This window comes from Achromobacter sp. ISS7 (genome assembly GCF_056523125.1).
This window is the reverse complement of the sequence record NZ_JAWRZD010000001.1, coordinates 4,332,906-4,440,632: the sequence shown is the minus strand read 5'-3', so window position 1 is coordinate 4,440,632 and position 107,727 is coordinate 4,332,906. Positions and strand designations below refer to the sequence as shown.

121 protein-coding genes, 2 tRNA genes, 1 other RNA gene and 1 pseudogene (1 of these 125 cut by a window edge) are annotated in these 107,727 nt (G+C 66.2%); 35 read left to right on the top strand and 90 right to left on the bottom strand.

Features of this window, described 5'->3' with window-relative positions:
- Positions 1-20: 20 nt before the first annotated feature.
- Positions 21-434, bottom strand: coding sequence for a hypothetical protein (locus tag AC1HFW_RS20125; RefSeq protein ID WP_479285044.1), 414 nt, complete (start codon positions 432-434; stop codon positions 21-23).
- Positions 435-722: 288 nt separating this feature from the next.
- Between AC1HFW_RS20125 and AC1HFW_RS20120 the strand changes: the two genes are divergently transcribed.
- Positions 723-1,742, top strand: coding sequence for a tyrosine-type recombinase/integrase (locus tag AC1HFW_RS20120; protein WP_479285043.1), 1,020 nt, complete (start codon positions 723-725; stop codon positions 1,740-1,742).
- A 3-nt stretch (positions 1,743-1,745) separates the two neighbouring features.
- Here the strand turns inward: AC1HFW_RS20120 and AC1HFW_RS20115 are convergent, their stop codons facing one another.
- From AC1HFW_RS20115 to AC1HFW_RS19915, 41 genes are all read right to left on the bottom strand, one after another.
- The gene (locus tag AC1HFW_RS20115) at positions 1,746-2,096 is read right to left on the bottom strand and encodes a phage tail protein (RefSeq protein ID WP_479285042.1); all 351 of its coding nucleotides are present in this window, start codon (positions 2,094-2,096) and stop codon (positions 1,746-1,748) included.
- A gap of 629 nt (positions 2,097-2,725) precedes the next feature.
- Positions 2,726-3,481: a phage tail protein gene (locus AC1HFW_RS20110; protein WP_479285041.1), complete on the bottom strand. Its 756-nt coding sequence runs from the start codon at positions 3,479-3,481 to the stop codon at positions 2,726-2,728.
- Complete coding sequence (locus AC1HFW_RS20105; protein WP_479285040.1) at positions 3,478-4,056, bottom strand: YmfQ family protein; 579 nt, start codon at positions 4,054-4,056, stop codon at positions 3,478-3,480. The genes AC1HFW_RS20110 and AC1HFW_RS20105 overlap by 4 nt, the downstream gene beginning before the upstream one ends.
- Positions 4,053-5,120 (bottom strand): baseplate J/gp47 family protein, encoded by a 1,068-nt coding sequence (locus AC1HFW_RS20100; protein ID WP_479285039.1) that lies wholly within the window; start codon positions 5,118-5,120, stop codon positions 4,053-4,055. Before AC1HFW_RS20100 ends, AC1HFW_RS20105 begins: the two co-directional genes overlap by 4 nt.
- On the bottom strand, positions 5,120-5,470 hold the full coding sequence (locus AC1HFW_RS20095) for a phage GP46 family protein (protein WP_479285038.1): 351 nt from the start codon (positions 5,468-5,470) through the stop codon (positions 5,120-5,122). The genes AC1HFW_RS20100 and AC1HFW_RS20095 overlap by 1 nt, the downstream gene beginning before the upstream one ends.
- 54 nt (positions 5,471-5,524) lie before the next feature.
- Positions 5,525-6,166, bottom strand: a complete 642-nt coding sequence (locus AC1HFW_RS20090; RefSeq protein ID WP_240680799.1) for a phage baseplate assembly protein V — start codon at positions 6,164-6,166, stop codon at positions 5,525-5,527.
- Positions 6,163-7,296: a phage baseplate assembly protein gene (locus AC1HFW_RS20085; RefSeq protein ID WP_479285037.1), complete on the bottom strand. Its 1,134-nt coding sequence runs from the start codon at positions 7,294-7,296 to the stop codon at positions 6,163-6,165. The genes AC1HFW_RS20090 and AC1HFW_RS20085 overlap by 4 nt, the downstream gene beginning before the upstream one ends.
- A complete protein-coding gene (locus AC1HFW_RS20080; protein WP_479285036.1) occupies positions 7,280-8,557 on the bottom strand; it encodes a DNA circularization protein in 1,278 nt (425 codons plus the stop codon). Before AC1HFW_RS20080 ends, AC1HFW_RS20085 begins: the two co-directional genes overlap by 17 nt.
- Positions 8,557-10,896, bottom strand: coding sequence for a phage tail tape measure protein (locus tag AC1HFW_RS20075; protein ID WP_479285035.1), 2,340 nt, complete (start codon positions 10,894-10,896; stop codon positions 8,557-8,559). Before AC1HFW_RS20075 ends, AC1HFW_RS20080 begins: the two co-directional genes overlap by 1 nt.
- Before the next feature lie 180 nt (positions 10,897-11,076).
- Positions 11,077-11,502, bottom strand: a complete 426-nt coding sequence (locus AC1HFW_RS20070; protein WP_479285034.1) for a hypothetical protein — start codon at positions 11,500-11,502, stop codon at positions 11,077-11,079.
- Entirely contained in the window at positions 11,499-11,873 is a 375-nt protein-coding gene (locus tag AC1HFW_RS20065) for a phage tail protein (protein WP_479285033.1), read from the bottom strand. The genes AC1HFW_RS20070 and AC1HFW_RS20065 overlap by 4 nt, the downstream gene beginning before the upstream one ends.
- 30 nt (positions 11,874-11,903) lie before the next feature.
- The gene (locus AC1HFW_RS20060; protein ID WP_479285032.1) at positions 11,904-13,328 is read right to left on the bottom strand and encodes a phage tail sheath subtilisin-like domain-containing protein; all 1,425 of its coding nucleotides are present in this window, start codon (positions 13,326-13,328) and stop codon (positions 11,904-11,906) included.
- A gap of 1 nt (position 13,329) precedes the next feature.
- Positions 13,330-13,554, bottom strand: a complete 225-nt coding sequence (locus tag AC1HFW_RS20055) for a DUF2635 domain-containing protein (protein ID WP_479285031.1) — start codon at positions 13,552-13,554, stop codon at positions 13,330-13,332.
- Between the two features lie 2 nt (positions 13,555-13,556).
- Positions 13,557-14,240 (bottom strand): DUF1834 family protein, encoded by a 684-nt coding sequence (locus tag AC1HFW_RS20050; protein WP_110134376.1) that lies wholly within the window; start codon positions 14,238-14,240, stop codon positions 13,557-13,559.
- 2 nt (positions 14,241-14,242) lie between these two features.
- On the bottom strand, positions 14,243-14,665 hold the full coding sequence (locus tag AC1HFW_RS20045) for a gp436 family protein (protein WP_479285030.1): 423 nt from the start codon (positions 14,663-14,665) through the stop codon (positions 14,243-14,245).
- A 2-nt stretch (positions 14,666-14,667) separates the two neighbouring features.
- Complete coding sequence (locus AC1HFW_RS20040) at positions 14,668-14,946, bottom strand: hypothetical protein (protein WP_110134374.1); 279 nt, start codon at positions 14,944-14,946, stop codon at positions 14,668-14,670.
- A 117-nt stretch (positions 14,947-15,063) separates the two neighbouring features.
- Positions 15,064-15,954, bottom strand: a complete 891-nt coding sequence (locus AC1HFW_RS20035; protein ID WP_110134373.1) for a Mu-like prophage major head subunit gpT family protein — start codon at positions 15,952-15,954, stop codon at positions 15,064-15,066.
- A gap of 44 nt (positions 15,955-15,998) precedes the next feature.
- Positions 15,999-16,391, bottom strand: coding sequence for a hypothetical protein (locus AC1HFW_RS20030; RefSeq protein WP_110134372.1), 393 nt, complete (start codon positions 16,389-16,391; stop codon positions 15,999-16,001).
- 45 nt (positions 16,392-16,436) lie between these two features.
- Positions 16,437-17,522 carry a phage protease gene (locus AC1HFW_RS20025; RefSeq protein ID WP_479285029.1) on the bottom strand — a complete coding sequence of 362 codons (1,086 nt, stop codon included), beginning with the start codon at positions 17,520-17,522 and terminating at the stop codon, positions 16,437-16,439.
- A 345-nt stretch (positions 17,523-17,867) separates the two neighbouring features.
- A complete protein-coding gene (locus AC1HFW_RS20020) occupies positions 17,868-18,371 on the bottom strand; it encodes a phage virion morphogenesis protein (protein WP_240680487.1) in 504 nt (167 codons plus the stop codon).
- An 11-nt stretch (positions 18,372-18,382) separates the two neighbouring features.
- The gene (locus tag AC1HFW_RS20015; RefSeq protein ID WP_479285028.1) at positions 18,383-19,642 is read right to left on the bottom strand and encodes a phage minor head protein; all 1,260 of its coding nucleotides are present in this window, start codon (positions 19,640-19,642) and stop codon (positions 18,383-18,385) included.
- Positions 19,635-21,230 carry a DUF935 domain-containing protein gene (locus AC1HFW_RS20010; RefSeq protein ID WP_479285027.1) on the bottom strand — a complete coding sequence of 532 codons (1,596 nt, stop codon included), beginning with the start codon at positions 21,228-21,230 and terminating at the stop codon, positions 19,635-19,637. The genes AC1HFW_RS20015 and AC1HFW_RS20010 overlap by 8 nt, the downstream gene beginning before the upstream one ends.
- A gap of 8 nt (positions 21,231-21,238) precedes the next feature.
- Positions 21,239-22,906 (bottom strand): phage terminase large subunit, encoded by a 1,668-nt coding sequence (gene terL, locus AC1HFW_RS20005; RefSeq protein WP_479285026.1) that lies wholly within the window; start codon positions 22,904-22,906, stop codon positions 21,239-21,241.
- A gap of 3 nt (positions 22,907-22,909) precedes the next feature.
- On the bottom strand, positions 22,910-23,413 hold the full coding sequence (locus tag AC1HFW_RS20000; RefSeq protein WP_110134367.1) for a DUF1804 family protein: 504 nt from the start codon (positions 23,411-23,413) through the stop codon (positions 22,910-22,912).
- 3 nt (positions 23,414-23,416) lie between these two features.
- The gene (locus AC1HFW_RS19995) at positions 23,417-23,635 is read right to left on the bottom strand and encodes a hypothetical protein (protein ID WP_110134366.1); all 219 of its coding nucleotides are present in this window, start codon (positions 23,633-23,635) and stop codon (positions 23,417-23,419) included.
- The gene (locus AC1HFW_RS19990) at positions 23,632-23,913 is read right to left on the bottom strand and encodes a hypothetical protein (RefSeq protein ID WP_054489728.1); all 282 of its coding nucleotides are present in this window, start codon (positions 23,911-23,913) and stop codon (positions 23,632-23,634) included. Before AC1HFW_RS19990 ends, AC1HFW_RS19995 begins: the two co-directional genes overlap by 4 nt.
- Positions 23,910-24,536 (bottom strand): hypothetical protein, encoded by a 627-nt coding sequence (locus AC1HFW_RS19985; protein ID WP_479285025.1) that lies wholly within the window; start codon positions 24,534-24,536, stop codon positions 23,910-23,912. The genes AC1HFW_RS19990 and AC1HFW_RS19985 overlap by 4 nt, the downstream gene beginning before the upstream one ends.
- Positions 24,533-24,787, bottom strand: coding sequence for a DUF7940 domain-containing protein (locus AC1HFW_RS19980; RefSeq protein WP_479285024.1), 255 nt, complete (start codon positions 24,785-24,787; stop codon positions 24,533-24,535). Before AC1HFW_RS19980 ends, AC1HFW_RS19985 begins: the two co-directional genes overlap by 4 nt.
- Positions 24,784-25,275 carry a lysozyme gene (locus AC1HFW_RS19975; RefSeq protein WP_479285023.1) on the bottom strand — a complete coding sequence of 164 codons (492 nt, stop codon included), beginning with the start codon at positions 25,273-25,275 and terminating at the stop codon, positions 24,784-24,786. Before AC1HFW_RS19975 ends, AC1HFW_RS19980 begins: the two co-directional genes overlap by 4 nt.
- 84 nt (positions 25,276-25,359) lie before the next feature.
- Positions 25,360-25,836: a Mor transcription activator family protein gene (locus tag AC1HFW_RS19970; protein ID WP_479285022.1), complete on the bottom strand. Its 477-nt coding sequence runs from the start codon at positions 25,834-25,836 to the stop codon at positions 25,360-25,362.
- The gene (locus AC1HFW_RS19965; RefSeq protein WP_110134362.1) at positions 25,833-26,282 is read right to left on the bottom strand and encodes a regulatory protein GemA; all 450 of its coding nucleotides are present in this window, start codon (positions 26,280-26,282) and stop codon (positions 25,833-25,835) included. The genes AC1HFW_RS19970 and AC1HFW_RS19965 overlap by 4 nt, the downstream gene beginning before the upstream one ends.
- Complete coding sequence (locus AC1HFW_RS19960) at positions 26,282-26,587, bottom strand: hypothetical protein (RefSeq protein ID WP_110134361.1); 306 nt, start codon at positions 26,585-26,587, stop codon at positions 26,282-26,284. Before AC1HFW_RS19960 ends, AC1HFW_RS19965 begins: the two co-directional genes overlap by 1 nt.
- An 11-nt stretch (positions 26,588-26,598) precedes the next feature.
- An RNA gene (locus tag AC1HFW_RS19955) (hammerhead ribozyme type II) lies at positions 26,599-26,661 on the bottom strand.
- A gap of 357 nt (positions 26,662-27,018) precedes the next feature.
- Entirely contained in the window at positions 27,019-27,633 is a 615-nt protein-coding gene (locus AC1HFW_RS19950; protein ID WP_110134360.1) for a DUF3164 family protein, read from the bottom strand.
- A gap of 16 nt (positions 27,634-27,649) precedes the next feature.
- Positions 27,650-28,021, bottom strand: a complete 372-nt coding sequence (locus AC1HFW_RS19945) for a hypothetical protein (RefSeq protein WP_240680499.1) — start codon at positions 28,019-28,021, stop codon at positions 27,650-27,652.
- 19 nt (positions 28,022-28,040) lie between these two features.
- On the bottom strand, positions 28,041-28,379 hold the full coding sequence (locus AC1HFW_RS19940; RefSeq protein ID WP_479285021.1) for a hypothetical protein: 339 nt from the start codon (positions 28,377-28,379) through the stop codon (positions 28,041-28,043).
- Positions 28,376-28,768, bottom strand: coding sequence for a LacI family transcriptional regulator (locus AC1HFW_RS19935; protein ID WP_479285020.1), 393 nt, complete (start codon positions 28,766-28,768; stop codon positions 28,376-28,378). The genes AC1HFW_RS19940 and AC1HFW_RS19935 overlap by 4 nt, the downstream gene beginning before the upstream one ends.
- Complete coding sequence (locus AC1HFW_RS19930) at positions 28,752-29,372, bottom strand: hypothetical protein (protein WP_479285019.1); 621 nt, start codon at positions 29,370-29,372, stop codon at positions 28,752-28,754. The genes AC1HFW_RS19935 and AC1HFW_RS19930 overlap by 17 nt, the downstream gene beginning before the upstream one ends.
- Positions 29,369-30,106, bottom strand: a complete 738-nt coding sequence (locus AC1HFW_RS19925; protein ID WP_110134355.1) for an AAA family ATPase — start codon at positions 30,104-30,106, stop codon at positions 29,369-29,371. The genes AC1HFW_RS19930 and AC1HFW_RS19925 overlap by 4 nt, the downstream gene beginning before the upstream one ends.
- A gap of 86 nt (positions 30,107-30,192) precedes the next feature.
- Positions 30,193-32,415, bottom strand: coding sequence for a transposase (locus AC1HFW_RS19920; protein WP_479285018.1), 2,223 nt, complete (start codon positions 32,413-32,415; stop codon positions 30,193-30,195).
- On the bottom strand, positions 32,412-32,654 hold the full coding sequence (locus AC1HFW_RS19915) for a helix-turn-helix domain-containing protein (protein ID WP_110134353.1): 243 nt from the start codon (positions 32,652-32,654) through the stop codon (positions 32,412-32,414). Before AC1HFW_RS19915 ends, AC1HFW_RS19920 begins: the two co-directional genes overlap by 4 nt.
- A 95-nt stretch (positions 32,655-32,749) precedes the next feature.
- Here AC1HFW_RS19915 and AC1HFW_RS19910 point away from each other — a divergent pair, with 95 nt between their 5' ends.
- Positions 32,750-33,118 carry a helix-turn-helix domain-containing protein gene (locus tag AC1HFW_RS19910; RefSeq protein WP_110134387.1) on the top strand — a complete coding sequence of 123 codons (369 nt, stop codon included), beginning with the start codon at positions 32,750-32,752 and terminating at the stop codon, positions 33,116-33,118.
- 85 nt (positions 33,119-33,203) lie between these two features.
- A complete protein-coding gene (locus tag AC1HFW_RS19905; RefSeq protein ID WP_479285017.1) occupies positions 33,204-33,779 on the top strand; it encodes a hypothetical protein in 576 nt (191 codons plus the stop codon).
- Positions 33,780-34,037: 258 nt separating this feature from the next.
- On the opposite strand, the gene AC1HFW_RS19900 is transcribed toward AC1HFW_RS19905, so the two are convergent.
- Positions 34,038-34,113 (bottom strand) — tRNA-Asn (locus tag AC1HFW_RS19900).
- Positions 34,114-34,265: 152 nt separating this feature from the next.
- Here AC1HFW_RS19900 and AC1HFW_RS19895 point away from each other — a divergent pair.
- Together AC1HFW_RS19895 and AC1HFW_RS19890 are read left to right on the top strand one after the other, a co-directional pair.
- Positions 34,266-35,654 (top strand): GntP family permease, encoded by a 1,389-nt coding sequence (locus AC1HFW_RS19895; RefSeq protein ID WP_479285016.1) that lies wholly within the window; start codon positions 34,266-34,268, stop codon positions 35,652-35,654.
- A gap of 118 nt (positions 35,655-35,772) precedes the next feature.
- Positions 35,773-36,012, top strand: coding sequence for a hypothetical protein (locus tag AC1HFW_RS19890; RefSeq protein WP_479285015.1), 240 nt, complete (start codon positions 35,773-35,775; stop codon positions 36,010-36,012).
- A 111-nt stretch (positions 36,013-36,123) separates the two neighbouring features.
- Here the strand turns inward: AC1HFW_RS19890 and AC1HFW_RS19885 are convergent, their stop codons facing one another.
- The 8 genes from AC1HFW_RS19885 to petA all read right to left on the bottom strand — a co-directional run bounded on the left by AC1HFW_RS19885 (position 36,124) and on the right by petA (position 42,104).
- The gene (locus AC1HFW_RS19885) at positions 36,124-36,675 is read right to left on the bottom strand and encodes a GAF domain-containing protein (RefSeq protein WP_479285014.1); all 552 of its coding nucleotides are present in this window, start codon (positions 36,673-36,675) and stop codon (positions 36,124-36,126) included.
- A 196-nt stretch (positions 36,676-36,871) separates the two neighbouring features.
- Positions 36,872-36,947 (bottom strand) — tRNA-Thr (locus tag AC1HFW_RS19880).
- Between the two features lie 73 nt (positions 36,948-37,020).
- Positions 37,021-37,665, bottom strand: coding sequence for an imm11 family protein (locus AC1HFW_RS19875; RefSeq protein WP_006392313.1), 645 nt, complete (start codon positions 37,663-37,665; stop codon positions 37,021-37,023).
- A gap of 234 nt (positions 37,666-37,899) precedes the next feature.
- Positions 37,900-38,343 carry a ClpXP protease specificity-enhancing factor gene (locus tag AC1HFW_RS19870; protein WP_006392314.1) on the bottom strand — a complete coding sequence of 148 codons (444 nt, stop codon included), beginning with the start codon at positions 38,341-38,343 and terminating at the stop codon, positions 37,900-37,902.
- 12 nt (positions 38,344-38,355) lie between these two features.
- Positions 38,356-38,967: a glutathione S-transferase N-terminal domain-containing protein gene (locus tag AC1HFW_RS19865; RefSeq protein WP_479285013.1), complete on the bottom strand. Its 612-nt coding sequence runs from the start codon at positions 38,965-38,967 to the stop codon at positions 38,356-38,358.
- Positions 38,968-39,120: 153 nt separating this feature from the next.
- Positions 39,121-39,975 carry a cytochrome c1 gene (locus tag AC1HFW_RS19860; RefSeq protein ID WP_479285012.1) on the bottom strand — a complete coding sequence of 285 codons (855 nt, stop codon included), beginning with the start codon at positions 39,973-39,975 and terminating at the stop codon, positions 39,121-39,123.
- A 24-nt stretch (positions 39,976-39,999) separates the two neighbouring features.
- On the bottom strand, positions 40,000-41,388 hold the full coding sequence (locus AC1HFW_RS19855; protein WP_116520772.1) for a cytochrome b: 1,389 nt from the start codon (positions 41,386-41,388) through the stop codon (positions 40,000-40,002).
- A 74-nt stretch (positions 41,389-41,462) separates the two neighbouring features.
- The gene (petA, locus tag AC1HFW_RS19850; protein ID WP_006392317.1) at positions 41,463-42,104 is read right to left on the bottom strand and encodes a ubiquinol-cytochrome c reductase iron-sulfur subunit; all 642 of its coding nucleotides are present in this window, start codon (positions 42,102-42,104) and stop codon (positions 41,463-41,465) included.
- 140 nt (positions 42,105-42,244) lie between these two features.
- On the opposite strand from petA, the gene mscL reads away from it, so the two are divergent.
- On the top strand, positions 42,245-42,703 hold the full coding sequence (gene mscL / locus AC1HFW_RS19845) for a large conductance mechanosensitive channel protein MscL (protein ID WP_006392318.1): 459 nt from the start codon (positions 42,245-42,247) through the stop codon (positions 42,701-42,703).
- Between the two features lie 488 nt (positions 42,704-43,191).
- Here mscL and AC1HFW_RS19840 read toward each other — a convergent pair whose 3' ends face one another.
- A complete protein-coding gene (locus tag AC1HFW_RS19840; RefSeq protein ID WP_479285011.1) occupies positions 43,192-43,968 on the bottom strand; it encodes a Nif3-like dinuclear metal center hexameric protein in 777 nt (258 codons plus the stop codon).
- A gap of 19 nt (positions 43,969-43,987) precedes the next feature.
- On the opposite strand from AC1HFW_RS19840, the gene AC1HFW_RS19835 reads away from it, so the two are divergent.
- Positions 43,988-45,148, top strand: a complete 1,161-nt coding sequence (locus AC1HFW_RS19835; protein ID WP_006392320.1) for a trypsin-like peptidase domain-containing protein — start codon at positions 43,988-43,990, stop codon at positions 45,146-45,148.
- Positions 45,149-45,191: 43 nt separating this feature from the next.
- On the opposite strand, the gene AC1HFW_RS19830 is transcribed toward AC1HFW_RS19835, so the two are convergent.
- From AC1HFW_RS19830 to AC1HFW_RS19705, 26 genes are all read right to left on the bottom strand, one after another.
- On the bottom strand, positions 45,192-45,599 hold the full coding sequence (locus AC1HFW_RS19830) for a helix-turn-helix domain-containing protein (RefSeq protein WP_479285010.1): 408 nt from the start codon (positions 45,597-45,599) through the stop codon (positions 45,192-45,194).
- A 118-nt stretch (positions 45,600-45,717) separates the two neighbouring features.
- A complete protein-coding gene (gene tatC, locus AC1HFW_RS19825) occupies positions 45,718-46,509 on the bottom strand; it encodes a twin-arginine translocase subunit TatC (RefSeq protein WP_006392322.1) in 792 nt (263 codons plus the stop codon).
- Entirely contained in the window at positions 46,506-47,141 is a 636-nt protein-coding gene (gene tatB, locus AC1HFW_RS19820; RefSeq protein WP_479285009.1) for a Sec-independent protein translocase protein TatB, read from the bottom strand. The genes tatC and tatB overlap by 4 nt, the downstream gene beginning before the upstream one ends.
- Positions 47,142-47,210: 69 nt before the next feature.
- Entirely contained in the window at positions 47,211-47,438 is a 228-nt protein-coding gene (gene tatA, locus AC1HFW_RS19815; protein WP_006392324.1) for a Sec-independent protein translocase subunit TatA, read from the bottom strand.
- Between the two features lie 14 nt (positions 47,439-47,452).
- Positions 47,453-47,821, bottom strand: coding sequence for a histidine triad nucleotide-binding protein (locus AC1HFW_RS19810; RefSeq protein ID WP_006392325.1), 369 nt, complete (start codon positions 47,819-47,821; stop codon positions 47,453-47,455).
- A 15-nt stretch (positions 47,822-47,836) separates the two neighbouring features.
- Positions 47,837-48,187 carry a phosphoribosyl-ATP diphosphatase gene (locus tag AC1HFW_RS19805; RefSeq protein WP_006392326.1) on the bottom strand — a complete coding sequence of 117 codons (351 nt, stop codon included), beginning with the start codon at positions 48,185-48,187 and terminating at the stop codon, positions 47,837-47,839.
- On the bottom strand, positions 48,184-48,588 hold the full coding sequence (hisI, locus tag AC1HFW_RS19800) for a phosphoribosyl-AMP cyclohydrolase (RefSeq protein ID WP_006392327.1): 405 nt from the start codon (positions 48,586-48,588) through the stop codon (positions 48,184-48,186). Before hisI ends, AC1HFW_RS19805 begins: the two co-directional genes overlap by 4 nt.
- Before the next feature lie 2 nt (positions 48,589-48,590).
- Complete coding sequence (gene hisF / locus AC1HFW_RS19795) at positions 48,591-49,409, bottom strand: imidazole glycerol phosphate synthase subunit HisF (protein WP_006392328.1); 819 nt, start codon at positions 49,407-49,409, stop codon at positions 48,591-48,593.
- A complete protein-coding gene (hisA, locus tag AC1HFW_RS19790) occupies positions 49,406-50,146 on the bottom strand; it encodes a 1-(5-phosphoribosyl)-5-[(5-phosphoribosylamino)methylideneamino]imidazole-4-carboxamide isomerase (protein WP_006392329.1) in 741 nt (246 codons plus the stop codon). The genes hisF and hisA overlap by 4 nt, the downstream gene beginning before the upstream one ends.
- Before the next feature lie 68 nt (positions 50,147-50,214).
- Positions 50,215-50,913 carry an imidazole glycerol phosphate synthase subunit HisH gene (locus AC1HFW_RS19785; RefSeq protein WP_479285008.1) on the bottom strand — a complete coding sequence of 233 codons (699 nt, stop codon included), beginning with the start codon at positions 50,911-50,913 and terminating at the stop codon, positions 50,215-50,217.
- A 37-nt stretch (positions 50,914-50,950) separates the two neighbouring features.
- The gene (gene hisB, locus AC1HFW_RS19780; protein ID WP_006388056.1) at positions 50,951-51,538 is read right to left on the bottom strand and encodes an imidazoleglycerol-phosphate dehydratase HisB; all 588 of its coding nucleotides are present in this window, start codon (positions 51,536-51,538) and stop codon (positions 50,951-50,953) included.
- 12 nt (positions 51,539-51,550) lie between these two features.
- Complete coding sequence (gene hisC, locus AC1HFW_RS19775) at positions 51,551-52,642, bottom strand: histidinol-phosphate transaminase (RefSeq protein ID WP_061072744.1); 1,092 nt, start codon at positions 52,640-52,642, stop codon at positions 51,551-51,553.
- Positions 52,639-53,943, bottom strand: a complete 1,305-nt coding sequence (hisD, locus tag AC1HFW_RS19770; protein WP_479285007.1) for a histidinol dehydrogenase — start codon at positions 53,941-53,943, stop codon at positions 52,639-52,641. Before hisD ends, hisC begins: the two co-directional genes overlap by 4 nt.
- 47 nt (positions 53,944-53,990) lie before the next feature.
- Positions 53,991-54,665 carry an ATP phosphoribosyltransferase gene (gene hisG, locus AC1HFW_RS19765; protein WP_006392333.1) on the bottom strand — a complete coding sequence of 225 codons (675 nt, stop codon included), beginning with the start codon at positions 54,663-54,665 and terminating at the stop codon, positions 53,991-53,993.
- Positions 54,662-55,942 carry a UDP-N-acetylglucosamine 1-carboxyvinyltransferase gene (gene murA / locus AC1HFW_RS19760; RefSeq protein WP_006392334.1) on the bottom strand — a complete coding sequence of 427 codons (1,281 nt, stop codon included), beginning with the start codon at positions 55,940-55,942 and terminating at the stop codon, positions 54,662-54,664. The genes hisG and murA overlap by 4 nt, the downstream gene beginning before the upstream one ends.
- Positions 55,943-55,944: 2 nt before the next feature.
- On the bottom strand, positions 55,945-56,190 hold the full coding sequence (locus AC1HFW_RS19755; RefSeq protein WP_006392335.1) for a BolA family protein: 246 nt from the start codon (positions 56,188-56,190) through the stop codon (positions 55,945-55,947).
- Between the two features lie 5 nt (positions 56,191-56,195).
- The gene (locus tag AC1HFW_RS19750) at positions 56,196-57,008 is read right to left on the bottom strand and encodes an ABC transporter permease (protein WP_006392336.1); all 813 of its coding nucleotides are present in this window, start codon (positions 57,006-57,008) and stop codon (positions 56,196-56,198) included.
- Positions 57,005-57,802 (bottom strand): ABC transporter ATP-binding protein, encoded by a 798-nt coding sequence (locus AC1HFW_RS19745; protein WP_035359855.1) that lies wholly within the window; start codon positions 57,800-57,802, stop codon positions 57,005-57,007. The genes AC1HFW_RS19750 and AC1HFW_RS19745 overlap by 4 nt, the downstream gene beginning before the upstream one ends.
- A 176-nt stretch (positions 57,803-57,978) precedes the next feature.
- The gene (locus AC1HFW_RS19740; RefSeq protein ID WP_006392338.1) at positions 57,979-58,608 is read right to left on the bottom strand and encodes an MlaC/ttg2D family ABC transporter substrate-binding protein; all 630 of its coding nucleotides are present in this window, start codon (positions 58,606-58,608) and stop codon (positions 57,979-57,981) included.
- A 38-nt stretch (positions 58,609-58,646) separates the two neighbouring features.
- Entirely contained in the window at positions 58,647-59,450 is an 804-nt protein-coding gene (locus tag AC1HFW_RS19735; RefSeq protein WP_006392339.1) for an MlaA family lipoprotein, read from the bottom strand.
- A gap of 91 nt (positions 59,451-59,541) precedes the next feature.
- Positions 59,542-60,042, bottom strand: coding sequence for an outer membrane lipid asymmetry maintenance protein MlaD (gene mlaD / locus AC1HFW_RS19730; protein ID WP_006392340.1), 501 nt, complete (start codon positions 60,040-60,042; stop codon positions 59,542-59,544).
- Positions 60,043-60,055: 13 nt separating this feature from the next.
- Entirely contained in the window at positions 60,056-60,844 is a 789-nt protein-coding gene (mlaE, locus tag AC1HFW_RS19725) for a lipid asymmetry maintenance ABC transporter permease subunit MlaE (protein WP_006392341.1), read from the bottom strand.
- Positions 60,841-61,677 (bottom strand): ABC transporter ATP-binding protein, encoded by an 837-nt coding sequence (locus tag AC1HFW_RS19720; protein ID WP_241075463.1) that lies wholly within the window; start codon positions 61,675-61,677, stop codon positions 60,841-60,843. The genes mlaE and AC1HFW_RS19720 overlap by 4 nt, the downstream gene beginning before the upstream one ends.
- Positions 61,678-61,957: 280 nt before the next feature.
- A complete protein-coding gene (locus tag AC1HFW_RS19715; RefSeq protein WP_479285006.1) occupies positions 61,958-63,025 on the bottom strand; it encodes an NAD(P)H-dependent flavin oxidoreductase in 1,068 nt (355 codons plus the stop codon).
- A 19-nt stretch (positions 63,026-63,044) separates the two neighbouring features.
- Positions 63,045-64,022: a Bug family tripartite tricarboxylate transporter substrate binding protein gene (locus AC1HFW_RS19710; protein ID WP_006392344.1), complete on the bottom strand. Its 978-nt coding sequence runs from the start codon at positions 64,020-64,022 to the stop codon at positions 63,045-63,047.
- 19 nt (positions 64,023-64,041) lie between these two features.
- The gene (locus AC1HFW_RS19705) at positions 64,042-65,262 is read right to left on the bottom strand and encodes a YbfB/YjiJ family MFS transporter (RefSeq protein ID WP_479285005.1); all 1,221 of its coding nucleotides are present in this window, start codon (positions 65,260-65,262) and stop codon (positions 64,042-64,044) included.
- A 65-nt stretch (positions 65,263-65,327) separates the two neighbouring features.
- On the opposite strand from AC1HFW_RS19705, the gene AC1HFW_RS19700 reads away from it, so the two are divergent.
- Positions 65,328-66,200, top strand: a complete 873-nt coding sequence (locus tag AC1HFW_RS19700) for a LysR family transcriptional regulator (protein WP_061072740.1) — start codon at positions 65,328-65,330, stop codon at positions 66,198-66,200.
- 17 nt (positions 66,201-66,217) lie between these two features.
- On the opposite strand, the gene AC1HFW_RS19695 is transcribed toward AC1HFW_RS19700, so the two are convergent.
- Positions 66,218-66,859 (bottom strand): OmpW/AlkL family protein, encoded by a 642-nt coding sequence (locus AC1HFW_RS19695; RefSeq protein ID WP_006392347.1) that lies wholly within the window; start codon positions 66,857-66,859, stop codon positions 66,218-66,220.
- Positions 66,860-66,987: 128 nt separating this feature from the next.
- Positions 66,988-67,905: a LysR family transcriptional regulator gene (locus AC1HFW_RS19690; protein WP_006392348.1), complete on the bottom strand. Its 918-nt coding sequence runs from the start codon at positions 67,903-67,905 to the stop codon at positions 66,988-66,990.
- A 258-nt stretch (positions 67,906-68,163) separates the two neighbouring features.
- Here AC1HFW_RS19690 and AC1HFW_RS19685 point away from each other — a divergent pair, with 258 nt between their 5' ends.
- The 6 genes from AC1HFW_RS19685 (at position 68,164) to AC1HFW_RS19660 (ending at position 73,949) form a co-directional block, all read left to right on the top strand.
- Entirely contained in the window at positions 68,164-68,934 is a 771-nt protein-coding gene (locus AC1HFW_RS19685) for a 5-oxoprolinase subunit PxpA (protein ID WP_006392349.1), read from the top strand.
- 37 nt (positions 68,935-68,971) lie between these two features.
- Positions 68,972-69,214: an acetyl-CoA carboxylase gene (locus AC1HFW_RS19680; protein WP_479285004.1), complete on the top strand. Its 243-nt coding sequence runs from the start codon at positions 68,972-68,974 to the stop codon at positions 69,212-69,214.
- A gap of 3 nt (positions 69,215-69,217) precedes the next feature.
- On the top strand, positions 69,218-70,606 hold the full coding sequence (locus AC1HFW_RS19675; protein WP_104021654.1) for an acetyl-CoA carboxylase biotin carboxylase subunit: 1,389 nt from the start codon (positions 69,218-69,220) through the stop codon (positions 70,604-70,606).
- Positions 70,603-71,478 carry a 5-oxoprolinase subunit B family protein gene (locus AC1HFW_RS19670; RefSeq protein ID WP_479285003.1) on the top strand — a complete coding sequence of 292 codons (876 nt, stop codon included), beginning with the start codon at positions 70,603-70,605 and terminating at the stop codon, positions 71,476-71,478. Before AC1HFW_RS19675 ends, AC1HFW_RS19670 begins: the two co-directional genes overlap by 4 nt.
- Positions 71,468-72,457 (top strand): 5-oxoprolinase subunit C family protein, encoded by a 990-nt coding sequence (locus AC1HFW_RS19665; protein ID WP_479285002.1) that lies wholly within the window; start codon positions 71,468-71,470, stop codon positions 72,455-72,457. The genes AC1HFW_RS19670 and AC1HFW_RS19665 overlap by 11 nt, the downstream gene beginning before the upstream one ends.
- A gap of 154 nt (positions 72,458-72,611) precedes the next feature.
- The gene (locus AC1HFW_RS19660; protein WP_479285001.1) at positions 72,612-73,949 is read left to right on the top strand and encodes a purine-cytosine permease family protein; all 1,338 of its coding nucleotides are present in this window, start codon (positions 72,612-72,614) and stop codon (positions 73,947-73,949) included.
- A gap of 67 nt (positions 73,950-74,016) precedes the next feature.
- Here the strand turns inward: AC1HFW_RS19660 and AC1HFW_RS19655 are convergent, their stop codons facing one another.
- The 5 genes from AC1HFW_RS19655 to AC1HFW_RS19635 all read right to left on the bottom strand — a co-directional run bounded on the left by AC1HFW_RS19655 (position 74,017) and on the right by AC1HFW_RS19635 (position 82,644).
- Positions 74,017-74,544, bottom strand: a complete 528-nt coding sequence (locus AC1HFW_RS19655; RefSeq protein WP_006392358.1) for a chromate transporter — start codon at positions 74,542-74,544, stop codon at positions 74,017-74,019.
- The gene (locus AC1HFW_RS19650; RefSeq protein ID WP_238890848.1) at positions 74,541-75,119 is read right to left on the bottom strand and encodes a chromate transporter; all 579 of its coding nucleotides are present in this window, start codon (positions 75,117-75,119) and stop codon (positions 74,541-74,543) included. The genes AC1HFW_RS19655 and AC1HFW_RS19650 overlap by 4 nt, the downstream gene beginning before the upstream one ends.
- Positions 75,120-75,266: 147 nt before the next feature.
- Positions 75,267-76,733, bottom strand: a complete 1,467-nt coding sequence (locus AC1HFW_RS19645) for a glutamate synthase subunit beta (RefSeq protein ID WP_104021653.1) — start codon at positions 76,731-76,733, stop codon at positions 75,267-75,269.
- A gap of 8 nt (positions 76,734-76,741) precedes the next feature.
- Positions 76,742-81,481, bottom strand: coding sequence for a glutamate synthase-related protein (locus AC1HFW_RS19640; RefSeq protein WP_479285000.1), 4,740 nt, complete (start codon positions 81,479-81,481; stop codon positions 76,742-76,744).
- A gap of 368 nt (positions 81,482-81,849) precedes the next feature.
- Complete coding sequence (locus AC1HFW_RS19635) at positions 81,850-82,644, bottom strand: hypothetical protein (protein WP_006392362.1); 795 nt, start codon at positions 82,642-82,644, stop codon at positions 81,850-81,852.
- Positions 82,645-82,875: 231 nt separating this feature from the next.
- On the opposite strand from AC1HFW_RS19635, the gene fghA reads away from it, so the two are divergent.
- From fghA to rpoH, 3 genes are all read left to right on the top strand, one after another.
- Positions 82,876-83,739, top strand: a complete 864-nt coding sequence (gene fghA, locus AC1HFW_RS19630; protein ID WP_479284999.1) for an S-formylglutathione hydrolase — start codon at positions 82,876-82,878, stop codon at positions 83,737-83,739.
- 96 nt (positions 83,740-83,835) lie between these two features.
- On the top strand, positions 83,836-84,525 hold the full coding sequence (locus tag AC1HFW_RS19625) for a hypothetical protein (protein ID WP_006392364.1): 690 nt from the start codon (positions 83,836-83,838) through the stop codon (positions 84,523-84,525).
- 206 nt (positions 84,526-84,731) lie between these two features.
- Entirely contained in the window at positions 84,732-85,616 is an 885-nt protein-coding gene (gene rpoH, locus AC1HFW_RS19620; protein WP_006388088.1) for an RNA polymerase sigma factor RpoH, read from the top strand.
- A 328-nt stretch (positions 85,617-85,944) separates the two neighbouring features.
- Here the strand turns inward: rpoH and cpdA are convergent, their stop codons facing one another.
- Positions 85,945-86,784: a 3',5'-cyclic-AMP phosphodiesterase gene (gene cpdA / locus AC1HFW_RS19615; RefSeq protein WP_479284998.1), complete on the bottom strand. Its 840-nt coding sequence runs from the start codon at positions 86,782-86,784 to the stop codon at positions 85,945-85,947.
- A gap of 188 nt (positions 86,785-86,972) precedes the next feature.
- Between cpdA and AC1HFW_RS19610 the strand changes: the two are divergent.
- Positions 86,973-89,492: pseudogene (locus tag AC1HFW_RS19610) on the top strand (cation:proton antiporter); the annotation flags it as partial.
- 466 nt (positions 89,493-89,958) lie between these two features.
- Here the strand turns inward: AC1HFW_RS19610 and AC1HFW_RS19605 are convergent.
- The gene (locus AC1HFW_RS19605) at positions 89,959-90,765 is read right to left on the bottom strand and encodes an NUDIX hydrolase (RefSeq protein ID WP_061072729.1); all 807 of its coding nucleotides are present in this window, start codon (positions 90,763-90,765) and stop codon (positions 89,959-89,961) included.
- A 293-nt stretch (positions 90,766-91,058) separates the two neighbouring features.
- On the opposite strand from AC1HFW_RS19605, the gene coxB reads away from it, so the two are divergent.
- From coxB to AC1HFW_RS19580, 5 genes are all read left to right on the top strand, one after another.
- A complete protein-coding gene (gene coxB, locus AC1HFW_RS19600; RefSeq protein WP_035359862.1) occupies positions 91,059-92,216 on the top strand; it encodes a cytochrome c oxidase subunit II in 1,158 nt (385 codons plus the stop codon).
- A gap of 101 nt (positions 92,217-92,317) precedes the next feature.
- Entirely contained in the window at positions 92,318-93,925 is a 1,608-nt protein-coding gene (ctaD, locus tag AC1HFW_RS19595) for a cytochrome c oxidase subunit I (RefSeq protein WP_006392369.1), read from the top strand.
- 35 nt (positions 93,926-93,960) lie between these two features.
- Complete coding sequence (locus AC1HFW_RS19590; RefSeq protein WP_006392370.1) at positions 93,961-94,089, top strand: cytochrome oxidase small assembly protein; 129 nt, start codon at positions 93,961-93,963, stop codon at positions 94,087-94,089.
- Positions 94,090-94,095: 6 nt separating this feature from the next.
- Positions 94,096-94,320: a DUF2970 domain-containing protein gene (locus tag AC1HFW_RS19585; RefSeq protein ID WP_006392371.1), complete on the top strand. Its 225-nt coding sequence runs from the start codon at positions 94,096-94,098 to the stop codon at positions 94,318-94,320.
- A 38-nt stretch (positions 94,321-94,358) separates the two neighbouring features.
- Entirely contained in the window at positions 94,359-95,234 is an 876-nt protein-coding gene (locus AC1HFW_RS19580) for a cytochrome c oxidase subunit 3 (RefSeq protein WP_006392372.1), read from the top strand.
- A 163-nt stretch (positions 95,235-95,397) separates the two neighbouring features.
- Here the strand turns inward: AC1HFW_RS19580 and AC1HFW_RS19575 are convergent, their stop codons facing one another.
- Positions 95,398-95,598: a twin transmembrane helix small protein gene (locus AC1HFW_RS19575; protein WP_006392373.1), complete on the bottom strand. Its 201-nt coding sequence runs from the start codon at positions 95,596-95,598 to the stop codon at positions 95,398-95,400.
- Positions 95,599-95,634: 36 nt separating this feature from the next.
- Here AC1HFW_RS19575 and AC1HFW_RS19570 point away from each other — a divergent pair, with 36 nt between their 5' ends.
- Genes AC1HFW_RS19570 through AC1HFW_RS19550 form a run of 5 tightly spaced genes read left to right on the top strand, consistent with a single transcriptional unit; the run spans position 95,635 to position 99,679 of the window.
- The gene (locus AC1HFW_RS19570) at positions 95,635-96,432 is read left to right on the top strand and encodes an SURF1 family protein (protein WP_035359864.1); all 798 of its coding nucleotides are present in this window, start codon (positions 95,635-95,637) and stop codon (positions 96,430-96,432) included.
- Positions 96,433-96,480: 48 nt separating this feature from the next.
- On the top strand, positions 96,481-97,095 hold the full coding sequence (locus AC1HFW_RS19565; RefSeq protein ID WP_050813115.1) for an SCO family protein: 615 nt from the start codon (positions 96,481-96,483) through the stop codon (positions 97,093-97,095).
- A gap of 21 nt (positions 97,096-97,116) precedes the next feature.
- On the top strand, positions 97,117-98,151 hold the full coding sequence (locus AC1HFW_RS19560) for a COX15/CtaA family protein (RefSeq protein WP_241069609.1): 1,035 nt from the start codon (positions 97,117-97,119) through the stop codon (positions 98,149-98,151).
- Positions 98,152-98,164: 13 nt separating this feature from the next.
- On the top strand, positions 98,165-99,055 hold the full coding sequence (gene cyoE / locus AC1HFW_RS19555) for a heme o synthase (protein WP_006392377.1): 891 nt from the start codon (positions 98,165-98,167) through the stop codon (positions 99,053-99,055).
- Positions 99,056-99,073: 18 nt separating this feature from the next.
- Positions 99,074-99,679 carry an SCO family protein gene (locus tag AC1HFW_RS19550; protein WP_479284997.1) on the top strand — a complete coding sequence of 202 codons (606 nt, stop codon included), beginning with the start codon at positions 99,074-99,076 and terminating at the stop codon, positions 99,677-99,679.
- A 95-nt stretch (positions 99,680-99,774) separates the two neighbouring features.
- Here AC1HFW_RS19550 and AC1HFW_RS19545 read toward each other — a convergent pair whose 3' ends face one another.
- The gene (locus tag AC1HFW_RS19545) at positions 99,775-99,996 is read right to left on the bottom strand and encodes a DUF3717 domain-containing protein (protein ID WP_006392379.1); all 222 of its coding nucleotides are present in this window, start codon (positions 99,994-99,996) and stop codon (positions 99,775-99,777) included.
- 131 nt (positions 99,997-100,127) lie between these two features.
- Between AC1HFW_RS19545 and AC1HFW_RS19540 the strand changes: the two genes are divergently transcribed.
- From AC1HFW_RS19540 to AC1HFW_RS19515, 6 genes are all read left to right on the top strand, one after another.
- Positions 100,128-100,814 carry an outer membrane lipoprotein gene (locus AC1HFW_RS19540; RefSeq protein ID WP_061072727.1) on the top strand — a complete coding sequence of 229 codons (687 nt, stop codon included), beginning with the start codon at positions 100,128-100,130 and terminating at the stop codon, positions 100,812-100,814.
- Between the two features lie 43 nt (positions 100,815-100,857).
- Positions 100,858-101,646, top strand: coding sequence for a PhaM family polyhydroxyalkanoate granule multifunctional regulatory protein (locus AC1HFW_RS19535; protein WP_479284996.1), 789 nt, complete (start codon positions 100,858-100,860; stop codon positions 101,644-101,646).
- 64 nt (positions 101,647-101,710) lie between these two features.
- Positions 101,711-103,084 carry a bifunctional UDP-N-acetylglucosamine diphosphorylase/glucosamine-1-phosphate N-acetyltransferase GlmU gene (gene glmU / locus AC1HFW_RS19530; protein WP_006392382.1) on the top strand — a complete coding sequence of 458 codons (1,374 nt, stop codon included), beginning with the start codon at positions 101,711-101,713 and terminating at the stop codon, positions 103,082-103,084.
- The gene (locus AC1HFW_RS19525; protein WP_006392383.1) at positions 103,081-104,472 is read left to right on the top strand and encodes an MFS transporter; all 1,392 of its coding nucleotides are present in this window, start codon (positions 103,081-103,083) and stop codon (positions 104,470-104,472) included. The genes glmU and AC1HFW_RS19525 overlap by 4 nt, the downstream gene beginning before the upstream one ends.
- Positions 104,473-104,595: 123 nt before the next feature.
- Positions 104,596-105,918, top strand: coding sequence for a UDP-glucose dehydrogenase family protein (locus tag AC1HFW_RS19520; protein WP_479284995.1), 1,323 nt, complete (start codon positions 104,596-104,598; stop codon positions 105,916-105,918).
- Positions 105,915-106,976: a glycosyltransferase family 4 protein gene (locus tag AC1HFW_RS19515; RefSeq protein WP_479284994.1), complete on the top strand. Its 1,062-nt coding sequence runs from the start codon at positions 105,915-105,917 to the stop codon at positions 106,974-106,976. The genes AC1HFW_RS19520 and AC1HFW_RS19515 overlap by 4 nt, the downstream gene beginning before the upstream one ends.
- Before the next feature lie 9 nt (positions 106,977-106,985).
- On the opposite strand, the gene AC1HFW_RS19510 is transcribed toward AC1HFW_RS19515, so the two are convergent.
- Positions 106,986-107,477, bottom strand: a complete 492-nt coding sequence (locus AC1HFW_RS19510) for an Lrp/AsnC family transcriptional regulator (protein ID WP_479284993.1) — start codon at positions 107,475-107,477, stop codon at positions 106,986-106,988.
- A gap of 151 nt (positions 107,478-107,628) precedes the next feature.
- Here AC1HFW_RS19510 and glmS point away from each other — a divergent pair, with 151 nt between their 5' ends.
- Positions 107,629-107,727: the start of a glutamine--fructose-6-phosphate transaminase (isomerizing) gene (gene glmS, locus AC1HFW_RS19505; protein ID WP_479284992.1), read on the top strand. The gene runs 1,734 nt beyond the window's last position; 99 of the gene's 1,833 nt are visible here — the first part of the coding sequence; its start codon is at positions 107,629-107,631; its stop codon lies beyond the right edge, outside the window.

Here is a 107,727-nt window from a genome sequence, read left to right as displayed (position 1 = left end):
GGGCGCCCCATTCTCGCAAATCAGGAGCGGGCGGGGAATCGGGCCAGGTCGGCCGCGGTGATCGGCTTGCTGCGCTGCACTTCATGCCGCACGACGCGCAGCGCCTGCTGATGCGGCGGCTGGTCCGCAGGGACGTCCCAGGCGCCCGCCAACAGCGGCGAGGCCGGATCGAGCAGCCGGAAAGTGAGATCCATCAGCAGATAGGAGGCCGTGGCCTGGGTTTCCAGGGGCGTGCGCGCGGGCCAGCCCGTCAGATCGCCGGTTTCACAGATCCACAGGATCACATTGACGGCATCGGCCTGGTGTCGCTTCATGACCGCGATGTCCGGCAGCGGGGCCGAGGCGTCTCGCACGATCCAGGGGTTTTTCTGCAGCAGCCCGAACACGAGTTCAAAGGCGGCCTTGGCGTCGACGGACTTCGTTTGGGAAGGCATGGGAAAGCGGCTGGGACCCGGGCATCACGGTTGACTCGATGTCCATCGTAGAACCATTTCACCCCGCAGCCGGACCTAGAAGGCCCGGCTGCGGGGGGACTGTAGCGCGGCGCGTCGTTTGAGACGGATCGGCGCGTCATTTGATACCGCTGGGGGGCGCGAGAACGGCCCAGGACGCGGAATCGGGCAATAGGGCGGCCTACCCCCTGCCCGTCGCCTAGAGGCGGGTCTGCGGCAAGGCTATAAATCGGGGATACTGCCCGGTTTTAACGCCCCTCCCGCCGAGCCATGAAACCCTGGACCCGCCGCCAGCCCCGCCGTAAACCTGCACCGACCCTTGCCGAGGCACTGGACCGCTACCTGGTCGAGGTGTCTGCGACAAAAAAGGGGCGGGCGGCCGAACAGTCGATTGCGCGCATCTGGCGTGCGACCAGGCTGGCCATTCGCCCCGTCGACCGGATACGCAGCTCGGACCTGACGGAGCTGCGTGACGAATGGCTCAAAGACCGAGCGCCGGCCACGGTTGTACGCCGTATGGCGTTCCTATCCCATGTTTTCACGGTCATTCGGAAAGATTGGGGGTTTGACCAGTTGGCCAACCCGGTCCAGCTCGTCCGCCGGCCGGCGGTCGATGACGCACGCGACCGCAGATTGTTCGACCGTATTACCCTGCGGGGCGTATCCGGCGACGAATGCCCACGGGGTGAGCTTGAATGGATCATCCGGGCGACCAGGTCGGCCGAGCTTCCCACCATCCTCACCGTCGCCAAGGAAACCGGCATGCGCCGATCCGAGGTCGTAGGCATTCAGCGGGAGAACCTGGACCTAATGCATGGCGTGGTGCATTTGCCACATACCAAGAACGGCCGCGCGCGGGATGTCCCGTTGACGCCGCTTGCCCGTGAAGCGCTACGCCGTTGGGTCACGGGAAAGCCTATGCGTGGCCGGATATTCACGATGCAGCCAGGCTCTGTTACTCGGGCCTTCATTCGCGCTCGTCGCCGTGCTCGCCAGAGCTACGAAGGTATGTGCCGGCACTACGGCCGCCGACCCAGCGCCGCGTACTTCCGCGATCTGCGCTTCCATGATCTACGCCACGAAGGCACGTCACAGCTTGCCACGGTGTTTGAAATTCATGAGCTGGCCAAGGTAAACGGCAATGTCGATACCCGCATGCTCCTGCGCTACTACCATCCACATGGCCGCGAGCTGGCCCAAAAGCTGGCGCGCAGCCCGCTGGGCAGGCGGCAGCAAGACCAACTGCGCCGCGCACGGGAAGAAGCGGACCCCCTCCCGCTCGCGGCTTGACGCTCAATCCTGGGCCGGCTCTTGCGTCATAGGTGGCGCAGTGCGAGTTAGCCAAGTAGGAAGCGGTCCCCACCCCGGGTAGCTGACCGGACCATCCGCGCCTGGATGCTCGCTGCCCACCGAATACGGCATTCCCGTTTCCACCACCCAAAGCGGCGTGGTGCGGTAATCGTCGACCAGGACCCAGGCATTGCCTAAGCGCTGCGGCCATTTCCCGGCCGGGGCCGGGGGAGGCATATCCTCGTATGCGCCATAGGGGATGTTGAATGCGCCAGGCGTCAACGCCAGCTCGTTCGCCATGGACTCGTACAGGAACAGACCATCATCATTGGTTTGAAATACTGCTTTCTGCATACCGCTCTCCTAAAAAATGAAATTTGCACTGCAAATGCGCGGGCGCTCGCATCTCGCCAGTCTGGTAGCGCGGTTGCCGTGAACGGCGGACCCACCGGCCTTACGTCGGTTGCCGACTTTTCCGCTGCGGCCGCCGCCGTGTGGGGACTGGAGCCTATGCCCAGCCCGACCGCCGGCATGAAGATCAGCAGCACGCCAGGCACCGCCGGTACGCCGACGTCGGGCAACGTGGCAAGGGTGCGCCCGACGAACATTGCATATCACCCCCGCATTCATGCGTAGCGACACCTTCACTGCAAATGCAAGAGCTATGGGGTCTAGACAAGCTTGCACCAGCTACGGCCGCTTGCCTTCTTGCTCGACTCCTCGGCGGCCCAGCAGCCCGTTACGCGACCGGGGTGGTAAATGCCCGCTGGCAGCCGAACAAAGCGGCGGCCTCCCGATGGCCCGGCCACGGTGCTCCTCGTGGCAGACACGGGCTCGGAAACCAGGGCATCGAACACCGCCTATCACCCACGAATCCACGCCTAGGCTACGCGTGAATACGAGGGTAATAGGCGACGTTCGATGCCCTGGTTTCCGCGCCACCTGTCTGCTCAAGGTACGAGGAGGCGCCAGTTGCCGGGCCTTTATCGTAGAAACCGTCGCCGCTGTCTTGGCCGCCAGCAAGCGTATTTACAGCACCACCGGTCGCGTAAAGGGCCGCGAACGGCGCGCCGGTATTCGTGCACAGCGCACCCGTGGCCGTGCCTGGCCAGCTTGTTCTGACGACTGCCCATAGCTCTTGCATTTGCAGTGTCAGCGTCAGTTCCGGTAAACCGGCGGAACATATCGCGCAGGTCGGGCAAGCGAAACTGAGTAGGCGAGTAGTCCGAGAACCAGTGACTCCCTCGGTTGGCTTGCCAAACCGCTTCCGTCCTGACCAGCCCCTGTTCCTGCGCGTATCCCCACAACCCAGCGTATCCGCCTGTCTTGAGGACCAGGCCGCCAATCGCGTCGACCTCGCTGGCCAGTGGCATTGCGGTATGGCCGTCCAGCGGCCGCCCACACAAGGGGGAACGGTATCCGGTATAGAACGCGCTGCTGGTCCATACCCATACCTCGGCGCACTCTGCCACGATGATCGGGCCACGATCTTGCGTCGGCAGATTGGCGATAGGGAAGATCAGCGGTCGATTCGCAATCGCTTGATCCAGCAGATAGCGAATTGCCTTGAGCAACTGCCCGTCATCTTCCGGGTTGGGTTGCATGCCTGCTGCGGCCAGGATGCTCTTTTTCTCCCGCAGGTCGGAATTCATGTAGGCGGCCGTCAGCATGCTCCCCGGCTTTCCGATGGCGGGATTGCCGGGGATAAATTCGCCGGTCTCGGTTTCTGGAATTCTCACGGGATTTGCTCCTGATAGTCGAACAATACAAAGGTGTGCGCGGGTTTGAGGTCCTGGAAGTAGCCTTCGATGACCGCATCGCTGAATGACAAAAGCGCCTCATCCACCGACGACATATCGACGTAAAAAGGGAAGGCACGGACCTGGCCACCCTTAACGGATACCTGCCAAATCCAAATAACATCCGCCTCATACAGAATGTCCCGATCTAACCTGCTGTAGTCCAGATAGAACGGCTCAAACTCGGTAATCTCGATCTCGTAGCCCAGCCGCCGGGCCAGGCTCTTGAAATAGGGAATAGACAGGCCGCCCAGCTCTTGCAGCTTGGCCAGGACGGCGTCCAAGCGCTGTTGGCGGTTGGATCCTTCCATGGGCGTCAACCCGCAAACCCGTTCCCAATCGGGCAGCGTGTCGACCGCTCTGAACGGTGTGACGCTATCCAGCACTCGGGCGGCGCTTTGCTGTACACGGTCCAAGGTGTCGCCCTCGGCCCCCAGCTCGCCGGCCAGCGCCGCGCCTTGGAAGTCGTAGCTACGCGGCGGCAGTAGCCGGGCCAATAGCTGCCGGTGTTTCATTGCATGGGTTCCACAGTGACGCTACCCAGGCGCAGCCATTCGATCACGTCACCATTGACAACCGGAACGACGTTGCTGGCGGGCGAAGTGATTGCGCGGTCTACGACGCCGGAAACATTCGACACCAGCGCTTCGGCTTGGCTGCGGACCCAGGTGGCACCAGGCGCAATGCCGGCAAACTGCGACGCGAACGCGCGCTGTATTGCCGCCTTGGCTTGCTCCAAACTGATGTCACGTAGAGATGCACGCACGACCTGGTCAACAAGCCGCAAGGTCGGCGCGACCACCAAGAAGCTCTTGGCCGTCACGGGCCGCACGTCGTCAATGTATGCGCGGACCCGGTTTATGGTGTCCTGTGACGGCAGGCCGTCCCCCGACACAATCGCCACGTCCACGGTGCCAACGCCCCGACGCAGCGGGTAGACGAATGCCTCGGACACCCCATCCACTTCCATCGCCCAGCGTCGGTAATCGTGACTATTCCCGCCAGCCGGTGGCCGGCGGATAAGGTCCAGCAGCCGGGCCAATAGTTCCGCGTCCGTTTCTTGCGCGACGCCGCCACGCATAGATTGGAGTTTGGCGGATGTGTCCAAGCCGGCCGGCGCGACTTGAACAGTTACGGGAGTATCGTCGGCAGCGTTGCCAGCTTCCCCGGCCGTCACCGCCTCGGCAGCAAACAAGCCGATTCCGGCGGCGGGCATTTGCTCGCTGGCCGTGACGCGGTACAACATGCCATCGCCACGCTTGGCTTGCAGGCCCTCGGGAACCGTGGTTCCCGCCTGTCCTTTGATTTGGAGAAATCCGCGCGCGGGCACGGCGTGCTTGAGACTCAGCCCACGCACAGCGGCGTGCATGTACAAATATTCTTGGTCCGCAGTGTCCGGGAATATCTGGCGAACCATCCACGCTTGATGCTGATACAGCCCCTCGGCAGCGCTGGCCACCGACGTGGCGCGCACATAAAAGTCGCTGTCGGGGGTAACGTCCGCATCGGGCCGATAGTTCTTGATGTCGCGCAGCAAGTCGCCGCGAATTTGCGAAAACGCTGGAACGGGAAACGGCATTAGGCGACCTTCACCGGATGTTTGAAATGCTGCTCTTGGCCTGTTTCGTCAATCACAGAAACCCGCAGGTCGCACCAACCTACGCGCGTCTGCTCCGCTTCAACTGTGATTTCCCTAGCGCGCAGCGCTTGGACCAAAGGGGCCAGAGCCTGTTCGGCGTACTGCTTGGCCAACCTGCGCACGCGGGGAACGTCGCGCTCTCGCTCCAGTTCGTGCAGCCGCGACCCCATTGCAGGATCGGCCCACCAACTTCCTAGCGGCGTCATGAGGCGAAGATAAACAGCATTGGCGAGCGTTGTGACGCGCTCGCCGCTGTAGTCTCCGGTGCTGGGATTGATTCGCGGGTCCATGCATGCATTGTGGCCAGACCCGCGTTCGAGAATCAGTTGAAGGACTTCAGTAGGTCAGCGAATAGGATCGCCAGTCTCGCCGCCCAGCGAGTCCTTGTGATGGTGATAGACCTGGCTGACGCCGCCAGCGATGACATCCTGTGTGACTCGTATCGTCCCAGCGATTTCCGCAGCAGCGCCGCCGCCGCCTTTCTCGTTGGACAGAGCCAGGCCGCCCTTGCCAGTGACAAGCCCGTCGATCTGCGCCTGGTTCGTCATTGCGACCAAAGGAGTATCCAGCGTTGCGCCATCGGTGGCTACAACGCGCCAGGTCTTGCAGCGCATGACGTAGTCGTCGCACTCGACCTCAATGACACGACCATTTTTCAGATGGATGTAGTGGCCTTCCTGATGCACCACGGATACCTCGCCTGTGGCCAGGTCAATGCCCACCGCTGCATGCTCGGTCGCCACAACCATGGAGTGCGACGTGGCACCGCCCAGCGGCACCACCACGCCCATCGTCCCGCTCGGCGGCACGGATTGGAAGCCGTAATACTGAAACTGTTCAGCGTCACGTACCGGCTCGCCCGCCAGTCCCTCGCCGGAGACCTTCTTGACACCCTTGCCCGTGGTGACGCCGGCAATCACCATACGAAAGGGTTTGCGAATGGAATTCACGAATCGCCGGATGCGCTCGTCGATGATATGGATCATGGTCGGGTCCCAAGTTCTTGCGGGCTAAACGCTCGCGTTTCCATCTTTCGTTTCTTTGCTGGCACAACAGCAGGTATCCACACCTTGTCCTCTTTCAGGACGAGCGTTGTTGTGGTCGCGGTCCCACTGCCGCCTCTAAACTGCCGCGCCATGATGAAAAGAACGCCATTGAATCCCCGGCGTTCATCTTCTAGATGCACGCGCTGGCCAGGCGCCCACAACACGCCGCTGCTGGTTCGGTGGCCTCGCACCTCGGCCTGGTAGGTCAGGCCATCGAGGCGGCCGTCTGCGAGCGCTTTGTGGGCGCGCTGGGACAGGGACTCGCCGCTGATGGCATCGCCTGCCGTCAGAATCTTCGGCCGGTACACTTTGACTGCTGGGTCCTGGACAACGGTTCGCATCGCGTTTCGACCGTCAGCCGCATCGGTGCCATGCGCCTGGCCAAGAATGGTGATCTCCGAATACCGACGCGCGATAGAGGCCGTCCGCCGCAACCGGCTGACGTTGTTTCCCTTGCCGTCGCGGCGCAAAACCAGGCTGGCCACCGGCGGCGCGTCGTAGTCCGGCCCCCCTACAACCAGCGTGCCGTCAGGAGCAAACCAAGGCCATAGGCCGTTCGCCTGTGCGGCCTTCTCCAGCGCGTCCCATGCAGTGTCCCCGGGTTCGATGTTGACCTTCTCGGAAACGCTGTTGCCGCGTGGGTCGATGCGCACCTTCGATATGCCCAGAGGATTGACGACCGACTTGACGATTTGATCTAGCGAAACTTCCTTGGCGGCAAAGATCGGGGCGCTGCAATCAACGAGAATGCTCGCGCCGTCTCGGCCCGACATGGACAGCGTTGCGGAGCTCCCGCCCACATCATCACCTACGTCGTCAACTGACCCCGTCATGGCCACATCCGACCCTACCCGTACCTCGACGCGAGCGCCTGGCTCGACCTCGGCCGGCAACTCCCCATCCGGCAAGCCGAGCTGGACACTCCAGGCCGCCGCCGGGCGGGTCATGTCGGACTCAACTGAGTATCGCGTCCACTTGTCATGCACGCGGCCACCAATCAGGAGGGAAACCTGCTCAATGTCCCGCGATCTGTCGCGGCTCGTATCGTCCATGTTATTGCGAGTAGCCATTGAGCGTGGTTCCTGCGGCGATGTCGTTGGGGTTGCGCACAGCGGGGTTAAGCCTTGCCAGCTCGTCGGCGCGCCGATAGTCGCCATACCATTGGTGAGCCAGCAAATGCAGATTGGTCGGCGCATTCACGACACGCTGCCGTAGGGGTGGCCGGGCTTCGATAATGACCACGGCGGCTTCCTGGATGGCCAGCGCTGCGTCCTTGAGAGGCTCGGTGATGAGGCGAGCTTCCTCCACCGGATACAGGTCCCGATTCGCGTCAATGGCGTCCTGCACCACTTCACGAACGTCCGAGACGATGACCTCGATATCGGCCGGCGAAAGCGTGGGCGTCTTGGCCTCATCGGTCAGGATGTCCGATGCAGTGTCGACCAGCTCGGCGGCCGTGACCACCTTCACCACCGCGACAATTGGCTGTTGATCCTCCTGCAGGATGGCAATAGGCACTTGCGATTGCTGTGCGCCAACCTGGCCGGCTTGCGTCGGGCGGAATGACGTAGGGGTTTCGCCCTTGGCCGACGAGACCGGAAGCCGGATCACATCGTCAAAGACGCCTTTCAGGCCATTCCAGTCGGACATGCGGCTGGACCGGCCGAAGCTGCGCAGGTCGACCAGGCCGCGCAGGCCATCGGCCAGGCTGGACGTGAACGTACGCGGGAACTCGACCAAGTCGGTGACCGCACCCACGCCATTGGTCACGCTGCGAATGGCGCTAAGTGTGCGATCCATGGTCGACCGAATCGAATTCAGACGATCCGTGACGCCCTTCAAACTCGTCAGCGCTTTTAGCCGCTTGGCGAAGGACTCCACGCCGCTGGCCAAGCCATCCTCTTTGAGCTGTCGGCTTGCCGCCGCCTTCTGTTCGGGCAATTGGCGAGTGAACAGCGGACTGCTGGGCGTGCTATGGACAAAGCGCAGGTCTACGGTGCAAGCGTCGGGGGTGTCCGCGTCATGGCCCACGCGCCACGCTTCGAGCTGGGCGAGAGGTATTGAGCCGAAGATGGGATGGATCAGTTCGCCCGGCCCGGGCTGCTCCAGGACCTCTAGGAACTTCTGATAGCGCTGCTCATAGTCATCCCCCCAAAACACCGCAGTCAAATCCGACGTGACGGCGGTACGCCCGAGGTCCTCGGTGTCCTCGCCATTGACGTAAGGGTATTGGTGCCGTTGTACGTCGCGCTGCGCTTCGTCCTGAATGCGCGCGCAGTCGAACTTCACGCCCTTGAAGGACGCATCAAGCAGGGTATCTTGCCAGGCCATCAGTTCCTCCGCGCATCGCGCGCGTTGTGCTCGTTAACGCTGGCGGCGATCTCCCGGCCGTCCAGCTCCACCGTGACCTTGGGCGGCGGTGCTGCGCGGTAGGCGTTAATCATCGCCTGTTGCAGCTCGGCGGGATCGAAGCCGCCGGTTGATAGTCTCGGCGCCGATCTCGTCTCCGGCCGGGCTTCGCCAGGGCCGAACCAGGCTTGTCCCAGCTTTTCGCCGGTAAAGTCGCCAAGCAGGCTGCCGAGAATGCCGCCGCCGATGGCGCCCGCCGCGATGCCATAGGGACCGAGGAATGAAAGGGCCTGGCCACCGGCATAGGCGCCGCCGATCCCGCCGCCAGTTCGCCCGCCGATCCGCGTATAGGCGGCGTTCTTTTCCGCATCGGATAGGTCGCTGCCGGCCACTTGCAGCGCGTCATAGCCACCGAGGCCAATCGAGGCAAGCGGCGCGGACCGTGCCAGTACACCCGAACCCAGAAAGCGGGTTGGAGCCAGCACACCGACGGCGCGGCCAGCGACGTTTGCGGCACCGCTTGCAGCACCGGCAGCGGCTGCGCCCACGCCCACACCTGCGCCACCGCCGGTTAGCATCTTGACGCCTGCGAACGCGACAGCGGCCCCTGTCATGACCTTAATGCCTTCCGTTGCACCAGTGAGCGCCGTGGTCAACTCGGGGTACTTGCCTGCGTAATCGGTGATCTTCTTGGCCAGGTCGCCCATCAGCTCGGTGACGGGTTCCAATGCACGCTGGCGCGCGTCGGCGATGGCTTGATTCGCCTGATCGACCTTCGCGCCGGCCGTAGCCATCATGACCGCGCTGCTGGTCTCAAGCGCGCCCACGCCTATACCTGCGTACTCGCTGCGCAGGCCCTTCACCGAGCCGCGTTGGGCCATGTAGCCGGACAGGGCCATCAGGGACTCGCGGCCGATGCCGACATCGCGGAACACCGACGATTCCAGCAGCGTGGCCATCTGTTCCCGGTCGGCTTGACCGCCGCCTTGCTCTAGGCGGCCTTTGAGTTGCTTGTACGTCTTGTTGTTGGCCATCGACTTGTCGACCATGGCCGTGAACGTCTCCAGCGGGCTAACGTCTTGTAGCGCGCCCTTGCCCAGGGTGCCGGCCAAGTCCACCCCCTTGCCACCGATGGATAGCTTCTTGGCCACCGCTTCGGAGACCGAAGGTTGCCGGAGCGTGTTCATCAGCGCCATGAAGGATTGGGCCGACTCCTGCGGCATGTTCGTGCCGGCCGTGATGGCCTGCATGTCCGCCAGGGCCATTTCCAGACCCTTCATACCTGAGATGCCATAGTTGTCGCGTTGGGATGCCAGCAACTTTGGCAGGCTAGCAATCATGTTCTCAATGCCATAGCCGCCCGTCTCGCCGGCATGCAGCATCTTGCCCAGCGCTGCGGGCATGTCGGCCACCGAAATGTTGTTGGCCTTGAGCGCGCCAACCAGCGGTACGATGTCACGCGACTTACGGCCGGCTGCAAGGCCGGTCTGCTGAACGGTGGGCAGCATCGCAAATGACTCATCACGCGAAAGCCCGCTGCTGCCGAGCAATTCGCTCAAGGCATCTGCGGCTTCTTCCCGCGTGCCGCCGAGCTTAACGGCGGTGGCAATCTGATGCCTGATGTCTCGTTGGCCATCCCGTCTCCCTTCAGCTCCTTCCGAGGCATAGGCCGTATTTGAGATTGCAGCCACCTGCTGCTCAAACGCCATGGTTTCGGACAAGGGGCGCTTGGCGATGGCGGCACCTGCCAAAATGCCGCCGCCGATTGCCGCAAGACCCTTTCCCCATTCGCTCGGCGTTTGCAGATGGCGCATCTCGCGCTGGAGCATCTTGACCTTGCGCTGGGCGGCTTCCGCAGCTCGGGCCAGTTCTAGGCCCGACACGCGCCCGGACTGCTCCAGGCGCCGGTATGCGATGGCGGTTTGGATAATCTCCCGCTGCAATGACTTCTCGGACCGAATGCCCAACTGCGCCCGCGCTTTGTGCAGCTTGTCCGCATCACGCAGCATTGCCGATGAGGCAGAGCGCGATGCGGCCATTTGTTGCTGGGCCAGTTGAACGCTGGCGCGGCGGCTGTGATCGTAGTAGCGCGCATTGGCCGCGCCGACTGCTGCGGCATCGCGTTGTTCCTGGCGGGCGGCCTCGTGCTTTTTCTGCGCAACGACGGATACCGCCGTGCCTACCGCTGCGGCGTCCTGGCGCTCTTGCCTTGCGGCCTCATGCTTCTTCTGCGCAACAGCGGATACAGCCTGAGCGGCCTCACGGCTGCCCCGGTCGCTGACGACGATCTCAAGGGCAACCTTCATGTTGGTATTGGACACGGTGAACCTCTTGCTACGTGGTCTGGGACGACAACCCGGGGGCGTACTTCGGTCTGCCCCGCTTCTTGGGTTTGATACGCCGCTGGCTGACGATGCGGCGGGTGGTCGAATTGCCGGAATCCCTGGCCGTTCCGTTCAGTTCGGCCAGGGATTCCAGGTAGCCTTGCACCTGTTCAAAGGTCAGGCTACGGACGCGGTCCTCTGAGATGCCGTGCTTTCCGAGGACGAGGACGAGTTTTCGGAAGGTTCGCAGGCGGCGCTCGGCAACAGCAGCTTTTTTTTTGCCTCGCTCATCTCCGCATAGATCACGTCCAGGTCCGTGGGAACCATCGTGGCCAGCAGCTCAAAGGTGATGTCATCCTCGGGGATATCACCCAGGCGCTGCATGCACGCGGCGAACATGGCCAGGTCGATGCGCGCGACCGATGCGTCCGCGTGGGCTTCCAGCGCGTCGATGTTGTCGCCCATGGTCGGCAGGCGCATGACGAAGTTGTAGTGCCTGCGGCCCTGGTATGGCACGCCGTAGACGAGCGTGCCGGTGGCCAGGACTTCCTTGTCCGGTTGCGTGACGGTGCTCGTCTGCGCTTGATGGTTGGCGCTGGTCATTCATCCACCTTCTTGACGGCGAACATGGTGAGGGTGCGGCGCGCTTCGTTGTCGACGGTGTATTGCTTGCCGACTTCGGACGTGCAGCAGTCCAGGTAGGTTTCGCGCTTGCCGCCGGGCGAGGACGGAAACACCGTGATGGTTGCGCCGAAGATTTCGGCCCACTTGATGTCATCGTCAAAGGGAATCGGCACGGTGATGCGCAGGGAGTATTCCTTGATGCCCTTGGCCACACCGCCAATGTTGCGGCTGCGGTTCATCACCTTGACCGGCTTCATGCCCGTGCTTTCGGTCACGTCGATGTCGATGACTTCGACCTCTTTACCGTCGACCTCCATGATGATGGCGCCGACGTATTCTTTGATTGCCATGGATGGCTCCTTTCAGGGTCCGGAGACCCGTTAAACGTACAGGTCGATGCGACCGGCAAATACGTGCATGCCGTGAACGATGGGCGCAGGAATCGCCGCCACGCACATTCCCTTGTTTTGCTGGTGCTTCTGCACCACCAGGCGGTCCTTGTAGGTGTCGATGAGTTGCAGGATTTCCAGGTCCTCGCATTGGTACATGATTTGCAGCAGTACGGTGCGGACCTTGGGCGGCGTCTTTTCCGACAGCAGCTCGCGCGGGAAGCGCAGCGCCACGGCCTGACGGCACGCCTTGCGGAAGTAGTGCAACGTGCGAAACACCGTAATGTCCAGGCAGGAGTCATCCTTGATGTTCTGCGCGTCGACCAGGTACGTGGAGATGGCGCGCACGATCTGCACGCGATTGCCAGGGCCGACCACCAGGGGCGTTACGCCATTGAACAGGGCGTTTTCCTGCTCCTTGCGGCCCGGGTAATCCTCCTGGTCGATGATGTCCAGGCCCTTGATCTCCAGGTAGTTCAAGGGGCGCGCCGGGTGTTCCTCGCTCGCCATGACGGCGGCATAGCCGGCGGCGATCTCGCCCGAGCTGCGCTTGGACTTGTTGTACCAAGCGAACGAGATGATGGCCGAGTTGACAACACTGGCCACGGTACTGGCGGCCGCCAGCGTGCCGGGAAAGCCCGCCACGCCGATGGCATCGCGCTGTTCCAGCGGGCTGCCCAGGTCCTCCAGATGGTCACGGAAGGCCAGCAGCGCGTCCTGGGTAGCGAACGGGCACACGCGGATTTCATACGACGACCCGAACGCGGCAGCGTAAGCCGGGCGCAGGTCGGGATCACCCATGCCGCCCGCCAGTTGCGCCTTGACGGTGTTGGTCGCGCCAGTGGAGTAGCGGACCACGGCCGCAACCTTGATCTGGTTGCCGGACTCGCCCTTGTGCTTGGCCGTCACCTTGATCTTGCCATCGGCGGCGGTGGCCGTTACGGGCAAGGCGACCTGGTCATTGACCGCTGCGGCGACGGCGGTGGCCATCTCGGTGGCGGTCATACCCGTCTCCAGCGCCACGTCGACTGCCTCCGCTCCGACTTGAAACGTCAGGATGCCGCGCCCGGTGGCCGGTGCGGTGATTTCGACCTCGGCATCGGCGGCCTGGCCGGCAATGGCATCGTCCACCGTGATGAATGCGATTTGCGCATTCGGGTTCGCTTCGATGGCGCTGATGGCCATGCGATGCGCCATGGAACCGTTGCCGAAATAGACGGCGGCGTCCTTGTCGCTGAAAACGTCGACCACCTTGAGCGCCGGCACCATGCCGGTCGACAGGCGCTGCGCGTAGATCAGGATGCGCTGCTCGTTCGTCGGCAGGGACTGGCGGGCCAGCTTGGTGTTGAACTCGAAATAGACGCCCGGCTTGCGCGTGCTGACGGGAATCTGGTCCAGGTAGATGACATCAGCCATGTCAGGCTCCTTTCTTGGCGGTACGGGCGGCCGGGGCGTCGGCGGGCGGCGCATGCTCGCCGGCTGGCGCGGGGTTGATCTCGACCAGGTCGCCGTCAGCCAGGCGGCGCAGGTAATAGGCCGTTTTTTCCACCGGCGTTTCCTTGTCGTCGGTGATGTACTTGCGTCCGTTGTCCTCACGCGGTACGCGCAGGCCAGGGGCGGCTTTGACATTGATGGTGGTCATCGTCATTCCTCGTTGAAAGACACCACATCGGTGGCATCAGGTGGGTCGGTATCGCTGCGACCGTCCAGTCGATAGTCCAACTGGATGGCGGAAAGCCACGGGTAGGGCGTGTCGGTCTTGCCGCCCGCCTCGGGAAAGATCAGGTCCGGGTCTTTCGCTTGCGGGTCGTCGACCTGGCCAGGGTCGGGGCTTGGCCAGCGCCCGTTCTCCAGGACCTGTTCAACCCACTTCACGTCAAACTCGATGGCATAGACCGAGCTGGCGTCGCTCTTGGCGCGACCGTTAAAGATCGGCCGTACCGCGCCAGGCTCCATCTGGCCAACATCGTCCAGGCCGAAGTCCTGGCCAGTCAGAAGCCGGCGCACGGCATAGATCAACTGATTGGTGCCGACCTCGCCACGGGCGCCGCTGCGTGCGGCCGATTCAGAGCGCACCGAGCGCTGGCCGACCATGACCGTAAAGCGGCCGCGCGCCAGGTACTTGTTGCGTGACGTGTTCATCCGCTTGGTTTCCTGGATGCCCAGGAACGCGACCCAGGCAGCGGGGAACTTGCGCACCACGTCGGCCAGCTCGTCGTCAAACTCGCCGCCGTAGGTCGCAACATCCTTGACCAGCTTGCCCAATCCTGCCTTGAGGCGTTCGACCATGGCGGCCTGGATGAGGTCAATCACCGTTGCGCGCACCATGGTCAGAAGGCCCCCGGTCCTTGCCGCGCGAAAACGCGCGAGCCTTGCACGAACTGCACGCCGCCGTCAGCGCTGGGCGTGATTCCGTTCTCGGCCGGTCCCAGCGTTACTTTGCCGCTGGCCACCAGCTCCAGGAACCGCACAGCGGCTTTGTAGCGGTCGTTGATGGTGTCAGTAACCTGGCGCTCATCTCCCGTCAGCACGTAGCGCGCGATGTCGCAGCAGATGCGTATCAGGTGCGGCGGGATGGGATTGAGCGGCAGGCGATAGCGTCCGCTGAGATAGGTATCGATCTCGGCGGACGCGGCGACCAGCGCGCCGCCCAGGATTTCCTGGTCGATTTCGCCCGTGTCCTCGGGATCGGTCAGGGCCAGCACCTCCCGGCGCGTGAACTGCCTGACCATGTCGGCGGTGGTCGCGTACATGGTTACTTCGCCGCGGTCGTCTTGCGAGCCTGGCCACGGCCGCCGGTAGCAGCCGGCGTGGTCGCGTCGGTCGGCGCGGGCTGGACGGTGTCCGCGTCCACGTCCAGCTCGTTGGCGACCAGGTTGGGGTCCGCCATGATCGCGTCCAGCTTCTTCTTGCCTTGAGCGCCCGTCAGCTCGTCCATGGGGATGTCGACGGCTTCGGCGCCGAACTGATAGCCCGCGCGGCGGAAGCTGTCGGTACGTGCCACGACGCGCAGCACCTTGATTTTCTCGGCCATATGGCCCTCCTGTGTTTGGTTCGGATGCCGCTGCCCTCGATGGCCACGGGCGGCGGGTTGATCGCTATGCCAGGCTTATGGCTTCGCCTGGACTTCTGGCTACGGCGGCGAGCGGGTCTAGGCCAGCCAGGGCGTGGTCAGCACGTCGACCACATCGCGGTTGATGTTGGTAGCACCGTTGGCGCTGCGCTCTGCCTTGACGACTTCCAAGGCGGCGGCACGGTCTTGCGGTGCCACAACCAGCAGCTTCGGACGGATGCCCAGCGGGTTGCCGTGGTCGCCTTTGATGGCTTGCATCTGCGCGTAGACATCGTTGAACGCGCGGCCGTCCAGCGGCTCGCGGCTGGCGAAGGCGAGTTGCCAGAGGCTGTAGCCGACGTTCAGACGGCCATCGGCGCCGTACACGAACTCGTTGTGCTTGAACACGGGTTCGTCCTTGACATCGGTCAGGGACGTAAAGGCGTAGTCCCGGCGTTTTTGCAGGATCAGAGGCTTGATGACGCGGCTGGTGTCCAGCAGGAACCAAGGCCGGCCGCTGCCACCCTGGAAGTTGCTGACGGATGTGATGGCGCCTTCCTTGCCCACCGGGTGGTCGGTGTCAAAGAAGTACTGGCCGTCGTAGCAGGCGGTGTTAAAGCCTTCCTTCAGCAGCTTGAAGATCAGCAGGTCCGGATGCTCCTTGGCGTCCTGGCCGAGCTGGGCCATCAGAGGCGTAAACACGCCGTACGAATCGTCCTCGATGGCGTCGCGCTTGACCGCGACCGTGTTCTCGAACGTCTTGTTCTTGATGCGGTAGCCGTGGACCTTGAGGTTTTGGTAGACGCGCTCGCCGACCCACTCGCGGAACTGCGTGGATTGGCCCAGCCAGGGATAGACTTCCTCGCCCGTGGTGGAGGGGACGGGCGTGGCGATCTGTTCCCACGCCGGAACGGTGCCGGTGAACGCCTGCTGGAATGCGAGCTTGAAGCCCTGGAACAGGGCTGCCATGTTTTCGCGGTTGATGATCATGAATGCTCCGTATGCGGATAGAAAGGGGGGCTGACCTGGTCGGGTCAGAATTCGACCCAGACGCCGTCGGCGTCCACGTCGCGCACGGTGCCGGCGACGATGGCGGCGGCATCCTCGCCCACCAGCGCGACCGATTCGTCGTCGGTCGCCTTGACGCGCTTGCCGTAGGCCGCCAGGGTGATGCCGGCGGCGGCGGGCTTGAGCTGGAAGGTGCCGCGCCGCACGTCGATGGATTGCGCGCCGGCCGTGCCGTCGCGGTTGTCGATCTGTTCTTGGGCGATGCCCACGATGGCGACGGCGGCGGGGCTACCGCCCGGAACGGCGTTACCGTCAGCGTTCACGCCAACCATGCGGCCCGCGTAGAGGCGCACGCCGGCCGCCACCGGCAGGCGAAGGCCCAGGCCGTCGCGGCGCGGGGTGTTGCGGTCATTAGCCATGAGGTTTTCCTTGCTGAAATGCGGCCTGGTCGGGCCTGGTGGGGATCAGTCGGTCGTGCGCGCAGCCTTGAACTTCGCCGGGTCCAGACCCATGCGAGTGCAGACGGCTATCTCGGCTTCGCTCAACTGCGAGCCGTCGCCGTTGGGCTTACGGCCGCCCGTCTGCGTGCCGGACAGCGCTGCGATGGCCGGCGCGTTTTCCAGATACGCCTTGAGCTGGGCGGGGTCCTTCATGCCCAGGTCCGTGGCCCAATCCTTGAGCGCCGGCAACAGTTGGCCGCTGGACAGCGCCGCCGTCACCAGCTCGCCGACCTCGCGGGCGCGGCCGTCCTTCTCCAGGGCTGCCACTTGTCCTTGCAGTGCCGTGAGGGCGGCCACCGGGACCCACTTGGCCGGGTCCGGATTGCCGGCGTTGGACTTGAGGGCCACCACCTCCTTTTCCTTCTCTTTGACCTCGCCGGTCAGGGCGGCGACCTGGTCGGCGTCTTGTTTGGCCTTGGCGGTGTACTCGTTCAGCTTGGTCAGGATTTGTTCCTCGGTCGCGTCATCGGGCAGGTTCAGCAGCGCCAGCAGCGCTTTCAACAGTTGATCCATGGGGATTTCCTTGGGAGATTGAGCGGGATTGGGCAGCGCCCCGCCTTGCGCGATACCAAAGGCCAGAGCGCTGGCCGCAGCCAGGCGCACCGCGTCCATGTTGTCCAGCGCGGGATCGTTGGTCAGTGCGGCGTGCAGGATGTCCTGGGGCCGGCCTTGCTCGTCGTAGGTAAAAACCGGCGAGATGTAGAGATATTCCTCGGCGTCGATGTGGGCCTTTGCGCGCTTGGTCCAGTCAACCAGGGCAAAGACGCCCTTGCCCTCGCGCCACTCCAGAGACTTCATCCAGCCCGAGGCGGGCGCGGGCTGGCCGTTGGTCTTGGCGGCCAGGGTCTGATGCTCGTAGTCGATGACCAGGCGGCGTTGGCGTGCGCTGAATCGTTCGATGAGGGCGCGGGCAATGTCGCCATCCATGCGCCAGGTGTCCACGTCCTGCGGCCGGCCGTCCGAGGCGCGGAACTCGCCAGCGGGGAAAACCTGGATCTCATCTTGGCCAGCCTGGCCGGGACGCAGCGCAATGCTGAGGGCGGCCACCATCGGCCTGGCGGCGACCCGCTGGGGCGCCTTGGGGGTGGGGTTGGATCGGGTCGTAGCCATGACCGCCATGGTGCCGGCCGGCACCGGCGGCGATCAGTTGAAAGACTTCAGTAGGCGGGGGTGGGGGAATTGACCGGATCGAGGGGGGAAATCCGCCGGATTTGCCGGTTTCGTGCAAACCGCAGGGGGGCCGACAGATGGCGATGGCGTTAAAAACGTTTTTAACGCGGGGTTAACGATGGGCTGGGATGGAATTGGTAGCGATACCGCACCCCACCCCCTTTAAATCGCTCCACGGCCCGATTTTGCGATTCTCGGATTTCCCGCCGGCTCGACCTGGTCGAACTATGCCGGGCCGCCCTTGAATGCGCCACCCAGGTACTCGGCCACCAGCGCCTCGCTTTCGGTGGCGTCGTCGGTCGAAATGCCCAGGTACGGACGTGCCGGTATCTTGACCTGGCTGACCACGCGCCCGCCCACTTTCAGCGCCTTGGCCCGCTTGGGGCGGATGATGCCGCCGAACTGGTGAATGGCGGCGTACTCCAGGTTGCTGCCCACCAAGACCTGGTCCGGGAATACCTGCCAATGGATGGTGTTGCAAAGATAGCCGTTGAGCGTGAGGACCTTATCCTTGTTGGCGCGCTTGGATTCCCTGTACCACTCGGACAACGGCGCCCACGCGCTGCCGTCCGGGGCGGTCTGCGATCCAAAGCGGTCCTTGCTAGAGCTGGCCAAGTATTCGCCGATGCCGCGCAGGGCCGGTGTCATGTCCTTAATCAGCTCGTCCAGGCGCTTCATCGCCTCGGCAAACTGCGCGTCATTGACCTCCACGACCAGCATATGGGCCATTCGCTCGGCTCCTATTGCGTCTCGGCGTCGGCCGCGCCGTACCAGAGGTTGCCTTGGCGCAACCGGGCCAGCGCTGGGCTGTTGGCCACCGGCAATTGCGCCCACGCCTCCAGGTAGCCCGTGCCGACCTGCGCGACCAATGCCGCCTCGGTGCCATCGGCCTGGCGGTAGCCCTTGATGAAATGCGTCCGCAACACATACGCGCCCGACACGCGGTCGCGGAACAGGTTTTGCCACACCTCCCAGGGCTTGGTCAGAAGGTCGATCAGGATGGCCAGCAGCGGCAAGGGTTCGGCCTCCCTGGCCAGGGGCGCGGCCAGCGCCTGGGCGACCAGGGCAATAGGGATGTCATGGGGCCGTACCAGGCGCGCCTGGCCGCCCAAGACCTGCGCGACCTGGTCAACCCACGGCGCGGTCGTTTTAACGGCGTCGCCGGGCAGGATCGGGGCGGCGGTGGTTGGAATGGCCTGCGGCCTGCCTGCCAAGCTGGGCGAGCCGGGTAACACAGGTTGCCACCGGGACGGTGCCAGGTCGGGCGCGTGTTGCAAGGCGTCCTCTGCCCGCCGGCCGAGGACGCCTTGCGGCACCGTTGCGCCGGGCGCGTATTCAAAGCCGGGGTCTATCCCTTCGGGTACCCGCACCGTGCGCGGGGTCGGTCCATGCTGGCCGATGACCACCTCATGCACCGGAATGTCCGGGGCCTGGTCCGGGCCGTCCTTGCCCAGCTTGCGCAATTGCCGCTCGGTCAGCGCTCGGATCGAACACTGGCACCCCCAGCCATTGGGCGGAAAGAACGTGTCCCAAAACGGATCATCCCAGCGCAAGACCAGGCCATCGAGCGCCAGGTGTTCCGGCCGAGGGTGCTTGACCGCATCGGAATGCACGTACATCCAATACGGATGCGTTTCTGTCATGCTCAAGAGCTGTTCGCGCCGGCCGGCGGCAAAGCTCGTAAACAGGTTGGTTTCGTAGATGACGCGGCTGCGCCAGTTGCGCGAGCCGTTGTAGTCCCAGCCGTGCGCCGTCACGATCCGGTCAAAGTCCTTGCGGAACGACTCCAGCGACTTGCCCTCGGAAATCGCCCTTTCCACGGACTCAAAGAAATCCTGCACCAGCGCTTCGCGCGTGGCTCCGGCGATGACAAAGCCGTGGTCATGGCCAGCGGTGTATAGCTGCGTCCAGGACTCGGACGGCAGCGGCACCTTGCGCCGAAAGAACGCGATCTGCTCGGCAAAGGGGACCCGCCCCACGGCAAGGGTCGGGTTAGCCACGGGCCTGGTCCAGGATGTCGACGCGACCGGCCAACCCCGCCGCCGTCAGCGCCTCGGCCAGCAGCGCAGCGTATTCATCAATCCCCATCTCGGGAGCCAGTGCCAGCAGCCCGTCCCGGACCTCCTGCAGGTCCTTGGCCTGGTCGACCAGGTCGCGGACCTTGGCGATCCAGTCGTCCATGGTCGGGGCGGCCTGCGCAGCCAAGCGCGCGACCTGGCCGGTGGCCGTCGCCGTGCCGGCCGGCGCTGTGCCGGTGGTCCCCGTCAGTGCTGCGACGGCAGCGCCGAGCTGGGAGGTTGCCGCAGCCAGCCCGGCCGGGTCGGCCGCGCCAGGCGCTGGCCGCTTGACCAGGACGGCCTGGCCAGCCGCAGGCTTGGGGATGTTGGCCCGCTCATGCGCCCAATCCACGGGAATCTGCATGCCGGCGTCAACCAGGCGCGGTAGGGCCTGCGACAGAGTGCGCAGGTCGTCGAAACGCCGCGTGTCAAAGCGGAACTCCGGTGGACGCCGGCCGGCAGCGCCGGCAATGTTGAGCGTGCGCATCGGGCCGATGACCTGCCGATTGATTGTCGCGGCGAGCTGACGGGCGTCGGATTCAAGCAAGTCGTGCCGGATTTCGTTATGCACATTGCCCAGCGCATGGGTGGACGACTTGCCATCGGCCTGGCTGGTCAGCGTACCGCCCAGGATGACCTTCGATTGCGTGCGCTCGCACCAGGCAATCATGGCCTCAAAGGGTTCCTGCGTTCCCTGGGCCGCGTTCTGAAAGTCGATCACCATCGAATCGGGGATGATGCCGGCGGCGTTGTGGCCGATTCCGGCGACAGCAGCCAGGAGCGTGGCTTTCTCCCTATCGGTCGTGCCGGCCGGATACTTGCCCACGCGCAGCGGCAAGCCGTAGATTTCCAGGAACTCGGCCAGGTCGCGGATGGAGTAGTTCTTGAACAGATAGGGCCAGGCGAGCGTTCGGTGCAAGCCCGCCCGCGTCAGGTATCCCGAGCGGGCCTTGTGCTGGTGGACTACCCAGCCCAGGGGCCAAAGCTCATGACCGTGGGCGGTGCCATCGCGCAGTCGCAGCGCGTTGCCGTCATGCGGCAGCGTCTGAAACCAGCGCTGCGGCCGGTGATGAAAGGCGCGCTGCAAGGTGTAGGGGCCAACCTGGTGCCATTCCACCTCAATCGGGGCGAACCCATGGCCCACCGCGTCCATGCAGTCCAGCGTGAATTCATCGAACGCGGGCAGCTCCGACATCAGCTCGCGCACGATGGCGGTGTCGCGCTTTTCCTCGTCGGTTGCATTGAGCGGTTCGTGGACCTCCCAATCCAAGGTCAGGATGGCGCGCTTGCGCTTGGCCATCTCGGACATGATGTGTCCGTCCTTTTCCTCCATGTCCGAAAAGAGGTCAGCTTGCGCCACCATGTTGCCTTGCTCGGCATCCTCCAGAATGCGATGCAGACGTTGCGGGGTCAGGCCGCGTGACGGATGTTCGGCCCATTCACGCGGCACCCATCCCAGGCGGGCGCTTTGGGGTTCGTGAAGGGCCTCCCGGCTTATCGGGCGGCCTCGGGAGTCAACGAGTTGAGTCATAGGGTTTCCTACCAGGCCCCCACGTCGCGCCAGGCGACGTCTGTGACGTCATCATCTTTCGCGTCATGGGAGCGCTTGTTAGCGGGCGTGTATTCAAAAACTCCGAAGCCAGTCGTAGCGGCCATCCAGAGCATCTGTAGGGCGTCGGGGCCGTCGTCGTGATCGGCCATGGGCCAATGGGTCAGTTGGCTGTTGAGGGTCTTTTGCGACGGATGCAGACGGATCAGGCCGTTGGCAAGGTGCGGCTGTATCGACGCGATGCGTAAATCCTTGTCCGTGCCAGGCGTGATGCCTCGCGCCGGCACGGGGACGCCCAGCGCGGCGGATCGCTTGACCAGCTCGGTGCGAAGGAACTCCTGGAACTGGACCGACTCCACGACCCACAGGAGGCAGCGGTATTCGCGTTGCAGGGCGATCACGTCGCTGATGATCTTGTCCGGCACGCGCTTGCCAATCTTGGCTTCCACAACGTCCAGGATGCCCGTGACACGGTTAAAGCCGCCCACCAGCAGCGCGGACGGGTCGCGCCGATTCCCGGCCTTACCTAGGCTCGGATCGCATGAGCCATAGAAAAGCCAATCCGCCAGGCGATTCACCCAAAACGTGATGACGCCAGCGAATGGGGCGTTGTCACCCGCGACAGGATCGTTTTGCAGCTCGGAATCGAAAGCGTCATGCCCGTCCCGGGCGCGAATGATCATCAGCGACAGGATGGGGCGGGCGGCAGGCCAGGACACCACCGCGCCCTCGATCATGTCGGCTTCGTTGGCCGCGTAGAAGAGGCGCGCCGTGTCCGGCCCCTCGTTGCGATACAGCTCCTCCCATTGGTCCCACAGGTCCATACGGTTGGGCCAGGTGATGACCGCCTGAAACTTGATACCACGCCAGAAGTGGTTTTTCAGCAAGCGCGACAGCACCGAGTCATAGTGCAGCACGGTGCCGATGATGACTACGTCTAGCTTTTCGCCCGGGCCGGCCAGCTTCATCACGGACTTGGCCAACCAACCTTGCAGCTTGTCGCGCTGCTCGGGCGAGCGGACGTTTTCATCGTTCTCCAGGTCATCGCCCACGACCAGGTCTGGGCGGTGCGGCCCGTGGCGACGGCCACGAATCCGCTTGCCCGCGCCAAACACTTCCACCATGCGGCCGTTCTTGGTGATGATCTTGCCAACCTGCCAGGTGCTGCCCTGGCCCGCCGCCTCGGGAAAGTCCATGGCCAGGCGCGGGTTGCTTTCCAGCTCGGCCTTGATGGCCTCCAGTATCACGGCCGATTGCTCAAAGGCGTCCATGACGATGACCGGATACCACTTGCGCTCGGTGATGACGCACCAGAGAACGAATATCTGGCTGGTAATGGTCGACTTGGCCTCGCCACGGGGCGCGGCGATCACGTCCGATTGCGAGTCGGGCGCGGCGACCATCGCCGGCAGCCGCTTGTACAGGTAGTCATGCAGCAAGCTGTTTGCCTTGCTGATGTAGTGCGGAAAGTAGGTGCGGGCGAAATACTCAAAATCGTCCCAGGCCCTGGCCCTGCGCTCGCGCGCGATCGCGGGGTCCGGATTGAAGCCGGAAACCTCGGCCTCAATCATGGCCCGCATGCCTGCGGCCAGTTGCATGACCTCGGTGAGGAACGCCTTGCGGTTAGTCCGCTTGGCCTTGATTTCAAAGCGAGCCATACGCTACCCGCCGAAGTTGTTGGCCAGCACCTCGCCGAACGGCTCCAGAATCTGGACGAACGCGGTAGCGTGCTTTGGGTGGTTCTGCTGGATGAACTCCGCCAGCAGTTGGACGACCTGCATGGCCGTGGCCAGCTCGCTGGTTTCCGGCAAGATGCGCTTGGACGCCGATACCGTCTTGTTGTACGCGTCGGCGAGACTGGACAGCATCTGTACCTTGGCGGCCGGCTTGATGTCGGTGTCAACGCTTACCGCGTCCATCGTCGCCTGGTACTGCATGACAAGGCCCGCCAGCATCTGACGGGCGATGTTCTCGATGCCACCACCGGAAAGGAGCTGCGCGGCCTGCGCCTTATCCCAATCGTCGCCGTCCTTGGCGGATTGGCTTTTCCAGCGCGCGGCAGTCGCATAGGAAACGCCGGCCTTCAGGGCCGACACTTCCAGCGACAAACGGTCGTACACGTAGGCACGCCGTACCGCGTCACGGGTTTCCTTGGGGTGGGCCATGCGCTACAGGCCCAACTTTGCTTTGGCCAGGGCCACGCCCACGGCGATAATCCCGCCCGTCAAACCGCCAGCGGTAGCGCCGTACACCACGGCGTCCTTGCGCACTTCCTGACGCATGCGGTCAAGCTTGCCGTCCAGGTTGTCGAGCTTTCCGTCCACGCGGCGCAGTAGCTGCAATTGTTCGTCGGGGCCTGCGTCGTTGGGCTTGTCTTTGGCGGTCATGCTTGTTTGTCCTGTTTGGAGTCCAGTTTGTCGGTCATGCGGTCTAGCTTTTCTTCGATGCGGCGCATAAGCGCTTCCAGCTCGCTGCGGCGCGCATAGTCGCTCGCCTCACGCGCGAGCTGTTCGCGTAGCTCGGCCACCTGGACCTTGAGCGTTGCGACCTGTTGCGCGTTTTCCTTCTGATCGCTTTGCACGCGACGAGTCCACATGCCGACCAGGCCGGCAATGACCATCACCACGACGCTAAAGAGTTGCGCGCCGCCGATCTCTATCATCATGGCGATTTCCCCTCATCCAGGTCCAAAATGGCATTGAGCTGGGCGGCAAGCTTCTTGCAGACGGCGGAATTGTCGATGTGGTTGTCCAGCACGTCGGCCTGGCTTACGGTGCTGCGGGCAAGGTCTGCGGGGTCGATTCCACCGAGGGAACCAACGGCTTGAAAGCCGGCGGCCGTTCGCGCAGCGGTGCCGGCAGCCGCAGGGGCTTGGGGCATTCGTAGGCCAAGGGCGGCGTTGTAGTCGCGCACCCAGCCAGCAGTAAAAGGACGATCAGGCAGGGCAACAGGCGCCGCACCGGGCTTTTCGAGGTAGACGGTTGATACACGGGGGACTCGCTTCTTGAGGTCATCGGAGAGCTTGGCGTTCTCCGCGTTGGTGGAAAGAAGCCACGCGGACAGTGCATCACCTCGCTCTTGCTCGGCGCGCAGCTCGCGCAGATGCTTTGCCTGGGCGTCGGCCGTGGCCTGGCTCTGCTTGACGACATAGGCGTTATGGCTGGCCTCGGCCTGCGCCGTGGCGTAGCCATAGCCGTGCAGGTAGCCGCCGGCACAGGCGACCACCACCAGCACAAACCAGGCGGCGGTGGCGTCGATGCCGAGCCAGGACAACAGGCGGGCGATCATTGCTTACCCTCGGCGTCGTCGTTCGGGTTCGCCTGCGGCTGCAAGCAAGGTTGATCCACGTAACGCAGCGCGGCGATCAACACGCCGAGCCCCATTGAAATCCAGGCGAAACGGGATTCGGCCACCAGGGACCGGAACAGCGGCAGCAGCTCATAAGCGGCTGATGCCACCGCAAGGACCAGGCCGAGGATGACCGTGTACGAGCGATGGAGCCGCCGCCAGCTCTTGGTCAGTCTCGGGCGGCGCTTCACGACCAGGCCCCGGTCAGGAACAATTGCCGCTCGGCCTTGCGGCGGCGCTCCAGGCCGCGCAGCGGCACGCCACCCGAGTAAATCCATTTCAGGAATTCCTCTGCGGCTCCGGCGTAGTCGCGCGCCAGGACCTTGCGGGCCAGGGTGGACGGCTGGCCGTTGGTCAGCACGAACAGGCCGGACTTGATGCCGCGCTTGCCGGGGCCGACGTTGTAGAGGAAGGACACCAGCGCGTCGAACTGGCCTCGCGTGAGGGGAACGCTGGCAAAGCACTTCTTGACGGCGTTCTCACGCTCGATGAGGTCCTGCGCCAGCATGGCGTCCGCGACCGCTTGCGTGATGACCAGGCCCTTGTACACGTCCAGGCCCGTATGGCCCCAGCCGATGGTCCATACCTTGCCGGTGGCGTCCCAATACGCGGTCAGGCGGCAGCCCTCGAAATGTTCGATGAGGGAGACGCCAGCCTCGGAAGTCTTGTCAGGGTGCATATTCGTGTCCAATAGTTGCTGGACACGACTATCCCAGCGCGGCCCTTATGGCGCGCCGTGAATTACTTCAGTAGGTGGGGGGGCTTAGAACAGCCCGAGTTGGCCAGCGGCCCCGATGGCGTTCTCGCCGTCGCCGTGGCGGTCGGACATTTTGAGAATCGACCAGATGTGTCGGTCGGCATAGCCGTAGCGCACGGCCAACACCGCGACGGCCTGAACCGCCGACGTGTCGCGCGTAAGGCGGTCGAAGGTCTGCCGAATTTGGCGATAGGTGTATTCAAGAAGCGCTGCGCGGCAGCGCGGGATATAGAGTTTGTCGCCCGCGAAGTGCCGTACCATGGCCGCCGCGGCGTCCGGCCCGATTACTTCGGCCAGCGCTTCAAACTTTGCTTCCCCATCCCGGGTTTGCCGCATAGGCACTTCAAAGGTCGTGCCGCCAAGCTGACGCACCAGGTCCGAAGTTGCGCGCAGGCCAATTACCCCGATCAGCGTTTGCACGATGGGCGGCAAGAGACCCGCAACGTCGGACAGTTCGATAGGGCTGGCGGCGGGGCTTTTCACGGATAAGCCCGTCCATGTCGTTCAGCATCGATGGCCAGGGCCGCGATCAACTTGGAAAGCGCCTGCTCATCGCAGAATTCCAAGGCATCCACCTTGGCGATGCGCTTGACCATTCCGTCCAAGTACCTACGGTCCCGGCCGGCCGCCGATAGCTGGGCGGTCAGCTTGGCCAGCAGACGCTGGCGAGAGATGCCCACGCGGTCCAGTTTCCTGCGTGCCACGGATTTGACGCCCAGGCGGGCGAAGTGGTCCAGGACGCGGCGCAGCTCCACGATGTCCATATCCGAGCAACTGCCTTTTCCGGTTTGCGCTCGCAGCATGGTGCGGTACTCGTCCTCGCTCATGCCAGCCTGATTCTTGAGCGCGTGGATAGCGCTGATTGCCTTCTTGCGCGCCAACATCAGGGAGCCTTGCTTGGGCTGCATGCGTTTGACAATGGCGTTCATTACTTCAGCTCCAGGCGGCGCGTGGGGTTTACCTGGACGGCGCGGGGTGTTCGCTTGCGCCCACTCGCCGGTTCCGAGTATCCCTCGGGCATTCGGATTTGATCCGCACGCACAAGGGAAAATTCCACGCGGGGCTGCTCCTTCGCGATGAATTGCTCATCGTGCCCGACGTAGTCGCGGTCGCATCCGATGGCGTGCTGCATCGCCTCCAGCACGCGCATTCCCTTGTCCGCCGGCATCAAGAAGTCTTGATAGCCGATGGTGACACGGCACATTGCGCCGCCTTGCTTTTTGGTTGTGGCCATCTCGGGTTCCTCTTTGGCTGCTCATCAGTGCCAGACCACCACATCTGACAGACCGCCTTCCGGCGGTTTCGCCACGCTCTATCCTCTATTGACCCACCGCAGCCCGTTGTGCCTGGGTGCGCTTGCGCCTATGGTTGGCCAGGTACGCCTGGCGCTCGGGGTCCTCATTGTCGCAGGCTCGGCAGCGCGAGCGGGGCCGGCCTCGATCCATAAAGAAGAACTCGCCATCGGCCGGCCAGAAGCACTTGCAGCCTGTGCATAGGACTTCGCGGCCCAGCTCGGTTTCCATGCTTTCACGCATCGTTTCATGCTCCAGAAAATGCCGGGGCCGCACACACCCCGCCCGGCCAGGGTCCTGAACCGCGCACGTTTACCCGCGTGCGCCCGTCGACGGCTGACGGTAGGTCGGGGCCAAGGGGCATGTAGGCGCGTCAGAGCGCCGCAAAGTCCAGAGGGATGGCCACGTACTCGTCCGACCCTTCCGCGCGCTCGTAGAAGCGGATATAGGGCTTGCTGCCGTCCACGCGCACGCTATCGCTGATGGCGGTCATCGCGCGCTGCCACTTCTCGTCTTTGATTTCCAATCGCCGCAGGCCCAGCACACGGCCCGTGTTGATCTGGCCTTCCTGGTCGACGCGGAAGGCATCGTTGACCAGCACCTTGATTTCGTCGCGGCTGCCCTCGGACCAGTCCATGATGCATTCATCAATCAGCGCCTTGGCGGCCTGCAAGCGCTCATCGAACGTCAGGCGCTCCTGCACCTGGCGCACGACCTTGTAGCGGCCGCTGTAGCTGGTCAGGGTCACATTGCCTTTTTTGCCACCGGCCCTCACGCCGTACTGTTCCTGGCTGATCGCAACGAACGATTCCACGTCAGCAAAGACGGAGCCTTTGAGCCGGGCCAAGTTGGCGCTCTGTTCTTTCACGGCGGCAATCATGCGTTCGATGGTCTGGTCGCGCAGCTTGTCGATGTCGCTAACCATGGACTCGGGGACCAGGCTACCGTCCGCGCGTTGGCGGTAGCCGCTGGGGATAGAGGTGTTCATGCAGTTTCCTTTCTGCTTAGTGGTAAGAGGGGGCCTGCGGCGGGGTGCCGTAGCCGCTGCTGACCGCGAACTCGCGGCCATTCCAGGGCAGCAGCTTTCTGCCCATCTGGTTGGAGGCAAAGCGCGACATGTGACCCAGGGCGCTTTCGGAGATGCAGCCCATTGCATGCAGCGATTGAGCGATGCCCAAGCTGGTGCCATAGTTGGCGAACATCTGGAGCGGGCTTTCCTCCGGGTCTGCCGGCTGTTGCAGCTCGAAGTACGCCCGCACGCACCGGTCAAGCTCGGGGGTCCAATCGGCGTGTTCCTGGGTCAACTGTTCATACAAGGCCCGGTGCGCCGTGCTGTCCGCGTTTGCGTTGTCCATCGTTTCGGCGTGGTTGCTCATGAATCTGTCTCCTGTTCGATTACTGCGGCGTCGTCCAGATGGCACGCACACCAAACACCGATGCGCTATGCCGTTGCGTGGCGGCGTTGTGGGTGCTGCCACCAGCCGCGCCGATAAGCTGCTCGGCCTGGTGGGGAAGAATTGGCCCGAGGTCGACCACCGGGGCGCCGTCATCGTTCGGTGCCACGTCCTGGTCCGCGATGCGCAAGCCCAGCTTGCGCAGCTCACGGCAAGCCGCGTTGATGGTGGCCAGGCGCGCCTGGATATCCAGGGTGAGGATGGCCGGCTTGTGGATCGCTCTTTCCCGGAACAGGGATTGATCGCTGACCATGCGTGATTCGTTCGCTGCGTTCATCATTGAAATTCCCCGATGATCTCGGTTGAGGGGTGGGCCTGCTGGTGTACGTACTTGGCGCGGTGCGGGCATGCTTGGCATGCACGCCAGTGGCGTAGCTCGCGCGGGTTGTTGATGGGCGGGGTTTCGCGGTCGGCGTGGCCTCGGCACTCCGCGCCGGTGATGACCGTGGCCTGGCCGTGAAACTCGGTCAGGAACGGGCAATGGACCTTGGTGAATGCCTGGATGGCCTTCTCGGCCAGCTTGGCCACGCTGGCCTTGCCCGTGCCGTAGGGGCCGCATTGGTTGATGACCTGGGACAGGGCCGAGCGCGAGCAATTCATGCGCTTGGCCGTCACGGTGATGTTGGATGCCTGGACCTCGGCACGTACTAAGTCAAGCCACGACGCCATACTCGCGTTCCTCGTTCGGGTCATAGACGCGGTCCTTGCCGCGCCGGGTGGGTGCCAGCGGGCCGGTGTCACGCACCAGCAAGTACCGCTTGAAACCGTTGCTGGTGGGCTTGCTGCCAGGCTCACGCCGCATGTCGGCCAGGTAGCCGGTGGCGCGCAGCGCGCGCAGGTACTTCTGCACGTTGTTGGTCACACACTCGATTTCCTTCTCGGTCGCATCGCCATCGCACAGCAGCGCGACGACCTCCGGCACCGAAGCCTTTTGACGGATGCGCAGCAGCCGCCAGACCTTTTCACGCAGCGAACCGGCGGTGTTGCGCGCCTTGCCGCTCGGCCCTTTCGGACCGCTCTTGAGGTTGGCGCCCGCCTCCAAGGCAATGCGGCCCTCGGCCGTCAGGCGATACTTGCCAGGTTTTACTTTGCCGTCGGCGTAGGTCTGACGCGCGAGATAGCCATGGGTCACCAGCTTGTCGCAGGCATTGGCCACCTGCTTGCGGTCCAGCGCGGATTCGCGTGCGATGCCGTCCAGGTCGACCAGGTCAGTGGCATCGACCAGCCGATGCAGCGCCGCCATGACGGCCTGCGATGTCCATACGTGACTCATGCAACCCTCCCAGGAACGCGCGAGCGCCGACCCTGCCAGTCGTGGCACAGGGGGATATCCTTGATGTTCTCGGCCTTGACCTCGGCCAGGCCATTGGTGGTGGCCAAGCGCTCAATGGCGGCAATCCCGTTCATGACCAGGCGCATGCGGCCTTCCGATTGCCGATGCAGTTCTGCGATGACCGCATCGGCAATCTTGACTTCGGCCAGTTGGCGCGCGGTCAGCAGTACGTCTTGCTGCGTCAGCGGCTGGAAGTGAACGACCTGCGCCACGCGGCTGGATATCTGCGGGTAACGTGCAATACGGCTTTCGATAGTCTCCATGCCGACCAGCACCACCAGGACCTCGGTGAGGTCGGAGATATCGCGCACGCATTCCAGGATGGACGCGGTCGTGCGCACAGTGAATTCCGCCTCGTCAATGACGATGGGGGTTTGGCGTTGGGCGACGTGACCGATGATGCGGGCCTGCACTTCCTGGTTGCGGCCACTGCTCGACAGCTTCAAGGTGTCGGCCATTTCGGAAAGCAAACCGCGCTTGGTCCAGGTTTCTTTGGCACGCAGGTAAATGGCGTTGGTGTCCATGGCGAAACGGTCAACCGTCTCGCTCTTGCCCAGGCCGGCCGGGCCGGTCACAAGCAAGATGGACGCCTCGCGCGCGCCGCGCTGCTCGACGGCCTTGACCGCCTCCACGAAGCGCACGTAATTGCTGTTTTGGACAAAGGCTTTTTTCATGGGGTAATATCCTCCTGACTCTCTCAAAGTCAGTTTTTCCGGCCCGGTTGGTGTTCCCGCACCTTCCGGGCCATTTCGTTAAGACCTCACGCAACCCTGCGTGAGGGGCTGTTGAAACGGTTCAATTCCTGCTCGTCTTCGTCGGTCCAGTCCAGGCCCAGCGGCTCGTAGCGTTGGGCGAATAGCGCGTACCCTTCGGGGTCCTCGACGTAGTCACGTAGGAACTGCTGATCTGATTCGGTCCACGCTGCGCTGCCCTCGGCTTTGAGCCATTCGTAGCGCTCCGAAGGGTTGCGGAACGCGGGGCGCGTGGCGACCTGGTCGTGCTGGCCCGGGTGCAATTCGACGGCCTGAATTTCGATGCGCTCCACCAAGCGCTGGGCGTCGTAGCCGGCTACAAACTGGGCCCGCTGCGTGGGGTTGTTTTCCAACACCACGGGACCGCCGTGCAGCTCGTCGTGGACCTCGGTGAGCTTTTCTTCCAAGCGACGTTTGCGACCCTCGGCGCGTTTGCGGCTTGCGCGTTCCAGGAAGCTTTCCGGCATGAAGTCACGGCGGTTGCCGTCCAGTTGCGCCTTGCACAGCAGGACGCCATCAGCGTCGTATACCCATACCTGGCTGGGGTCGTGGATGTCGAAGCCGACGTTTACACCCTCGCCGTGGTACTCGGTCAGCTCATGCGAAAAGTAGATGTTGTTGAACAGGCGGATTTCACCGCGCAGCACGCGGCATTGCTGCTGCGGGCGGAACAGATGATCCGTTTCGGCCGGCTGTAGCTGGACCAGGTCGGCACCTTCTTGGACGCCCTTGCGCCAGGCTTCGTTGGGCGTCATGTGCCTGCGTTTACCCGTAACCGGATCGGCCACCATCGGCAGGCCGCGATGGGGCCGGTCGTTGTATTGCGCGATTTGGTCAGCGGCGAACGCCACGAAGTCCGGCCAGGTCATCAGCGCACGACTGGCGCCCAGGCGCTTAACGTCGCGTCGTGTCAGCTTGTGGACCTTGTTGCTTGCCTCGGCGTCCATGTCTTTGCCAATGTAGGTGGGCAGCTCTTTGGCGGCACGGACCCAAATGGATTGATGGGCGCGTTCGATGATGCCTCGGGCCTGCGAGTTGTAGGGCAGGGAATGCGTAAGCGTCGTGCCAAGGCGGGACAGCAGGCCCGTACCAGGGCCGCTGATCATGGCGTTGATGTAGCCCGCGCCTCGGTCGACGTAAAACACGCTGGCGATGCCGCCGTTTTGCGTCGCTACGCGCAGGGCGTCCAGCACGGCCAGGCCGGATTCGGCCAGGTCGGTCGACCAGCCTAGGGCCTTGCGCGTTGCCGTATCCAGGACGGTCGTAATTTCTGGACGGAACGGACGACCGTGGCGGGGGTGTGCCACCTCAGCGTCGAATGCGTGGCCATCGGCCATGTAGATATCGCCTGGCCAGAGCTTGGATGTGTCGCGGCGTACGAACGGCTTGATGGCCTTTATCTCGCGCGGTCCCATGCGGCCCTGTTCGACGGCGACGTTACCCATTTGCGCGATGAAGCGGCGCAGGGTGTCATAGCTGGGCGGCGTCACGCCTTTGGGCAGATGCGCCGGCAATTGGTCATGCACCCAGCGCAAGGTGGGCTTTTGCGGGCGCTGGTAGAGTTTTAGGACGGTTTCCGCCCAGGGTGCGACGACGTGACGCAGCCACTTGCCACGGCGGGCCTGGCCGGCGTCGGCCGGCGCCAGCAGGTCAACGGCGTTGGGCTGCGTGAGGTCGAACTTGGACAGCCAGCGGTACAGGGTTGCGCGGGTCAGGGTGCGGCCTTGGCCCGCCTTGTTGTTGGCCAGGGCTAGCGCTGCCGACAGCTCGGGCGGCAACTGTTGTTTTTGGGCGGCTTCAATCGTGGACTGCACCGCGCTGCTCATGCCTTCCATGGCTGCCAGGCGATGGACATGCAAGAGGATCGACGCGCGGGCCTCGGCGACCGCGCGCTGGCGGGCCGAGAGTGACGGCGTTGCGCTTGTCGTTCCTGCTGCATCGACGACGCGGCCGCCTTCTTGCGACCGCTTCAGCGACAAGGCAGCCTGCACGTACGCGGGGAGGAAATAGCGTCGAACGATACCGCGCGCACCAGCCCCCGAGCCGGAAGGAACTTCAACGAATTCCCATCCTTCCGCTTGTGCGCGGCGACCGATGTTGGGCAAAGTCGACGGCAAGCATGCCAGCCCAAAGCTCAGAAGTTCGGATGCGGTGAACGTAGCGTTTGTCGGTGCCTCGCCAGCGTTAAATCGTTGTGTTACAAGGACATCCGATACTTTGACGATAGTCATTTCCCGCCTTCCTCATAAAGGGTTTTGGGATCAGGTTTGATCCCTAGCGCGATGGCGGCTCGATGCGACTCCCCGCGAACGCCCTTATTGCGGCCATACAGAAGTTCTCTGACTACGTGATAGCTAAGACCTTCCTGGCGGCACCATGCGCTTATGGCCACGCCGTTCGCGCGGAACCAAGCCAGGTCCCGGAGCGGGACACGGCGAGGAGACGCCGGAGTAGCGGAATTTTTTTTCATCGCAGTCGTGTTGGAATGCGTTGTTAAAAGGTTGACTGTGTTGGATTATGGTAAAGAAATCTTTACCTGTCAATCTGTGTTTAGGGGCTGTTTTCATGACCATAGGGGACCGGCTACGCGCTGAGAGGGAAAGGCTGGGGCTGTCGCAGACAGCTCTAGCGGCGCACGCGGGTACGTCAAAGCAGGTGCAGATTAGCTATGAGAAGGGCAAGACCTTTCCCAATGCCGAGTATCTGGCCATGTTTGCGGAGCTAGGCGCAGACATTAACTTCGTGGTCACGGGTAAAAAAATATTGACCATCCACCCATCGCCACCGCCTGCGACGGTTCTAACCGCTAGAGAGGAAGCCCTGATCGACAACTATCGTCACACTGCCGAAGCCGGCAAAAGGGCGATAGAGGCCACGGGGGCTGTACTGGCGCGCGAAATTTCCGCGCGCCGGAAGGCAGGCGGCGAACGATGACACCTACTAATTCGGAAGCGATTCGCGCAACCAGCATAGAATTAAGGCTTGTATTTTTTTCTTTTATTATCAAGGGCTTGTGATTATGGGAACGGTTTCTTGGGAAATTGCGAGTTCGCAACCAGCGCGGCGTTTTCTGGTTGCGTCGTTCCTTGCTCTTATGGCTGCTCATTCGGCTGATGTAACAGCCGCCGAAGCCGGGCCAGCAGATGCGGCGGCCGTCCGGTTCATAGTGGCCGATGGTGCCGCTGGAACATCTGTAGTGCGCGCTTGGACTAAGAGCGAGACGAAGGAGGCTGCCACCGAAGCGGAGGCGGTGATTCGCCGCGCCGCGTCTCGGATTCAGACCGCGTTAAACGCGAACGACGCCGAGTTCTTCATGGGGGCCGGAAGTCAGTACGTACAGAAGGAATGGCAGTTGTTTACCGCCCAGGATGTTGCCTATGTCTTTGGCGTCCAGGGGGCCAAGCTGAAGAATCCTTGGATTCCTTCCTATTCGACATGTGAACACGCAGGCCAGGCCTTGGGCGACTGGTACCACTTTTACCGCTCCAACCTGAGCAACGGATATTCCCTAAACGACCTTAAGGTGATGCCAGCCAGCCGGCAGGCAGAGCGTGACCTCTGGGGCAGCCTGTCCGCGTGCAAGAAAGCGCTTTGACGCAGGCCGTCTCAAATAACGCGCATTCATTCGCAGATTGAGGCGTTTCCTGGCCGATCAGTCTCAAATGGTCATCGGCCCCGAATTGTGGATAACCCATTGATTGTTCGGGGCTAATTGGGCTGCCCCGTGCCCCCTTCGCGTCTCAAATTGCACACCTCCCCACAGGGACACCGTCCGAGTTTGGCGGGGTGTTCCAGGCGTTCGCCCATGCAAAAGGCCCGCAACACGTTGCGGGCCCTTCAGTACTGCATTCTTTGGCTCCCCGAGCTGGGCTCGAACCAGCGACCTGCGGATTAACAGTCCGTCGCTCTACCGACTGAGCTATCGGGGAACAGGTAGAGGGGGCGAATTATGCACAAATTTCGCGGGGAATGCAAAACGACCCCGCGGGCCGTGGGTTCATGACGGTTGGGCGTCAGGGCGATCCCTTATCATGGCAACCAGAAGGTTCGCGACCTCTCACGTTTTTTCTGGGTTTCATACATGTCTTCGTTCGACATCCAATTGTTGCTTACCGCCCTGGTAAGCGTCCTGGTGCTGGTCGCCCTCATCGTCTCGCGCATCCGCATGCATCCGCTGCTGGCGCTGCTGATCGTGTCCATCGGCGTCGGGTTCGCCACCGGCATGGAGCCGACCGCCATCGTCAAGAACCTGACCGACGGCGCCGGCAAGACCCTGGGCGCGGTGGGCGTGGTGATCGCGCTGGGCGCCATGCTCGGCAAGATCCTGGCGGACTCGGGCACCACCGAGCGCCTGGCCAATGCCATCCTGAACCGCACCTCGGCGCGCATGATCCCCTGGACCATGACGCTGGTGGCCTTCATCATCGGCATCCCGATGTTCTTCGAAGTGGGTCTGGTGGTGATGCTGCCGCTGATCTTCAGCGTGGCCCGCAAGCTGGAAGGCCAGGAACGCTTCAAGGGCTCGGCCTACGTGTACGTGGGCGTGCCGGTGATCTCGGCGCTGGCCGCCATGCACGGCATGGTGCCGCCGCATCCCGGCCCGCTGACGGCGATCGCCAGCCTCAAGACCACGGTCGGCCCGACCATGATCTATGGCTTCCTCGCCGCCCTGCCCGCCATGATCCTGGGCGGTCCGCTGTATGGCGCCTTCATCGCGCCGCGCATGACGACCCGCCCGGACGAAGCCCTGCTCGAGCAATTCACCGCGGTGCGCCAGGCCGATGCCGGCCATTCCGTGCCCGGCGTGGGCCTGGGCGTGCTGGCGGCCCTGCTGCCCGCGTTGCTGATGCTGCTGCACGCGGTGGCCGAGATGCTGCTGCCCAAGGCCTCGCCCCTGATGCACGTGGCGGCCTTCCTGGGCAATCCGCTGGTTGCCATGCTGCTGGGCGTGCTGTTCGCGGCCGTGGCGCTGGTGCTGGCGCGCGGCGGCGACGCCGAGAAGCTGCGCGACGCGCTCGGCAAGAGCCTCAAGCCGATTGCCGGCATCATGCTGATCATCGCCGGTGGCGGCGCCTTCCAGCAGGTGCTGACCAGCGCCAAGGTCGGCGACGCCATCGTCCACCTGACCCACCAGTTCGCGTTCCCGCCGCTGGTGTTGGGCTGGCTGATCGCCATGCTGCTGTCGGTGTCCACCGGTTCGGCCACGGTCGGCATCGTCGGCGCGGCCGGCCTGCTGGCGCCGCTGGCCGGCGCCGATCCCTCGCTGAACCTGCCGCTGCTGGCGCTGTCGATCGGCTGCGGCTCGCTGTTCTTCAACTACGCCAATCACGCCGGGTTCTGGATGGTGAAGGAATCCTTCGGCATGACGATGGGCGAGGCCACCAAGACGATCTCGGTGGTGCAGTCCATCGTGGCGGTGGTCGGCCTGGTGATGGTGCTGCTGTTCAATATGTTGCCGGCGCTGGGCTGAGCGCACGGGAATCCGCGACGCAAAAAAAGGAGGTCTTTCGACCTCCTTTTTGATTCATGCGGTAATCGGTTTCCGCAGTGGCGATGGGGGGCCGGCCTCTTCGCGGGCGCCCTGCCTGATGCCTTCGCTGCCGCTGGTGATGGCGCGTACGCCAACGTCCGTCAGGGTCAGTTCGCGGACGGTGATGACCGCCCCTGGCCTTGATATGAGCCTGGATGCCTTGACGAAGGTCTCGGCCGGCTTCCTGGGGATGGTATGCATGTCAGTACCTCTTCGTGACAAAGTCGCTGATGGCCTTGGTGCCAGCGCCAACGATTTCCACTACATCGTCGCGTTCAAAGAGCGCGCGGTCACTTGAATCCAAGTAAATCACGCCGATCGGGTGCTGTCCAGAACGGTCCAGGACGGGCACCGCCATTGCTGAATAGCGTCCGGGGCCAAGCTTGCGGACCTCGGCTTGCGTGTATCCTCATTCGCGCACCAGCTCGGCGCGAAGCTGTTCTTCCGTTGCGTCCGGGCTGGACATCACCAGGGGCTTCTTGCTGCGGATGGCTCTGCCGGTGATGCCGGTGTGGACCGGGAAGGTCCGGCCCACGCCCTCGCCGTTGGCGCCGGCATAGTTGATGATCTGCTCGATTTCGCGCGGCTCATGAACCGGCGGCACCACACGGTGGAAGGTGGCGCGGATGTCGGCGCCGCATTGGCGCTTGTCGCACCATTCGGAAAGCATGGTGTGCATGGTGGAGACCGCCGCGTACAACCCTTCGTGGACCACCTCCGGCCCGTCTTTCCGGTCTTCGGCTCGCGCGCCGGCGACGCGAACGCAGGCGGCCACGGCCAGCCAGAGACACACGGTGGTCGCGAGGCCGAAGGTCCATGGATCGAGCACCGGCTCTTGCCAGCTTTTCACCGCGGCTGAACCGGCCACGATGATGGGCGGCCCGTTGAACAGGACTTCCCTGGGCCATTTCTTTTGCCAGAAGCGTTTTCGCTGCGCGCCAGGAAGATGAATCGCATGCATGTGGCCGAGCCGTCTTGATGCAGGGGTGGAGGGACGATGGTAGCGGCGTATTGCGCGGTTGGCGCCCGCAATCGGGGCTTGCGGGCTCGTTAATCAGTCAGATTCGTCGAGGCAGGCGCCGCAGGGAGTCCGTGCCGGCAATAAAAAACCCGCACGGCGCGGGGCGGGGCGGGTGCGGGTTGTCGATGCGTTGGATTGGTGCCGGTGAAAGGAATCGAACCCTCGACCTTCTCATTACAAGTGAGCTGCTCTACCAACTGAGCTACACCGGCGTGGCGCGCCAGGGGCGCGCGCAGGGACTGCATTGTAATGAAAAAAGGAGATTCTTTCCGGCGTGCATGCGCGTCATTCCGGTCGCGCGCCCGTCGCGCAGCGCCGCTTGGCTTCCCAGCCGCCGAGACGCTCGGCGCGCAGGGCGCGCCAGAATTCATCCGAGCAGAAGTAGCCGCTGATGCCGCTGTGCGGATAGGCCGGCCGGACGCCGAATTGCCGCGGCAGGCGCCAGAAGCAGCGGTCCTGGATGGCGTCGCGGTCCAGCACCAGCGGCGTGCCCTTCAGGTACGAGAAGCAGCCGCCGGCTTCGTAGCCGGCGCGGCCCATGCCCTTGGAGAACTCGGTCTTCTCGATGATGACGGCGTCCACGCGCGGCGGGCACAGCAGCAGGTGGTAGGTGCGGAACGGCCGGCTCTTGCGGCCGACGATCATGGTCTCGGCCTCGACCGGCAGGAAGCGGTGCGTGTCGGGTTCGAGCGTTTCCATGAGTTCGCGCACCCGCGCATTGACGAGGAACGGCCCGCCGTCCCATCCGACGATCGCGGGAACGCGACCGGTGCTGCGCAGGGTCAGGCGGATCTGACGCGGGATGTTGGCAAGATCGTCGTCCGACAGGGTGTCGAACAGGCACAGCTTGGCGACCAGCTGGCGGTCTATCTGCGGCATGAACTGGGTGGATACGCCGCCGGCGGGCGTCATTCCGATCAGGTACGGCATGGACGGGGCATCACTCCTGGAAGGCCGGGGACGGCGTGCGCCGCGACGGACGCGGCGGGCCGCGCGGGCCGATTCAGGCGTATGAGACGGGATTTTGCCCAGATATGCAAATGATACGCACTCTTATCCTGGGTTTCAAAAAATCGCCATGCCATGGCGCGTCACATCGGCGGCGGCCAGACGTGACCGCGCCGCCCGGGCCTGGGGCCGGGGCGGCGCGGGGGACCTGCCGGATTACTTGACGATGGTCAGGCGCGGACGCTTGGGCTCGTCGTCGCCGCCGTCATCGCCGGGGGCGGCATCCGCCTCGGCTTCGGACGGGACGCTCTCGGACGCGTTCTGCGCGCCCGGGGCCGGCGGTTCGTAGGGCTGCACTTCGAAGCCCATGCCGGCGCCGGTTTCGCGCGCATAGATGGCGCTGACGGCGCCCACCGGCACGTAGACGTTTTCGGTCACGCCGCTGAAGCGGGCCTGGAATTCGATGAATTCGTTGCCCAGCACCAGGCGGTTGGTGGCCAGCGTACCCACGTTCAGGGTGATCTGGCCGTCGCGCACGTGGGCGACGGGCACCATGGTGTGCTCGTCGACCTGCACGGTGATGTACGGCGTGTAGCCGTTATCGGTGCACCATTCGTGCAGCGCGCGGATCAGATACGGTTTGGTCGAAGTTTCACCCATCACGCGACAACCTTAGCGACGCATCACTTTTTCCGAAGGCGTCAGCGCTTCGATGTAGGCCGGGCGCGAGAAGATGCGTTCGGCGTACTTTTGCAGCGGAGCCGCGTTCTTGGGCAGTTCGATGCCGTAGTGGTCCAGGCGCCACAGCAGCGGGGCCACGGCCACGTCGAGCATGGAGAATTCCTCGCCCAGCATGTACTTGTTCTTGAGCAGCATCGGGGCCAGCTGGGCCAGGCGGTCGCGAATGTTCTGGCGGGCGTTGGCCAGCTTCTTCTCGTCGGGCTTGGCGCTGCGGTCTTCCAGCGTCGAGACGTGGACGAACAGCTCTTTCTCGAAGTTGTACAGGAACAGGCGGGTGCGGGCGCGCATGACCGGATCGGCCGGCATGAGCTGCGGGTGCGGGAAGCGCTCGTCGATGTACACGTTGATGATGTTCGACTCGTACAGGACCAGGTCGCGCTCGACCAGAATGGGCACTTGACCGTACGGGTTCATCACCGAGATGTCTTCGGGCTTGTTGTACAGGTCGATGTCGCGGATCTCGAAATCCATGCCCTTTTCAAACAACACGAAGCGGCAGCGTTGCGAAAACGGACACGTGGTTCCGGAATAGAGCACCATCATGGCGATAAATCCTTTATGAAAAACGAAAGGCCAGCGCCCTAATCTAGCAGGCGCTGGCCCCGATTGCCAGGCGGGGGGTAGGCATACAGCCCTAACCCGCCATTATCCACCGCCATGAAAATGGGGGCAGATACGCCTGGCGGGGCGTTGCGGTTAGCGCACGTGTTTCCAGTAAGAGGCGTTCAGGCGCCACATCACCAGGAAGAACAAGAGCAGGAACAACATGACACCGACGCCCAGCTGGACGCGGAAGGTCTGGACGGGTTCGGCCATCCAGGCCATGAACGCGGTCAGGTCGGCGACGTCGTTGTCGTATGTTGCGATTTGGGCCGGGTTGGCGGCCTTGAATTTGGCCTCGAAGGTGGCATGGCCGTGGTAGCTGGCTACCGGTTCGGCCTTGACCGTGGAAAAACCTTGCGCATCGTACACCGTCGTGACGCGTTCCCACGATTTCGGCGTGCCGTCCTTGCCTTCGACCTCGTGCATCGCCACCGTGGTCAGCTCGCGCGGACCCTGCCGTTCCCACAGCGCGTGCGGCATGCCGACGGCCGGGAACACCAGGTTGTTCCAGCCCGTGGCACGCGAGGTGTCACGGTAGAACGTGCGCAGGTAGGTGTAGATGTAGTCGGAACCCGAGGGGCCGGCGTTGACGGATTTGGCGCGCGCGATCACGGACAGGTCCGGGGGCGTGGTGCCAAACCACTTCTTGGCGTCCTTGGGCGTCATGGCGACAGTCATCATGTCGCCGACCTTCTCGCCGGTGAACAGCAGGCTTTCCTTGATTTGCTGGTCGGTCAGGCCAATGTCCTTGAGCTTGTTGTAGCGCATCGAGGATGCGCTGTGACAGTTCAGACAGTAGTTGACGAACAGCTTGGCGCCGTTTTGCAGCGACGCCATGTCGTTGACGCGGTAAGGCGCCTTGTCCAGCGGATAGCCGCCCTCGGCGGCGAACGTGGCGGTACACGTGAGCAGCATCAACGCCACGGCACCAATCAGCTTCTTGATCATGGTCAGTCCGTTATTCTCGTGGGCTCAGTGGGCGTGGAACGTCACGCGGTCAGGCACTTTCTTGAAAGTGCCCAGGCGGCTCCAGACCGGCATCAGGAAGAAGAATGCCAAGTACAGCAGCGTGCCGATCTGCGACGTGATGTTCAACGGCGGACTGGGCGGCTGCGTACCGATGTAGCCGAGCACCAGGAAGTTGACCATGAAGATGCCGTAGATCCACTTGTGCCAGGTGGGGCGGTAGCGGATCGACTTGACCGGCGAATGGTCCAGCCACGGCAGGAAGAACAGGATGACCACGGTGCCGCCCATGGCGACCACGCCCCAGAACTTGGCGTCGATCACGCGCAGTAGCACGGCCACGACGATCAGGATGCCGGGGACGGCGATGCGCATGAAGCCCTTCAGGTTGCTCTTGACGAGCAGCGCGATGGCGCCCAGCACCGAAGCGCCGGCCAGCACCCACGTGAACTCGTCGGTGGTGGCGCGCAGCATCGAGTAGAACGGCGTGAAGTACCAGACCGGGGCGATGTGCGGCGGCGTCTTGAGCGAGTCGGCCGGGATGAAGTTGTTGAACTCCAGGAAGTACCCGCCCATTTCCGGCGCGAAGAACACGATGAAGGCGAACACCAGCAGGAAGCCCGCGACGCCGACCAGGTCGTGCACCGTGTAGAACGGATGGAACGGAATGCCGTCCTTCGGTCGACCGTACTTGTCCTTCGGGCCCTGCTTGATCTCGATGCCGTCCGGGTTGTTCGAGCCGACTTCGTGCAGCGCCACCAGGTGGGCCGCCACCAGGCCCACCAGCACCAGCGGAATGGCGATGACGTGGAAGGCGAAGAAACGGTTCAGCGTGGCGTCGGACACGACGTAGTCGCCGCGGATCCAGATCGACAGCTCGGGGCCGATGAACGGGATGGCCGCGAACAGGTTCACGATCACCTGTGCGCCCCAGTAGGACATCTGGCCCCACGGCAGGAGGTAGCCGAAGAATGCTTCGGCCATCAGACAGAGGAAGATCGCGACGCCGAAGATCCAGACCAGCTCACGCGGCTTGCGGTACGAGCCATAGAGCAGGCCGCGCAGCATGTGCAGGTAGACCACGACGAAGAACATCGAGGCGCCGGTCGAGTGCATGTAGCGCACCAGCCAGCCCCACGGGACTTCGCGCATGATGTATTCGACGGATTGGAACGCGCGCTCGGCGTCCGGCTTGTAGTGCATGACCAGGAAAATGCCGGTCACGATCTGCAGCACCAGCACCAGGAGTGCCAGCGAGCCGAAGAAATACCAGAAGTTGAAGTTTTTCGGTGCGTAGTATTCGGACAGATGCGCTTTCCAGGTGGAGGTCACCGGGAAGCGCCGATCCAGCCAGCCCAACAGGCCTGTCGTCTCGACGGTTTTCTCGCCAGCCATGTAACGGCTCCTTCTCTAATACGTGGCGTATTTGTTTTACTTACGTAATTCGGGAAAAAAGCGCGACGCGTGCGTCAGGCCTTGTTGTCTTCATCAACGCCCACGATGATGCGGGAGTCGGTGAGATACTGGTACGGCGGAACTTCGAGATTATCGGGAGCGGGCTTGTTCTTGTAGACCCGGCCTGCCAGGTCGAACGTGGAGCCGTGGCACGGACAGAGGAATCCGCCTTGCCAGGAAGCGCCCATGCCGCCACCGCCGCCTGTTTCGAAGTGCGAGGTGGGCGAGCAGCCCAAGTGGGTACAGATGCCGACGCAGACGAACAGTTCGGGCTTGCGCGAGCGGCCCTCGTTTTCTGCGTATTTGGGAGTGAAGCCGGGCCGTTTGGAGTCGGGATCCGCCAGGAGCGCGTCCTGGGTCTTGAGGCCGGCGATCTGTTCAGGAGACCGGTGGATGATCCAGACCGGTTTGCCACGCCATTCCACGGTTTTCATGGTGCCGACGGGAATGTCGCCCACGTCGACTTCGACGGGGGCGCCGGCGGCGCGGGCTTTTTCAGAAGGGGAAAACGTGCTCACAAGCGGTATTGCCGTTGCGACACCTGCTACGCCACCCACAGCACAGGCGGTGGTTACCCAGAAACGTCGCGAAGGATCGGGCGGCAGATTTGGATCAACCGCACCGTCATCATCATGCACCAGCGTATCCTGACTCATCTTCCTATCCTTGTTGATGCGCCCGCTCTACGAGTAGCATCACTTCTGCGGCATCGGCTTCGCGGGAATATGTAACAACATAGCAACCGCGTATTATAGCGCCAGCCTACTGGTGGGCGTATCACGAAGGGAGTGCTTTTATGAGCAAAACAACTGGTTTCGTCAAAGAATTCCGGGATTTCGCCGTCAAAGGCAATGCGGTTGATTTGGCGGTTGGTGTGATCATCGGCGCGGCGTTCGGCAGGATCGTCGATTCGCTGGTCAAGGATATCGTCATGCCTCTGGTGAACTTCGTGCTTGGCGGGTCCGTTGATTTCTCGAACAAGTTCCTGGTGCTGTCGATGCCTGCTGGTTACAACGGGCCGATGACGTATGCGGATCTGACGAAGGCGGGGGCCAATGTTTTCGCCTGGGGGAATTTCGTCACGATCATCATCAACTTCGTGTTGCTGGCGTTTGTGATCTTCTGGATGGTGAAGGCGATCTACAAGGCGCGCACGAAGGCCGAGGAAGCGCCGGCGCCGGCGGCTCCTGCCGCGACGCCTGAGGATGTGGCGTTGTTGCGCGAGATTCGGGATTTGTTGAAGAGGCAGCCTTGAGCTGAAATGGAAGAGCGCCCTGTGGGGCGCTTTTTTATTGGTTCAGGGGTTGTTTGCTTGCGGAGGTTGTGGGCTTCGTAGGCCGCCCGGCGCGGGGGGGCGCGGGCGGGGCGCGCCTGCGATTGCGGTCCGGAGCGTTCGCTCCGGACTGCCCCGTGCTCAACCTCGTTGCCGCCTTTGGCGGCTGCCTTCGGTTTCCGCCGGGCGCATCTGACGGCGCGCCCCGCCCGCGCCCCCCCGCGCCGGGCTACGGGTTTCGAGGTTCCAAGCGCTGCTGGACCCAGGCGGCATGGGAGAGGCTTGGGTTGCCCGCCGCCACCGGCTGCGCGGGCAGCCGGTGGCGGCATACATGCTTCTGGGAAGTGGGGGGGCGTGCGCTGCGCGCTTGCGGTGAGCGGCGCGGGTGGCTGCGGAGCGCTCAGGGGCTGTGTGGCTGCGGGCAAGGGGGGGCGCTGGGATCAGCGTTGCGGCCGTGCCCTTCGTTGCTGTTACACCGGGTTGTCGAGGTCCACGAATTCGACCTTGATGCCGAAGCGTTCCGCCACGGCCTGGCCCAGGGCCTGGATGCCGTAGCGTTCGGTGGCGTGGTGGCCGGCGCCGAGGAAGGCGACGCCGGTTTCCTGGGCGAGGTGGAAGGTGGATTCGGAGGCTTCGCCGGTGATGTAGACGGTGGCGCCGGCGTCGATGGCGTCGGCGAGCATGCCTTGGGCGCCGCCGGTGCACCAGGCGATGCGGGCCAGGGGCTGGTCGGGGTTGCCGACGACCAGGGGCTGGCGGCCCAGGCGTTGCTGGATGCGGGTGGCGAGCTGGCCGAGGGTGGCGAGGTCGGGGGCGGTGCCCAGCCAGACCAGGTTGTCGGGGCCACAGGTGCGCGGCGCGCCGTCGTCGCGGCGTTCGGGTTCCAGGCCCAGGACGCGGGCCAACTGGGCGTTGTTGCCCAGGGTGGGATGGGCGTCCAGGGGCAGGTGGTAGGCGTAGAGATTGAGGTCGTTCTTCAGGGCCAGCGCCATGCGGGTGCGGCGCGTGCCGATGACGCGGCGGTCCTCGTTGCGCCACATCCAGCCGTGGTGGACCAGCACCGCGTCGGCGCCGCGTTCGACGGCGATGCGCAACAGGGCTTCGCTGGCGGTGACACCGGTGATAATGTGTCCGACTTCGGATCGGCCTTCCACCTGCAGCCCGTTGGGGCAGTAGTCCTTGAAACGGGCGGCTTGCAGGGTGTCGTCCAGCCAGGCGGCCAGGACGTGGGAGTCCACTTTACTCATTGCTAGTCCTATCAGAAACATGCGCCGATATTGGCTGATCTTCGCTCAGGCCGTCACGGTCTGCCTGGGTATTCTATTCGTCGTCACCACCTTGCGGCCGGATCTGCTGCGGCTGGTCGGGCCGGACGCCGCGCCCGCCGCGACGTTGCCGCCGGTTGCCGCGGCCGCGCGGCCGGTGGCGGGAGCCGTGTCCTACGCCGATGGCGTGGCGCGCGCGGCGCCGTCGGTGGTCAATGTCTACACCACCAAGCACGTCGACGTGCCGCTGGTGCCGCTGCCGGACGATCCGATCCTGCGTCAGCTGTTCGGCCAGGTGCCGGGCGTGAGCCGGCGCCAGGCCAGCACCAGCCTGGGCTCGGGCGTGGTGGTGAACCATGACGGCTACGTGCTGACGAATTATCACGTGGTGCAGGCGGCCGACGCCATCGAGGTGGCGCTGGCGGACGGGCGCAAGGACACGGCCAAGGTGGTGGGCGCGGATCCGGACACCGACCTGGCGGTGCTGAAGCTGGCCAGCCTGCGCAACCTGCCGGCGGCCACGCTGGCGCCGGACCGCGGCCTGAGGGTGGGCGACGTGGTGCTGGCGATCGGCAATCCGTTCGGCGTGGGGCAGACCACCACGCAGGGGATCGTGTCGGCGCTGGGCCGCAACGGGCTGGGCCTGAATACCTACGAGAACTTCATCCAGACCGATGCCGCCATCAATCCGGGCAATTCGGGCGGCGCGCTGGTGGATGCGCAGGGCAACCTGGTGGGCATCAACACCGCGATCTATTCCGAGTCCGGCGGCTCGATGGGCATCGGCTTCGCCACGCCCATCGACATCGCTCGCAAGGTCATGGACGAGATCGTCAAGACCGGCGGCGTCAAGCGCGGCTGGCTGGGCGTGGAGCCGCAGGACCTGACGCCCGAGCTGGCGCGCGCGTTCCAGCTGGAGCGCGATGCGCGCGGCGTGATCATCGCCGGCGTGCTGCGCGACGGCCCGGCCGCCAAGGGCGGCCTGCGCGTGGGCGACATCGTGCAGACGGTGAACGGCAAGCCGATGATGGACACGTCGGGGCTGCTGGCCGAGATAGCGCAGTTGACGCCGGGACAGCGCGCGACGCTGGGTGTGCTGCGCGGCGGCAAGGTGGCCGAGCTGACGTTGATGGTGGGCACGCGCCCGGGGCTGCCACGCTGAGAATTCGGCGCTGGCCGCGAACCGCGGTGGCGTGGGCGTGCCGCTACGATCCGGCTTCGGGCAGGCTTGGCGTTTGCGGGCGACCGGGGCGACGGGGGTGGCACGGCATGTCGAGCACCAGGCGCACGACCTGCAGCACGCGCTTGCGGGTGGCCTCGGGCTGATCGCGCAGCAGCGCGCAGATTTCGATGCAGTAGGCGTCGGATTGCGGTGCTTCATGCGGGGCCGGCGCGGCGGTCTGCACGACCATGCCGTCGGCCAGCCAGGGCACCTGCGTGTCCAGCGCCTGCGCCAGCCGCAGCAGCGTGGCGCGGGTGGGCGCGTAGCGTTCCTCGCGGGTGAGGATGCGGTGGATGCAGGACTGCGGCACGCCGGAGATGCGGGCGAGCTGGTTCTGGCTTTTGATGCCGCGCCACCGCATCAGGGCGCGCAGGCGTAGGGCGAGCGACATGGCCGCAATGTAAGTTTGCAGCCCGCTCGGGACAAGCGGAAACCGTCCGTTTGTGCGAAAAAAACGGGGGCCATCGGCCCCCGCTTCGCTTGAACGCGATGCGTTCAGTGGTGTGCGCTCAGTTGCGTTCAGTCAGCGAGCCGTCATTGACGGCCTCCTCGGCCCCGGCCTTGGGCGTGACCATGCGCGCGCAGATCAGTCCCAGTTCGTACAGCAGGCACAGCGGCACCGCCAGCATGAACTGGCTGACCACGTCCGGCGGCGTCACCACCGCGGCGATGATGAAGGCGCCGACCACCACGTAGCCGCGCGCGCTCTTGAGCTTGGACAGCTCCACCACGCCCATGCGCACCAGCAGCACCACGGCCACCGGCACCTCGAAGGTGATGCCGAACGCCATGAACATGGTCATGACGAAGCTCAGGTAGGCCTCGATGTCCGGCGCCGGCGTGATCGATTGCGGCGCGAAGGTGGCGATGAAGTGGAAGACCGTGCGGAACACCACGAAATAGCAGAACGCCATGCCCGCGATGAACAGCAGCGTGCTGGAGATGATGAGCGGCAGCGCCAGCCGTTTCTCGTGCTTGTAGAGGCCGGGGGCGACGAACGCCCAGGCCTGGTACAGCACCACCGGCAGCGCCACGATGAAGGCGGCCATCATGGTGACCTTGACCGGCACCATGAAGGGCGTGATGACGCCGGTGGCGATCATGCGCGTGCCCTGCGGCAGCGAGGCCAGCATGGGCTGGGCCAGCACGTCATAGATGGCGGAGGCGCCGGGATAGATGAACAGGATGATGAACACCACCACCACCGCGCCGACGGCGCGCAGCAGGCGGGTGCGCAGTTCGACCAGGTGGGAGATGAAGCTTTCCTGCTGGCCGTCTTCTTGGGAGGCGTCCTGGGTCACGTTGCGGTTCCGGGGGGCGTGGCGGGCTTGGCGGCCGGCGGGTGGTCGCTGGCGGCGGGCGCGTCGGCCGCGGGCGCCGGGGTCGGCGCGGGTTGCGGGGCGGGGGGAGCGGGCTGGGCTGCCGGCGCGGCGGCGGGCGGATCCAGGTCCAGGCTCAGGTTCGGGTTGGGCGGCGCGATGATGCGTGGCGGCTCGGCCGGCTGGGCGGCGTGCGGTGTCATCAGCGGGTTGGCCGCCGGGGCCGGCGCGGCCGTATTGGCGGGCGCGGCGAGCGGGTCGGCGGGGGCGGTGGTTTCGGCGCCGGCCGTCAGCGCGGGCTTGCCACTGGCTTCACGGGCGACTTCGTCGAGTTCGGCGCGGAATTGCTGCACCGGTTCCTGCAAGGCGTTGTGGGTATCGTTCAGGGACTGGTGCACATCCTGTGCCGCCGTCTCCATTTCGCTCTTGAATTTGCGCAGCTCGTCCAGCTCGATCTCGCGCTGGATATCGGATTTCACGTCATTGACGTAACGCTGCGCGCGGCCCAGCAGGTGGCCGACCGTGCGGGCGACCTTGGGCAGGCGTTCGGGGCCGATGACGATCAGCGCGACGACGCCGATCACCATCAGTTCAGTGAGGCTGACATCAAACATTCGACGGCCGCTCGGGAATTGAGGCAATTAGGGCCGGCCGGTTCAGGCCGGGCCCGGGGGAGCAGGCGCTCAGGTGTTGGACTTTTCCTTGGCCTGCACGTCGATGGTGTCGCCGGCGACGCGCTGCTGCGCGATGGGCTCGGCCGGCTTCTCGCCGTTGGCGTCCTTCATGCCTTCCTTGAAGCCCTTGACGGCGCCGCCCAGGTCGGACCCGATGTTACGCAGTTTCTTGGTGCCGAAAATCAGCGCCACAATGACCAGAACGACCAGCCAATGCCAAATGCTAAAGCTACCCATGATGGTTCTCCGTATTACGCAGTGGGGGCCATGCGCCCTTTCCAGGGTCGCTGACCGCCGATGATGTGGAAATGCAGATGCGGGACTTCCTGGCCGCCTTCGACGCCAGAATTGATCATGATGCGAAACCCGCCATCAGGGCCCGGGCTACAACCGTTTTCAGCGGCAAGCCGCGGCGCCAATGCCATCATTCTACCCAACCAACCTGCGTCCTCGGCCGTAATATCCTGCATGGATATGACATGACGTCGAGGTATCAGCAATAAATGCACCGGCGCGGCCGGGTTGATATCGTGGAATGCAACAAACTCCTCGTCCTCGTAGACCTTCTTGGACGGGATTTCGCCGGCGGCGATCTTGCAGAAGATACAGTTGGCGCTCATTTTTCCGGTTCCGTGTCAGTCCTGGGGACGGCTGGCCTTCTCGGCCAGGCCCGACAGCCCTTCGCGGCGGGCCAGTTCGGCCAGCACGTCGTCGGGCCGCAGATTGAAGTGCGTCAGCGCGACCAGGCAATGAAACCACAGGTCGGCGGTTTCGCTGACGATGCGCTCGGGCACGCCATCCTTGGCGGCCATGACCAGTTCGGTGGCTTCCTCGCCGATCTTCTTGAGGAAGGCGTCGGGGCCCTTGGACAACAGCTTGGCCGCGTACGAGGCCTTGGGATCGCCGCCGTTTTCGGGGCGGCGGGTTTCCAGGGTGTCGGCGATGCGGGCCAGCACGTCGTGGGCGGTCAGGGGCGAATCGGTCATTTGTAGATCAGCTCGGGGTCTTTCAGCACCGGGTCCACCGTGACCCAGGTGGCCTGGTCGGTCTGGCCTTCCAGGCGGCGGTAGAAACAGCTGGCGCGGCCGGTGTGGCAGGCGATGCCGCCTTCCTGGTGCACCTTGAGCAGCACCACGTCGCCATCGCAATCCAGGCGCAGTTCATGCACCTGCTGCACGTGGCCGGATTCCTCGCCCTTGCGCCACAGGCGCTGGCGCGAGCGCGACCAGTACACCGCGCGGCCGGTGGCGGCGGTCTCGGCCAGCGATTCGCGGTTCATCCAGGCCACCATCATGATCTGGCCGTTGTCGGCATCCTGCGCGATGGCGGGGATCAGGCCGTTTTCGTCGAAGGCGACGTCGGCCATCCAGCTGGGTTCGTTGCTCATCTTCACATCCTCACTGCAATGCCCTGCTCGGCCATGAAACGCTTGCACTCGCCGACCGTGTGCTGGCCGAAGTGGAAAATGCTGGCCGCCAGCACCGCGCTGGCGCGGCCCGTGGTGACGCCGTCGGCCAAGTGCTGCAGGGAGCCGACGCCGCCCGAGGCGATGACGGGCACCGGCACCGCGTCCGACACGGCGCGGGTCAGTTCCAGGTCGAAGCCGGACTTGGTGCCGTCGCGGTCCATGCTGGTCAGCAGGATTTCGCCGGCGCCGTAGGCGGCCATGCGGCGGGCCCAGGCCACGGCGTCCAGCCCGGTGGCCTTGCGGCCGCCATGGGTGAACACTTCCCAGCGCGACGGTTCGCCCGCGGCCGAGACCCGGCGCGCGTCGATCGCCACCACCACGCATTGCGAGCCGTGGTAGTCGGAAGCCGCGCGCACCAGTTCCGGATTGGCCACGGCGGCGCTGTTGATGCTGATCTTGTCGGCGCCGGCGTTGAGCAGGCGCTGGATGTCCGACACCTGGCGCACGCCGCCACCCACCGTCAGGGGGATGAAGACCTGCGAGGCGACCTGCTCGATGATGGGCAGGATCAGGTCGCGGCCGTCGCTGGTGGCGGTGATGTCCAGGAAGGTGAGTTCGTCGGCGCCCTGCTCGTTGTAGCGGCGGGCGATCTCGACGGGATCGCCAGCGTCGGCGAGGTTGACGAAGTTGACGCCCTTGACGACCCGGCCGGCGGTGACGTCAAGGCAGGGGATGATGCGGCGGGTCAGCGCGCTCTGGGCGGGCGCGCCGGCCTCGGGGGACCTGCTGGCGGTGTTCATTTGGCCAATTCGTCGGCGCGCGCCTGCGCCGCCTGGAAGTCGAGCGTGCCTTCGTAGATGCTGCGGCCCAGGATGGCGCCTTCGACGCCCTCTTCCTCGACGGCGCACAGCGCTTCGATGTCCTGGATGCCGGCGATGCCGCCCGAGGCGTACACCGGGATGCGCACGTGCTGCGCCAGGCGCACGGTGGCCTCGACGTTCACGCCCGACAGCATGCCGTCGCGACCGATGTCGGTGTAGATGATGGCTTCGCAGCCGTAATCCTCGAACTTCTTGGCCAGGTCGAGCACGTCGTGGCGGGTCAGCTTGCTCCAGCCGTCGGTGGCGATCTTGCCGTCGCGGGCATCGAGGCCGACGATGATCTGGCCGGGGAAGGCGCCGCAGGCGTCCTGCAGGAAGCCCGGGTTCTTGACCGCGGCGGTGCCGATGATCACGTAGGAAATGCCGGCGTCGAGGTAGCGCTCGATGGTGTCGAGGTCGCGGATGCCGCCGCCGATCTGGACGGGGATGTCGTCGCCGACGGCGTCCAGGATGGCCTTGATGGGCGCTTCGTTCTTGGGCTTGCCGGCGACGGCGCCGTTCAGGTCGACCAGGTGCAGGCGGCGGGCGCCCTGCTCGAGCCATTTGGAAGCCATGGAGGCGGGGTCTTCGGAGAACACCGTTGCATCGTCCAGGTCGCCCTGGCGCAGACGCACGCAGCGTCCGTCTTTGAGATCGATGGCGGGGATCAGCAGCATGGTTGGCAGCGGGAAAATATGGGGTTGAACGGGCTGGAGCGCATTGGCCAGAGCGGTGTGCTGATGGCTTACGGCTGCCAGTCTACAAAATTGCGATACAGGCGCAAACCGTGCTCGGCGCTCTTCTCGGGGTGGAACTGCACCGCGAAAATGTTAGCTGCCGCCACCGCGCAGGTAAAGGCGACGCCATAATCGGTTTCACCAACGGTCAGGCTCGTATCGGCCGGGTCGGCGTAATAACTATGGACGAAATAGAAATGCGTGTCGCCCGGAATGCCGTCCCAGATAGGGTGAGAGCGCGTCTGGCGGACTTTGTTCCATCCCATGTGCGGGACTTTCAGCAGTTCGGGGCGGGCGTCGACCGGGCCGGCGGCGCCGGTGTCGGCCAGGCAGGCCGCGTCGTCGCCGGTGGCGAGGTCGGCGAAGCGCGGGCCGGCAAAGCGCCGCACCACGCCGGGGAACAGGCCCAGGCAGGGGGTGGCGCCCTCTTCGCTGGAGTCGAACAGCATCTGTTCGCCGACGCAGACGCCCAGCAGCGGCTTGCCGCGGGCGGCCTTGACGACCGCTTCGCGCAGGCCGGATTCATTCAGGGTGCGCATGCAGTCCGCCATGGCGCCCTGCCCGGGAAACACCACGCGGTCGGCCGCGTCGATTTCATGGGGCTGGTTGCAGATGCGGATGTCCGCGTCGGGGGCGGCGTACTTGAGCGCGCGCGCGACGGAGTGGAAGTTGCCCATTCCGTAGTCGACGATGGCGATAGTGGTCACTTCGGTTTACCTGATGCGTGGCGGGAGGTCGCGGACGTTACAGCACGCCCTTGGTCGAGGGGACGACGTCGCCCATGCGGGGGTCGACTTCGATGGCCATGCGCAGCGCGCGGCCACAGGCCTTGAAGACCGTTTCGCATTGGTGGTGGGCGTTGGTGCCGCGCAGGTTGTCGATGTGCAGGGTGATCAGCGCGTGGTTGACCAGGCCCTGGAAGAATTCGCGCGTCAGGTCGACGTCGAAGGCGCCGATGTGCGAGCGCGTGAAGGGGATGTGGTATTCCAGGCCGGGACGGCCCGAGAAGTCGACCACCACGCGCGACAGCGCTTCGTCCAGCGGCACGTAGGCGTGGCCGTAGCGGCGCAGGCCGGCCTTGGTGCCGACCGCCTTGGCGATGGCCATGCCCAGCGTGATGCCCACGTCTTCCACCGTGTGATGCGCATCGATGTGCAGGTCGCCCTCGGCCTTGATGTCGAGGTCGATCAGGCCGTGGCGCGCGATCTGGTCCAGCATGTGGTCCAGGAAGGGCACGCCCGTGTCGATCGTCTGCTTGCCGGTGCCATCCAGGTTGATGGCCACGCGGATGCGGGTTTCGTTGGTGTTGCGGGTGATCTCTGCGGTACGCATGTCAGGACTCGATTAGGCACTCAGGATGTCTTGCAGTGCCGATAGCAAAGCGGCGTTCTCGGCTGGCGCGCCCACCGAGATGCGGAGGCAGCCGGCCAGGAGCGGGTGGGCGTTGGAGAAGTTACGAACCAATATTTTGCGCTGTTTCAGGGCAAGATGCACGGCGTTGCCGTCCAGCTTGCCGGAAAAGCGCGCGAGTACGAAGTTGGCGGCGGAAGGGAATACCCTGACGCCGGGCAATGCCGCCAGGGCCGCGGCCAGCGGTTCGCGGTCGGCGCGCAGGCGGGCGGCCTGTTCGTCCAGCACCGGCTTGTGGCGCAGCACCGTCAGCAGCGCGGCCTGGGTCAGCACGTCCAGGTTGTAGGGCGGGCGCACCTTGTCCAGCTCGGCGATCCAGTCGGGGTGGCCGGCCAGGTAGCCGAAACGCAGGCCCGCCAGGCCGATCTTGGACACCGTGCGCATCACCACCACGTTGGGCGCCTCCAGCAGGCGCGGCATCCAGCTGCGGTCGGTGAAGGGCTGGTAGGCCTCGTCCACCACCACCAGGCCGGGGGCGGCGGCGATGATGGCGGCCATGTCCTCGTCCGACCAGGCGCCGCCGGTGGGATTGTTGGGCACGGCCAGGAACACCACCTTGGGCTGGTGCTCGCGAATCGCGGCCAGCATGGCCGGGAGATCCAGGGACAGATCATCGGTAAGCGGCACGCCGACGAAGCGGGCGTGGTCGAAGCGCGCCGCCATGTCGAAATAGACGAACGACGGCCACGGCGCCAGCACCACCTCGCCGGGGTTGCAGCAGGCCTGCACCACGATGTGGATCAGCTCGTCCGAGCCGTTGCCGAACAGCACGCCGGCGGCCGCGGGCACGCCGAAGGCCGATTTCACGGCCTGCCGCAATTCGGACAGATCGGCGGCGGGGTAGCGGTTCAGCGGCGTGTCGCGCAGCGCGCGGGCCAGGTCGTCGCGCACCGCCTCGGGCAGTTCATACGGCGACTCCATCGCGTCCAGCTTGATGCAGCCTTCGGCGTGGGCCACCGGATACGCGGTCAGTTCACGGATGTCGGGCCGGATGGTGCCGGCGATGCGGCCGGCGACCCCGCTCATGGCTGGTCGATCCGGTACTGGGCGCTGGCGGCGTGGGCCTGCAGGCCTTCACCCAGCGCCAGTTCGGCGGCAATGCGGCCGAGCGTCTGGGCGCCCTGGTGCGAAACCTGGATCAGGCTGGAGCGCTTCTGGAAGTCGTACACGCCCAGCGGCGACGAGAAACGGGCCGTGCGCGAGGTGGGCAGCACGTGGTTGGGGCCGGCACAGTAGTCGCCCAGGGCTTCCGAGCTGAAGCGGCCCATGAAGATGGCGCCGGCGTGGCGGATCTTCGCGGTCCAGATCTCGGGCTGCTCGGTGGAGATCTCCAGGTGTTCCGGGGCGATGTCGTTGGCGATGCGGCAGGCTTCGTCCAGGTCGCGCACCTGGATCAGCGCGCCGCGGTTGGCCAGGCTGGTGCGCAGGATGTCGGCGCGCGGCATGGTCGGCAGGAGGCGGGCGATGGCGGCCTCGACCTCGGCGATGAAGGCGGCGTCCGGGCACAGCAGGATGGATTGGGCCAGTTCGTCGTGCTCGGCCTGCGAGAACAGGTCCATGGCGATCCAGTCGGCCGGCGTCTTGCCGTCGCAGATCACCAGGATTTCGCTGGGGCCGGCGATCATGTCGATGCCGACCACGCCGAACACGCGGCGCTTGGCGGCGGCCACGTAGGCGTTGCCCGGGCCGACGATCTTGTCCACGGCCGGCACGGTGGCGGTGCCGTAGGCCAGTGCGCCGACGGCCTGCGCGCCGCCGATGGCGAACACGCGGTCGACGCCGCTGATGGCGGCGGCGGCCAGCACGATCGGGTTGCGCACGCCGTCCGGCGTGGGCGTGACCATGACCAGTTCCTGCACGCCGGCGACCTTGGCCGGGATGGCGTTCATCAGCACCGACGACGGATACGCGGCCTTGCCGCCCGGCACGTACAGGCCGACGCGGTCCAGCGGCGTGACCTGCTGGCCCAGCACGGTGCCGTCGGCCTCGGTGTAGGTCCAGGTCTCGGCGCGTTGGCGTTCGTGGTAGTGGCGCACGCGCTCGGCGGCGGCCTGCAGCGCGTCGCGCTGGGCCGCGGGCAGCGCGGCCAGGGCCGCATGCCAGTCGGCCTTGGGGATTTCGAGCGTGTCCGCGGACGCGTGCGGCATGCGGTCGAAGCGCTGGGTGTATTCCACCAGCGCGGCGTCGCCGCGGGCGCGCACTTCGGCCAGGATGCCGGCGGCGGCGCGGTCGATGGACTCGTCCTCGGTGGCCTCGAAGGCCAGCAGCTTGGACAGGGCGGATGCGAATCCGGGATCGCGGGAGTCGAGACGATTGATCAGGGCCATGGCGTTCAGGCGGGTGGCGGCCGCCGCATTGGAGGCGGCGGTCTGGGTCAGGCGTTGCGGGAGGCGGCGCGCTCGAAGGCGTCCAGCAGCGGTTGCAGGCGTTCGCCGCGGGTCTTCAGCGCGGCCTGGTTGACGATCAGGCGCGAGGAGATCGGCATGATGTCCTCGACCGCGACCAGGTCGTTGGCGCGCAGCGTGCCGCCGGTGGACACCAGGTCCACGATGCAGTCGGCCAGGCCCACCAGCGGCGCCAGTTCCATCGAACCATACAGCTTGATGATGTCGACGTACACACCCTTGGAGGCGAAGTGTTCACGGGCTGACTGCACGTACTTGGTGGCCACGCGCAGGCGCGCGCCCTGGTGCACCGCGGCCTCGTAGTCGAAGCCGTTGCGCACGGCCACGGCCAGGCGGCACTTGGCGATGTTCAGGTCGATCGGCTGGTACAGGCCGCCGGGTTGTTCGGCGGCATGCTCGATCAGCACGTCCTTGCCGGCGATGCCGAGGTCGGCCGCGCCGTACTGCACGTAAGTCGGCACGTCCGAGGCGCGCACGATGATCAGGCGCAGGCCGGGATCGCTGGTCGGCAGGATCAGCTTGCGCGAGCTTTCGGGGTTCTCGGGCACCTCGATGCCGGCTTCCGCCAGCAAAGGCATGGTTTCTTCGAAGATCCGCCCCTTGGACAAAGCCAGGGTCAGGGGCGCGAGAGGGGCATTGCTCATGCCGATTCCTTGCCGCTAGTGCGTTCAGCAACGCGTTGAATATTGGCGCCCAGGGCGCGCAGCTTGACTTCCATCCGGTCGTAACCGCGGTCCAGGTGGTAGATGCGGTCGACCAGCGTGTCGCCGTCGGCGGCCAGGCCGGCGATGACCAGGCTGGCCGAGGCCCGCAGGTCGGTGGCCATGACCGTCGCGCCCGACAGGCGGGCGATGCCGCGCACGATGGCGGTATGGCCGTCGATGTCGATGTCCGCGCCCATGCGGCGCAGTTCCTGCACGTGCATGTAGCGGTTCTCGAAGATGGTCTCGACGATCACCGAGGTGCCTTCGGCCACCGTGTTCAGCGTCATCACCTGGGCCTGCATGTCGGTGGCGAAGCCGGGGTATTCGTGGGTACGGAAGCCCACGGCCTTGGGGCGCGCGGACATGGCGCCGCGGATCCAGTCGGGGCCGGTCTCGATGGTCAGGCCGGCCTCGGTCAGCTTGTCGAGCGTGGCGCCGAGGATGCCGGCGTCGGTGTTGCGCAGCACGATGTCGCCGCCGGCCGCGCCCACGGCGCACAGGAACGTGCCGGCCTCGATGCGGTCGGAGATCACGCGGTGTTCGGCGCCGTGCAGGCGCTCGACGCCGTCGATCACGATGCGGTCGGTGCCGTGGCCCTGGATGCGGGCGCCCATCTTGATGAGCAGCTCGGCCAGGTCGACCACCTCGGGTTCGCGGGCGGCGTTTTCCAGCACGGTCTGGCCCTCGGCCAGCACCGCGGCCATCAGCAGGTTCTCGGTGCCGGTGACGGTGACCATGTCGGTGCGGATCGAGGCGCCCTTCAGGCGCTTGGCGCGCGCCACCACGAAGCCGTGCTCGATGCTGATATCGGCGCCCAGCGCGGCCAGGCCCTTGATGTGCTGGTCCACCGGCCGCTGGCCGATGGTGCAGCCGCCGGGCAGGCTGACGCGGGCCTCGCCGAAGCGCGCCACCAGCGGACCCAGCACCAGGATCGAGGCGCGCATGGTCTTGACCAGGTCGTACGGCGCTTCGAGGCTGTCGACGCGGTCGGCCTGCAGCGTCACGATGCCGTCGCTGCCGCGCTCGGCGCGCACGCCCATGCGGCCCAGCAGGCGCAGCATGGTGGCGGTGTCGTTCAGGTGCGGCACGTTGGAGATGGTCAGCGCGTCGGCCGTCAGCAGGCCGGCGCACAGGATCGGCAGCGCCGAATTCTTGGCGCCGGAGATGGTGACTTCGCCGTGCAGCCGCGCGCCGCCGGTAATGCGGAGTTTGTCCATGGTTACTTGCCCGCCTGGGTGTATTCGGCAGGGGTCAGCGTGCGCATCGACAAGGCGTGGATCTCGGCCTTCATGCGGTCGCCCAGCGCCGCGTAGACCAGTTGATGGCGCTGGATCAGGCGCTTGCCTTCGAAGGCGGTGCTGACGATGACCGCGTCGAAATGCGAGCCGTCGCCCTGTACGTCGAGGTGTTCACAGGGCAGGCCGTCCGCGATGTATTGGCGGACTTGCGCGGGAGTGGGAAGCATGGACGTCAGTTCCTGAGTTTGTAGCCGCTGGCCAGGAGCCGCAGCGCATAGATCGAAAGCGCGAGGAACACCCCCGTCACCACCGCCAGGCTGCGCCAGGGGGAGACGTCCGACACCGAGAAGAATCCGTAGCGGAAACCGTCGATGGTGTAGAAGATGGGGTTCCAGTGGGACACGCCCTGCCAGAAGGCGGGGAGCGTATGGATGGAATAGAACACGCCGGACAGGAAGGTGGCCGGCATGATGAGGAAATTCTGGAACGCCGCCAGCTGGTCGAATTTCTCGGACCACAGGCCGGCGATCAGGCCCAGCACGCCCATGATGCCGCAGGCCAGCACCGCGAACACCAGCAGCCACAGCGGGTTGGCCGGCACCAGCGAGACGAAGAACAGCGCCACCACCCACACGCACAGGCCCACGGCCAGGCCGCGCACCACGGCCGCCAGCACGTAGGCGGCGAAGATGTCGCGGTGCGACAGCGGCGGCAGCAGCATGAACACCAGGTTGCCGGTGATGCGGCTCTGGATCAGCGACGACGACGGGTTGGCGAAGGCGTTCTGCAGCATGCTCATCATCATGAGCCCGGGGATCAGGAACGCGGTGTACGGCACGCTGCCGTAGACCATGACGCGCCCTTCCAGCACGTGGGCGAACACCAGCAGGTACAGCAGCGCGGTGATGACGGGCGCGGCGATGGTCTGGAAGCTGACCTTCCAGAAGCGCAGCAATTCCTTGCGCAGCAGGGTCGGAAAGCCGGAGCCCGCGTCCAGGCGGGGCTGCACCAGCGGCTGGCTGGCATTGGCGGCGGGCTGCGTCATTGCGAAATCTCTTCGGGTTGCGGGGCGTCGTCCTGGTGCATGATGCGCACGAAGGCGTCCTCGAGGTCGACGCCGCCGACGCGGGCCAGCAGCGCCTGGGTGGTGTCCAGCGCCACGATGCGGCCGCCCTTGAGCATGGCGATGCGGCCGCACAGGGCTTCCGCTTCTTCCAGGTAGTGGGTGGTCAGCATGATGGTGTGGCCGGCCTTGTTCAGGCGCGAGATGAATTCCCACAGGGTGCGGCGCAGGTCCACGTCGACGCCCGCGGTGGGCTCGTCCAGCACGATCACGGGCGGGCGGTGCACCAGCGCCTGCGCCACCAGCACGCGGCGCTTCATGCCGCCGGACAGCGCGCGCATGTTCGAGTTGGCCTTGTCGGCCAGCCCCAGGTTGAAGAGGATCTCGTCGATCCAGTCGTCGTTCTTGCGCAGGCCGAAATAGCCGGACTGGATGCGCAGCGTCTCGCGCACCGTGAAGAACGGGTCGTAGACCAGTTCCTGCGGCACGACGCCCAGGGCCCGCCGCGCCGACTTGTAGTCGGCCACGACGTCGTACCCACAGACGGTGGCGCGGCCGGCGCTGGCGTGCGCCAGTCCGGCCAGGATGGAAATCAGGGTGGTCTTGCCGGCGCCGTTGGGGCCCAGCAGGCCGAAGAACTCGCCGTGCTCGATGTTCAGGCTGACGTTGTCGAGCGCCTGGAAGCCGGCGCCGGGCGCGCGCCCGGTGAGCCTGCCCCAGCCGCTGCGGCGCGGCGAGTAGATTTTGGAGACGTTCTCAAGACTGACGGCAGACATGACGGCGGCGAGGGGGCCCGGCAAAGAGCGAATTGATCATTATATAAGCGCCCCGCTACGCGAGGCGCCGATAGCCCCGGCGGCCGTGGGGGCGCAGCGCGTTGGTCTGTCCCTAAAAAAGACATGCCCGGCGGACCGCAGGGGCGCGCCGGGCCGGGACAAGCCGGACGGGATCGTTACTGGTTGCGCTGGTTCAGCGCCTGGATCAGGCCGTCGATGCCGTTCTGGTTGATCTGCTGGGCGAACTGGTTGCGGTAGTTCTCGATCAGCCAGATGCCTTCGACGTTCATGTCGTAGATCTTCCAGCCCTGGGGCGTCTTTTCCAGGCGGTAGTCGACGCCGACCGGCTGGCCGTTGGGCTGGCTGATGAGCGTGCGCACGACCACGTCGTCGGCCTTGGGGTCGCCGCGGAACGGCAGGGCCGTGATCGTGGTGCCGGACGTGACGCGGGTCAGCGCGCCGCTGTAGGTGCGCACCAGGGTGCCGCGGAAGGCGTCGGCCAGGGCGGTCCGTTGCTGTTCGGTGGCCTGGCGCCAGTAGCGGCCGGCGGCCAGCCGCGTCGTCTTCTGGAAGTTGACGTAGGGCAGGATGTGTTCGTTCACGACCTGGTTGATGCGGGCGGTGTTGCCGGCCTTGACGGCGCCGTCGGCCTTCAGGACGTCCAGCGCCTCATTGGCGGCGGCCAGCACGAAATCGTTGGGCGCGCCGTTCGCATTGGGTTGCGCCTGCACGGCGGGCGTTGCCGCCAGCCCCAGCAACCCGGCAAAGGCCAGGCGTTGGAGCAGGGGGAAAAAAGAAAACCGCATGGAAACTCCTTGCTGTACTGAAAACGCAATCCGACAGCTTACTTGGTTGCGGGGTTGGCGACCGGAGCGGGCGCGCCCTTGGCCTTGGCGGCATCGTCCTCGTCGTCTTCGTAGTTGGGCAGGCTGGATTCGTCATCCACGCGCTGGCCGTTGACCATCGCGGCGCGGCGCTGCAGGTAGGCGTCGCGCACGAAGCTGTACGGATCGAGCGCCACGCGGTCGATGGTGTCGGTGGCGTTGAGCAGGCTGGCGCGCGTGTCGACCACTTCCAGGCCCCACAGCGAATTGCGCAGCGCCACATTGTCGATGGCGCTCACGCCCATGTAGCCGTGCATGCGGCCCTGCCAGTCGCCAACCAGGCCGACGCCGTCGCGCACGCTGGCCGAACCGAAGAACGGCAGCACCAGGTACGGACCCTGGCTGAAGCCCCAGACGCCCAGCGTGGTGCCGAAGTCGTTCGGGATCTTGCGCGCGCCGTTGGCCGAGGCGACGTCGAAGCAGCCGCCCACGCCCATGGTGGTGTTGAACAGGAAGCGGCCGAGCGTGTTGACGAAGTCGTGGCCGCGGCCCTGCAGGAAGCTGTTGGTGCCCGACCAGAGATCGCCGACGTTGCTGAAGATGTTGTGGACACAGCTGCGCACCGGCTCCGGCGTGACGTAGGTGTAGGCCTGCGCCACCGGCTTGAAGACCGCGCGGTCGACGGTGTCGTTGAACTTGTACACGCCGCGGTTGAAGCCTTCCCAGGGATCGCGCGGATCCGGATGCTGCGGCGCGGCGCAGCCCGCCATCAGTGCGCCGGCGGCGGCGATGGTGGCAATGCGGGAAAGAGCTTTCGTGTTCATGATCAGGGCATCCCTATCAGCAGATTTCTATTTTTATTGCAGCGTGCGGCGCGTCAAGCTTCGGGTTGTTGCCGGGCGTGACGGGTCCTCTTCAATTCGGGGCTTTCGCGTCGGGCGCGCCAGCCGCGTTCGTGCCTTCCTTCTCGGCCGAGCCGTACAGGAACTTGCTGATCAGCTGTTCCAGCACCACGGCGCTTTGGGTATAGCGGATTTTGCCACCCTCGGCCAGGTTGTCGTCTTCGCTGCCCGGCGTCAGGCCCAGGTATTGCTCGCCGAGCAGGCCGGAGGTGAGGATGGCCGCGGAAGAGTCCTTGGGGAACTGGTAGGCGGTTTCCAGGTTCATCGCGACGACCGCCTGGAAGGTCTTGTCGTCGAAGGAGATCTTGGAGATCCGGCCGACCACGACCCCCGCGCTTTTCACGGGCGCGCGCACTTTGAGGCCGCCTACGTTATCGAAATTGGCCGTCAGCGTATAGGTGGGGGCAAAAGAAAAGGTGCTCAAGTTGCCGGCGCGCAACGCCAGGAACGCCAGCGCGGCCGCGCCCAGCAAGACGAACAGGCCTACCCAGAAATCGGTTTTTTCGCGAGACATGATCGATCCGTAATCAGTTTCCAAACATCAAGGCGGTCAGCAGGAAGTCCAGCCCCAGCACCGCCAGCGAACCCACCACCACCGTGCGGGTGGTGGCGCGGGCGACGCCTTCGGGGGTGGGCTTGGCCTGCCAGCCTTCGTAAAGCGCCACCAGCGTCACCGTGACGCCGAAGACCAGGCTTTTGATGACGCCGTTCAGGACGTCGTTCCAGACATCGACGCCGCCCTGCATCTGCGACCAGAAGGCGCCGGCGTCGACGCCGATCATCAGCACGCCGACCACCCAGCCGCCCAGGATGCCCACCATGGAGAACACGGCGGCCAGGATCGGCATGGCGATGATGCCGCCCCACAGGCGCGGCACCAGCACGCGGCGCATCGGGTCGACCGCCATCACTTCCATGGCCGACAGCTGTTCGCCGGCCTTCATCAGGCCGATCTCGGCGGTCAGCGAGGTGCCGGCGCGGCCGGCGAACAGCAGCGCGGTCACCACCGGCCCCAGTTCGCGCACCAGCGACAGCGCCACCAGCAGGCCGAGCGATTCCTCGGCGCCGTAGCGGTTCAGCGTGTAATAGCCCTGCAGGCCCAGCACGAAGCCGACGAACATGCCGGACACGGCGATGATCAGCAGCGAAAAGTTGCCGATGAAATGGATTTGCTGCGACACCAGCCGCGGCCGCGACAGCGCGATGCCGCTGCGCGCCAGCATGGCGCCGAAGAACCGGGTGAAGTAGCCGATGCCGGCGATGCGGGTGCGCACCCAGCCGCCCAGTGCGCTCACGGCGTTGTTGGATCCGCTCATGCCTTGCGCCCTTGTTGTTGCGACAGCCATTTCTGGAAGGCCGGCGTTTCGGGGTACTGGAACGCGACCGGGCCGTCGGGTTCGCCTTTGAGGAATTGCTGCACGTAGGGGTCCTGCGAGGCCGACAGGCTCTCGGGACTGCCGGCGGCCTTGAGCTGGCCCTGCCCCACCAGGTAGACCTGGTCGGCGATCGCGAACGATTCGTGCACGTCGTGGGTGATCAGCACCGAGGCGCAACCCAGGCGGTCGGCCAGGCTGCGGATCAGTCGGGCGGTGATGCCCAGCGAGATCGGGTCGAGGCCGGCGAAGGGTTCGTCGTACAGGATCAGTTCGGGTTCCAGCACCACCGCGCGGGCCAGCGCCACCCGGCGGGCCATGCCGCCAGAGACTTCGGCCACCTTCAGGTGGGCGGCGGCGCGCAGGCCGACGGCGTCGAGCTTGTCGAGCACGCGGGCGGTGATTTCGGATTCGGCCAGCGTGGTGTGTTCGCGCAGCGGGAAGGCGACGTTCTCGAACACGTTCAGGTCGGTGAACAGCGCGCCCTGCTGGAACAGCACGCCCATGCGCTTGCGCAGGGACTGCAGTTCGGCCGGCGTGGCCTGGGCGATGTCCTGGCCGAACGCCAGCACGGTGCCTTGTTGCGCGATGAGCTGGCCGGTGGCGGCCCGCAGCAGGGTGGTCTTGCCGGAGCCCGAGCCGCCCATGATGGCGACCACCTGGCCCGAGCGCGCTTCCATGGAAATGTCGCGCAAGACGGTGAAATCACCGTAGCCTAGCGCCACACCTTCCAGGCGCAGGGCGAATTCCGGGGTGCTGCGGGTTTGATCGGGCATGGGCAACAAAAGGGTGTTTCGGTGGCGAATGCCCTGCCGCCACGCTGGTGCGCGGGCGGGACATCCGGCCGGCGCGAGCGAGACGGGCTGCGTCGGGAAGCGCCCTGTTACTCATATGCCGGGGACGAGAAAAGACCCGTCGCACCCGGCGGCGAGGGGCCATTGTAGCCCGACGAATTGTCATCGCAGTGGGATATGGCCCTCTATGGAACAGTGTTTTCGCCATTGGGAACAATCCTCGGGGGCCAAGGGGCCCCCGACCCACCCGCGCCCGGGTCCGTCAGGCTTGGCCGCGGCCGCGCGCCGCGGCGGTTTCGCGCGCCAGCCGGGCCACCAGCGCGGCCGTGCTTTCCCGCCGCGCCAGCGGCGCGCCCTGGCCGGCCCACAGCGACAGGACGGCGATGTTGCCGGCCTTGCCGCCGGCCGTGCGCATCGGGCGGGTCAGCGCGTTCTGCAGCGGGTACGGCAGGATATCGTCCGAAAGTTGGTCGGCGTCGCGCATGAAGGAATTCACGATCCCGCGCGCCGGGCGTCCGGAGAAGGCCCGGGTCACCCGCGACTGTTCCGGGCGCGAGGCGGGCAGCACCGCCTTGTAGGCGTCGCCGATGCCGGCTTCGTCCGTGGTCAGGAATGCTGTCCCCATTTGTGCGACGTCCGCGCCCAGGGCCAGCGCGGCGGCGATGCCGCGGCCGTCCATGATGCCGCCGGAGGCAATCACCGGGATGGACACCGCGTCGGCCACCTGCGGCACCAGGGCCATGGTGCCGATCAGCGAATGCTCGAAATCGTCCAGGAAGGTGCCGCGGTGCCCGCCCGCCTCGGCCCCCTGGGCCACGACGGCGTCGACCCCGTCCTGCTCCAGCACCACGGCTTCGCGCACGGTGGTGGCCGTGCCGACCGTCAGGATGCCCAGTTCACGGCAGCGCGCCAGCACGTCCGTCGGCAGGCGGCCGAAGGTGAAGCTCAGGACCGCCGGCTTCACGCGCAGCACGGCCTCGATCTGGCCGGGCAGCGGATCGGCCTGCGGGCCGGGGGCGACGGGCGCCGGCAGGCCCAGCTGGGCGTGGTAGCGCGCCAACAGGGCCAGCATGCGGTTGGCGTCGCCCTGGAAGGGCTGCTCGGGCACCGCCGCGAACAGGTTGATGCCGAACGGCCGGTCGGTGCGCTCGCGGATCGCGGCGGCGGTCGTCTCGATCTGCTCGGGCGTCAGGTAGGCCGCGCCCAGCGAACCCAGGACACCCGCCTTCGAGGCCTCCGACACCAGCTCCACCGTCGTCGCGCCGCCCGCCATGGGCGCCTGGATGATGGGGTGGTCAAGCTTGAGCAGATCGGAAAGGCGGGATGTCATGGGGATACTCCTGGTTGGCTTACTGGAGCTGGATGTTTCCAGCCTTGATGACCTGCGCCCACTTGGCCGTTTCGCTCTTGATGAACGCGCCGAATTCCTCGGGCGTGCCGCCGCCGGCCTGGCTGCCGGTGTCGGCGATGGCCTTCTGCACGTCGGGTTCCTTCAGGATGCGGTTGAACTCGGCATTGAGCTTGGCGATGATGGGCGCCGGGGTGCCGGCGGGGGCGACGATGCCCTGCCAGTTGTACGACTCGAAGCCCGGCAGGCCGGATTCGGCCATGGTCGGCACGTCCGGCAGCACCGCCAGGCGCTGGGCCGACGTCACCGCGATCGGGTGGATCTTCTGGCCCTGGATGGCCGGCAGCGCCGAATAGCCCATCTCGAACATCATCGAGATGTGGCCGCCCATCAGGTCGGTCGCGGCCAGGCTGCCGCCTTTGTAGGGCACGTGCACGATGTCGATCTTGGCCTGCTCGCGGAACATCTCGCCGGACAGGTGGTGCGCGCCGCCCACGCCGGACGAACCGAACGACAGCTTGCCGGGCTGCTTCTTGGCCATGGCGATCAGGTCGGCCAGGGTCTTGACCGGCAGTTCGTTGTTCACGCTCAGCACCAGCGGGCTGTTCTCGATCAGGATGACCGGCGCCAGGTCCTTTTGCGGGTTGTACGGCATGTCCTTCATCAGCGACGGGTTGACCGCCATTGGCGCCAGGTTGCCGGTGCCGATGGTGTAGCCGTCGGGCGCCGCCTTGGCGATCAGGTTGGTGCCGACCACGCCGCCCGCGCCTGCCTTGTTCTCGACCACGATCGGCTGGCCCAGCGATTCGCCCAGCTTGCGCGCCAGCAGGCGCACGCGGGTATCGGCGAAGCCGCCCGGGGCGTAGGGCACGATCATGGTGATGGGCTTGGCGGGCCAGTCGGTGGCCTGGGCGTGGGCGGTGCCGCCAAGGGCGGCGAAGGTGGCCAGGGCGGCGACCAGGGGGCGTAGCGATTTCATGCTGGGTGACTCCTCTCTCTTAATTTGATGGTTCCTGGGAACCGATCGCATTATGCCCAGCGTTCTTGCCCGCGGCGCTGATATTTCCCAAGCGCCAGGCCGACAGCGCCAGCAGCGCCGCGCCGCCGGCCAGCACTTGCGGCAGGCTGGCGCCCCAGCGCGCCGCGCCGGAGGCCAGCAGCGGGCCGATGATCTGGCCGGCGGCAAAGGCCGACGTCATGACGGCCGCGGCCCGCGGCGCGGCGCTGCCGGCCAGCCGCTGCGCGGCCAGCATGCCCGATTGGGTGATGACCATGAACGTGCCGCCCACCAGCAGCGCGGCGACGATGACCGCGGCGATGTCGTGCCACACCGCCACCGCCAGCATGCCCAGCGCCATCACCGCCTGCGCGCCGCGCCACACGGTCTTGTCGTCGCGGGCCTGCGCCACGCGCGGCGCCACCAGGCAGGAGAGCGCGGCGGCCAGGCCGAACAGCGGCCAGGCCCAGCCGAACACCGCCGGGTCGGGAATGATCTCGCGGGCCATGGCGGGCAGGAAGGTGGCGGGAATGATGTAGCCGGCGCCGAACACGCCGTAGTGCAGCGCCAGCCGGCCGATGCCCGGCGGCAGGCGTCCCGGGGCGGGCGCGGCGGCCAGGTGGTGGGCCGGGGCCGGGCGGTTCAGGCCCGGCCAGGCCAGCGCCGACAGCGCCAGCGTCAGTCCGCCCAGCGCGGTCCAGTTGGCATTGGCGCCGGCGCCGGACGCCATCAGCGCCAGGCAGGCCAGGCCCGTCAGCGCGATGCCGGCGCCGACGCCGGCGTAGGTGATGGCGGACACTGCCGGGGCGCGCGGGTCGCCGGGCCCGACCGGACGCGCGGCGGCCACGCAGATGAAGGCGCTGGCGCTGCCATAGCCCGCCACCAGCCGCAGCAGGCTCCAGGCCAGGACGCCGTGGACCCACGGCATGGCCAGCGTCAGCAAGGCCACGGCCAGCAGGCTGACCGCCAGCATGGCGCGCGGATGGCGCGGCGGTCGCACCGCGGCGGCCAGCGCGCCCAGCAGGTAGCCGGCGTAGTTGGCCGACGCCAGCCAGCTCCCCTGCGCCAGCGACAGCCCGGCTTCCTGGGCCATGAGCGGCCAGACCGGGGTGAAGGCGAAGCGGCCGATGCCCATGGCGGCGGCCAGCGCCAGCGCGGCCGGCAAGGCCAGGCTGAGGGCGCCGCGCGGGGGCGCGGGATCGGGGTGGGTGGCTATTGACATGGCTCCCACTCTACGGCTGTACTAATATCTTGAATAGTGAATTATTAAGAACATGAGTTCTTGAAATGAGAAACTTAGACCTCGACGCGCTGCAGATCTTCAAGGCGGTGGCGGACCATGGCGGCGTGGCGCGCGCCGCGGCCCACCTGAACCGGGTGCAGTCCAACGTCTCGACCCGCCTCAAGCAGCTCGAGGCGACGCTGGAGGCGCCGCTGTTCCGCCGGCAGAACCGGCGCCTGGTGCTGTCGGAACAGGGGCGCGTGCTGCTGTCCTATGCCGACCGCATGCTGCGCCTGTCGGCCGAGGCCCAGGCGGCCGTGCGCGACGGCGCGCCGCAAGGCCTGCTGCGCATCGGCACCATGGAAAGCACGGCCGCGGCGCGCCTGCCGCCCATCCTGGCGGCATACCACGCGGCCTGGCCGAAAGTGCGGATCGAACTGGTGACCGGGACCTCGGGCGCGTTGGCGGCCAAGGTGCGCGACTTCGAGATCGAGGCCGCGTTCGTGGCCCAGCCCTTCGAGGCGGAGGGCTTGGCGCAGCAGCCGGCGTTCGAGGAAGAGCTGGCGTTGATCTCGCCGCTGGCCTGGCCCGAGATCCACGGTCCCAAGGACGTGGGCGATCGCAGCGTCATCGCGTTCGCGGCGGGGTGTTCTTATCGCCGCATCCTGGAATCCTGGTTCGGCCAGGAAGGCGTGGCGCCGGGCAAGGTGATGGAGTTCGCGTCGTACCACGCGATCGTGGCCTGCGTGGCCGCGGGGTCGGGCGTGGCGATCGTGCCGCGCTCGGTGCTGGCGGTGCTGGGGGCGGAGCAGTCGTTGCGCGTGACGCCGCTGTCCGGCAAGCACGGCCGCGCGCAGACGCGATTGATCTGGCGCGCGGACGACGAAACGCCTGCATTGCAGGCGTTGCAGCAGCTACTGGCGCAGCGACGCCAGTAGCCGATGGGGCGTGGAAATCAGAAGCGGTAGCCGACGCCCAGCGTGGCGACCCACGGGTTGATGCGGGCGGTGCCGATGTGTTCGCCGTTGAGCTTCACCTTCGACTTGATGTCGATGTAGCGGATGTCGGCGTTCATGAACCAGCGTTCGCTGATCTTGATGTCCGCGCCCAGTTGCGCGGCCACGCCCCACGAATCGCCCATCTTCAGGTCCGAACCCTTGAGCGCGCCTTCGGCCTTGGTGTCGAAGAACTTGGTGTAGTTGATGCCGACGCCGATGTACGGCTGCACCATGCTGTCGGGCAGGATGTGCCATTGCAGGCTGAGGGTCGGCGGCAGCTGCTTGCTCGAACCGATCTTGCCCAGCCCGCTGCCGCTCACGTCGTGCTGGAACGGCCAGGCGCCCAGCAGTTCGATGCCGATGTTGCGCGTGGCCATGTAGGCCAGCGTGAAGCTGGGGCGTACGTTGTTGTTGGCGTCGAGCTTGACGGTGCCATCGAGCACGGTGCCGTTGTTGGATGCGGGACGGACCTGCGTCGCGCCGACCCGGAACAGGATGTCGCCGGCTTCGTGGGCATGGGCGGGGGCGGCAAGCATCAGGGTGGCGCCGCAGGCAGTGGCCAGGGCAAGGGCGCGGGTGCGCCGATACGTCGCGAACATTTCCTCTCTCCGTGTATTGCGTGAATGTAGGCATTCAGGTTCGCAGAGGCGGGAAAAGCGGGTCTTGACGTGTATCAAGCGGCAACGCGGCGCGTGGTTGCAGCGCCACAACTACGCACGAATCGGACTCAACGCAAGGTGTCGGTGCCGCGCGGCACGGCGTAGGCGTGGCGGAAATAGTCGCGCACCGCGCGCATCGGACCCGTGATGTCGGCGCCCTTGCGCCAGGCCAGGCCCACGTTCATCGGCGGGATCGGATCCTTCAACTGGATGGTCTCGATGCGGCGGCCTTCCAGCGACCACGGGCGATAGACCATGTCCGACAGCACCGCCACGCCGCCGCCGTTGGCCACCATGCTGCGCACCGCTTCCACCGACGAGGTGCGCAGGCGCACGTCGGGGCGGAACGGCGTCTCGCTCCAGTAGCGCAGCGCGGTGTGCGCGGCCTCGTCGACGGTCAGCATGATGAACGGTTCGTGCGCCACGTCTTCCAGCGTGACGGTGTCGCGCGCCAGCAGCGGATGGCGCGCGGGCACCCACAGCCGCCGCGGCGAGCCGAAGAAATGCTCGACCGCCAGTTCCGGATTCACCACGTTCGAGGTCAGCAGCACCGCCATGTCGTAGCGGTGCGCGATCAGGCCTTCCTCGATCGCGTTGCGGTTGAGCTCGTGCAGCTGGATGTCCAGGTTGGGATAGAGCTGCGACAGGCGCTGCAGGTGGTACGGCAGGAAGTAGCCGATCACGGTGTAGGACGCCGCCAGCAGCAGGCGCCCGCTCTCGCGCGCATCGGCGCTGGGCATGCGCAGCGCCTCGTCGACCGACGACAGGATGTTGTAGGCGTGGTTGAGGAAGCCGCGTCCGGTCTCGGTCAGCGCCACGCCGCTGGCGCTGCGCTGGAACAGTGGCGAGCCCACGCTCTCTTCCAGTTCGCGGATGGCGGTGGTGACGGCCGATTGCGAGATCGCCAGCTGGATCGCCGCTTGTGAGATCTGTCCGAGTTCGGCGGCCGCGACGAAATATTTGAGCTGCCGGAGGGTAAGCGACATGGCGGCAATATCTGATTAATAGATAGTCAGCCGCCAGAATATCTGTTTATCCGCGCCATCGGGGTGCAGGGAATCTCAGGGAAATCCCTGAAATTTCATAGGAATTCTTCAACCGCCCCGATTTGGTGCGCAACGTGGGGCATCTGAAATTCAGATAAGGATTGATCCAAAAAAAGAACTTTTTATCCCTCGGGCGCTTCGCTACTGTGCAGGCATTGCGCGGGCCACCGGCCCGCAAATGGAAGGAGATCCTGTTTCATGAGCAAGGCGACGATAGACCTGAACTCCGACATGGGCGAGGGCTTTGGTTCCTGGAAAATCGGCGATGACGTGGACGACGCCATCATGCCGCTGATCAGCTCGGCCAACATCGCCACCGGCTTTCACGCCGGCGATCCCAACATCATGAACCGCACCGTGGTGATGGCGCGCGAGCACGGCATCGGCATCGGCGCGCATCCCGGCTTTCGCGACCTGGTCGGCTTCGGCCGCCGCGACCTGAACGAGAACGCCGAGGGCCTGGTCAACGACATCGTCTACCAGGTCGGCGCGCTGCGCGAATTCGCCCGCCTCTATGGCCTGCGCCTGCAGCACGTCAAGCCGCATGGCGCGCTCTACATGCGCGCCGCGCGCGACGAAACCCTGTCGCGCCGGCTGGTGCAGACGCTGCGCGACCTGGAACCCACGCTGATGCTGTATTGCATGGAGAACTCGCTGACCTGCAAGGTGGCGCGCGAGCTGGGCCTGCCGGTGGTGCGCGAGTTCTACGCGGACCGCGACTACGACGCCAGCGGCTCGATCGTGTTCACGCGCTACACCCAGGCGCTCGATCCGGAGCAGGTGGCCGACAAGGTGCTGCGCGCGTGCACCGACGGCAAGGTGCGCACCGTGGACGGCCGCGACATCCCGATCGGCTTCGACTCCGTTTGCATCCACAGCGATACCCCCGGCGCGCTGGCGCTGGTGCAGGCCACTCGCGCCCGCCTGGAGGCGCACGGTATCCGCATCGCGCCGCCGCAGCTGTCCTGATCCGCCCACCATTCCCATACATTCCAAGGAGAAAACCATGTCGCAGCAAGAGATCCAGAGCCCACTGCCCGGCACCTTCTATCGCCGTCCCAGTCCCGACGCGGCGCCGTTCGTCGAGGTGGGCGCCGCCATCAAGCCGGGCGACGTGGTCGGCATCGTCGAGGTGATGAAGCAGTTCAACCAGATCGAGGCCGAGATCGGCGGCGTGGTCGCCGAGATCCTGGTGGCCGATGGCGATCCGGTCGAACCGGGCCAGCCCCTGCTGCGGATCGAGGGCTGAGGCATGGGCATGCATTCCTTCTACCGGCCGCGACGCATCCAGACCCTGCTGGTCGCCAACCGCGGCGAGATCGCGCTGCGCGTGATCCGCGCCGCGCGCGAGCTGGGCATGCGCACGGTGGCGGTCTACAGCGACGCCGATCGCGATGCGCTGGCGGTGCGCCTGGCCGACGCCGCCGTCCACATCGGCCCGGCCCACGCCACCCGCAGCTATCTGAATGCCGAGGCCCTGCTGGCGGCGGCGCGCGAGAGCGGCGCCGACGCGATCCATCCGGGCTACGGCTTCCTGGCCGAGAACGCCGATTTCTCCCAGGCCGTGACCGACGCCGGCCTGGTGTTCGTCGGCCCCGACGCCCGCACCATCCGCAGCATGGGCGACAAGGCCGCGGCGCGTGCCTGCGCCAAGGCGGCGGGCGTGCCCACGGTGCCGGGCAGCGAGGGCGTGGTGGGCTCGCTGGACGAGGCCCTGAGCCACGCCGCGCAGATCGGCTATCCGCTGATGATCAAGGCCAGCGCCGGCGGTGGCGGCCGCGGCATCCGCGTGGCGATCGACGAGGCGCAGCTGCGCGAGGCCATCCCCATGGCGCAGGCCGAGGCGCGCGCTGCCTTCGGCGACGGCGGCGTCTACCTGGAGCGCTACCTGCCGCGCGCCCGCCACATCGAGGTGCAGGTGCTGGGCGACGGCGAGCGCGCGGTGCACCTGTTCGAGCGCGAGTGCTCGCTGCAGCGCCGCCGCCAGAAGGTGTTCGAGGAAGCGCCGTCTCCGGCGCTCAGCCCCGCGTTGCGCCAGGCGCTGTGCGAATCGGCGCTGCGCCTGACCGAATCGGTGGGCTACCGCGGCGCGGGCACGCTGGAGTACCTGTACGACGAGACCCGCGGCGAGTTCTACTTCATCGAGATGAACACGCGCATCCAGGTCGAGCATCCCATCACCGAGGCCATCACCGGCATCGACCTGGTGCGCGAGATGCTGCGCATCGCCGACGGCGAGCCGCTACGCTTCAAGCAATCGGACATCGTCATGCGTGGCGCCGCCATCGAATGCCGCCTGAACGCCGAAGACCCGTCGCGCAATTTCGCGCCCGGCCCCGGCACCGTGTCGCACGTGCGCTGGCCGGCCGGACCGGGCGTGCGCATCGATTCGATGGTGTACGCCGGCAGCGTGGTGCCGCCCTACTACGATTCGCTGCTGGCCAAGCTGATCGTGTGGGACGAAGACCGCGACGCCGCGCTGGCGCGGATGGCGCGCGCGCTGGACGAAACCGAATTCGAGGGCGTGCCGTCGACGCTGGCCCTGCACCGCGCCCTGGTGGCCGATGCGGGCGTGCTGGCGGGCGACTATCACACCAACTATCTGGAAAGCTGGATGCAGCAGCGGGAGGGGACCCAATGACGGTGCGCTACACCCATGGCGGCGATGAATTCATCTTCGCCGAGATCAGCGAATCGATGTCGCTGGCCGCGTTCTTCAAGGGCATGGCGATCACGCGCGCGCTGCGCGAGCGCGCCGTGCCCGGCGTCAGCGAGATCTGCCCGGCCAACGCCTCGTACCAGATCCGCTACGACCCCGAGCAGGTCGCGCCCGAGGCCATGCTGGCCATCCTGCGCGAGATCGAGGCCACCATCGACCTGGACAACCTGCGGCTCGATACCCGCGTCATCGAGGTGCCAGTGCTGTACAACGACCCCTGGACCCACGAGACGCTGATGCGCTTTCGCGAGCGTCACCAGGACCCGGACTCGACCGACCTGGAATACGCCGCGCGCATCAACGGCTTTGCCGGCACCGACGAATTCATCGCGGCGCATTCCAGCGCGCCCTGGTTCGTGTCGATGGTGGGCTTCGTGGCCGGCCTGCCGTTCATGTTCCAGATGGTCGAACGAGAACGGCAGCTGGAAGTGCCCAAATACCTGCGGCCTCGCACCGACACCCCCAAGCACACGGTGGGGCACGGCGGCTGCTTCGCCTGCATCTATTCCGTGCGCGGCGCCGGCGGCTACCAGATGTTCGGCGTGACGCCCGCGCCGATCTTCGAGCCGGCCCAGCGCCAGGCGCACCTGCGCGATTCCATGGTGTTCTTCCGCCCCGGCGACATCGTCAAGTTCAAGCCGATCAGCCGCGCCGACTACGACACCGCGGTGGCCGAGGTCGAGGCCGGCACCTTCCAGCTCAACATCCGCCCGGTGTCGTTCTCGCTGTCCGAATTCATGGCCGCGCCCGCGCAGTACAACGCCCGCCTTCTGGAGACGCTCCATGTCGCATGACGAACCGCTCATCGAAGTGATCAAGCCCGGGCTGGCGACGTCGGTCCAGGACCGTGGCCGCCAGGGCTACTACCACCTGGGCATTCCGCCCTCGGGCGCGCTGGACCAGTACGCGCTGGCCGCCGCCAACCTGCTGGTGGGCAACCCCGAGGACGCGGCGGTGCTGGAATGCACGCTGATGGGGCCCGAGCTGCGCTTCACGCGCGCCGCGGTGATCGCCGTCACCGGCGCCACCATGATGCCCAGGATCGACGGCCAGGCGCAGGCCTGCAACACCGCGCTGGCGGTGCCGGCCGGCGCCCGGCTGTCGTTCGACTTCGTGCAGGCCGGCGCGCGCGCCTGCCTGGCGATCGCCGGCGGCATCGACGTGCCCAAGGTGCTGGGCAGCCGTTCGACCTACACGCTGGGCGCCATCGGCGGCTTCGAGGGCCGCCGCCTGCAGGCCGGCGACCGCCTGCGGGTGGGTGCGCCGCACCCGGGTGCGCGGGTGGGCCGCGCGCTGCCGGCCGAACTCGCCAGCGAGTGCCCGAAGGAGCAGGTGCTGCGCGTGGTGCCGGGCCTGTACGACCATCGCCTGATGCCGGAATCGGCCGCCTCGTTCTACGAGGACGCCTGGAGCGTGACCTCGGAAGCCGACCGCATCGGCTACCGCTACAAGAAAGGCCGCGCGCTCAAGTTCCAGCCGCGCGAGCAGCCGTTCGGCGCCGGTGCCGATCCGTCCAACATCGTCGACGCCTGCTATCCGATCGGGTCGATCCAGGTGCCGGCCGGGGTCGAACCCATCATCCTGCATCGCGACGCCGTCTCCGGCGGCGGCTACGCCATGATCGGCACCGTCATCAGCGCCGACCTCGACAAGGTTGGCCAGATGCAGCCCAACCAGCAGGCCCGCTTCGAGCGCATCACGCTCGAGACCGCCTTGCAGGCCCGCAAGGACTACCGCGCCCGCCTCGAGCGGCTGCGCACCGCCATGGGTTGATCCCCGCCCCGCTTTCCCGTTGATCGCTGCTTTCCTTCCGGCCCGTTGCGACGGGCCGGGCGGGCGCGCCTGCGCCTGTGCCTTTCGAGTTTCACACGCTGCACGCCGTACTCGTCCGCATTCCGCGGTTCTTCAGCACGTCAGGAGAGCCTCCATGGCCAACCTTGCTTCCAGCTCCTCGTCCTCCGACCGGGACACTTCCCTAGCCACCGTGGCCGATGCCGACCGCATGGGCCGATTCCCGCTCACCATGGCCTGGTGGGCCGTATGCAGCGCCATCTTCTACATCGTGGTCGGCGCCACGCTGGCGCTCAACTACGGCGCCCGCAACGCCATCATCGGCATGGTGCTGTCGGTGATTTCGTATGGCCTCATCAACGCCGTGATCTCGCGCTATGCCATCCGCACCGGGCAGTCGGTGGCGCTGTTCTCGCGCGGCGTGTTCGGCACCTCGGGCGCGGCGCTGGCCACGCTGATCTTCTTCGCCACCGCCATCTACTACGCCGTGTTCGAGGGCTCGGTGATGGCCGTCGCCGCGCACCACATGTTCCCGGCCGTGCCCTACTGGGCCTTCGCGCTGCTGGTGGTCATCTACAGTGTGCTGCTGATCTTCGGCAGCGTGCAGCGCTGGCTCGACAAGTTCAACGGCGTGCTGCTGCCGTTCTACCTGGGCGGCCTGCTGCTGGCGGTGGTGCTGGCCACGCGCGAATACGGCTACAGCGACGCCTGGCTGGCGTTCGGCCCGGCCGGCGGGCCGGTGGCGGGCGGCTGGTGGGACGCCTACGTGTACTACATGGGCGTGTGGATCCTGATGATGTTCACCTTCGACTACGCGCGCTTCGGCCGCCGCGAGGATGCGCGCTACCACGGCCGCTACAACTTCGGCATGCCGTTCTACCTGGTCACCTTCCTGCTCAATGGCGTGGCCGGCATCTACCTGGTCGCCATCATTCCCGGCGATGGCGCCTTGAGCGAAGTGTCGGTGGTGCTGGCGCTGCTCAAGCTGATGGGGCTGGGCGGCCTGTTCTTCGTGTGGGTGACGCAGACCCGCATCAACACCGCCAACTACTACCTGGCCACCATCAACATGCAGGCCTTCTTCGCCCGCTTCGGCCTGGGCCGCTGGCCCAAGGCGGCGTGGGCAGTGGTGGTGGGCCTGGTGTCGTACGCCCTGATGCTGTTCGACGTGTTCGCCTACCTGCTGCAGGCGCTGGCCTACCAGGGCATCTTCGTGGTGGCGTGGGTCGCGGTGGCGCTGGTGCACATCCTGGCGGTGGGCGAGACCGAGCCGGCGCCGGGCGGCGGCAGCGCTTACAACCGCCGCGGCCTGGGCGCCTGGTTCGCGGGCGCCGCGAGCGGCCTGGTGTTGATGCACGTGAGCGGCCTGGCCGCGACCTTCGCGGCGCCGGCCAGCTTCGTGGTGGCGGGCGCGGTGTACTGGCTGGGCCAGGCCGCGGTGTCGGGCCAGCGCATGCAGGGCGGCGGCGCCTAGCGACGCGACGGCCGGCGGCTGGGCGCGGAGCCGGGCCCGCCGGCGCGGCGATGGGCGGGGTTGCGCGTCAGGCCAGCGCGGCCAGGAACACGACCGCGCCCAGCGCCAGCATCAGGAAGGGGCTGACGCGGGTGTAGACCAGCGCCAGCGTCGAGACGGCGGCCACGCCCCAGGCCCAGGCCCCGCCTTCGGCGGCGCGCAGCAGCGTGCACGACGAAGCCAGGATCATGCCGGCCGCCACCGGCACCAGTCCGGCCTCGATGGCGCGCACGCAGGTGGCGTGGCGGTAGCGCGCCCAGACCCGCGCCAGCGCATAGATCAACAGCGAACAAGGCAGGAAGATCGCGATCGAGGCGGCGATGGCGCCGGCCCAGCCGCCCACCTGCCAGCCGATCAGCGTCACCAGCAGCGAGGCCGGCCCCGGCGTGATGCGCGACAGCGCGAAGTAGTCCAGGAACTGCGCCTCGGTGATCCAGCCGTAGTTGTCCACGGCCTGGCGGTGGATCTCGGGCAGGATGCTCTGGCCGCCGCCCACCGTCAGGAACGACTGCGGCGTGAAGACCGCGAACAGGTCGTGCAGCGTGGCCAGGTTCATGCTTGCCGCTCCCGGCGCCGCAGGCGCGAGTAGGCGATGCCGATCGACAGCGGCGCCATGACGCCCACCACCCACAACAGCGGCAGGCGCAACAGGAAGATGGCGGCGAAGGTCACGCCCATGACCGCGGCCGGCACCCAGCCCTGCAGCGCGCGCCGCGCGGCGCGCAGGCCGGTCTGCAACGACACGCCCACCGCCGCCGCCGCCACGCCCGCCATCGCCACGTGCAGGCCGTGCGATTGGGCCAGGCGGGCGAACAGCGCCGCGGCGGCGATCGCCACCAGCATCGGCGGCACCGTGATGCCCAGGCCGCCCAGCAGCGCGCCGGGGCCGCCGCGCAGGCGAAAGCCGATCCAGATGGCCAGGTTCACCACGTTTACGCCGGGGAACGACTGCGCCAGCGCCAGGCCGCTGAGAAAGTCGGATTCGGACAGCCAGCGCCGCTGCTGCACGAATTCGCGCATCATCCAGCCGCTCAGCCCGCCGCCGAAACTGGTCAGGCCGACCTTGGAGAAGGCCAGGAAAATCTGCGGCAGCGTCGGCGGTGCGGCAACGGCGGGATCGGTGGCGGACATGGCGGATGGCGCGGCGGGGCGATGCCGCATCTTACGCAAGGCGAAATGTCGGTTGGCTGAAAAAACCGCGCCGCCGGGCACGGGGTGCCGGGCGGCGCAAGCGGGTCAGGACCCGCCAGGTCTGGCGGACCCCGGGACGCGGCGCGTTCAGCGCGGCAATTCGCTCGACCCCATCAGGTAGGCATCCACCGAACGCGCGCACTGGCGGCCTTCGCGGATGGCCCAGACCACCAGGGACTGGCCGCGGCGCATGTCGCCGGCGGTGAAGACCTTTTCCACGTTGGTGCGGTAGTCGTCGGTGTTGGCGCGCACGTTGCCGCGCGCGTCGCGGTCGACGCCGAAGGCATCCAGCACGGTCTGCACCGGCGACACGAAGCCCATGGCCAGCAGCACCAGGTCGGCCTTGATCTCGAATTCCGAGCCTTCGACCTCGCGCATCTTCATCTGGCCGGTGGCTTCGTCCTTGAACCACTCGACGCGGGCGCCGACCAGCTTCTCGACCTTGCCGTTGCTGCCCTGCAGCAGCTTGGTGGTCACCGACCAGTCGCGCTCGCAGCCTTCCTCGTGCGAGGACGAGGTGCGCATCTTCAGCGGCCAGTACGGCCACGTCATGGTCTTGTTCTCGGATTCGGGCGGCTGGGGCATCAGCTCGAACTGCGTGACCGAGGCGGCGCCGTGGCGGTTGCTGGTGCCGACACAGTCGGAACCGGTGTCGCCGCCGCCGATCACCACCACGTGCTTGCCCTTGGCCAGCGTCTGGTTGGTGAGGCGGTCGCCGGCCACGGCCTTGTTCTGCTGGCGCAGGAAGTCCATGGCGAAGTACACGCCCGACAGCTCGCGGCCGGGCACCGGCAGGTCGCGCGGGGTTTCCGAACCGCCGCTCATCACCACGGCGTCGAATTCGGCCAGCAGCGAGTCCGGGGTGCGCACGGTCAGGCCGTCGGCCACGGGGTCGGACGGGTTGCCGACGTAGGTCGAGGGCGCGAATTCCACGCCTTCGGCTTCCATCTGCGATATGCGGCGGTCGATCTGGTGCTTTTCCAGCTTGAAGTCGGGAATGCCGTAGCGCAGCAGGCCGCCGATGCGGTCGCTCTTCTCGAACAGCGTGACCGAGTGGCCGGCGCGCGCCAGCTGCTGCGCGCACGCCATGCCGGCGGGGCCGGAGCCTACCACCGCGACCTTCTTGCCGGTCTTGCGCGCCGGCAGTTGCGGCGCGACCCAGCCTTCGGCCCAGCCCTTGTCGATGATGGCGTGCTCGATGGACTTGATGCCCACGGCGTCGCTGTTGATGTTCAAGGTACAGGCGGCTTCACACGGCGCCGGGCAGATGCGGCCGGTGAATTCCGGGAAGTTGTTGGTGGAATGCAGCACGTCCAGCGCGCGGCGCCAGTCCTGCTTGTACACCAGGTCATTCCAGTCGGGGATGATGTTGTTGACCGGGCAGCCGTTGTTGCAGAACGGGATGCCGCAGTCCATGCAGCGCGCCGCCTGCTGCTTGGCCTGGTCGTCCGTCAGGTGCAGCACGAATTCGCGCCAGTTCTTCAGCCGCTTCTGCGGGGCCTCGGAGGCCTCCTGCAGGCGCTGGTATTCCATAAAGCCGGTAATCTTTCCCATGGTATTCCTCACGCAGCCAGTTGTTGCGGGTTGGCTGCACGCCACATTTCACCCAATGCGCGGCGGTAGTCCGTCGGCATGACCTTTACGAATTTGCCGCGCGAGGCTTCCCAGTCGCCCAGGATCTCGCGGGCGCGGAAGCTGCCGGTGTAGCGGAAGTGGTCTTCCACCAGGCGGCGCAGGATGGCTTCATCCGTTTCGCGTTCGCCGCCGCGCTGCGCGCTGTGCCAGACGTCGATGTTGTTCTGGGCCTGCTGCTCGGCATGCGGCACCACGGCTTCCAGTTCGACCATCGACAGGTTGGCGCGATGCTTGAGCGTGCGCTCCGGATCCCACACGTACGCCACGCCGCCCGACATGCCGGCGGCGAAGTTGCGGCCGGTGGCGCCCAGCACCACCACGGTGCCGCCCGTCATGTATTCGCAGCCGTGGTCGCCGGTGCCTTCCACGACCGTGGCGGCGCCCGAGTTGCGCACCGCGAAGCGTTCGCCGGCCACGCCGTTGAAGAAGGCCTCGCCCGCCAGCGCGCCGTACAGGACGGTGTTGCCGGCGATGATGTGGTCGGGGCCGAAGCCGCGGAAATCGTTGGGCGAGCGCACGATGATGCGGCCGCCCGACAGGCCCTTGCCGACGTAGTCGTTGCCTTCGCCCACCAGGTCCATGGTGATGCCATGGGCCAGGAACGCGCCGAAGCTCTGGCCGGCGGTGCCGTTGCACTGGATGTGGATGGTGTCGTCCGGCAGGCCGTCATGGCCGTAGCGCGCGGCCACGGCGCCCGACAGCATGGCGCCGATGGTGCGGTTGCGGTTGCGCACCGGCACGATGAACGAGACCTTTTCGCCGCGTTCCAGCGCGGGCTTGCTGCGCTCGATCAGCTGATGGTCGAGCGCGCCGGCCAGGCCGTGGTCCTGCTCTTCGGTCTGGCGCACGTCGGCGTCGGATTGGGTCTGGTGGAACACGCGGGCGAAGTCCAGGCCCTGCGCCTTCCAGTGCTCGACGCCCGAGCGCATGTCCAGCAGGTCGGCGCGGCCGATCAGGTCGTCGAACTTGCGGATGCCCAGCTGGGCCATGATCTCGCGCACTTCCTCGGCGATGAAGAAGAAGAAGTTGACGACGTGTTCGGGCTTGCCCTGGAACTTCTTGCGCAGCACCGGATCCTGCGTGGCCACGCCCACCGGGCAGGTGTTCAGGTGGCACTTGCGCATCATGATGCAGCCTTCGACGACCAGCGGCGCCGTGGCGAAGCCGAATTCATCGGCGCCCAGCAGCGCGCCGATGACGACGTCGCGGCCGGTCTTCATCTGGCCGTCGGCCTGCACGCGGATGCGGCTGCGCAGGCGGTTCAGCACCAGCGTCTGCTGGGTTTCGGCCAGGCCGAGTTCCCACGGCGTGCCGACGTGCTTGATGGACGACACCGGCGAGGCGCCCGTGCCGCCGTCATGGCCGGCGATCACGACGTGGTCGGCCTTGGCCTTGGCCACGCCCGCGGCCACCGTGCCGACGCCGACTTCCGACACCAGCTTGACCGAGATCGAGGCCTTGGTGTTGACGTTCTTCAGGTCGTGGATCAGCTGCGCCAGGTCCTCGATCGAGTAGATGTCGTGGTGCGGCGGCGGCGAGATCAGGCCCACGCCCGGCACCGAATAGCGCAGCTTGGCGATGTATTCCGAGACCTTGTGGCCGGGCAGCTGGCCGCCCTCGCCAGGCTTGGCGCCCTGCGCCATCTTGATCTGGATCTGGTCGGCCGACGACAGGTACTCGGCGGTGACGCCGAAGCGGCCCGAGGCGACCTGCTTGATCTTCGAGCGCAGCGAGTCGCCCTTCTTGAGTTCGACGTCGGCTTCGATGCGTTCCGGACCCAGCAGCGAGGCCAGCGTGTCGCCGTCCTTGATGGTGCTGCGGCCTTCGCGCATCTCGGCGCGGTAGCGCAGTTCGTCTTCGCCGCCTTCGCCGGTGTTGGACTTGCCGCCGATGCGGTTCATGGCCACGGCCAGCACCGAGTGCGCCTCGGTCGAGATCGAACCCAGCGACATGGCGCCGGTGGCAAAGCGCTTGACGATGTCTTTGGCCGATTCGACGTCATCGAGCGGAATGGCGCGCGACGGGTCGAAGCGGAACTCGAACAGGCCGCGCAGCGTCATGTGGCGGCGGCTCTGGTCGTTGATGATCTGCGCGTACTCCTTGTACGTGCGGTAGTTGTTGGCGCGCGAGGCGTGCTGCAGCTTGGCGATGGAGTCCGGCGTCCACATGTGCTCTTCGCCGCGCACGCGATAGGCGTATTCGCCGCCCGCGTCCAGGTCGTTGGCCAGGACCGGGTCGCTGCTGAACGCGGCGCGGTGCTGGCGCAGCGCTTCCTCGGCCACCTGGAAGATGCCGATGCCCTCGATGTTGGAGGCGGTGCCGGTGAAGTACTTGTTCACCAGGCTGCTCTGCAGGCCGACCGCTTCGAAGATCTGGGCGCCGGTGTAGGACATGTAGGTGGAAATGCCCATCTTGGACATCACCTTGTTCAGGCCCTTGCCGATCGCCTTGATGAAGTTCTTGACGGCCTTTTCCGGGTCGCTCATCTTGCCCAGCGATTCCAGCGCCAGGTTGGGGTGGATGGCTTCGGCGCCGTAGCCGCCCAGCAGCGCGAAGTGGTGCACTTCGCGGGCCGAGCCGGTTTCCACCACCAGGCCGGTGTTGGTGCGCAGGCCGGCGCGGATCAGGTGCTGGTGCACCGCCGAGGTGGCCAGCAGCGCGGGGATGGCCACGCGCTCGCCGTCGACCAGGCGGTCCGACACGATCAGGATGTTGTAGCCGCTCTGGACCGCGTCCACGGCGCGCGCGCACAGCGCGGCCACGCGGGCTTCAATGCCCTCGGGACCCCAGGCGGCCGGGTAGGTGATATCCAGCTCGAAGCTGCGGAATTTCTTGCCCGTCACCTGCTCGATGTCGCGGATCTGCGCCATGGCGGCGAAGTCCAGCACCGGCTGCGACACTTCCAGGCGCAGCGGCGGGTTGACGTTGTTGATGTCCAGCAGGTTGGGCTTGGGGCCGATGAACGACACCAGCGACATCACCATCTGTTCGCGGATCGGGTCGATCGGCGGGTTGGTGACCTGGGCGAACAGCTGGCGGAAATAGTTGTAGAACGGCTTGGCGCGGTCGGACAGCACGGCCAGCGGGGCGTCATTGCCCATCGAGCCGATCACTTCCTCGCCGGTCGAGGCCATGGGTTCCAGGATGAACTTGTAGTCTTCCTGGGTCCAGCCGAAGGCCTGCTGGCGATCCAGCAGCGCCACCGGCGATTGCGCGGGCACGGCGGCCTGGCGCGGGGCCGGCAGCGATTCCAGCTTGATCTGCAGGCGTTCGATCCACTGGCGGTACGGACGGCTGTTGGCCAGTTGCAGCTTGATCTCGGCGTCGTCGATGATGCGGCCCTGTTCCAGGTCGATCAGGAACATCTTGCCCGGCTGCAGGCGCCACTTCTTGGTGATGCGGTTTTCCGGGATCGACAGGGTGCCGGCTTCGGAAGCCAGGATGACCATGTCGTCATCGGTCACCAGGTAGCGCGCCGGACGCAGGCCGTTGCGGTCGAGCGTGGCGCCGATCTGGCGGCCGTCGGTGAAGGCGACCGCGGCGGGGCCGTCCCACGGCTCCATCATGGCGGCGTGGTATTCGTAGAAAGCGCGGCGGCTCTCGTCCATCTGCGTGTGCTGCTCCCAGGCTTCCGGGATCATCATCATCATGGCGTGGGCCAGCGAGTAGCCCGAATTCACCAGCAGTTCCAGGCAGTTGTCGAACGTGGCGGTGTCCGACTGGCCTTCGTAGACGATGGGGTACAGCTTCTTCAGGTCGTCGCCCAGCACGGCCGACTGCATCATGCCTTCGCGGGCGCGCAGCCAATTGAAGTTGCCCTTGACCGTGTTGATTTCGCCGTTGTGGGCGATCATGCGGTACGGGTGGGCCAGCGGCCAGGCCGGGAAGGTGTTGGTCGAGAAGCGTTGGTGCACCAGCGCCAGCGCCGACACGGTGCGCGGGTCGGCCAGGTCGCGGTAGTAGCGGCCGACCTGGTCGGCCAGCAGCAGGCCCTTGTAGACCACGGTGCGCACCGAGGCCGAGGGCACGAAGTATTCCTTGCCGTGCGCCAGGTGCATGTTCTGGATGGCGTGGCTGGCGGTCTTGCGGATCACGTACAGCTTGCGTTCCAGCGCGTCCGGCACCATCACGTCGGCGCCGCGGCCGATGAACAGCTGGCGGATCACGGGTTCGCAGTCGCGCACGGTGGGCGACATCGGCATGTCGACGTCCACGGGCACGTTGCGCCAGCCCAGCACGACCTGGCCTTCGGCGCGCACCGAGCGCTCCAGTTCCTGTTCGCAGGCCAGGCGCGAGGCGGTTTCCTTGGGCAGGAACACCATGGCCACGCCGTATTCGCCGGGCGGGGGCAGGGTGATGCCGTGCTGCGCGAACTCGTCGCGGTACAGCGTGTCGGGGATCTGGATCAGGATGCCGGCGCCGTCGCCCATCAGCTTGTCCGCGCCCACCGCGCCGCGGTGATCCAGGTTTTCCAGGATCTTCAGGCCTTGCTGGATGATGGCGTGGCTTTTCTTGCCCTTGATGTGCGCCACGAACCCCACGCCACAGGCGTCATGTTCGTTCTTGGGGTGGTACAGGCCCTGGGCAGGCGGCAGGCCGATGCGGCTGGCATCGATCGGGGTCGCCTTGGGGGTGGGACAGGATTCGTTCGGGGTGATTTGGGGCATGGCGCGCTCCGCAGTAAGACTGCGTTCTAATGTTGCAGTGCAGGAACGGACAATACCCCCGCGCGTAGTAGGGTGCAATAGGAATATAAGGGGTATGACCCCAATTAATTCAATGCACCGTCATAGAGCATTAATACGGGGACGCAACAAGAGCCGCGCCAATCAAGGCTTGCCACGGGGGTGTGCCGACCCGCATGGTTCTTGAGAGCATGACTCCCTCATTTTCGCCATGTTTTGTCCCTAATTATTGTGATGCTTTTTAGCGAATTTGGCGGGCCGCTCGGCGTCCATCGGGCAGCGTCGGATGCACGCGTTCATGCCGCCACGGTGATCGCGGCGGCATGAAAAAAGCGCCCGAAGGCGCTGTGTCAGGAGGTCGATCCGCTTCCGGAGGTTCCGGAGGTCGGCGGCGGTGACGCCGGCGATGCGGCCGGGGCGGTATCGCCGTCGGAGTCGGCGGCGGCCGGCGTGGCCGGCTTCTTGCGCGGGCGTCCGCGTTGGCCCGGGGCCACGCGACGGCTGGCGGTGTGGGCCAGGCTGGCGATGAAGCTCGGGCCGCCCAGCGCCCACTGGCCAGAAACGGCCTGGTCGATGCGCTGGCTTTCCTCGCGCGACAGGCCGTCCTGCAGGCGCTTGCGGTAGTTGGCCTGGCGATCGAACGGCGTGTTGCCGCAGGCCCAGTAGTCGGCGTGGTCGGACTGCCACTGCGCCGGCGCGGCCGTAGTGTTGCCGGTATGGCTGGAGGCCGAGGACCAGGGCCAGGAGTCGGGATCCTGCGAGGCGCCGCTGCGCACCGGATAGGTTTCCAGCCAGACCAGCGCGGGCAGCACCCAGGCGCCAGGTTCGAGCAGGGCCGATCGGTAGCGGCCGGCGAATACCCGGCCGCCGCGCAGGCGCGCCGCCAGGTTGCGGCCCAGCGTCTGCATCAGGCGCGGCAGGCCTTCCTCGTCGGCGGGGGTGGCCAGCAGCAGGATGCGGTCGTTGGCGAGCAGCCAGCCATGCACCGATACCCGGTGGCGCTGGGCGGATTCGCCCAGCCACGTGGCTAGCTGGTTGAGGATATCGGCCGGGGCGGGCTGTGATGCCGCCGCCAGCGGCTGAATGAAGTTGGCCTGCACCAGTTGGGGCAGCCCAGGGGCGTACAGACGGGGCAGACGGGCCATAGTGTCAGGGCTTGCGCTTCCAGAAGAACGGGTTGTCTTCTCTCACGTATATAAATAGTGCCACGGTGAACGCTGGTCAAGCCCCGCGATCACAATATGGGCGCGGAATCGCTACTTTTTGTGGAAAGGACTCCAATTCGGGCAGGTTAACATTCGGCGACGGATCGTCGTACCGTGGATATACCCTAATTCCGACCGAATTTTCTTCAGCCTCAGACCCGGAGACTTCCCATGCTCGCCTCCCTGGAACTCATTTCCCAGCATCGTTGTTTCGGGGGTTCGCAGCGCTATTACCGCCATGAGTCGGCCGAGATCGGCCTGCCGATGCGGTTTTCGGTGTTCGTCCCGCCGCAGGCCGAGCACGGCCCGGTGCCGGTGCTGTTCTACCTGGCCGGCCTGACCTGCACCGAGGAAACCTTCATGATCAAGGCGGGCGCCCAGCGCCTGGCCGCCGAGCTGGGCGTGATGCTGGTGGCGCCCGACACCAGCCCGCGCGGCGCCAACGTGCCCGGCGAAGACGAAAGCTGGGACCTGGGCACCGGCGCCGGCTTCTACCTGGACGCCACCACCTCGGCCTGGCGCACCCACTACCGCATGGACAGCTACGTGACCCGCGAGCTCCATGGCATCGTCACCACCGCCCTGCCCGGCGACGCCGCGCGCGTCGGCATCTTCGGCCACTCGATGGGCGGCCACGGCGCGCTGGTGCTGGCGCTGCGCAATCCGGGCAAGTTCCGCTCGGTCTCGGCGTTCGCCCCGATCGCCGCGCCCAGCCAGTGCCCCTGGGGCCAGAAGGCGTTCGGCGCCTACCTGGGCGAGAACCGCGACGACTGGGCCGCCTACGACGCCTCGGCGCTGATGCGCGGCCTGCGCCAGCCGTTCCCCGGCGGCATCCTGCTCGACCAGGGCAGCGCCGACCAGTTCCTGGCCGAGCAGTTGTATCCCGAGGTATTCGAGGCCGCCTGCGCCAGCGCCGGCCAGCCGCTGGTGCTGCGCCGCCAGGAAGGCTACGACCATGGCTATTACTTCATCTCGACCTTCATCGAGGATCACATCCGGTTTCACGTCGAGCGGCTTGGAAAGCCGGCCGCCTGACGCCCCGCTTCTATACTGGGCGGCCTGCCGTGGCAGGCCCGCGGCGTCCCCCGCCCGGTCCCCGGCCGTGGCGTTCTTTGCATAGGATCGCCTGATTTGATCAACGGAATCGCTCCCTTCGTCTGGATCCTGCTGGCCGCGGTGGTCGTCTTCCTGCCGGGCCTGGCGATGCTGCTGGGCAAGGGCGGCCCGCGCGACGAGCGCGGCCGGCGCACCTTCCAGTTCCGGCCCGTGCGGCGCGTGTTCGGCCTGTTGCTGCTGTTGCTGGGCGGCGTGTCGGGGCTGCTGGCGCTGTCGCTGGTCCAGTTCTTCAAGCTGACCACCGACGAACCCGTTGCCCGGATCGAGATCCGCCAGCAGGCGGAAGGCCAGTTCCAGGTCAGCGCCAGCGCGCCGGGCGTGGGCACCAAGCAGTACGTGCTGTATGGCGACCAGTGGCAGATCGACGCCCGCGTGGTGCGCTGGCGTCTGCCGGCCCTGATGGCCGGCGTGTCGCCGCTGTACCGCCTGGAACGCCTGTCCGGCCGTTATAGCGACGCCGCGCGCGAGGCCTCGGCGACGCGTTCGGTGCATGCGCTGGACGACTGGCCGGCGCCGGACCTGGGTTCGCTCAAGCAGAGCTTCCCGAACTGGTTCCCCTTCGTCGATGTCCAATTCGGCAGCGCGGCCTACATGCCGCTGTTCGACGGCGCGAAGTACCAGGTCTATATGGATCCGCGCGGCGCGCTGTTCGCCCGACCGGACGGCGAGGCCACCGCGGCCGGGCTGAAGCGCCTGGGCTGGTAGCCGGGGCAGCCGGCCCCCGATTGCGGGTGAAGCGGACCCGGCCCGCCAGGGCGCTGGCGCCCACGCGCCCGGTGCGAATTTAAAATGGGGACGCGTTGCTGGATGGAAACTTTGACGCGCCGCAATAGTCGAATTAGCACTCCCTTTACTAGAGTGCTAACATCGAATCCATGTCTTTACCCCTTCGCTTTCCGGAGACCGCCGCAATGAAACAACCCAGTACCTCGTTGGCCACTTCCGGCAACGCCCTGGCGTTGGCCATCGCCAATCCGGGCGCGCTCGGCACGATCGATGCCTACATCTCGGCCGTGAACCGCCTGCCGGTCCTGTCGGCCGAACGCGAAACCGAACTCGGCCGCCGCCTGCGCGACAGCGAAGACCTGGGCGCCGCGCGCGAACTGGTGCTGTCGCACCTGCGCCTGGTGGTGTCCGTGGCGCGCCAGTACCTGGGCTATGGCTTGCCCCACGCCGACCTGATCCAGGAAGGCAACGTCGGCCTGATGAAGGCCGTCAAGCGTTTCGACCCCGAGCGCGGCGTGCGCCTGGTGTCGTTCGCCGTGCACTGGATCAAGGCCGAGATCCACGAATACATCATCCGCAACTGGCGCCTGGTCAAGGTGGCGACCACCAAGGCCCAGCGCAAGCTGTTCTTCAACCTGCGCAGCATGCGTCCGGACGGCCAGACGCTGGACCCGGAACAGGTCGACCACATCGCGCGCGAACTCAACGTGCGCCGCGAAGACGTCAGCGAAATGGAAGTGCGCCTGTCCGGCCGCGACATGTCGCTCGAGAACCAGGACGACGATGACGACAGCTACGCGCCCATCGCGTACCTGTCCGACGAAGGCCGCCAGGAGCCGACCCGCGTGCTGGAACGCGCCGCGCGCGACCAGCTGCAGAGCTCGGGCCTGTCGAGCGCGCTGGAAGCGCTGGACCCGCGTTCGCGCCGCATCGTCGAAGCCCGTTGGCTGCAGGACGACGGCGGCGCCACGCTGCACGAACTGGCGCAGGAATTCGGCGTGTCGGCCGAACGCATCCGCCAGATCGAGGCCGCCGCGTTGAAGAAGATGCGCGGCAACCTGGCCGCCTGATTCCCCGCCGCATCCATGCCAAGGGCCGCGATTCGCGGCCCTTTTCTTTTGCGCCGCAGCCTGGGCGCGCCCCGGGAAAGGGGCCACGGCGGCCGTTGTCGCGACGCACCAATAAATTGATACAAATTCGCCGCGAAATAACGCTCGATTTCAGAAACTTAATGAAGTGGGCACCGCCTAACTTCACGTAGACCGCAAACTTTGGTTGGCAGTCTTGTCATCCGTCTCGGCTTCTCCTCTTTCCCCTCCCCTATGAGACGGATGCTTGCGGGGCACCACGCATATGGTGCCCCGTTTTTTATTGCGCGCGCGAAACGCGCGGCCTCGCTCAGGCCGCCTGCGCGCTGGCCGGGCCGGGCTGCGCCGCATGCCACAGCGCGTCCTGCACGCGCCGCACGCCGGTGGCCATGGAGCCATCCTGGTAAAGCTTGAGCCAGCGATAGCCGGGGGCGAGGTTGTCGACCACGTGCTTGCCGTCGCGAATGCTGAACTGGAAGCAGGTGGACGGCGTGGCCAGCATGCGCAGGTTGTGGCGGCGGCGGTCGAATTCGTGGTGCACGTGGCCCCACAGCAGCACCCGCACCTGCGGCCAGCGCGCCAGCAGCTTGAACAGCGCCTGCGGGTTGTCGATCATCATCGAGTCATGCCAGTGGCTGTCGATCTGCATCGGGTTGTGGTGCATGGCCAGCAGCGTGTGCCGTCCAGGCGCCTCGGCCAGCGCGGCTTCCAGCAGGTCGAGCTGGCTGTCGGGCAGGTGGCCGGCGTTCGAGCCGGGCACGGTGGTGTCCAGCGAGACCACGCGCCAGGCGCCCACGTCCGTCACCGGCACCGACCATTCGGGCAGTTCATGGCGCATCGCCAGGGGCAGGTCGTGGTTGCCCGGCAGGCAACGGATCCGGGCGCCTTCCAGCGCCGGCGCCGCGCCCAGGATGGCGGCCAGGCGCTGATAGGCGGCGGGTTCGCCGTCCTGGGACAGGTCGCCGGTGGCCAGCAGCAGGTCGGGGTGCTTGCTGTCGGCCTCGATCTGGCGCAGCACGGCGCGCAAGCTGGCGTCGGTGTTGACGCCGAGCATCACGGTGTCGGGCTCGCCGAACAGGTGGCAATCGGTCAGCTGGACGAGCATGGCCGGGGCGTCGGTGCGCCGGGCCAGGGTATGGACGCGTGCCAAGTGCGGCTCCTGCGAAGTTTCTGCACGGCCCCTACCTTACCGAAAAATCGTGTCGCGGCGCGTATCGCCTGGCCCGATCGGGGTAACGAAACGTGCGCCGGAAATATCTGTTCGCCGGAATCGACAGGAAAACCCGCTATTCTTGTGGAACTTCTCACAAGCTTCATGATCGGGACGCGGCGTTATCCATGGATGTAGGTTTTCTCGTATTCGGCCTGGCCGGGCTGTTGACCCTGGTGTGCTTCATGCCGCCGCTGGCTGGCCGCCTCAAGCTGCCCTACTCGGTGCTGCTGGCGATCGTCGGCTGCTTGCTGGGTATCATCGTGCACGTCCATGGCTGGGCGCCGAGCTGGATCGGCGACTTCCTCGACTCGCTGGAACGGTTCGAGATTTCCTCCGAGACCTTCCTGATGGTGTTCCTGCCGGTGCTGCTGTTCGAGACCGCGCTGTCCATGAACGTGCGGCGCCTGATGGACGACATCGGCCCGATCCTGATGATGGCGATCGTGGCGGTGGTGGTGTGCACCGTGGTGGTGGGCGTGACGCTGGACGCGATCTCGCCCTATGGCCTGGTGGTCTGCCTGCTGCTGGGCGCCATCGTGGCGACCACCGACCCGGTGGCGGTGGTGGGCATCTTCCGCGAAGTGGGCGCGCCCAAGCGCCTGACCACGCTGGTCGAGGGCGAGAGCCTGTTCAACGACGCCGCGTCGATCGCCTTGTATTCGGTGCTGCTGGCCGTGCTGGGCGGCCATGGCGAGCTGACCGTCAGCGGCATCTTCAATGACTTCATCGTGCACTTCATCGGCGGCGGCATCGCCGGCTTCGCCATGGGGCGGCTGGCCTGTTTCCTGTTCGCCTGGCTGCGCGGCTTTCCCACGGCCGAGATCACGCTGACGCTGACGCTGGCCTACCTGTCCTTCTTCATCTCCGAGCACTACCTGAATGTGTCGGGCGTGGTCGCCACGGTGATCGCCGGCCTGGTGGTGGGGTCGACCGGCCGCACCCGCATGTCGCCGACCACCTTCGAATACCTGTCGAGCGCCTGGGAACAATTCGGCTTCTGGGCCAATTCCCTCATCTTCCTGTTCGCGGCCATGCTGATCCCCAAGCTGATGGCGGCGGCCGATTGGCAGGAACTGGTGCTGGTGGCGGTGGTGTTCGTGGTGACGCTGGTGGCGCGGGCCATCGTGGTGTTCGGGCTGCTGCCGCTGCTGGGGCTGACCAAGCTCGGCACCAAGGTCAGCAACCCGTACAAGGTGGTGATGCTGTGGGGCGGCCTGCGCGGCGCGGTGTCGCTGGCCCTGGCGCTGGCCGTGACCGAGCAGACCGGCGTGGCCGAAGAGGCGCGCCAGTTCATCGCGGTGGCCACCACCGGCTTCGTGCTGCTGACGCTGTTCGTCAACGGCATCAGCCTGCGGCCGCTGATCCGCATGCTGGGCCTGAACCAGCTGTCGCCGGTCGAGCGCACCATCCGCAACCAGGCGCTGGCGGTGGCGCTGGAGGACCTGCAGGGCAAGACCGAGGAAGTCGCCAAGACCGAACACATCGGCAGCGAGGTGCGCGACCGTATCCGCGCCGTGTTCGACGCCAGCCTGACCAGCGTGCATGACGGCCAGGTCAGCCAGATGAGCGACGAGCAGCGGGTGGCGGTGGGCCTGGCGATCGTGGCGCAGCGCGAGGAGGAAATGTTTTTCGACATCCTCAAGGCGCAGATCGTCGACTGGCGCATGGCGGAAACGCTGCTGGCGCGGGCCGAACGGCTGGAGGACGCGATCCGCATGGGCGGGGTGCCGGGCTTCGAGCGCGCCATCATCGCCGACGTGCGCTATTCCTCGGGCTTCCGGCTGGCCTTGCGGCTGCATTACCTGTTCGGTTTCCAGGGGTGGCTGGCGCGCGAGCTGGGCCATCGTTTCGCCAACCTGATGAGCAAGCGGTCGGTGGCGCAGCGCCTGATCGTGTTCGCGCGCGAGCAGATCACGCCGCTGCTGGGTGAAACCGCCACGCAGCGCATCGTGTCGCTGCACCAGCGCCGCCTGGACCTGATCGAGAACGCCATGCAGGCGCTGAACCTGCAATACCCGTCGTACGCGCAGTGGCTGCAGGAAAGCTACCTGGGCCGGGTGGCGCGCGAGCTGGAGCGGATCCGCTACCGCGACATGCTGGAACAGTTCCTGATCAGCGGCGAGGTCTACGCCGACCTGATGGCGCAGTTGAAGAGCCGCTGGGCGCATATCGACACGCACCCGCCGCTGGACATCGAGATGAGCGCGGCCGACCTGATCAACCGCGTGCCGCTGTTCGAGGGCTTGTCGGCCGATTCGCTGCGCGCCATCAGCAAGCTGCTCAAGCCGCGCCTGTCGCTGCCCGACCAGCGCGTGCTGACCAAGGGCCGCCATGGCGAAGAGATGTGTTTCGTGGCGTCGGGCGCGGTGGCGGTGCACCTGCCGGACAACACCATGATCGAACTGGGCAGCGGCGAGTTCTTCGGCGAACTCGGCCTGCTGGGCGAGCAGCAGATCGCGCCCGAGGTGACCTCGCTGGGCTACAGCAAGCTGCTGATGCTGTCGTCGCGCGATTTCCATGCCCTGCTGGCGCGCGACGAGCACCTGCGCGAGCGCATCCAGGTGGTGGCCAAGCAGCGCCTGCGCGCCATCGAGGTCTGGAAGCAGTTCTCGCAGGCCAACGCGGCGCCGGCGCCCGCTCCCGCGCCGGCCTCCGCGCTCACGCCGTCACAGGCGGCGGAAGCGGCCGAGGCCGCGGGGGCGCAGAACGGGCTCGATACGCGGGCGGTGCAGGCGCTGCGGGCCGCCGATCCGGGCGCGTCGCAGGCGCTGCCGGCCGTGGCGAACGCGCCCGAGACGCCGCAACGTCCACAGCAGGTCGAGACGCGGCAGGCCGAAGCACGGCAGGTGGAAGTGCCGCAGGCCGAGACCCGTGCGGCCCAGCCACAGCAGGTCGAGACGCGCGCCGCGCCGTTGCAACAGGTGGAGACGCGCCACGCCGAGGCGCACAAGGCCGAGGAGCGCAAGGCCGAAACGCGCGAGACGGACCCGGCGCCGGGAGGCGCCAGCGCCTGATGCGGGGAGGTCCGCGCCGGCAGTCCGGCGCGGTCGAGTCGCGCGCCCGCTGACTCGCGCCCTTTGAACGTCCAGTCAGTCCGCGCGCGGCGCCGGCTCAGATTTCGCCGGCCGCGCGGCGCTGCATGATGTCTTCGAGGATCACCAGCGCCGCTTCCAGTGTGAATTCACCGTCGGCCACGCGCCGCACCACGGTGTCGACGTCGGCGGCCGCGATTTCCATCACTTCGCCATCGCGATTGGCGGGCCGCGCATCCGCCGCCAGCACGCAGGTGCTGGTCAGCACGTCCTCGACCTGGTAGCCCTCGGGCAGGCGGCGGTGGATGCGCAGGATGGTGCGCAGCGGCGAGCGCTGCGCCAGGTCCGGCGCGTCCAGGCCGGCTTCCTCGCCGCATTCGCGCACCAGCGCGACGTCCAGGTCTTCGCCGCGGCCGGCCAGGCCGCCCACCAGGGTGTCCCACATGCCGGGGTCGGTGGATTTGCTGAGCGCGCGCCGCGCGATCCAGATGCGGCCATCGGGCGTCCAGGCGTTCAGGTGGACGGCCTTGGTCAACAGGCCCAGCGGCCGCATCGCCGCGCGTTCGATGACGCCCAGCGCGGTATCGCCATCCAGCACGTCGAGCAATTCGTCGCGCCAGCCGCGCAGGCAGTTGGCTTGGCGCAACAGTTGCGCGGCCTGTTCGAGTACCGCATCGAGGGCGGGGCCGGGCGACAGCGTCGCGCCGATGCGCAATGCATCGGCATCGGACTCGATGTGGGCGGCGCCTTGCAAGGCATCGCAGGCGGCATGCGTGGCCCAGCCGCAGCGGCGCCCCGCTATATAGAGCGCGTGCGCGCCAACCGGGGCGGGCTCCTGGGCCCGTGCGCTCAGGGCGGCATACAGATCGGACAGCTGTTTGGGCATCGTGAGGCAGGTGTTAATAAGACTGTCCGCGATTTTATGCCACCCCTGTTTACCCTGGGTCGTGAACGAACGCGCGCAGATGGGGGCAAGCGGTATGAATTCAAGAGCACAAACTTACATCCATTTGCGCGTCCGCTATAATCCGCCAGTTTCTTTGTGATTTCGAGTGGGAACGCGGGGGCCGCTCTATCTCCCTGCTTAACCCTGCCATCTAATAATTGCGCGTAGTCCTGTTGCAGTGACATCCGTGCCACTAGGCGACAAGGGCCCTCGCGCCGTGTTTCGAGGTAAGCATGAAGAAGTGGAGAGGGATACTGGGCGCTTGTGCGCTGCTGATTGGCAGCGTGGCCGTCGCTCAGGTGCAAGACATGCCCGGCGGCCCGAAGGTCAATCAGCTGAACCTGCACGAAGGCGTCACGCAGATCACGCGTGATGTCATGTGGCTGCACTGGCTGCTGCTCACGATCTGTATTGTGATTTTCGTGGGCGTCTTCGGAGTGATGTTCTACTCCATCTGGGCGCACCGGAAATCGCGCGGACACAAGGCCGCGACCTTCCACGAACACCTTGGCGTGGAAGTGGCCTGGACGGTCATCCCCTTCATCATCGTTATCGCCATGGCGCTGCCGGCCACCAAGACGGTCGTCGCCATGAAAGACACTTCCAGCGCCGACCTGACCGTCAAGGTCACCGGCTACCAATGGAAATGGGGCTACGAATATCTCGACGGCTCCGCCGCCGGGATCAAGTTCCTGGCCACCCTGTCGACGCCACGCGCCCAGATCGAGAACCGCGAGCCCAAGGGCCAGTTCTACCTGATGGAAACGGACAACCACATGGTGGTGCCCGTGGACAAGAAGATCCGCGTGATGTTGACCGCCGCCGACGTCATCCACTCGTGGATGATTCCCGATTTCGGCGTCAAGCAGGATGCCATCCCCGGCTTCCTGCGCGATGCGTGGTTCCGCGCCGAAAAGCCCGGTATCTACCGCGGCCAGTGCGCCGAGCTGTGCGGCAAGGACCACGCGTTCATGCCCATCGTCGTGGAAGTCCTGTCGCAACCGGACTACGATAAGTGGGTTGAAGACCAAAAGAAGAAGATGGCGGCAAACGCCGACGATCCCAATAAAGAGTGGACGGAAGCCGAACTGGTTGCCCGTGGCGAGAAGGTCTTCGCCGCCAATTGCGTGGCCTGTCACCAGGCCAACGGCAAGGGCATCCCGGGCAGCTTCCCCGCGCTCGACGGAGACAAGGTTGTCCTGGGCCCGAAAGCCGCCCAGATCAACACCGTGCTGAAGGGCAAGCCCGGCACCGCCATGGCGGCGTTCGGGCCCCAGCTCAATGATGTCGAGATCGCCGCGGTCATCAGCTATACGCGCCATGCCTGGAGCAACGCCGGCAAGGGGCAGGACCCGACAGTGATGCCGAAGGACGTGGCGGCCGCGCGTTGATCGCGCCCCGCTTTCCCATCGCCAGAGCTGGTTCCGTTTAGTCAGAGATACCCTGCCGGTTCCGTGGAACGGGGCCGGCACTCAGCAGGAAGGAGTCCATCATGAGCAGCGTCACTGTAGACCACGTGTCGCCGGGCCACGGCCACGGTCACGATGACCACCACCACGCCATGCCCACCGGCTGGCGCCGCTGGCTTTTCGCCACCAACCACAAAGACATCGGGACGATGTATCTCATCTTCTCGTTCGTCATGCTGCTCGAAGGCGGCACGCTGGCGCTGTTGCTGCGTACCGAGCTGTTCGAGCCGGGCCTGCAGTTCTTCCGCCCCGAGCTGTTCAACCAGTTCACCACCATGCACGGCCTGATCATGGTGTTCGGCGCCATCATGCCGGCGTTCGTGGGCTTCGCGAACTGGATGATCCCGATGCAGATCGGCGCGTCCGACATGGCCTTCGCCCGCATGAACAACTTCAGCTTCTGGCTGCTGCCGGTGGCCGCGATCATGCTGACGGCCTCGTTCTTCGTGCCGGGCGGCGCCACCGCCGCCGGCTGGACGCTGTACGCGCCGCTGTCGCTGCAGATGGGCCCGGGCATGGACCTGGCCATCTTCGCCATGCACATCATGGGCGCGTCCTCGATCATGGGCGCCATCAACATCATCGTGACCGTGCTGAACATGCGCGCGCCCGGCATGACGCTGATGAAGATGCCGCTGTTCTGCTGGACCTGGCTGATCACCGCGTTCCTGCTGCTGGCCGTGATGCCGGTGCTGGCCGCCGCCATCACCATGGTGCTGACCGACCGCCACTTCGGCACCGGCTTCTTCAACGCCGCCGCCGGCGGCGACCCGGTGCTGTACCAGCACGTGTTCTGGTTCTTCGGGCACCCCGAGGTCTACATCATGATCCTGCCGGCGTTCGGTATCGTGTCGGCCATCGTGCCCGCGTTCGCCCGCAAGAAGCTGTTCGGCTATGCCTCGATGGTGTACGCCACCGCCTCGATCGCCGTGCTGTCGTTCATCGTGTGGGCCCACCACATGTTCACCACCGGCATGCCGGTGACCGGGCAGCTGTACTTCATGTACGCCACCATGCTCATCTCCATCCCGACCGGGGTGAAGGTGTTCAACTGGGTCGCCACCATGTGGCGCGGCTCGATGACGTTCGAGACGCCGATGCTGTTCTCGATCGGCTTCATCTTCGTGTTCACCATGGGCGGCTTCACCGGCCTGATCCTGTCGGTGGCGCCGATCGACATCCAGGTGCATGACACGTATTACGTGGTGGCCCACTTCCACTACGTGCTGGTGGCCGGTTCGCTGTTCGCGCTGTTCGCCGGCACCTACTACTGGCTGCCCAAGTGGACCGGCCGCATGTACAGCGAAAAGCTGGGCAAGGTGCATTTCTGGTCGACGCTGATCTCGTTCAACGTGACCTTCTTCCCGATGCACTTCCTGGGCCTGGCCGGCATGCCGCGTCGCTACGCCGACTACGCCGCGCAGTTCACGACCTTCCACCAGATCGCCACCATCGGCGCCTTCTGGTTCGGCCTGTCGCAGCTGATCTTCCTGTGGGCGGTGCTGCGTTGCTACATGGGCAAGGGCGAGAAGGCCACGGCCAAGCCGTGGGAAGGCGCCGAAGGGCTGGAATGGACGGTGCCGTCGCCCGCGCCGTTCCACACCTTCGAAACGCCGCCCGAAGTCAAGTGAGCGCCGATTCCAACCCCGCAACAGGCAGCATGGCAATGACCCCCGAGCAGCGCCGACGCAACAAGATCGCAGGACTGATTCTGCTGGTATTCGTCATTGCCGTCTTTGCCTGGACCGTGTTTCGCGGTTCGGCGCTGTTGACGGGCAAGGCCATCGGCGGCTAGCGAACCATGAGCGACGACCTGCGTGAATCCGCCCAGCGCAAGCTGAGTTTTCTTCAGACGATGAAGGCGGTGGCGTGGGGGTTTTTCGGCGTCCGCAAGGGCGCGGGCTACCGCGAGGACAGCGCCAGGCTCAATCCCGTCCATGTGATCGTGGCGGGGTTGTTGGCGGCGGCGATCTTCGTGACCGTGCTGGTGTTAATTGTGCGTTGGGCGGTATCCAGCCTGACTTGAATCACTTAATTCTATAAATCAGTACCAGGGAGAAAGCCATGAGTGCAAGCCACTCGGTTCAAGGTAAAGAGGCACCCTATTACTACGTGCCCGCCGATTCGGGGCATCCCGTGCGCACGGCCGTGGCGCTGTTGCTCATGGGCCTGGGCGCCGCGGGCTGGATCAACGGCGTGAGCTGGGCCAAGTGGTCGGTGCTGGTCGGCTTCATCGCGCTGATCGTGGTGCTGTATTACTGGTTCGGCGACGCCATCCAGGAATCCGAGGCCGGCATGAACAGCAAGCGCATCGACGGGTCGTACCGTTGGGGCATGAGCTGGTTCATCTTCTCGGAAGTGATGTTCTTCGCGGCGTTCTTCGGCGCGCTCTGGTATGTGCGCACCATCACCACGCCGTGGCTGGGCGACATGGACCACCGCCTGATGCTGTGGCCCGATTTCCAGGCGGTGTGGCCCAACTTCGGCCCGGCCGGTGTGGTCGAGCACTTCCAGACCGTGGGTCCCTTCTGGCTGCCGACGATCAACACCGCGCTGCTGCTGAGCTCGGGCGTGACGCTGACCATCGCCCACCATGCGCTGCGCGAGAACCATCGCGGCAAGACCATGTTCTGGCTGGCGGCCACGGTCATCCTGGGGTTCATCTTCGTCGCCTGTCAGGCCGCTGAGTACCACCACGCGTACACCGAGCTGAACCTCAAGTTCAATTCGGGCGCCTACGGTTCGCTGTTCTACATGCTGACGGGCTTTCACGGCTTCCACGTGATCCTGGGTGCGACGATGCTGACGGTGATCCTGATCCGCCTGATGCGCGGCCATTTCACCGCCGACCATCACTTCGGCTTCGAGGGCGCCGCCTGGTACTGGCACTTCGTGGACGTGGTGTGGCTGGGCCTGTACCTGTTCGTCTACTGGTTCTGAGGCCAGGGTCCGGCGTTGCCGGGCCGATCGGCCGGACACGGGGCGAGGCTGGCGGGCCGCCGGGAAACACCGGCGCCGCGGGCCTCGCCCTTCGTTTCGTGGGGGTCGTGTTCCAATAGGGCCGGACCCGCCGGCATTTGGCGGGAACCGGCCGGACGCGGGCCTATCTAAGACCGGTGCTTTCGATCCAGCCCATGTGGTGGGCGAACAGCACGAACAGGAACAGGGCCACCGACAGGCCGATGCGCACCGTCAGCGCATTGACCGTGCGGTTGGTGCTGCCTTTGTCCCGCATCAGGTAGACCAGGGCGGATGCCAGACTGGCCAGGATCCCGATGAAGGCCAGTACGACGAAAACGCGCATGATGGTCTCCGGACAAATCGAATGTATTGAAGACAAATGGCCCGACCGCATTCAACCCGCTACACGGTAGCCGCCTTGCTCCTGCTGGGGATCGCCGTGGTGATCCTGGCGTCGCTGGGCCAATGGCAACTGCGGCGCGCCGACGAGCGACGCGACATTCTGGCGGCTATCGAGGCCGGCCGCAACCAGGCGCCGCTGCAGTTGTCGCCTTCGACCGCCCCGGCCGACATGAAGCCGTGGCGCGTGGCCCAGGCCAGCGGCACGTGGCTGCCAGAATTCAGTGTACTGCTGGACAACCGCAACCATGACGGCCGGCCCGGCTACTGGCTGGCCACGCCGCTGCTGCTGGACGCCGACAAGCGCACCGCGGTGCTGGTGCTGCGCGGCTGGCTGCCGCGCGTGATCCAGGGCCAGGGCGCGCCGGCGCTGCCGGCCACGCCGCAGGGCGAACAGACCATCAAGGGCGAGCTGTCGACGCGCGTGCCGCGCATGTTCGAGCTGTGGTCGCTGGGCGGCCAGGATGCCTCCAGCCTGCCCGCCGCGCTGCCTGCGGCGGGCGGCGTGGTGCCGCAGGTGCAGAACCTGCCGCTGGACGCCTACGCGCGCGTTACCGGCCTGACCCTGCTGCCCGCGGTGGTGAGCCAGTTCGGGCTGGGTGAGGACGACGGCCTGGTGCACGACTGGCCGCAGCCGTCGGTGAATTTCCAGCAGAACACGATCTACGCGGTAGAGTGGTTCTCTTTTGCCTTGTTCGCCGCGATCGCGTGGCTGGTGGTGCTGGGGGGCGCCATCAAGCGCATGCGCCAACGCGCGGCCAACGACCCGGTGGCCTGAGCGCCGCCTTTCCCGACAACAGGATTCCGAAACAACGTGGCTCGCGACATGACTGCTTCCCAACCCGCCCGGCGCTCGCTGACGCCCATGGTGCTGGTGTTCCTGTGCACGCTGGCGCCGATCGTGGCGGCCTTCGTGGTCTACATGAATCCCCAGTGGTGGCCGGCCGACGCCAGCAACTACGGCCAGCTGGTCGAGCCGCAGCGGCCCGTGCCGGCGCCCGAGGCGCTCAAGCTGACCACGCTGGACGGCAAGCCGTTCGACCTGCACAGCCTGAAGGGCAAGTGGCTGCTGGTCGCGGCCGACGGCGCGGCCTGCCCGGAAAGCTGCGCCCGCAAGCTCTACATCACCCGCAACACCCACGCCAGCCAGGGCAAGAACGTCGACCGCCTGGCGCGGGTCTGGTTCATCACCGACGACGGCCCGGTGCCGGACAAGGTGATGGAGGCCTACCAGGGCACGATCATGCTGCGCGCCGATCCGGACCAGCTGGCGCGCTTCCTGCTGGCGCGCGACGGCGCGGCCGGCCAGCCTGGGCTGGCGCAGCCGATCTGGGTGATCGATCCCCTGGGCAACCTGATGATGCAGTATCCCGCCGACGCCGACGGCGTGAAGGTGCGCAAGGACATCAGCAAGCTGGTCTATAACTCGCGCATCGGTTGAATCGGTATTTAGTTGATTTCCATGGAACGCATCAAAGCGCGGTATCGCAAACTCGTCTTCTTCACCTGGTTCCTGACGCTGGACCTGATCATGTTCGGCGCCTTCGTGCGCCTGACGGACTCGGGCCTGGGCTGCCCGGACTGGCCCGGCTGCTACGGCAGCGTCACGCCGCTTGGGGCGATGGGCGATATCCACGAGGCCTCGCAGGCCATGCCGTTCGGCCCGGTGACGCTGTCCAAGGCCTGGATCGAGATGATCCACCGCTACGTCGGCTCGATCCTGGGCATGCTGATCATCGGCATCGTCTACATGGCCTGGCGTTATCGCCGCGAACTGGGCCGCTCGCCGGCCCTGGCGGTGACGACGCTGGTGGCCGTGTGCGTGCAGGGCGCGTTCGGCGCCTGGACCGTGACGCACAAGCTGATGCCCGTCGTGGTCACGGCGCACCTGGTGTTCGGCCTGTCGGTGCTGGCGCTGATGACCTGGCTGTCGGCGCGCGAGCGCCCGCACCATGCCGTAGCCGCCGCGGCGCGGCGCTTCAAGCCCTGGGTGGTCGGCGGTTTCGTGCTGCTGCTGGTCCAGGTGACGCTGGGCGGCTGGGTCAGCACCAACTACGCGGCGCTGGCCTGCATGGATTTCCCCATGTGCCACGGCAAATGGGTGCCGGACATGGACTTCCACGGCGGCTATTCGATCATCCGCGCCTTGGGTGAACTGCCGTCCGGGGAAATGATCTCGCAGCCGGCGCTGACGGCGATCCACTGGGTGCACCGCAATTTCGCCTTCGTCGTGTTCGCCTACCTGGGCGTGCTGGCCTGGCGCCTGCGGGCCGACCACGGCCTGCGCGGCCCGGCCACGCTGATGCTGGCGCTGCTGGGGGCCCAGCTGCTGACCGGCCTGACGACGATCTTCTTCCAGTGGCCTTTGTTGATCGCGGTGCTGCACAATGGCGGGGCCGCCGGCCTGACGCTGGCCGCGGTGGTCCTGATGGTGCGCCTGTCCACTGCGGGCGGGGCGCCGGCCGGGGGCTACGGCCCCAATTCGGTGCGCGTTTAAAATAGGGTGCATGATGACCAGTCTTGCCGCTCCCCAATCCGGATTGCTCCGCCAGTATTTCGTTCTCACCAAGCCGCGCGTCACCCAATTGGCGGTGTTCTGCGCGGTGATCGGCATGTTCCTGGCGGTGCCGGGCGTGCCGGACATGCGCCGCGTGCTGTTTGGCACGCTCGGCATCTGGCTGCTGGCCGCGGCCGCCTTCGCCATCAACTGCCTGATCGAGCAGGAAGTCGACGCGCGCATGCTGCGCACGGCGCGGCGCGCCACCGCGCGCGGCACCATTTCCGCTTTCCAGGTGCTGAGCCTGTCCGGCCTGCTGGGCGGCGCCGGCATGTTCGTGCTGTACACGCTGGTCAACCCGCTCACCATGTGGCTGACCTTCGCCACGTTCGTCGGCTACGCCGTCATCTACACCATCATCCTGAAGCCGCGCACGCCGCAGAACATCGTCATCGGCGGCCTCTCGGGCGCCATGCCGCCCGCGCTGGGCTGGGCGGCGGTGGCCGATTCCGTGCCGGCCGAGGCCTGGCTGCTGGTGCTGATCATCTTCATCTGGACGCCGCCGCACTTCTGGGCGCTGGCCCTGTACCGCAACCATGACTACGTCAAGGCCGGCCTGCCGATGCTGCCGGTGACGCATGGCCAGCAGTTCACGCGCCTGCAGATCCTGCTCTACAGCATCGCGCTGGTCGCCACCACGCTGCTGCCCACCGCGATCCGCATGAGCGGCGCGCTGTACCTGGCGTCGGCGCTGGTGCTGGGCGGCATGTTCGTGTCGTACGCCTGGCGGCTGTACCGCAACTACAGCGACGAGCTGGCGCGCAGCATGTTCCGTTTTTCCATCCTCTACCTGGCGCTGCTGTTCGGCGCCCTGCTGGTGGACCACTGGGTCGCGCTGATCTGACCCCCTGGAGATAAGTCGATGTCCGTATTTTCCGCCAGCCGACGCCTGGCCCTGCGCCTGGCCACGGCCGCCGCTTTCACCGTTGCCCTGGCCGCCTGCGGCGACAACGCGCCCCAATTCAAGGGCAGCGACATCAGCGGCACCCAGCTGGGCCGCGGCCTGGAGCTGTCGGACTACAACGGCAAGACGCGCACCTTGCAGGACTTCGCCGGCAAGGCGGTGGTGGTGTTCTTCGGCTTCACGCAGTGCCCGGACGTCTGCCCGACGTCGCTGGCCGAGCTGACCGAGGTGATGAAGAAGCTGGGCCCGGACGCCGACCGCGTCCAGGTGCTGCTGATCACCGTCGATCCCGAGCGCGACACGCCCGAAGTGCTCAAGCAATACGTAACGGCGTTCAACCCGCGTTTTCTGGGTTTGACCGGCACGCCGGACCAGGTGAAGAAGGCGGCGGCCTCGTTCAAGGCCTATTACGCCAAGGCGCCGACCAAGGACGGCAACTACACCATGGACCACACGGCGGCGTTCTACCTGCTCGACGGCAAGGGGGAATCACGGGTGCTGGCCAACAACAACATCGGGGTCGATGCCCTGGTGCACGACATCCAGGCCCTGCTCAAGGGCTGATTGCGCGATGGCCGCCCCAGGGGCGGCCTGCCAGGATCCGCCTGCGCGACTGCGCGGCCGGCGGACCGTGGCGAGGGGCTACGCGCCCGGCGGCGTCATGCGCCGCCAGCCGCCTGCCAGCGGGCCAGCGCGTCGCGGGCCTGGTCGCCGATTTCCGTGGCGGGCAGTTCGCGGCGGTGCGACATGATCATCAAGGCATAGGGGGCGGCCAGCGCGGCCGCCTCGGGGCACAGGCGGGATTCGTCGCCGACCGACGGCGAGACGTTGCGCCAATAGTTGATGGCCGCTTCGATCTGAGGCAAGGTAATGGCATCCATGGCCCTATTGTCCACGAATGCCAGGGGCTGTCCAATTGCATTGGTGCAGCAAAGAAGCGTCACCATCGCAACATGCCGAAACCGCATCCGGGTGCTATACCACTGCCGGTTAGTAACGATGGAGCATCGTCATGAATAATCCCGTCCAGTCTGATTCCGCCCGCCGCGGTCTGCATCCGCTGGTCTCGGCCGCCGCCATCGCGGTCATCGTCATGTGTTCGGTCGGCGTCGCCGCCGTGCTCGGCTGGCTGCCCACGCCGTCCGCCACGCCGCACCCCGAGGATCCCGCGCTGGCGCAGGCCGGCCCCGAAGGCGCCAACCTGGCGCCGGTCCAGCCTGGCGCACCCGGCCAGCCGCAAGCCCCGGGCGCGCGGCCGCCCGCGGCCCAGGCGCAGCCCCAGGCCCAGGCCCAGGCCCAGGCCCAGGGCCGGCCCGCGCCCGCGCCGGCCGTGCCGGCGGCGCAGGCTTGCCGCACCTGCGGCGTGGTGGAGACCATCCGCCAGGTGCAGGTACCGGTCAAGGACAATAGCGACCACCTGGTCGGTACCATCGCCGGTGGCGTGGCCGGCGGCGTGGTCGGCAACCAGTTCGGCGGCGGCAGCGGCAAGACCGCGCTGACCGTGCTGGGCGCGGTGGGCGGCGCTTTGGCAGGCCGTGAAGTTGAGCGTAATATCAGGCAGCAACAAACGGTGACGCACTACGAGCTCACGGTCCGCATGAACGACGGCAGCACGCGCCAGTTCCGCAGTGCGCAGCCGTTCGCGTTTGCGTCCGGCGACCACGTGCGCGTGGAGAATAACCAGCTGCTGCCGGGATGACCGTGCCGGCCGGCAGCCCTTTGCGATCTATGGGGAACCAGGAATGAGCGACCAACACAGCAACCCGTTCGTCCTGCCCGGCATGGGCCAGAATGCCGACCTGTCGGGCAATCCGCTGCTGGCCAGCATGGAAATGATGCGCCAGGCCTGGGCCGGCCTGACCGGCCCGGGCGGGTTGGCGAGCAGCCTGCCGATGGCGCCGCCGATGAACCTGGAAGACCTGGACCGCCGCATCGCGGAACTGCGTTCGGTGGAAAACTGGCTGCGCATGAACCTGTCGATGCTGTCCAGCACGATCCAGGGCATGGAAGTGCAGCGTTCCACCATCAGCACCTTGCGCGCCTTCGTCGACTCGGCCGCCAACCTGGACCTGGGCGCCGTGCGTGAAAGCGGCGCGGCGTCGCCGCTGGAGGTGGTGCTGGGCCTGAAGCCGGCGCCCGCCGCCAAGCGCGAGCCCGCCAAGGAGCCGCCGGCCGCGGCCTCCAAGGACGGGAACAAGGATGCGAACGCGGCGGCCGGGGCGGCGCCGCAGCCGGACATGACCGAACAGATGGGCGCGGCGGCGCAGTCCGCGTCCAAGGCGTGGTGGGACCTGCTGCAGCAGCAGTTCAATCAGATCGCCGCGGCCACGGCCGCGTCCATGCCGGGCGGCGGCCCCGCGCCCGATGCGGGGGCGGCGCCCAAGGCCTCGCCGGGCGGTCCCCAAGCCGCGGTCAAGCCGGCGGCCAAGGCGGCCAAGGCCAGCGGCCAGACCGCCGCCAGGAAGACCGCGCGCAAACCGGCCGCCAAGCCGGCTGCCAAGAACACCGGGCCTGCCGACGGCAAGCCCTGAACTTTTTCAATCCAGATCCGGGGCCGCTACGCCGACCCCGGGCGTTTTCGATACATCGGAACTTATGCTTAACGTAGTGATTCTCGCCGCCGGACTCGGCAAGCGCATGCAGTCGGACCTGCCCAAGGTGCTGCACACCCTGGCTGGCAAACCCATGCTGGCCCACGTGCTGGACAGCGCCCGCCAACTGGAGCCGGCCCGCGTCATCGTGGTGGTCGGCCATGGCGCCGACCGCGTCAAGCAGGCCTTCTCCGGACAGGACGATCTGCGCTTCGCGCTGCAGCAGCCGCAGCAGGGGACCGGCCACGCGGTCCAGCAGGCCGTGCCGCAACTGCTCGAAGGCGATGGCCAGGACGACGTGACCCTGGTGCTGTACGGCGACGTGCCGCTGGTGCAGCCCGAGACGCTGCGCGGGCTGTTGCAGGCGCGCGGCGCCGGCGCGGCGGTGCTGACCGAAGTGCTGGCCGACTCCACCGGCTATGGCCGCATCGTGCGCGACGCCGCCGGCAACGTCTGCCGCATCGTCGAGCACAAGGACGCCTCCGAGGCCGAGCGCGCCATCAAGGAAGTCAACACCGGCATCCTGGTGGCGCCGACCGCCAAGCTCAAGGACTGGCTCTCGCGCATCGACAACAACAACGCCCAGGGCGAGTACTACCTGACCGACGTGGTCGGCCTGGCCGTGACCGACGGCGTGCCGGTGGGCGCGGCCCAGCCGGGCGCGTCCTGGGAAACGCTGGGCGTGAACAGCCGCGTGCAGCAGGCCGAACTGGAGCGCCGTTGGCAGGCCGAGCAGGCGCGCCGCCAGCTCGAGGCCGGCGTGACGCTGGCCGATCCCGCGCGTTTCGACGTGCGCGGCACGCTGACCTGCGGCCGTGACGTGTTCATCGACGTGGGCTGCGTGTTCGAGGGCAAGGTGACGCTGGCCGACGGCGTGCGCGTGGGTCCGCATTGCGTGCTGCGCGACGTGAGCATCGGCGCGGGCACGCAGATCGAGGCCTTCAGCCATCTGCACGATGCCCAGGTCGGCGGCGATGCGCGCATCGGCCCGTACGCCCGCCTGCGCCCGGGCGCCGAGCTGGGTGACCGCACCCACGTCGGCAACTTCGTCGAGATCAAGAAGAGCGTGCTGGGCGCCGACAGCAAGGCCAACCACCTGGCCTACATCGGCGACGCCGACATCGGCGCGCGCGTGAACGTGGGCGCGGGCACCATCACCTGCAACTACGACGGCGTCAACAAGCACCGCACCGTCATCGAAGACGACGCCTTCATCGGCTCGGACACGCAACTGGTGGCCCCGGTGCGCGTGGGCCGCGGCGCGACGCTGGGCGCCGGCACCACCCTGACCCGCGACGCGCCGGCCGACAAACTGACGGTGACGCGCGTCAAGCAGCTCACCATCGACGGTTGGCAACGGCCGGTCAAGAAGTCGTGACGCCGCCGGCGTCGCAAACCCCGGCCGGCGGCGCCAAGCCCGCCGCGCCGGACGGCCTGCCGGTCCCGCGTCGCTATTGGGCCGCGGCGACCGTCATGACGGGCATCAGCCTGTCAGTGCTGGACACCACCATCGCCAACGTCGCCCTGCCGACCATCGCCGCCGACCTGAATGCGTCGCCGGCGCAGGCGGTGTGGGTGGTCAACGCCTACAACCTGGCGGTGGTGATGATGCTGCTGCCGCTGTCGGCGCTGGCCGAGCGCATCGGCTTTCGCCGCATGTTCACGTTCGGGCTGGTGCTGTTCACGCTGGCCTCGCTGGGCTGCGCGCTGGCCGGCACGCTGATGCAGCTGACGCTGGCGCGGGTGTTCCAGGGCGTGGGCGCGGCGACGCTGATGTGCCTGTTCGGCGGCCTGGTGCGCAATATCTATCCGCTCAAGATGCTGGGCCGGGGAATCAGCCTGAACGCCACCACGGTGGCGGTGATGTCGGTGCTGGGGCCCACCATCGGCTCGGCGATCCTGTCGGTGGCGCCGTGGCCGTGGATCTTCGCGGTCAACCTGCCGATCTGCGTGCTGGCCATGTTCGGCCTGCGCCACTTGCCCGAAGTGCCGCGCAACGACGTCAAGCTGGACGGGATCAGCGCCCTGCTCTGCATGGCGACGCTGGGCGTGTTCATTACGGGCATCGACATGATGGGCGAGGATCTGCTGCGCGGCATCGGCCTGGTGGCGATCGCGGCCGTGGCCGGCCTGGTGCTGATGCGCCGCGCCAGCCGCCAGCCCGCGCCGCTGGTGCCGGTCGACCTGCTGCGCATCCGGCCGCTGGCGTTCGCGGTGGGGGCGTCGGCCTGCACCTTCGCGGCGCAGATGGCGTCGTATGTGTCGCTGCCGTTCTATTTCCAGCAGGTGCTGGGCCGGCCCTACCTCGAGGTCGGCCTGCTGATGGGCGCCTGGCCGGTGGGCACGGCGCTGATCGCGCCGGTGGCGGGCCGCCTGTCCGACCGCTATTCCGCCGCCACCCTGAGCGGCGTGGGCGCGGCCACCATGGTGGTGGGCATGCTGTGGCTGGCGGCGTTGCCGGCGGCCGTGGGCAACGTGCCGATCATGGCCGGCATGTTCGTGGCCGGCGTCGGCTTCGGCTTCTTCCAGACGCCCAACAACCGCGCCATGCTGTCGGCCGCCCCGCGTTCGCGCAGCGGCGCGGCGGGCGGGCTGCAGGCCACCACCCGGGTGTTCGGGCAGAGCTTCGGCACCGCGCTGGTGGCGATCGCCTTCAGCGTCAGCGTGGCCCATGGGCCGGGGCTGGCCCTGGTGCTGGGCACGATCTGCGCCGCCCTGGCGGTGGTCGTGAACACGGTGCGCTTCAGCAAGTTGCGGGCGCCGTAACCCGCCTCCCGCTCCTGGCCGGGCCGGCGCAATACCCGCCGGCCGGCCCGCTTCTATAATGGCGACCGGCGCTGGGGTGGGATGCCCCGGCGCGACGATTACCTATTTTTAAGGCGTTCAGGCATGAAGATCACGGTCGTGGGTACCGGTTACGTAGGGTTGGTGTCGGGGGCGTGCCTGGCCGACATGGGCAACGACGTCATGTGCCTGGACGTGGACGCGGCCAAGATCGCCCTGCTGCGCCAGGGCGGCATTCCGATCTACGAGCCGGGCCTGGAAGACCTGGTGCGGCGCAACGTGCAGGCTGGCCGGCTGCATTTCACCGATGACGTGGCGCAGAGCGTGGCCTTCGGCGACGTGCAGTTCATCGCCGTCGGCACGCCGCCGGGCGAGGACGGCTCGGCCGACCTGAAGTACGTGCTGGCCGCGGCCCGCAACATCGCCCGCCACATGACCACCCGCAAGCTGATCGTGGACAAGTCCACCGTGCCGGTCGGCACCGCCGACAAGGTGCGCGCCGAGGTCGAGCAGGAACTGGCCGCGCGCGGCGTCGAGGTGCCGTTCAGCGTCGCGTCCAACCCCGAATTCCTGAAGGAAGGCGCGGCGATCAACGACTTCATGAGCCCCGACCGCGTCATCGTCGGCGCCGACGACGACTACACCATCGGCGTCATGCGCCGCATCTACGAGCCGTTCCAGCGCACCCACGACCGCCTGATGGTGATGGACGTGCGCTCGGCCGAGCTGACCAAGTACGCCGCCAACGCCATGCTGGCCACCCGCATCTCGTTCATGAACGAGATGGCCAACCTGGCCGAGGCGCTGGGCGCCGACATCGAGCAGGTGCGCCGCGGCATCGGCGCCGATCCGCGCATCGGCTACCACTTCCTGTATCCGGGCGCCGGCTACGGCGGTTCGTGCTTCCCCAAGGACGTGCAGGCGCTGGTCAACACCGCCGCCGAGAATGCGCTGCCGATGCGCGTCATCGTGGCGGCCGAGGCCGCCAACCACGCGCAGAAGTTCCGCCTGTCGGAAAAGCTGGTGGCGCGCTACGGCGAGGACCTGAGCGGCCGCAAGTTCGCGCTGTGGGGCCTGTCGTTCAAGCCCAATACCGATGACATGCGCGAGGCGCCCAGCCTGACCGTGATCGCCGAGCTGACGCGGCGCGGCGCCAGCGTGCGCGCCTATGACCCGGTGGCCATGCACGAGGCCGGCCGCGTGCTGGCCGGCCAGCCGGGCGTGAGCTTCGCCACCGACATGTACGACGCGCTCGACGGCGCCGACGCGCTGTTGATCGCCACCGAATGGAAGGTCTTCCGCGCGCCCGACTTCGACCGCGTCAAGGCCCTGCTCAAGACGCCGCTCATCATCGACGGCCGCAACCTCTACACGCCGGCCGACGTGCGCGCCCAGGGCTTCGAGTATTCGGGCATCGGCCGCGCATGAAGATCCTGCAGCTGAACTTCGAGAAAGGCTGGCGCGGCGGCGAACGCCAGACGCTGTACTGCATGCGCGCGTTCCGCAATGCCGGCCACCAGGTCGAAGTGCTGTGCCGCGAAGGCGGCCCCCTGGCCGAACGCGTGCGCCAGGAGGGCTTCGTGGCGCACACCGTCCGCAACGTGCCGGCGCAGCTGGCGTTCCTGGCGCGGGCGGGCAGCGGCTACGACATCATCCACGCCCAGACCGCCAACACCATCACCTGGGCGGTGCTGACCAAATGGCTGCACCGCCGCCCGGTGGCGTTCTCGCGCCGCACCTCGTTCGTGGTCAAGCCCAACGAGGAATGGAAGACCGGCTTCAAGTGGCGCCGCACCGACCTGTTCGTGGCCATCAGCGACATGGCCGCGAGCGAGCCGCGGCGCCTGGGGCTGGACCCGGTCATCATCCGCAGCGCGGTCGAGCCGCACCAGATCAACCAGGAAAACGTCGCCGCGCTGGTGCGCGAGTTCGGCCTGGAAGGCAAGAAGGTCATGGCTACGTCGGCCGCGCTGATCCGCGACAAGGATCCGGTGACGCTGGTGCGCGCGGTGGCCGAACTGGCCAGGACTCGGCGTGACTTCGTCTTCCTGCATTTCGGCGCCGGCGGCGACCGTGAACAGCAGGCGCGCGACGAGGCGCGCGCGCTGGGGGTCGAGGACGTCTACCGCTTCGCGGGCTTTCGCAAGGGCGTCGAGGACTTCTACAGCATCCTCGACGTGTTCGTGATGAGCTCCGAGGAAGAGGCGCTGGGCAGCAGCGTGCTGGATGCCTTCCTGCAACGCGTGCCGGTGGTGTCCACCGATGCCGGCGGCCTGAAGGAAAGCCTGGCCGACGGCCGCGGCGTGCTGTGCGCGGTGGCCGACTTCCATGCCATGGCGCAGGGCATGGCGCGCTGCTTGGACGACGCCGCGTTCCGCCAGGAAATCACCGATCGCGCCTATGACTACGTGCGCGACGAGCACGACGTGCAGAAGATGGGCAACCGCTACCTGGCGCAGTTCGAGCGCCTGCTGGCGGCCCGCTGAGGCGCGTCGCTACGGCGCCCGCAAGTCGATGCGGGTCTCGAACTTGGCGCGATGCACCGAGAAGAACGTGCGCACGTTGCGCACGTTGGCGTGCGCGGTGAAGGCGCGGTGCGCCAGCGCGTGATAGGCGGGCATGTCCCTGACCTGCGCGATCACCACGAAATCCGGCCCCGGCGACACGCGGTAGCACTGCAGCACCGCCGGCTCGGCCAGCATGATCTGTTCGAAGGCGTCCAGGCTTTCGGCCGCCTGCACGTCCAGCGTGATCTCGACGATGGCGGTCAGCGTGCTGCCCAGCTTCTCGGCCGCCAGGATGGCCACCTGGCGCGCGATCACCCCTTCTTCCACCAGGCGCCGCACCCGCCGCAGGCAGGTTGGCGGCGAGGCGTGCACGCGCGAGGCGATTTCCTGGTTGGTCAGCGAATTGTCGTCCTGCAGCTGTTCCAGGATGCGCAGGTCCAGATCATCCAATTCGGGTGGGGAAAGCGGCGGGTTTTGCATGATTAATTCACTAATCCATGATTGGTGAAATATTATTTAATCACAAATATGTAAGTGAATAAACTGTCAAATATGAGCAGATAAAGAAATCAAATTTCTTGGCGGTGCGCGCACAATGCGTTCCGTACTCGAACTTTCAGGAGTCTCTCCTATGTGTGGCATTGTTGGCGCCGTCGCCCAGCGCGACATCACCCCGATCCTGGTCGAAGGCCTGAAGCGGCTGGAATACCGTGGCTATGACTCCTGCGGC

What these genes read in the sequence shown, in the direction of transcription:
- AC1HFW_RS20125 (WP_479285044.1), bottom strand. Translation starts at nt 434, where the DNA reads ATGCCTTCCCAAACGAAGTCCGTCGACGCCAAGGCCGCCTTTGAACTC.
- AC1HFW_RS20120 (WP_479285043.1), top strand. Translation starts at nt 723, where the DNA reads ATGAAACCCTGGACCCGCCGCCAGCCCCGCCGTAAACCTGCACCGACC.
- AC1HFW_RS20115 (WP_479285042.1), bottom strand. Translation starts at nt 2,096, where the DNA reads ATGCAGAAAGCAGTATTTCAAACCAATGATGATGGTCTGTTCCTGTAC.
- AC1HFW_RS20105 (WP_479285040.1), bottom strand. Translation starts at nt 4,056, where the DNA reads ATGAAACACCGGCAGCTATTGGCCCGGCTACTGCCGCCGCGTAGCTAC.
- AC1HFW_RS20100 (WP_479285039.1), bottom strand. Translation starts at nt 5,120, where the DNA reads ATGCCGTTTCCCGTTCCAGCGTTTTCGCAAATTCGCGGCGACTTGCTG.
- AC1HFW_RS20095 (WP_479285038.1), bottom strand. Translation starts at nt 5,470, where the DNA reads ATGGACCCGCGAATCAATCCCAGCACCGGAGACTACAGCGGCGAGCGC.
- AC1HFW_RS20090 (WP_240680799.1), bottom strand. Translation starts at nt 6,166, where the DNA reads ATGATCCATATCATCGACGAGCGCATCCGGCGATTCGTGAATTCCATT.
- AC1HFW_RS20085 (WP_479285037.1), bottom strand. Translation starts at nt 7,296, where the DNA reads ATGGCTACTCGCAATAACATGGACGATACGAGCCGCGACAGATCGCGG.
- AC1HFW_RS20080 (WP_479285036.1), bottom strand. Translation starts at nt 8,557, where the DNA reads ATGGCCTGGCAAGATACCCTGCTTGATGCGTCCTTCAAGGGCGTGAAG.
- AC1HFW_RS20070 (WP_479285034.1), bottom strand. Translation starts at nt 11,502, where the DNA reads ATGACCAGCGCCAACCATCAAGCGCAGACGAGCACCGTCACGCAACCG.
- AC1HFW_RS20065 (WP_479285033.1), bottom strand. Translation starts at nt 11,873, where the DNA reads ATGGCAATCAAAGAATACGTCGGCGCCATCATCATGGAGGTCGACGGT.
- AC1HFW_RS20060 (WP_479285032.1), bottom strand. Translation starts at nt 13,328, where the DNA reads ATGGCTGATGTCATCTACCTGGACCAGATTCCCGTCAGCACGCGCAAG.
- AC1HFW_RS20055 (WP_479285031.1), bottom strand. Translation starts at nt 13,554, where the DNA reads ATGACCACCATCAATGTCAAAGCCGCCCCTGGCCTGCGCGTACCGCGT.
- AC1HFW_RS20050 (WP_110134376.1), bottom strand. Translation starts at nt 14,240, where the DNA reads ATGGTGCGCGCAACGGTGATTGACCTCATCCAGGCCGCCATGGTCGAA.
- AC1HFW_RS20045 (WP_479285030.1), bottom strand. Translation starts at nt 14,665, where the DNA reads ATGTACGCGACCACCGCCGACATGGTCAGGCAGTTCACGCGCCGGGAG.
- AC1HFW_RS20040 (WP_110134374.1), bottom strand. Translation starts at nt 14,946, where the DNA reads ATGGCCGAGAAAATCAAGGTGCTGCGCGTCGTGGCACGTACCGACAGC.
- AC1HFW_RS20035 (WP_110134373.1), bottom strand. Translation starts at nt 15,954, where the DNA reads ATGATCATCAACCGCGAAAACATGGCAGCCCTGTTCCAGGGCTTCAAG.
- AC1HFW_RS20030 (WP_110134372.1), bottom strand. Translation starts at nt 16,391, where the DNA reads ATGGCTAATGACCGCAACACCCCGCGCCGCGACGGCCTGGGCCTTCGC.
- AC1HFW_RS20025 (WP_479285029.1), bottom strand. Translation starts at nt 17,522, where the DNA reads ATGGTGGCCGCCCTCAGCATTGCGCTGCGTCCCGGCCAGGCTGGCCAA.
- AC1HFW_RS20020 (WP_240680487.1), bottom strand. Translation starts at nt 18,371, where the DNA reads ATGGCCCATATGCTGGTCGTGGAGGTCAATGACGCGCAGTTTGCCGAG.
- AC1HFW_RS20010 (WP_479285027.1), bottom strand. Translation starts at nt 21,230, where the DNA reads ATGACTCAACTCGTTGACTCCCGAGGCCGCCCGATAAGCCGGGAGGCC.
- terL (WP_479285026.1), bottom strand. Translation starts at nt 22,906, where the DNA reads ATGGCTCGCTTTGAAATCAAGGCCAAGCGGACTAACCGCAAGGCGTTC.
- AC1HFW_RS20000 (WP_110134367.1), bottom strand. Translation starts at nt 23,413, where the DNA reads ATGGCCCACCCCAAGGAAACCCGTGACGCGGTACGGCGTGCCTACGTG.
- AC1HFW_RS19995 (WP_110134366.1), bottom strand. Translation starts at nt 23,635, where the DNA reads ATGACCGCCAAAGACAAGCCCAACGACGCAGGCCCCGACGAACAATTG.
- AC1HFW_RS19990 (WP_054489728.1), bottom strand. Translation starts at nt 23,913, where the DNA reads ATGATGATAGAGATCGGCGGCGCGCAACTCTTTAGCGTCGTGGTGATG.
- AC1HFW_RS19985 (WP_479285025.1), bottom strand. Translation starts at nt 24,536, where the DNA reads ATGATCGCCCGCCTGTTGTCCTGGCTCGGCATCGACGCCACCGCCGCC.
- AC1HFW_RS19975 (WP_479285023.1), bottom strand. Translation starts at nt 25,275, where the DNA reads ATGCACCCTGACAAGACTTCCGAGGCTGGCGTCTCCCTCATCGAACAT.
- AC1HFW_RS19965 (WP_110134362.1), bottom strand. Translation starts at nt 26,282, where the DNA reads ATGAACGCCATTGTCAAACGCATGCAGCCCAAGCAAGGCTCCCTGATG.
- AC1HFW_RS19960 (WP_110134361.1), bottom strand. Translation starts at nt 26,587, where the DNA reads ATGGCCACAACCAAAAAGCAAGGCGGCGCAATGTGCCGTGTCACCATC.
- AC1HFW_RS19950 (WP_110134360.1), bottom strand. Translation starts at nt 27,633, where the DNA reads ATGAACACCTCTATCCCCAGCGGCTACCGCCAACGCGCGGACGGTAGC.
- AC1HFW_RS19945 (WP_240680499.1), bottom strand. Translation starts at nt 28,021, where the DNA reads ATGAGCAACCACGCCGAAACGATGGACAACGCAAACGCGGACAGCACG.
- AC1HFW_RS19940 (WP_479285021.1), bottom strand. Translation starts at nt 28,379, where the DNA reads ATGATGAACGCAGCGAACGAATCACGCATGGTCAGCGATCAATCCCTG.
- AC1HFW_RS19935 (WP_479285020.1), bottom strand. Translation starts at nt 28,768, where the DNA reads ATGGCGTCGTGGCTTGACTTAGTACGTGCCGAGGTCCAGGCATCCAAC.
- AC1HFW_RS19930 (WP_479285019.1), bottom strand. Translation starts at nt 29,372, where the DNA reads ATGAGTCACGTATGGACATCGCAGGCCGTCATGGCGGCGCTGCATCGG.
- AC1HFW_RS19925 (WP_110134355.1), bottom strand. Translation starts at nt 30,106, where the DNA reads ATGAAAAAAGCCTTTGTCCAAAACAGCAATTACGTGCGCTTCGTGGAG.
- AC1HFW_RS19920 (WP_479285018.1), bottom strand. Translation starts at nt 32,415, where the DNA reads ATGACTATCGTCAAAGTATCGGATGTCCTTGTAACACAACGATTTAAC.
- AC1HFW_RS19915 (WP_110134353.1), bottom strand. Translation starts at nt 32,654, where the DNA reads ATGAAAAAAAATTCCGCTACTCCGGCGTCTCCTCGCCGTGTCCCGCTC.
- AC1HFW_RS19910 (WP_110134387.1), top strand. Translation starts at nt 32,750, where the DNA reads ATGACCATAGGGGACCGGCTACGCGCTGAGAGGGAAAGGCTGGGGCTG.
- AC1HFW_RS19905 (WP_479285017.1), top strand. Translation starts at nt 33,204, where the DNA reads ATGGGAACGGTTTCTTGGGAAATTGCGAGTTCGCAACCAGCGCGGCGT.
- AC1HFW_RS19895 (WP_479285016.1), top strand. Translation starts at nt 34,266, where the DNA reads ATGTCTTCGTTCGACATCCAATTGTTGCTTACCGCCCTGGTAAGCGTC.
- AC1HFW_RS19890 (WP_479285015.1), top strand. Translation starts at nt 35,773, where the DNA reads ATGCCTTCGCTGCCGCTGGTGATGGCGCGTACGCCAACGTCCGTCAGG.
- AC1HFW_RS19885 (WP_479285014.1), bottom strand. Translation starts at nt 36,675, where the DNA reads ATGCATGCGATTCATCTTCCTGGCGCGCAGCGAAAACGCTTCTGGCAA.
- AC1HFW_RS19875 (WP_006392313.1), bottom strand. Translation starts at nt 37,665, where the DNA reads ATGCCGTACCTGATCGGAATGACGCCCGCCGGCGGCGTATCCACCCAG.
- AC1HFW_RS19870 (WP_006392314.1), bottom strand. Translation starts at nt 38,343, where the DNA reads ATGGGTGAAACTTCGACCAAACCGTATCTGATCCGCGCGCTGCACGAA.
- AC1HFW_RS19865 (WP_479285013.1), bottom strand. Translation starts at nt 38,967, where the DNA reads ATGATGGTGCTCTATTCCGGAACCACGTGTCCGTTTTCGCAACGCTGC.
- AC1HFW_RS19860 (WP_479285012.1), bottom strand. Translation starts at nt 39,975, where the DNA reads ATGATCAAGAAGCTGATTGGTGCCGTGGCGTTGATGCTGCTCACGTGT.
- AC1HFW_RS19855 (WP_116520772.1), bottom strand. Translation starts at nt 41,388, where the DNA reads ATGGCTGGCGAGAAAACCGTCGAGACGACAGGCCTGTTGGGCTGGCTG.
- petA (WP_006392317.1), bottom strand. Translation starts at nt 42,104, where the DNA reads ATGAGTCAGGATACGCTGGTGCATGATGATGACGGTGCGGTTGATCCA.
- mscL (WP_006392318.1), top strand. Translation starts at nt 42,245, where the DNA reads ATGAGCAAAACAACTGGTTTCGTCAAAGAATTCCGGGATTTCGCCGTC.
- AC1HFW_RS19840 (WP_479285011.1), bottom strand. Translation starts at nt 43,968, where the DNA reads ATGAGTAAAGTGGACTCCCACGTCCTGGCCGCCTGGCTGGACGACACC.
- AC1HFW_RS19835 (WP_006392320.1), top strand. Translation starts at nt 43,988, where the DNA reads ATGCGCCGATATTGGCTGATCTTCGCTCAGGCCGTCACGGTCTGCCTG.
- AC1HFW_RS19830 (WP_479285010.1), bottom strand. Translation starts at nt 45,599, where the DNA reads ATGTCGCTCGCCCTACGCCTGCGCGCCCTGATGCGGTGGCGCGGCATC.
- tatB (WP_479285009.1), bottom strand. Translation starts at nt 47,141, where the DNA reads ATGTTTGATGTCAGCCTCACTGAACTGATGGTGATCGGCGTCGTCGCG.
- tatA (WP_006392324.1), bottom strand. Translation starts at nt 47,438, where the DNA reads ATGGGTAGCTTTAGCATTTGGCATTGGCTGGTCGTTCTGGTCATTGTG.
- AC1HFW_RS19810 (WP_006392325.1), bottom strand. Translation starts at nt 47,821, where the DNA reads ATGAGCGCCAACTGTATCTTCTGCAAGATCGCCGCCGGCGAAATCCCG.
- AC1HFW_RS19805 (WP_006392326.1), bottom strand. Translation starts at nt 48,187, where the DNA reads ATGACCGATTCGCCCCTGACCGCCCACGACGTGCTGGCCCGCATCGCC.
- hisI (WP_006392327.1), bottom strand. Translation starts at nt 48,588, where the DNA reads ATGAGCAACGAACCCAGCTGGATGGCCGACGTCGCCTTCGACGAAAAC.
- hisF (WP_006392328.1), bottom strand. Translation starts at nt 49,409, where the DNA reads ATGAACACCGCCAGCAGGTCCCCCGAGGCCGGCGCGCCCGCCCAGAGC.
- hisA (WP_006392329.1), bottom strand. Translation starts at nt 50,146, where the DNA reads ATGCTGCTGATCCCCGCCATCGATCTCAAAGACGGACGCTGCGTGCGT.
- hisB (WP_006388056.1), bottom strand. Translation starts at nt 51,538, where the DNA reads ATGCGTACCGCAGAGATCACCCGCAACACCAACGAAACCCGCATCCGC.
- hisC (WP_061072744.1), bottom strand. Translation starts at nt 52,642, where the DNA reads ATGAGCGGGGTCGCCGGCCGCATCGCCGGCACCATCCGGCCCGACATC.
- hisD (WP_479285007.1), bottom strand. Translation starts at nt 53,943, where the DNA reads ATGGCCCTGATCAATCGTCTCGACTCCCGCGATCCCGGATTCGCATCC.
- hisG (WP_006392333.1), bottom strand. Translation starts at nt 54,665, where the DNA reads ATGAGCAATGCCCCTCTCGCGCCCCTGACCCTGGCTTTGTCCAAGGGG.
- murA (WP_006392334.1), bottom strand. Translation starts at nt 55,942, where the DNA reads ATGGACAAACTCCGCATTACCGGCGGCGCGCGGCTGCACGGCGAAGTC.
- AC1HFW_RS19755 (WP_006392335.1), bottom strand. Translation starts at nt 56,190, where the DNA reads ATGCTTCCCACTCCCGCGCAAGTCCGCCAATACATCGCGGACGGCCTG.
- AC1HFW_RS19750 (WP_006392336.1), bottom strand. Translation starts at nt 57,008, where the DNA reads ATGACGCAGCCCGCCGCCAATGCCAGCCAGCCGCTGGTGCAGCCCCGC.
- AC1HFW_RS19745 (WP_035359855.1), bottom strand. Translation starts at nt 57,802, where the DNA reads ATGTCTGCCGTCAGTCTTGAGAACGTCTCCAAAATCTACTCGCCGCGC.
- AC1HFW_RS19740 (WP_006392338.1), bottom strand. Translation starts at nt 58,608, where the DNA reads ATGCGGTTTTCTTTTTTCCCCCTGCTCCAACGCCTGGCCTTTGCCGGG.
- AC1HFW_RS19735 (WP_006392339.1), bottom strand. Translation starts at nt 59,450, where the DNA reads ATGAACACGAAAGCTCTTTCCCGCATTGCCACCATCGCCGCCGCCGGC.
- mlaD (WP_006392340.1), bottom strand. Translation starts at nt 60,042, where the DNA reads ATGTCTCGCGAAAAAACCGATTTCTGGGTAGGCCTGTTCGTCTTGCTG.
- mlaE (WP_006392341.1), bottom strand. Translation starts at nt 60,844, where the DNA reads ATGAGCGGATCCAACAACGCCGTGAGCGCACTGGGCGGCTGGGTGCGC.
- AC1HFW_RS19720 (WP_241075463.1), bottom strand. Translation starts at nt 61,677, where the DNA reads ATGCCCGATCAAACCCGCAGCACCCCGGAATTCGCCCTGCGCCTGGAA.
- AC1HFW_RS19715 (WP_479285006.1), bottom strand. Translation starts at nt 63,025, where the DNA reads ATGACATCCCGCCTTTCCGATCTGCTCAAGCTTGACCACCCCATCATC.
- AC1HFW_RS19710 (WP_006392344.1), bottom strand. Translation starts at nt 64,022, where the DNA reads ATGAAATCGCTACGCCCCCTGGTCGCCGCCCTGGCCACCTTCGCCGCC.
- AC1HFW_RS19705 (WP_479285005.1), bottom strand. Translation starts at nt 65,262, where the DNA reads ATGTCAATAGCCACCCACCCCGATCCCGCGCCCCCGCGCGGCGCCCTC.
- AC1HFW_RS19700 (WP_061072740.1), top strand. Translation starts at nt 65,328, where the DNA reads ATGAGAAACTTAGACCTCGACGCGCTGCAGATCTTCAAGGCGGTGGCG.
- AC1HFW_RS19695 (WP_006392347.1), bottom strand. Translation starts at nt 66,859, where the DNA reads ATGTTCGCGACGTATCGGCGCACCCGCGCCCTTGCCCTGGCCACTGCC.
- AC1HFW_RS19690 (WP_006392348.1), bottom strand. Translation starts at nt 67,905, where the DNA reads ATGTCGCTTACCCTCCGGCAGCTCAAATATTTCGTCGCGGCCGCCGAA.
- AC1HFW_RS19685 (WP_006392349.1), top strand. Translation starts at nt 68,164, where the DNA reads ATGAGCAAGGCGACGATAGACCTGAACTCCGACATGGGCGAGGGCTTT.
- AC1HFW_RS19680 (WP_479285004.1), top strand. Translation starts at nt 68,972, where the DNA reads ATGTCGCAGCAAGAGATCCAGAGCCCACTGCCCGGCACCTTCTATCGC.
- AC1HFW_RS19675 (WP_104021654.1), top strand. Translation starts at nt 69,218, where the DNA reads ATGGGCATGCATTCCTTCTACCGGCCGCGACGCATCCAGACCCTGCTG.
- AC1HFW_RS19670 (WP_479285003.1), top strand. Translation starts at nt 70,603, where the DNA reads ATGACGGTGCGCTACACCCATGGCGGCGATGAATTCATCTTCGCCGAG.
- AC1HFW_RS19665 (WP_479285002.1), top strand. Translation starts at nt 71,468, where the DNA reads ATGTCGCATGACGAACCGCTCATCGAAGTGATCAAGCCCGGGCTGGCG.
- AC1HFW_RS19660 (WP_479285001.1), top strand. Translation starts at nt 72,612, where the DNA reads ATGGCCAACCTTGCTTCCAGCTCCTCGTCCTCCGACCGGGACACTTCC.
- AC1HFW_RS19655 (WP_006392358.1), bottom strand. Translation starts at nt 74,544, where the DNA reads ATGAACCTGGCCACGCTGCACGACCTGTTCGCGGTCTTCACGCCGCAG.
- AC1HFW_RS19650 (WP_238890848.1), bottom strand. Translation starts at nt 75,119, where the DNA reads ATGTCCGCCACCGATCCCGCCGTTGCCGCACCGCCGACGCTGCCGCAG.
- AC1HFW_RS19645 (WP_104021653.1), bottom strand. Translation starts at nt 76,733, where the DNA reads ATGGGAAAGATTACCGGCTTTATGGAATACCAGCGCCTGCAGGAGGCC.
- AC1HFW_RS19640 (WP_479285000.1), bottom strand. Translation starts at nt 81,481, where the DNA reads ATGCCCCAAATCACCCCGAACGAATCCTGTCCCACCCCCAAGGCGACC.
- AC1HFW_RS19635 (WP_006392362.1), bottom strand. Translation starts at nt 82,644, where the DNA reads ATGGCCCGTCTGCCCCGTCTGTACGCCCCTGGGCTGCCCCAACTGGTG.
- fghA (WP_479284999.1), top strand. Translation starts at nt 82,876, where the DNA reads ATGCTCGCCTCCCTGGAACTCATTTCCCAGCATCGTTGTTTCGGGGGT.
- rpoH (WP_006388088.1), top strand. Translation starts at nt 84,732, where the DNA reads ATGAAACAACCCAGTACCTCGTTGGCCACTTCCGGCAACGCCCTGGCG.
- AC1HFW_RS19605 (WP_061072729.1), bottom strand. Translation starts at nt 90,765, where the DNA reads ATGCCCAAACAGCTGTCCGATCTGTATGCCGCCCTGAGCGCACGGGCC.
- coxB (WP_035359862.1), top strand. Translation starts at nt 91,059, where the DNA reads ATGAAGAAGTGGAGAGGGATACTGGGCGCTTGTGCGCTGCTGATTGGC.
- ctaD (WP_006392369.1), top strand. Translation starts at nt 92,318, where the DNA reads ATGAGCAGCGTCACTGTAGACCACGTGTCGCCGGGCCACGGCCACGGT.
- AC1HFW_RS19590 (WP_006392370.1), top strand. Translation starts at nt 93,961, where the DNA reads ATGACCCCCGAGCAGCGCCGACGCAACAAGATCGCAGGACTGATTCTG.
- AC1HFW_RS19585 (WP_006392371.1), top strand. Translation starts at nt 94,096, where the DNA reads ATGAGCGACGACCTGCGTGAATCCGCCCAGCGCAAGCTGAGTTTTCTT.
- AC1HFW_RS19580 (WP_006392372.1), top strand. Translation starts at nt 94,359, where the DNA reads ATGAGTGCAAGCCACTCGGTTCAAGGTAAAGAGGCACCCTATTACTAC.
- AC1HFW_RS19575 (WP_006392373.1), bottom strand. Translation starts at nt 95,598, where the DNA reads ATGCGCGTTTTCGTCGTACTGGCCTTCATCGGGATCCTGGCCAGTCTG.
- AC1HFW_RS19570 (WP_035359864.1), top strand. Translation starts at nt 95,635, where the DNA reads ATGGCCCGACCGCATTCAACCCGCTACACGGTAGCCGCCTTGCTCCTG.
- AC1HFW_RS19565 (WP_050813115.1), top strand. Translation starts at nt 96,481, where the DNA reads ATGACTGCTTCCCAACCCGCCCGGCGCTCGCTGACGCCCATGGTGCTG.
- AC1HFW_RS19560 (WP_241069609.1), top strand. Translation starts at nt 97,117, where the DNA reads ATGGAACGCATCAAAGCGCGGTATCGCAAACTCGTCTTCTTCACCTGG.
- cyoE (WP_006392377.1), top strand. Translation starts at nt 98,165, where the DNA reads ATGACCAGTCTTGCCGCTCCCCAATCCGGATTGCTCCGCCAGTATTTC.
- AC1HFW_RS19550 (WP_479284997.1), top strand. Translation starts at nt 99,074, where the DNA reads ATGTCCGTATTTTCCGCCAGCCGACGCCTGGCCCTGCGCCTGGCCACG.
- AC1HFW_RS19545 (WP_006392379.1), bottom strand. Translation starts at nt 99,996, where the DNA reads ATGGATGCCATTACCTTGCCTCAGATCGAAGCGGCCATCAACTATTGG.
- AC1HFW_RS19540 (WP_061072727.1), top strand. Translation starts at nt 100,128, where the DNA reads ATGAATAATCCCGTCCAGTCTGATTCCGCCCGCCGCGGTCTGCATCCG.
- AC1HFW_RS19535 (WP_479284996.1), top strand. Translation starts at nt 100,858, where the DNA reads ATGAGCGACCAACACAGCAACCCGTTCGTCCTGCCCGGCATGGGCCAG.
- glmU (WP_006392382.1), top strand. Translation starts at nt 101,711, where the DNA reads ATGCTTAACGTAGTGATTCTCGCCGCCGGACTCGGCAAGCGCATGCAG.
- AC1HFW_RS19520 (WP_479284995.1), top strand. Translation starts at nt 104,596, where the DNA reads ATGAAGATCACGGTCGTGGGTACCGGTTACGTAGGGTTGGTGTCGGGG.
- AC1HFW_RS19515 (WP_479284994.1), top strand. Translation starts at nt 105,915, where the DNA reads ATGAAGATCCTGCAGCTGAACTTCGAGAAAGGCTGGCGCGGCGGCGAA.
- AC1HFW_RS19510 (WP_479284993.1), bottom strand. Translation starts at nt 107,477, where the DNA reads ATGCAAAACCCGCCGCTTTCCCCACCCGAATTGGATGATCTGGACCTG.